Origin of the sequence: Paraburkholderia sp. (assembly GCF_024281035.1) — a bacterium.
In the GTDB taxonomy this organism is placed as follows: Bacteria; Pseudomonadota; Gammaproteobacteria; order Burkholderiales; family Burkholderiaceae; genus Paraburkholderia.
Genome location: NZ_JAMXLH010000004.1, coordinates 1 through 109,921 on the forward strand (window position 1 = coordinate 1; position 109,921 = coordinate 109,921).

108 protein-coding genes, 1 tRNA gene and 1 pseudogene are annotated in these 109,921 nt (G+C 64.7%); 58 read left to right on the top strand and 52 right to left on the bottom strand.

Annotated elements, in window-relative coordinates:
• From Q0L30_RS00380 to Q0L30_RS00410, 7 genes are all read right to left on the bottom strand, one after another.
• Positions 1–1,192 (bottom strand): dicarboxylate/amino acid:cation symporter (locus Q0L30_RS00380; protein ID WP_296649730.1); only part of this gene is annotated, 1,192 nt, incomplete at its 3' end.
• A 330-nt stretch (positions 1,193–1,522) separates the two neighbouring features.
• Positions 1,523–2,332, bottom strand: coding sequence for an ABC transporter permease subunit (locus Q0L30_RS00385; RefSeq protein ID WP_296649964.1), 810 nt, complete (start codon positions 2,330–2,332; stop codon positions 1,523–1,525).
• Between the two features lie 89 nt (positions 2,333–2,421).
• On the bottom strand, positions 2,422–3,237 hold the full coding sequence (locus tag Q0L30_RS00390; RefSeq protein WP_296649732.1) for a taurine ABC transporter ATP-binding protein: 816 nt from the start codon (positions 3,235–3,237) through the stop codon (positions 2,422–2,424).
• Positions 3,238–3,269: 32 nt separating this feature from the next.
• Positions 3,270–4,352 carry a taurine ABC transporter substrate-binding protein gene (tauA, locus tag Q0L30_RS00395; protein ID WP_296649734.1) on the bottom strand — a complete coding sequence of 361 codons (1,083 nt, stop codon included), beginning with the start codon at positions 4,350–4,352 and terminating at the stop codon, positions 3,270–3,272.
• Positions 4,353–4,533: 181 nt separating this feature from the next.
• A complete protein-coding gene (gene lipA / locus Q0L30_RS00400) occupies positions 4,534–5,538 on the bottom strand; it encodes a lipoyl synthase (RefSeq protein WP_296649736.1) in 1,005 nt (334 codons plus the stop codon).
• Positions 5,539–5,551: 13 nt separating this feature from the next.
• Positions 5,552–6,403 (bottom strand): lipoyl(octanoyl) transferase LipB, encoded by an 852-nt coding sequence (gene lipB / locus Q0L30_RS00405; RefSeq protein WP_296649738.1) that lies wholly within the window; start codon positions 6,401–6,403, stop codon positions 5,552–5,554.
• A 233-nt stretch (positions 6,404–6,636) separates the two neighbouring features.
• Positions 6,637–6,963 (bottom strand): DUF2917 domain-containing protein, encoded by a 327-nt coding sequence (locus Q0L30_RS00410; protein ID WP_296649740.1) that lies wholly within the window; start codon positions 6,961–6,963, stop codon positions 6,637–6,639.
• A 99-nt stretch (positions 6,964–7,062) separates the two neighbouring features.
• Between Q0L30_RS00410 and Q0L30_RS00415 the strand changes: the two genes are divergently transcribed.
• Positions 7,063–8,040, top strand: coding sequence for a transcriptional regulator GcvA (locus Q0L30_RS00415; protein ID WP_296649742.1), 978 nt, complete (start codon positions 7,063–7,065; stop codon positions 8,038–8,040).
• A gap of 85 nt (positions 8,041–8,125) precedes the next feature.
• On the opposite strand, the gene Q0L30_RS00420 is transcribed toward Q0L30_RS00415, so the two are convergent.
• The 9 genes from Q0L30_RS00420 to Q0L30_RS00460 form a co-directional block, all read right to left on the bottom strand.
• Positions 8,126–8,410 carry a DUF493 family protein gene (locus Q0L30_RS00420; protein ID WP_296649744.1) on the bottom strand — a complete coding sequence of 95 codons (285 nt, stop codon included), beginning with the start codon at positions 8,408–8,410 and terminating at the stop codon, positions 8,126–8,128.
• Complete coding sequence (locus Q0L30_RS00425; protein WP_296649745.1) at positions 8,407–8,595, bottom strand: hypothetical protein; 189 nt, start codon at positions 8,593–8,595, stop codon at positions 8,407–8,409. Before Q0L30_RS00425 ends, Q0L30_RS00420 begins: the two co-directional genes overlap by 4 nt.
• A 10-nt stretch (positions 8,596–8,605) precedes the next feature.
• A complete protein-coding gene (locus Q0L30_RS00430) occupies positions 8,606–9,823 on the bottom strand; it encodes a D-alanyl-D-alanine carboxypeptidase family protein (RefSeq protein ID WP_296649747.1) in 1,218 nt (405 codons plus the stop codon).
• Positions 9,824–10,273: 450 nt separating this feature from the next.
• Entirely contained in the window at positions 10,274–10,906 is a 633-nt protein-coding gene (locus tag Q0L30_RS00435; protein ID WP_296649748.1) for an alpha/beta fold hydrolase, read from the bottom strand.
• A gap of 13 nt (positions 10,907–10,919) precedes the next feature.
• Positions 10,920–11,246: a (2Fe-2S) ferredoxin domain-containing protein gene (locus Q0L30_RS00440; protein ID WP_296649750.1), complete on the bottom strand. Its 327-nt coding sequence runs from the start codon at positions 11,244–11,246 to the stop codon at positions 10,920–10,922.
• Between the two features lie 243 nt (positions 11,247–11,489).
• Positions 11,490–12,110 carry an ABC-type transport auxiliary lipoprotein family protein gene (locus Q0L30_RS00445; RefSeq protein WP_296649752.1) on the bottom strand — a complete coding sequence of 207 codons (621 nt, stop codon included), beginning with the start codon at positions 12,108–12,110 and terminating at the stop codon, positions 11,490–11,492.
• A gap of 108 nt (positions 12,111–12,218) precedes the next feature.
• Positions 12,219–13,184, bottom strand: a complete 966-nt coding sequence (locus tag Q0L30_RS00450) for an MlaD family protein (protein WP_296649754.1) — start codon at positions 13,182–13,184, stop codon at positions 12,219–12,221.
• Positions 13,185–13,293: 109 nt separating this feature from the next.
• Positions 13,294–14,181 carry an ABC transporter ATP-binding protein gene (locus tag Q0L30_RS00455; protein WP_296649756.1) on the bottom strand — a complete coding sequence of 296 codons (888 nt, stop codon included), beginning with the start codon at positions 14,179–14,181 and terminating at the stop codon, positions 13,294–13,296.
• A complete protein-coding gene (locus tag Q0L30_RS00460) occupies positions 14,178–15,311 on the bottom strand; it encodes an ABC transporter permease (protein WP_296649758.1) in 1,134 nt (377 codons plus the stop codon). Before Q0L30_RS00460 ends, Q0L30_RS00455 begins: the two co-directional genes overlap by 4 nt.
• Positions 15,312–15,492: 181 nt before the next feature.
• Between Q0L30_RS00460 and Q0L30_RS00465 the strand changes: the two genes are divergently transcribed.
• The 3 genes from Q0L30_RS00465 (at position 15,493) to Q0L30_RS00475 (ending at position 17,648) form a co-directional block, all read left to right on the top strand.
• Complete coding sequence (locus Q0L30_RS00465) at positions 15,493–16,410, top strand: biotin--[acetyl-CoA-carboxylase] ligase (RefSeq protein WP_296649760.1); 918 nt, start codon at positions 15,493–15,495, stop codon at positions 16,408–16,410.
• Positions 16,407–17,303, top strand: coding sequence for a type III pantothenate kinase (locus Q0L30_RS00470; RefSeq protein WP_296649762.1), 897 nt, complete (start codon positions 16,407–16,409; stop codon positions 17,301–17,303). The genes Q0L30_RS00465 and Q0L30_RS00470 overlap by 4 nt, the downstream gene beginning before the upstream one ends.
• 105 nt (positions 17,304–17,408) lie before the next feature.
• Positions 17,409–17,648, top strand: coding sequence for a hypothetical protein (locus tag Q0L30_RS00475; RefSeq protein WP_296649764.1), 240 nt, complete (start codon positions 17,409–17,411; stop codon positions 17,646–17,648).
• A 56-nt stretch (positions 17,649–17,704) separates the two neighbouring features.
• Here the strand turns inward: Q0L30_RS00475 and rfaE2 are convergent, their stop codons facing one another.
• The 6 genes from rfaE2 to Q0L30_RS00505 form a co-directional block, all read right to left on the bottom strand.
• Positions 17,705–18,190: a D-glycero-beta-D-manno-heptose 1-phosphate adenylyltransferase gene (gene rfaE2 / locus Q0L30_RS00480; protein ID WP_296649767.1), complete on the bottom strand. Its 486-nt coding sequence runs from the start codon at positions 18,188–18,190 to the stop codon at positions 17,705–17,707.
• 142 nt (positions 18,191–18,332) lie between these two features.
• Complete coding sequence (locus tag Q0L30_RS00485) at positions 18,333–19,205, bottom strand: ferritin-like domain-containing protein (protein WP_296649769.1); 873 nt, start codon at positions 19,203–19,205, stop codon at positions 18,333–18,335.
• A 474-nt stretch (positions 19,206–19,679) separates the two neighbouring features.
• A complete protein-coding gene (locus Q0L30_RS00490; protein ID WP_296649770.1) occupies positions 19,680–20,888 on the bottom strand; it encodes a patatin-like phospholipase family protein in 1,209 nt (402 codons plus the stop codon).
• Between the two features lie 56 nt (positions 20,889–20,944).
• Positions 20,945–21,691 (bottom strand): PhaM family polyhydroxyalkanoate granule multifunctional regulatory protein, encoded by a 747-nt coding sequence (locus Q0L30_RS00495; protein ID WP_296649773.1) that lies wholly within the window; start codon positions 21,689–21,691, stop codon positions 20,945–20,947.
• A 147-nt stretch (positions 21,692–21,838) separates the two neighbouring features.
• Positions 21,839–22,693, bottom strand: a complete 855-nt coding sequence (locus Q0L30_RS00500; protein WP_296649775.1) for an enoyl-CoA hydratase/isomerase family protein — start codon at positions 22,691–22,693, stop codon at positions 21,839–21,841.
• 47 nt (positions 22,694–22,740) lie between these two features.
• Positions 22,741–23,733, bottom strand: a complete 993-nt coding sequence (locus Q0L30_RS00505) for a fumarylacetoacetate hydrolase family protein (RefSeq protein ID WP_296649776.1) — start codon at positions 23,731–23,733, stop codon at positions 22,741–22,743.
• A gap of 137 nt (positions 23,734–23,870) precedes the next feature.
• Between Q0L30_RS00505 and Q0L30_RS00510 the strand changes: the two genes are divergently transcribed.
• The 6 genes from Q0L30_RS00510 (at position 23,871) to Q0L30_RS00535 (ending at position 31,432) form a co-directional block, all read left to right on the top strand.
• The gene (locus tag Q0L30_RS00510) at positions 23,871–25,301 is read left to right on the top strand and encodes a DUF3108 domain-containing protein (RefSeq protein WP_296649779.1); all 1,431 of its coding nucleotides are present in this window, start codon (positions 23,871–23,873) and stop codon (positions 25,299–25,301) included.
• Positions 25,302–25,713: 412 nt separating this feature from the next.
• Positions 25,714–26,502 carry an alpha/beta fold hydrolase gene (locus Q0L30_RS00515; protein WP_296649780.1) on the top strand — a complete coding sequence of 263 codons (789 nt, stop codon included), beginning with the start codon at positions 25,714–25,716 and terminating at the stop codon, positions 26,500–26,502.
• A gap of 167 nt (positions 26,503–26,669) precedes the next feature.
• On the top strand, positions 26,670–26,927 hold the full coding sequence (locus Q0L30_RS00520) for a DUF3567 domain-containing protein (RefSeq protein WP_296649782.1): 258 nt from the start codon (positions 26,670–26,672) through the stop codon (positions 26,925–26,927).
• A 205-nt stretch (positions 26,928–27,132) separates the two neighbouring features.
• A complete protein-coding gene (locus Q0L30_RS00525) occupies positions 27,133–28,227 on the top strand; it encodes a homocysteine S-methyltransferase family protein (RefSeq protein WP_296649784.1) in 1,095 nt (364 codons plus the stop codon).
• A gap of 30 nt (positions 28,228–28,257) precedes the next feature.
• A complete protein-coding gene (metH, locus tag Q0L30_RS00530; protein WP_296649966.1) occupies positions 28,258–31,008 on the top strand; it encodes a methionine synthase in 2,751 nt (916 codons plus the stop codon).
• A 223-nt stretch (positions 31,009–31,231) separates the two neighbouring features.
• Positions 31,232–31,432 (top strand): acid-shock protein, encoded by a 201-nt coding sequence (locus Q0L30_RS00535; protein ID WP_296649785.1) that lies wholly within the window; start codon positions 31,232–31,234, stop codon positions 31,430–31,432.
• Positions 31,433–31,560: 128 nt separating this feature from the next.
• On the opposite strand, the gene Q0L30_RS00540 is transcribed toward Q0L30_RS00535, so the two are convergent.
• Complete coding sequence (locus Q0L30_RS00540) at positions 31,561–31,887, bottom strand: DUF1840 domain-containing protein (RefSeq protein WP_296649787.1); 327 nt, start codon at positions 31,885–31,887, stop codon at positions 31,561–31,563.
• 306 nt (positions 31,888–32,193) lie between these two features.
• Here Q0L30_RS00540 and argS point away from each other — a divergent pair, with 306 nt between their 5' ends.
• The 6 genes from argS (at position 32,194) to Q0L30_RS00570 (ending at position 38,987) form a co-directional block, all read left to right on the top strand.
• Positions 32,194–33,978: an arginine--tRNA ligase gene (gene argS / locus Q0L30_RS00545; RefSeq protein ID WP_296649788.1), complete on the top strand. Its 1,785-nt coding sequence runs from the start codon at positions 32,194–32,196 to the stop codon at positions 33,976–33,978.
• Between the two features lie 161 nt (positions 33,979–34,139).
• On the top strand, positions 34,140–34,931 hold the full coding sequence (locus Q0L30_RS00550; RefSeq protein ID WP_296649790.1) for an SPOR domain-containing protein: 792 nt from the start codon (positions 34,140–34,142) through the stop codon (positions 34,929–34,931).
• A gap of 129 nt (positions 34,932–35,060) precedes the next feature.
• The gene (locus Q0L30_RS00555) at positions 35,061–35,699 is read left to right on the top strand and encodes a thiol:disulfide interchange protein DsbA/DsbL (RefSeq protein ID WP_296649792.1); all 639 of its coding nucleotides are present in this window, start codon (positions 35,061–35,063) and stop codon (positions 35,697–35,699) included.
• A 16-nt stretch (positions 35,700–35,715) separates the two neighbouring features.
• A complete protein-coding gene (locus Q0L30_RS00560) occupies positions 35,716–36,492 on the top strand; it encodes an SDR family oxidoreductase (RefSeq protein WP_296649793.1) in 777 nt (258 codons plus the stop codon).
• A 206-nt stretch (positions 36,493–36,698) separates the two neighbouring features.
• Positions 36,699–38,339, top strand: a complete 1,641-nt coding sequence (locus Q0L30_RS00565) for an ABC transporter substrate-binding protein (RefSeq protein WP_296649795.1) — start codon at positions 36,699–36,701, stop codon at positions 38,337–38,339.
• 366 nt (positions 38,340–38,705) lie between these two features.
• A complete protein-coding gene (locus Q0L30_RS00570) occupies positions 38,706–38,987 on the top strand; it encodes a hypothetical protein (protein ID WP_296649797.1) in 282 nt (93 codons plus the stop codon).
• Between the two features lie 120 nt (positions 38,988–39,107).
• Here the strand turns inward: Q0L30_RS00570 and fabI are convergent, their stop codons facing one another.
• The gene (fabI, locus tag Q0L30_RS00575) at positions 39,108–39,887 is read right to left on the bottom strand and encodes an enoyl-ACP reductase FabI (protein WP_296649799.1); all 780 of its coding nucleotides are present in this window, start codon (positions 39,885–39,887) and stop codon (positions 39,108–39,110) included.
• Positions 39,888–40,102: 215 nt separating this feature from the next.
• On the bottom strand, positions 40,103–42,793 hold the full coding sequence (locus Q0L30_RS00580; protein ID WP_296649801.1) for a DUF3141 domain-containing protein: 2,691 nt from the start codon (positions 42,791–42,793) through the stop codon (positions 40,103–40,105).
• 576 nt (positions 42,794–43,369) lie between these two features.
• Between Q0L30_RS00580 and Q0L30_RS00585 the strand changes: the two genes are divergently transcribed.
• From Q0L30_RS00585 to Q0L30_RS00625, 9 genes are all read left to right on the top strand, one after another.
• Positions 43,370–44,305 (top strand): phosphate acetyltransferase, encoded by a 936-nt coding sequence (locus Q0L30_RS00585; protein ID WP_296649802.1) that lies wholly within the window; start codon positions 43,370–43,372, stop codon positions 44,303–44,305.
• On the top strand, positions 44,302–45,558 hold the full coding sequence (locus tag Q0L30_RS00590; protein ID WP_296649803.1) for an acetate/propionate family kinase: 1,257 nt from the start codon (positions 44,302–44,304) through the stop codon (positions 45,556–45,558). Before Q0L30_RS00585 ends, Q0L30_RS00590 begins: the two co-directional genes overlap by 4 nt.
• Positions 45,559–45,771: 213 nt before the next feature.
• Positions 45,772–46,218 (top strand): VOC family protein, encoded by a 447-nt coding sequence (locus Q0L30_RS00595; protein WP_296649805.1) that lies wholly within the window; start codon positions 45,772–45,774, stop codon positions 46,216–46,218.
• Positions 46,219–46,240: 22 nt separating this feature from the next.
• Positions 46,241–47,191, top strand: coding sequence for a glyoxylate/hydroxypyruvate reductase A (locus Q0L30_RS00600; RefSeq protein ID WP_296649970.1), 951 nt, complete (start codon positions 46,241–46,243; stop codon positions 47,189–47,191).
• A gap of 52 nt (positions 47,192–47,243) precedes the next feature.
• Positions 47,244–48,167: a hydroxymethylglutaryl-CoA lyase gene (locus Q0L30_RS00605; RefSeq protein ID WP_296649808.1), complete on the top strand. Its 924-nt coding sequence runs from the start codon at positions 47,244–47,246 to the stop codon at positions 48,165–48,167.
• A 73-nt stretch (positions 48,168–48,240) separates the two neighbouring features.
• Complete coding sequence (locus tag Q0L30_RS00610) at positions 48,241–48,759, top strand: YbaK/EbsC family protein (RefSeq protein WP_296649810.1); 519 nt, start codon at positions 48,241–48,243, stop codon at positions 48,757–48,759.
• 2 nt (positions 48,760–48,761) lie between these two features.
• The gene (locus Q0L30_RS00615; protein ID WP_296649812.1) at positions 48,762–48,998 is read left to right on the top strand and encodes a DUF1289 domain-containing protein; all 237 of its coding nucleotides are present in this window, start codon (positions 48,762–48,764) and stop codon (positions 48,996–48,998) included.
• Positions 48,995–49,429: a MaoC family dehydratase gene (locus Q0L30_RS00620; protein WP_296649814.1), complete on the top strand. Its 435-nt coding sequence runs from the start codon at positions 48,995–48,997 to the stop codon at positions 49,427–49,429. The genes Q0L30_RS00615 and Q0L30_RS00620 overlap by 4 nt, the downstream gene beginning before the upstream one ends.
• Positions 49,426–50,358: an MBL fold metallo-hydrolase gene (locus tag Q0L30_RS00625; protein ID WP_296649816.1), complete on the top strand. Its 933-nt coding sequence runs from the start codon at positions 49,426–49,428 to the stop codon at positions 50,356–50,358. Before Q0L30_RS00620 ends, Q0L30_RS00625 begins: the two co-directional genes overlap by 4 nt.
• Before the next feature lie 305 nt (positions 50,359–50,663).
• Here the strand turns inward: Q0L30_RS00625 and Q0L30_RS00630 are convergent, their stop codons facing one another.
• Positions 50,664–51,578, bottom strand: a complete 915-nt coding sequence (locus Q0L30_RS00630; RefSeq protein ID WP_296649817.1) for a DMT family transporter — start codon at positions 51,576–51,578, stop codon at positions 50,664–50,666.
• A 225-nt stretch (positions 51,579–51,803) separates the two neighbouring features.
• Here Q0L30_RS00630 and Q0L30_RS00635 point away from each other — a divergent pair, with 225 nt between their 5' ends.
• A complete protein-coding gene (locus Q0L30_RS00635) occupies positions 51,804–52,277 on the top strand; it encodes an Lrp/AsnC family transcriptional regulator (RefSeq protein WP_296649819.1) in 474 nt (157 codons plus the stop codon).
• A 19-nt stretch (positions 52,278–52,296) separates the two neighbouring features.
• Here the strand turns inward: Q0L30_RS00635 and Q0L30_RS00640 are convergent, their stop codons facing one another.
• Positions 52,297–53,199, bottom strand: a complete 903-nt coding sequence (locus tag Q0L30_RS00640; protein ID WP_296649821.1) for an alpha/beta hydrolase — start codon at positions 53,197–53,199, stop codon at positions 52,297–52,299.
• A 219-nt stretch (positions 53,200–53,418) separates the two neighbouring features.
• Between Q0L30_RS00640 and Q0L30_RS00645 the strand changes: the two genes are divergently transcribed.
• Positions 53,419–54,378 (top strand): nitronate monooxygenase family protein, encoded by a 960-nt coding sequence (locus Q0L30_RS00645; protein ID WP_296649823.1) that lies wholly within the window; start codon positions 53,419–53,421, stop codon positions 54,376–54,378.
• 94 nt (positions 54,379–54,472) lie between these two features.
• On the opposite strand, the gene Q0L30_RS00650 is transcribed toward Q0L30_RS00645, so the two are convergent.
• The 3 genes from Q0L30_RS00650 to Q0L30_RS00660 all read right to left on the bottom strand — a co-directional run bounded on the left by Q0L30_RS00650 (position 54,473) and on the right by Q0L30_RS00660 (position 57,786).
• Positions 54,473–55,408 (bottom strand): LysR family transcriptional regulator, encoded by a 936-nt coding sequence (locus Q0L30_RS00650; protein WP_296649826.1) that lies wholly within the window; start codon positions 55,406–55,408, stop codon positions 54,473–54,475.
• A 181-nt stretch (positions 55,409–55,589) separates the two neighbouring features.
• Positions 55,590–56,693 (bottom strand): porin, encoded by a 1,104-nt coding sequence (locus Q0L30_RS00655; RefSeq protein ID WP_296649829.1) that lies wholly within the window; start codon positions 56,691–56,693, stop codon positions 55,590–55,592.
• A gap of 577 nt (positions 56,694–57,270) precedes the next feature.
• Positions 57,271–57,786 carry a hypothetical protein gene (locus Q0L30_RS00660; protein WP_296649833.1) on the bottom strand — a complete coding sequence of 172 codons (516 nt, stop codon included), beginning with the start codon at positions 57,784–57,786 and terminating at the stop codon, positions 57,271–57,273.
• Positions 57,787–58,274: 488 nt separating this feature from the next.
• On the opposite strand from Q0L30_RS00660, the gene Q0L30_RS00665 reads away from it, so the two are divergent.
• The 9 genes and pseudogenes from Q0L30_RS00665 to Q0L30_RS00705 all read left to right on the top strand — a co-directional run bounded on the left by Q0L30_RS00665 (position 58,275) and on the right by Q0L30_RS00705 (position 71,307).
• The gene (locus tag Q0L30_RS00665) at positions 58,275–59,321 is read left to right on the top strand and encodes a bile acid:sodium symporter family protein (RefSeq protein ID WP_296649835.1); all 1,047 of its coding nucleotides are present in this window, start codon (positions 58,275–58,277) and stop codon (positions 59,319–59,321) included.
• 267 nt (positions 59,322–59,588) lie between these two features.
• Entirely contained in the window at positions 59,589–61,427 is a 1,839-nt protein-coding gene (locus Q0L30_RS00670) for a phosphodiesterase (RefSeq protein WP_296649838.1), read from the top strand.
• A gap of 256 nt (positions 61,428–61,683) precedes the next feature.
• Positions 61,684–62,655: pseudogene (locus Q0L30_RS00675) on the top strand (LacI family DNA-binding transcriptional regulator); the annotation flags it as partial.
• A 335-nt stretch (positions 62,656–62,990) separates the two neighbouring features.
• On the top strand, positions 62,991–64,358 hold the full coding sequence (locus Q0L30_RS00680) for an AGE family epimerase/isomerase (protein ID WP_296649840.1): 1,368 nt from the start codon (positions 62,991–62,993) through the stop codon (positions 64,356–64,358).
• Complete coding sequence (locus tag Q0L30_RS00685) at positions 64,355–65,317, top strand: carbohydrate kinase (protein ID WP_296649843.1); 963 nt, start codon at positions 64,355–64,357, stop codon at positions 65,315–65,317. The genes Q0L30_RS00680 and Q0L30_RS00685 overlap by 4 nt, the downstream gene beginning before the upstream one ends.
• Before the next feature lie 179 nt (positions 65,318–65,496).
• Complete coding sequence (locus Q0L30_RS00690; protein ID WP_296649845.1) at positions 65,497–65,718, top strand: hypothetical protein; 222 nt, start codon at positions 65,497–65,499, stop codon at positions 65,716–65,718.
• A 115-nt stretch (positions 65,719–65,833) separates the two neighbouring features.
• Positions 65,834–66,079, top strand: coding sequence for a hypothetical protein (locus tag Q0L30_RS00695; RefSeq protein ID WP_293039345.1), 246 nt, complete (start codon positions 65,834–65,836; stop codon positions 66,077–66,079).
• 269 nt (positions 66,080–66,348) lie between these two features.
• A complete protein-coding gene (locus tag Q0L30_RS00700) occupies positions 66,349–67,311 on the top strand; it encodes an ion channel (protein ID WP_296649853.1) in 963 nt (320 codons plus the stop codon).
• Positions 67,312–67,683: 372 nt separating this feature from the next.
• Positions 67,684–71,307, top strand: a complete 3,624-nt coding sequence (locus Q0L30_RS00705; RefSeq protein WP_296649856.1) for an indolepyruvate ferredoxin oxidoreductase family protein — start codon at positions 67,684–67,686, stop codon at positions 71,305–71,307.
• A gap of 92 nt (positions 71,308–71,399) precedes the next feature.
• On the opposite strand, the gene Q0L30_RS00710 is transcribed toward Q0L30_RS00705, so the two are convergent.
• From Q0L30_RS00710 to Q0L30_RS00730, 5 genes are all read right to left on the bottom strand, one after another.
• Complete coding sequence (locus tag Q0L30_RS00710; RefSeq protein WP_296649860.1) at positions 71,400–72,677, bottom strand: EAL domain-containing protein; 1,278 nt, start codon at positions 72,675–72,677, stop codon at positions 71,400–71,402.
• A gap of 609 nt (positions 72,678–73,286) precedes the next feature.
• Positions 73,287–74,591 carry a solute carrier family 23 protein gene (locus Q0L30_RS00715; RefSeq protein WP_296649862.1) on the bottom strand — a complete coding sequence of 435 codons (1,305 nt, stop codon included), beginning with the start codon at positions 74,589–74,591 and terminating at the stop codon, positions 73,287–73,289.
• 379 nt (positions 74,592–74,970) lie between these two features.
• The gene (locus Q0L30_RS00720) at positions 74,971–75,558 is read right to left on the bottom strand and encodes a DUF2239 family protein (protein WP_296649864.1); all 588 of its coding nucleotides are present in this window, start codon (positions 75,556–75,558) and stop codon (positions 74,971–74,973) included.
• Between the two features lie 116 nt (positions 75,559–75,674).
• Positions 75,675–77,159 carry a diguanylate cyclase gene (locus Q0L30_RS00725; protein ID WP_296649867.1) on the bottom strand — a complete coding sequence of 495 codons (1,485 nt, stop codon included), beginning with the start codon at positions 77,157–77,159 and terminating at the stop codon, positions 75,675–75,677.
• Between the two features lie 350 nt (positions 77,160–77,509).
• The gene (locus Q0L30_RS00730; protein ID WP_296649869.1) at positions 77,510–77,803 is read right to left on the bottom strand and encodes a hypothetical protein; all 294 of its coding nucleotides are present in this window, start codon (positions 77,801–77,803) and stop codon (positions 77,510–77,512) included.
• Positions 77,804–78,015: 212 nt separating this feature from the next.
• On the opposite strand from Q0L30_RS00730, the gene Q0L30_RS00735 reads away from it, so the two are divergent.
• A complete protein-coding gene (locus Q0L30_RS00735) occupies positions 78,016–78,462 on the top strand; it encodes an SRPBCC family protein (protein WP_296649872.1) in 447 nt (148 codons plus the stop codon).
• A gap of 416 nt (positions 78,463–78,878) precedes the next feature.
• A complete protein-coding gene (locus Q0L30_RS00740) occupies positions 78,879–80,030 on the top strand; it encodes a site-specific integrase (RefSeq protein WP_296649874.1) in 1,152 nt (383 codons plus the stop codon).
• A 181-nt stretch (positions 80,031–80,211) separates the two neighbouring features.
• Here Q0L30_RS00740 and Q0L30_RS00745 read toward each other — a convergent pair whose 3' ends face one another.
• The 3 genes from Q0L30_RS00745 to Q0L30_RS00755 are packed head-to-tail and all read right to left on the bottom strand — an operon-like array spanning position 80,212 to position 81,955.
• Positions 80,212–81,171 (bottom strand): tyrosine-type recombinase/integrase, encoded by a 960-nt coding sequence (locus tag Q0L30_RS00745; RefSeq protein ID WP_296649877.1) that lies wholly within the window; start codon positions 81,169–81,171, stop codon positions 80,212–80,214.
• The gene (locus Q0L30_RS00750; RefSeq protein WP_296649879.1) at positions 81,168–81,506 is read right to left on the bottom strand and encodes a hypothetical protein; all 339 of its coding nucleotides are present in this window, start codon (positions 81,504–81,506) and stop codon (positions 81,168–81,170) included. The genes Q0L30_RS00745 and Q0L30_RS00750 overlap by 4 nt, the downstream gene beginning before the upstream one ends.
• A gap of 2 nt (positions 81,507–81,508) precedes the next feature.
• The gene (locus tag Q0L30_RS00755; protein WP_296649882.1) at positions 81,509–81,955 is read right to left on the bottom strand and encodes a hypothetical protein; all 447 of its coding nucleotides are present in this window, start codon (positions 81,953–81,955) and stop codon (positions 81,509–81,511) included.
• Positions 81,956–82,388: 433 nt separating this feature from the next.
• Between Q0L30_RS00755 and Q0L30_RS00760 the strand changes: the two genes are divergently transcribed.
• The 7 genes from Q0L30_RS00760 to Q0L30_RS00790 all read left to right on the top strand — a co-directional run bounded on the left by Q0L30_RS00760 (position 82,389) and on the right by Q0L30_RS00790 (position 88,464).
• The gene (locus Q0L30_RS00760) at positions 82,389–82,625 is read left to right on the top strand and encodes a hypothetical protein (RefSeq protein ID WP_296649884.1); all 237 of its coding nucleotides are present in this window, start codon (positions 82,389–82,391) and stop codon (positions 82,623–82,625) included.
• Positions 82,626–82,680: 55 nt separating this feature from the next.
• Positions 82,681–82,908: a ribbon-helix-helix protein, CopG family gene (locus Q0L30_RS00765; RefSeq protein ID WP_296649887.1), complete on the top strand. Its 228-nt coding sequence runs from the start codon at positions 82,681–82,683 to the stop codon at positions 82,906–82,908.
• 253 nt (positions 82,909–83,161) lie between these two features.
• Positions 83,162–84,073, top strand: coding sequence for a DUF3800 domain-containing protein (locus tag Q0L30_RS00770; RefSeq protein WP_296649888.1), 912 nt, complete (start codon positions 83,162–83,164; stop codon positions 84,071–84,073).
• Positions 84,074–84,206: 133 nt separating this feature from the next.
• On the top strand, positions 84,207–84,470 hold the full coding sequence (locus tag Q0L30_RS00775; protein WP_296649891.1) for a hypothetical protein: 264 nt from the start codon (positions 84,207–84,209) through the stop codon (positions 84,468–84,470).
• A 1,471-nt stretch (positions 84,471–85,941) separates the two neighbouring features.
• A complete protein-coding gene (locus Q0L30_RS00780; RefSeq protein WP_296649893.1) occupies positions 85,942–86,583 on the top strand; it encodes a division plane positioning ATPase MipZ in 642 nt (213 codons plus the stop codon).
• 385 nt (positions 86,584–86,968) lie between these two features.
• Entirely contained in the window at positions 86,969–87,748 is a 780-nt protein-coding gene (locus Q0L30_RS00785; protein ID WP_296649896.1) for a hypothetical protein, read from the top strand.
• Positions 87,745–88,464, top strand: a complete 720-nt coding sequence (locus Q0L30_RS00790) for a hypothetical protein (protein WP_367277749.1) — start codon at positions 87,745–87,747, stop codon at positions 88,462–88,464. The genes Q0L30_RS00785 and Q0L30_RS00790 overlap by 4 nt, the downstream gene beginning before the upstream one ends.
• Before the next feature lie 124 nt (positions 88,465–88,588).
• Here the strand turns inward: Q0L30_RS00790 and Q0L30_RS00795 are convergent, their stop codons facing one another.
• Entirely contained in the window at positions 88,589–88,924 is a 336-nt protein-coding gene (locus Q0L30_RS00795) for a hypothetical protein (protein ID WP_296649898.1), read from the bottom strand.
• A gap of 745 nt (positions 88,925–89,669) precedes the next feature.
• Between Q0L30_RS00795 and Q0L30_RS00800 the strand changes: the two genes are divergently transcribed.
• The 7 genes from Q0L30_RS00800 to Q0L30_RS00830 all read left to right on the top strand — a co-directional run bounded on the left by Q0L30_RS00800 (position 89,670) and on the right by Q0L30_RS00830 (position 93,675).
• Positions 89,670–89,936, top strand: coding sequence for a hypothetical protein (locus Q0L30_RS00800; RefSeq protein WP_296649899.1), 267 nt, complete (start codon positions 89,670–89,672; stop codon positions 89,934–89,936).
• A gap of 73 nt (positions 89,937–90,009) precedes the next feature.
• Positions 90,010–90,213 (top strand): hypothetical protein, encoded by a 204-nt coding sequence (locus Q0L30_RS00805; protein WP_296649902.1) that lies wholly within the window; start codon positions 90,010–90,012, stop codon positions 90,211–90,213.
• A gap of 41 nt (positions 90,214–90,254) precedes the next feature.
• The gene (locus Q0L30_RS00810; protein ID WP_296649905.1) at positions 90,255–90,857 is read left to right on the top strand and encodes a hypothetical protein; all 603 of its coding nucleotides are present in this window, start codon (positions 90,255–90,257) and stop codon (positions 90,855–90,857) included.
• Positions 90,858–90,876: 19 nt separating this feature from the next.
• Positions 90,877–91,110 (top strand): hypothetical protein, encoded by a 234-nt coding sequence (locus Q0L30_RS00815; RefSeq protein ID WP_296649908.1) that lies wholly within the window; start codon positions 90,877–90,879, stop codon positions 91,108–91,110.
• 8 nt (positions 91,111–91,118) lie between these two features.
• Positions 91,119–91,886 carry a conjugal transfer protein TrbJ gene (locus tag Q0L30_RS00820; protein WP_296649911.1) on the top strand — a complete coding sequence of 256 codons (768 nt, stop codon included), beginning with the start codon at positions 91,119–91,121 and terminating at the stop codon, positions 91,884–91,886.
• Between the two features lie 17 nt (positions 91,887–91,903).
• On the top strand, positions 91,904–92,209 hold the full coding sequence (locus Q0L30_RS00825) for a hypothetical protein (RefSeq protein WP_296649913.1): 306 nt from the start codon (positions 91,904–91,906) through the stop codon (positions 92,207–92,209).
• On the top strand, positions 92,206–93,675 hold the full coding sequence (locus Q0L30_RS00830; RefSeq protein WP_296649915.1) for a hypothetical protein: 1,470 nt from the start codon (positions 92,206–92,208) through the stop codon (positions 93,673–93,675). The genes Q0L30_RS00825 and Q0L30_RS00830 overlap by 4 nt, the downstream gene beginning before the upstream one ends.
• A gap of 577 nt (positions 93,676–94,252) precedes the next feature.
• Here the strand turns inward: Q0L30_RS00830 and Q0L30_RS00835 are convergent.
• The 7 genes from Q0L30_RS00835 to Q0L30_RS00865 form a co-directional block, all read right to left on the bottom strand.
• Complete coding sequence (locus tag Q0L30_RS00835; RefSeq protein ID WP_296649918.1) at positions 94,253–94,912, bottom strand: helix-turn-helix domain-containing protein; 660 nt, start codon at positions 94,910–94,912, stop codon at positions 94,253–94,255.
• Positions 94,909–95,262 carry a helix-turn-helix domain-containing protein gene (locus Q0L30_RS00840; protein WP_296649922.1) on the bottom strand — a complete coding sequence of 118 codons (354 nt, stop codon included), beginning with the start codon at positions 95,260–95,262 and terminating at the stop codon, positions 94,909–94,911. Before Q0L30_RS00840 ends, Q0L30_RS00835 begins: the two co-directional genes overlap by 4 nt.
• 767 nt (positions 95,263–96,029) lie before the next feature.
• Positions 96,030–96,105 (bottom strand) — tRNA-Ala (locus Q0L30_RS00845).
• 76 nt (positions 96,106–96,181) lie between these two features.
• On the bottom strand, positions 96,182–96,481 hold the full coding sequence (locus Q0L30_RS00850) for a c-type cytochrome (RefSeq protein WP_296649974.1): 300 nt from the start codon (positions 96,479–96,481) through the stop codon (positions 96,182–96,184).
• A 44-nt stretch (positions 96,482–96,525) separates the two neighbouring features.
• Positions 96,526–97,308 (bottom strand): BON domain-containing protein, encoded by a 783-nt coding sequence (locus Q0L30_RS00855; RefSeq protein WP_296649924.1) that lies wholly within the window; start codon positions 97,306–97,308, stop codon positions 96,526–96,528.
• A 25-nt stretch (positions 97,309–97,333) separates the two neighbouring features.
• Complete coding sequence (locus Q0L30_RS00860; RefSeq protein WP_293040579.1) at positions 97,334–97,921, bottom strand: phosphoheptose isomerase; 588 nt, start codon at positions 97,919–97,921, stop codon at positions 97,334–97,336.
• 97 nt (positions 97,922–98,018) lie between these two features.
• Positions 98,019–98,450 (bottom strand): YraN family protein, encoded by a 432-nt coding sequence (locus Q0L30_RS00865; protein ID WP_296649977.1) that lies wholly within the window; start codon positions 98,448–98,450, stop codon positions 98,019–98,021.
• A gap of 178 nt (positions 98,451–98,628) precedes the next feature.
• Between Q0L30_RS00865 and rsmI the strand changes: the two genes are divergently transcribed.
• On the top strand, positions 98,629–99,552 hold the full coding sequence (gene rsmI / locus Q0L30_RS00870) for a 16S rRNA (cytidine(1402)-2'-O)-methyltransferase (RefSeq protein ID WP_296649934.1): 924 nt from the start codon (positions 98,629–98,631) through the stop codon (positions 99,550–99,552).
• A gap of 60 nt (positions 99,553–99,612) precedes the next feature.
• Here the strand turns inward: rsmI and Q0L30_RS00875 are convergent, their stop codons facing one another.
• Positions 99,613–100,206: a septal ring lytic transglycosylase RlpA family protein gene (locus Q0L30_RS00875; protein ID WP_296649937.1), complete on the bottom strand. Its 594-nt coding sequence runs from the start codon at positions 100,204–100,206 to the stop codon at positions 99,613–99,615.
• A 768-nt stretch (positions 100,207–100,974) separates the two neighbouring features.
• On the opposite strand from Q0L30_RS00875, the gene Q0L30_RS00880 reads away from it, so the two are divergent.
• From Q0L30_RS00880 to Q0L30_RS00890, 3 genes are all read left to right on the top strand, one after another.
• Complete coding sequence (locus Q0L30_RS00880; protein ID WP_296649940.1) at positions 100,975–101,619, top strand: MBL fold metallo-hydrolase; 645 nt, start codon at positions 100,975–100,977, stop codon at positions 101,617–101,619.
• Positions 101,616–102,260 (top strand): exonuclease, encoded by a 645-nt coding sequence (locus Q0L30_RS00885; protein ID WP_367277750.1) that lies wholly within the window; start codon positions 101,616–101,618, stop codon positions 102,258–102,260. The genes Q0L30_RS00880 and Q0L30_RS00885 overlap by 4 nt, the downstream gene beginning before the upstream one ends.
• Before the next feature lie 90 nt (positions 102,261–102,350).
• Positions 102,351–102,809, top strand: coding sequence for an Lrp/AsnC family transcriptional regulator (locus Q0L30_RS00890; RefSeq protein WP_293040590.1), 459 nt, complete (start codon positions 102,351–102,353; stop codon positions 102,807–102,809).
• A 60-nt stretch (positions 102,810–102,869) separates the two neighbouring features.
• On the opposite strand, the gene Q0L30_RS00895 is transcribed toward Q0L30_RS00890, so the two are convergent.
• The 3 genes from Q0L30_RS00895 to Q0L30_RS00905 all read right to left on the bottom strand — a co-directional run bounded on the left by Q0L30_RS00895 (position 102,870) and on the right by Q0L30_RS00905 (position 105,777).
• Positions 102,870–104,066, bottom strand: a complete 1,197-nt coding sequence (locus Q0L30_RS00895) for a cation diffusion facilitator family transporter (RefSeq protein WP_296649948.1) — start codon at positions 104,064–104,066, stop codon at positions 102,870–102,872.
• Between the two features lie 301 nt (positions 104,067–104,367).
• Positions 104,368–104,673 carry an H-NS histone family protein gene (locus Q0L30_RS00900; RefSeq protein ID WP_296649950.1) on the bottom strand — a complete coding sequence of 102 codons (306 nt, stop codon included), beginning with the start codon at positions 104,671–104,673 and terminating at the stop codon, positions 104,368–104,370.
• Between the two features lie 435 nt (positions 104,674–105,108).
• A complete protein-coding gene (locus tag Q0L30_RS00905; protein WP_296649953.1) occupies positions 105,109–105,777 on the bottom strand; it encodes a HugZ family protein in 669 nt (222 codons plus the stop codon).
• Between the two features lie 182 nt (positions 105,778–105,959).
• Here Q0L30_RS00905 and Q0L30_RS00910 point away from each other — a divergent pair, with 182 nt between their 5' ends.
• Positions 105,960–107,180, top strand: a complete 1,221-nt coding sequence (locus Q0L30_RS00910; protein WP_296649954.1) for an MFS transporter — start codon at positions 105,960–105,962, stop codon at positions 107,178–107,180.
• A gap of 99 nt (positions 107,181–107,279) precedes the next feature.
• On the opposite strand, the gene Q0L30_RS00915 is transcribed toward Q0L30_RS00910, so the two are convergent.
• Entirely contained in the window at positions 107,280–108,425 is a 1,146-nt protein-coding gene (locus tag Q0L30_RS00915) for a branched-chain amino acid ABC transporter substrate-binding protein (protein ID WP_296649957.1), read from the bottom strand.
• A 654-nt stretch (positions 108,426–109,079) separates the two neighbouring features.
• On the opposite strand from Q0L30_RS00915, the gene Q0L30_RS00920 reads away from it, so the two are divergent.
• Positions 109,080–109,793: a dienelactone hydrolase family protein gene (locus tag Q0L30_RS00920; RefSeq protein ID WP_296649959.1), complete on the top strand. Its 714-nt coding sequence runs from the start codon at positions 109,080–109,082 to the stop codon at positions 109,791–109,793.
• On the opposite strand, the gene Q0L30_RS00925 is transcribed toward Q0L30_RS00920, so the two are convergent.
• Positions 109,728–109,921, bottom strand: a 194-nt coding sequence (locus Q0L30_RS00925; protein ID WP_296649961.1) for a hypothetical protein, incomplete at its 5' end; no start/stop codon positions are given. The two genes, Q0L30_RS00920 and Q0L30_RS00925, sit on opposite strands and share 66 nt — an antisense overlap.

Here is a 109,921-nt window from a genome sequence, read left to right on the forward strand (position 1 = left end):
CCACGACCGTCGCCACGCCGTTGCCGACGATGTTGGTCAGCGCACGGCACTCGCTCATGAAGCGGTCGATGCCGAGGATCAGCACCATGCCCGAGAGCGGAATGGTCGGCACCACGGCGAGCGTGGCCGCCAGCGTGATGAAGCCCGCGCCGGTCACGCCGCTCGCGCCCTTCGAGGTCAGCATCGTCACGGCGAGCAGCGTGAGCTGCTGCGTGAGCGTGAGGTCGGTGTTGGTGGCCTGGGCGATGAACAGCACGGCCATCGTCATGTAGATGTTGGTGCCGTCGAGGTTGAACGAATAGCCGGTCGGCACGACGAGGCCCACCACCGAGCGCGAGCAGCCCAGACGCTCGAGCTTCTGCATGAGCTGCGGCAGCGCCGATTCCGAGGAGCTCGTGCCGAGCACGATCAGCATCTCTTCCTTGATGTACGCCACGAAGCGCACGATCGAGAAGCCGACGAAGCGCGCAATCGTGCCGAGCACCACGAGCACGAACACGATGGACGTGAGGTAGAACGTGCCGATCAGCTTGAGCATCGGGATCAGCGAGCCCACGCCGTACTTGCCGATGGTGAACGCCATCGCGCCGAACGCGCCGATGGGTGCGAGCTTCGTGATGATCTTGACGACGCCGAACAGCACGTTCGAGATGCCTTCGATGAACTCGGTCACGACGCGGCCGCGCTCGCCGATCTGCGTGAGCACCGCGCCGAACAGCATCGCGATCAGCAGGATCTGCAGGATCTCGCCTTGCGCGAACGCCGAGGAGATCGTGTCGGGAATGATGTGCATCAGGAAGTCGACCGAACTCGTGCCGTGCGCCTTTTCGGCGAACGAAGCGACCGACTTGGCATCGAGCGTCTTCACGTCGACGTTGAAGCCCGCGCCCGGCTTGAGCACGTGCGTGGCGATCAGACCGAGCAGGAGCGCGAAGGTCGAGACGATCTCGAAGTAGAGCAGCGCCTTGCCGCCCACGCGGCCGACCTTCTTCATGTCTTCCATGCCGGCGATGCCGGTCACGACGGTACAGAAGATGATCGGGCCGATCACCATCTTGATCAGCTTGATGAAGGCTTCGCCGAGCGGCTTCATGTCGACGGCGAGCGCCGGCGAGTAGTGGCCGAGGATGATGCCCACGACGATCGCGAGGATCACCTGGACGTAGAGCACTTTGTGGAGGGGTTTCTTCACGGTTTTTCCTGCATGCAAAAGTAAGCCAATGGCCGAACGCGAGCGGGCGGCGCGAATGGGAGATCCGGGCGGCGTTCGTGCGACGCGTGCCGCAACAGAACGGGGGGAATCAGCGGAATTCGGCGGGGGTATCGGGCATCGACTGTCTCCTTGCTGTAGTTGTGAGGCCTGGGTGGCCATGCACGAAGCATTGCAAGGTTGGTGCCAGACGGCTGGCGTCGCCAAGCCATTGATTTACTTTGATTTTTACGTCGGCCGAGCGGCGGGGAATCCGGATTTCCAGAATTCGGCGCGGGTGGCGTATGGATTTCCGCACGCCTTCCGTAAGCTTCAGCCGCGCCCCTTCCACGGCACGAGACGCCGCTCCAGCGCGCGCATGCCGAGATCGAAGCCCCAGGCAAGGAGGCCGATCAGCACGATGCCCATGACGACGACGTCGGTGCGCAGGAAGCTCGACGCATTGAGCACCATCTGGCCGAGGCCTGCGGTCGCGGCGACCATCTCGGCGGCGACGAGCGTCGTCCAGCCGAAGCCGATCGCGATGCGCAGACCGGTGAGGATCTCCGGCAGCGCGGCGGGCAACACGACGAAGCGCACGATCTGCCAGAAGCTGCCGCCAAGCGAGCTGGCCGCGCGGATCTGCTCGACCGTGGCGCTTCTCGCGCCAGCGCGCGCGGCCATGGCGATCGGCGCGAAGCAGGCGAGAAAGATGACGACGATCTTCGCGGTCTCGTCGATGCCGAACCAGATCACGACGAGCGGCAGATACGCGAGCGGCGGCAGCGGGCGGTAGAACTCCAGCGGCGGATCGAGCAGCCCGCGCGCGACGCGCGAAACGCCCATCAGGATGCCGACGGGAATCGCCGTCGCCGCCGCGAGCGCGAACGCGCCGAACACGCGCAGCACGCTCCAGGCGAGATGCTCGGAGAGCGGCAAGCCGCCTTCGATACGGCCCTGCCAGGCGTCCACGAACGCACGCCAGACGGCTTCGGGCGTCGGCAGAAAGAGCGGCGGCACCCAGTGCAGATGCGTCGCGAGCCACCAGAGGAGCGCAAAGCCCGCGACGGATGCGGCGGAAAGCGCCGCCGTCGAGCCTTCGCCGGGCATGCGCCAGACTTTCGTGCGCTTGGTGGCGCGCATTTCGCTACGTTTGTCGGCGCGCGGTGCGGCGAGCGGCTGTTGTGCAGGCGCTTCCAGCACGGCGTCATGCATCGATTCCTGAGGCACGCTCATCCGTTCCCCCTCATGACCGCGCCAGTCGCGCCCGAGCGTGCGTGCAGCAGACGGATCAGCCGCTCGCGCCACTCGATGAACGCCGCCGACGACTTCACCGCGCGCGCATCGCGCGTCTCCAGATAGCGCCGGGAGAACGGCAGCGCGTATTCATGTTCGATGCGGCCCGGCCCCGGCGTCATCACGATCACGCGCGTCGCGAGAAAGAGCGCTTCCTCGACGTCGTGCGTGATGAAGAACACCGTCTTCTTCGTGCGGCCCCAGAGGTCGAGCACGAGTTCCTGGATCGACTCGCGCGTCATCGCGTCGAGTGCGCCCATCGGCTCGTCCATCAGCAGCATCTGCGGATCGCTCGCGAGCGCGCGCGCGAGTCCCACGCGCTGCTGCATGCCGCCCGAGAGCGCGTAGACGCGCGAGCGCGCATGCGCATCGAGCCCCACGCGCGCAAGCTGCTCGCGGGCGATGCGTTCGCGCTCGGCCTTCGGCACGCGCTGAAAGCGCGGCCCGAGTGCGACGTTGTCGAGCACGTCGAGCCACGGCATCAGCGCATGCTTCTGGAACACGACGCCGCGATCGGCACCCGCTCCCGTCACGCGCGCGCCGTTCACGCACACTTCGCCGTGCGTCGGTTCGATGAAGCCTGCGATGCAGTTGAGCAGCGTGGTCTTGCCGCATCCCGACGCGCCGAGCACCACGACGAACTCACCGGCCTCGACCGCGAGATCGACATGCGCGAGCGCGATGGTGCGCTGCGCGCCGCGCGTCGCGCCTTCGTAGACGACACTCAGGTTGCGGATTTCGAGCGAACTCATGGTGCGGTGCGTTGGTGGCCGTGACGTCGCATTCAATGCGCCGGAACGCGCTGCACGAACTGCGGATCGACGCCCGCCGAATAATCGGGCAGCACGTTCTGGATCGCACCCTGCGCCTTGAGGAACGTTGCGGTGGCAAGGAGCGACTGCGCCGCACCCGACTGCGCGCCGCCGCCGAGCCACGCTGTCGAGGCCTGCTCCGCTGGCGTCGGGAAGGCGTAGAGCGCGAGGCTCGCGGGCACATCCTGCGGGTTCGCGCCGGACGCTTTCGCAATGGCTGCGACCTGCGGCGACGCGGCGGTCCATGCGGCGCCATGGGCACGATGGGCGCGGTAATCGGCATCGGCGGCGGCGAGCACGCTCACGAACTTCGCCATGAAATCGGCGTTGTCCTTCGCGAAGCGGCGATCGGCGACGAAGCCGTCGAAGGTCGCCTTGCCCGTCGCCTTCGCTACCTGCCCCGACGTGATCAGCACGCGGCCGTTCTTTTTCACCTGCGCGAGCACCGGATCCCAGATCCAGGTCGCGTCGATGTCGCCGCGCTGCCAGGCCGCCGCGACTTCGGGCGGGCGCAGGTTGACGATCTTCACGTCGGCGGGATTGACGCCTGCGTGTTCGAGCGCGACGAGCGTATGGAAATGCGACGTCGACACGAACGGCACGCCGACCGTCTTGCCCTTGAGCGCGGCCACGCTCGTGATGCCGGAGCCGTTGCGTGCGACGAGCGCTTCGGCGTCGTTGATGTTGTCGAGGATCCAGAAGAGCGAAATATCGACGCCCTGCGACAGCCCCGCCGCAATCGGGCTCGATCCCGCTTCGCCGAGTTGCGCGGAACCCGATGCGAGCGCACGGATCACCTCCGCGCCGCTTGCGAACTTGCGATAAGTGACCTTGTAGCCGGTTGCCTTTTCGACGAGGCCCGTCGCCTGCGCATAGCGCCACGGCAACACCAGATCCTGGCAGGCGATCACGACTTCGTGCCGGGCGTCGGCGGCATGTGCAACGCCCGCACCGAACGTCGCAACCGTCGCGACCAGCGCGACAGCCACGGCCAGTGAGGCCAGCGAGTCCACTACACGCCGCGCGAAGCGTGACGAGGCGAGGGCAGGTGTCATCGATACAGATTCCGTACGCAAAGGCATATCGTGCACCGCTAGCGCGCCGCGCATAGGCGCAAAAAAGCCCGCGTTTAGCGGGCTATTCGGAGCATGAGCGGAGAATGAGCGAAGGATGAGCCGCGCTGCCTGCACGCGGCTGACCCGATGCTTTCGGCACGGCTTTCACGGTGCCTTTCGATCAGACGACGCCTGCGCCCTTCGCCTGCAGATCGGCGTGATAGCTCGAACGCACCATCGCGCCAACGGCGGCGTGCGTGAAGCCCATCTTGTACGCCTCTTCCTCGAACATCTTGAACGTGTCGGGATGCACATACGCGCGCACCGGCAGGTGGTGCTCCGAAGGCTGCAGATACTGGCCGATCGTCAGCATTTCGACGTCGTGCGCGCGCAGGTCGCGCATCACCTGAAGCAGTTCTTCGGTGGTTTCGCCGAGACCCACCATCAGGCCCGACTTCGTCGCGACATTGGGATGCTGCGCCTTGAAGTCCTTCAGGAGCTTGAGCGAGTGGGCGTAATCCGCACCCGGGCGCGCTTCCTTGTAGAGGCGCGGCACCGTTTCGAGGTTGTGGTTCATCACGTCGGGCGGCGCGGTGTTCAGGACTTCGAGCGCGCGCTCCAGACGGCCGCGGAAATCAGGCGTGAGGATTTCGATGCGCGTGAGCGGCGAATGCTCGCGCACCTGGCGGATGCATTCGACGAAATGGCCGGCGCCGCCGTCACGCAGGTCGTCGCGGTCGACGCTCGTGATCACGACGTACTTGAGCTTGAGCGCGGCGATCGCGCGCGCGAGCTTGCCCGGTTCTTCCTGGTCGAGCGGATCGGGACGGCCGTGGCCGACGTCGCAGAACGGGCAGCGGCGCGTGCACTTGTCGCCCATGATCATGAACGTCGCGGTGCCGTGGCCGAAGCATTCGCCGATGTTCGGGCAGCTCGCCTCTTCGCACACCGTGTTCAGGTTGTGCTCGCGCAGAATGTTCTTGATCTCGTAGAAGCGCGAATTGCCGGTGGCCGCCTTCACGCGGATCCACTCGGGCTTCTTGAGCTTCTCGACGGGGATGATCTTGATCGGAATGCGCGCGGTCTTGGCCTGCGCCTTCTGTTTCACGGTGGCGTCGTACGGAGCGGCGTCGGTAGCAGGTTTGTCTGCGGCGTTCGCGCCGGAGGTGGGCGTTGCGTCAGTCATTCTGTCGATCCATTCAGGCAGCGGGTGCGTCGCCGGCCTGCGATTGCGGCGGTTGTCCGCCTGAGGCCGCCTGCGCGGCCGGGTCCACAGCGGCCGCTTCGGCTGCCGGGTCTGTGGCAGCCGCTTCGGCCACCGAAAGAGTGGGAGCGAGATGCGTGAGCGCATGCCCGCCGAAATTCGCTTCGAGCCGCGCAGCGAGCGTTGCAGCCACGTCGCGCCAGCTCGCGGCGACGCCAAGCGTTGCCATATCGACGGTTTCGAGGCCCGCATAACCACACGGATTGATCGCAAGGAACGGGCTCAGGTCCATCGACACGTTCAGGCTCACGCCGTGATAGCTGCAGCCGTTGCGGATCTTGAGGCCAAGCGCGGCGACCTTCGCGCCGACGTGCGCGGCGCTCGCGCCCGGCGCTCCTTCCGGTACGTATATTCCGGGCGCGCCGGCCTTGCGAATACCCGCGAGATTATACGCCGCCAGGGTTTGGATGACGGACTCCTCGATGAGCGTGACCAGCTCGCGCACCATCAGCCTGCGGCGGCGAAGATCGAGCAGCAGATAGGCGACCACCTGGCCCGGGCCGTGATACGTGATCTGGCCGCCCCGGTCGATCTGCACGAGCGGGATACCACTGTCGGCGATAAGGAGATGCTCGGGCTTGCCCGCCTGGCCCAGCGTGAAAACCGGCGGATGCTCGACGAGCCAGATTTCGTCGGGCGTCTCGTCGCTGCGGGCGGCGGTGAACTCGCGCATGGCGTCGAAGCTCGTCTGATACGGCTCGACGCCGCGCCAGCGCAGCACGATGGGCGCGATGGACACGCTAGATGTGACGGGCGCGGGATTCGCTGGTGAGACCGGCTCCGGCATATCGGAGTCGGATTGGAGGGGCAGAGATGAAACCGGGGTGGCGCACATGGTTTCGGGAGTTTACCGAAATCGGCGCGCCCGCGCCCGACATCAAAATGGGGCCGGTGAGGTAGCGTTGCAGGAACACCGAAGCAACGATGAAGCAACGCAGAAGCAACGCAGAAGCAACGATCAGGCGGCGAACCCGGCGGGCGCGCGGCGTTGCCCACCGCGCGCCGCCCTGCCGCAAGACCTCAGATCGTGCGCCAGCCGTCGCCCGCGTGCACGCCGAAGCGGGCTGCGGCGCGCGTCACCGCGTCGACCACCTGCTCGCGCACGTTCGCGGGCGAAGCGAACGCCACCCACGCGGGCTGGCCGCCTTCCGCGCCGATCCACAGGCGCTCGCCGCGCCGCAGCCGCACCGTGTGGCCCGGTTCGAGCCAGTAGTCGGCCGTGTCGTCGCTGCGCGTGAGCCAGACCGCGCCGCAGCGCACCGTGATCCGCGTGCTGCGCGCCACACGCACCGACGCGACCTGCCCGTTGGGTACTTCAAACGTGATATCCGAGGAAATCTCTCTCATTTCTGCCTCCGACGGTGCTGCATCAATGGCTACAATCGTAGACACATCAAGGGTTTGGGCAAAACGATCAATTTTCACGGCTATGTGAGAAAAACTACGATGGATCTCCGCCAGCTTCCGGCGCTGAACGCCCTGAAGGCGTTCGAGGCCGCCGCCCGTCACGAAAGCTTTTCGCGCGCCGCCGACGAACTCTTCGTCACGCACGGCGCGGTCAGCCATCAAATCCGCGCGCTCGAAACCGAACTCGGCGTCGCCCTCTTCGCGCGCGACGGCAAGCGCGTGCGCCTCACCGAAACCGGCCGCCGCTACGCCGCCCAGGTGCACGACGCACTCTCGCAGCTCGCCCGCGCCACCCAGGAGATCCGCGCGGGCGACCGCGAGCGGCGCCTCGTGGTGTCGATGCTCTCGTCGTTCGCCGCGCGTTGGGTCACGCCGCGCATCGGCCGCTTTATCGAGGCGCATCCGCAGTGGGACGTCGAACTGCAATCGACGAACCAGCTCACCGATTTCGCGCGCGACGATGTCGACGTGGCGATCCGTTTCGGCTACGGCCACTATCCAGGCCTGCATGCGGAGCTGCTGCTCGACGAGATCTACTTTCCGGCCTGCTCGCCCCATTTCCGCGGCGGCAAGCTGCCCTCCGATCCGCACGAGCTGGCCGACCTGCCGCTGCTGCGCTCGGACGACGAACTCTGGCGGCCGTGGTTCGACGCGGCGGGCCTCGCCGATGTACCGGAGCCCAAACGCGGCGTGCTCTATCAGGATTCGTCGAACCTGCTGCAAGCCGCGATGGACGGCCAGGGCGTCGCGCTCGTGCGGCGCTCGCTCGCGATGCACGAGATCACGCTCGGGCGCCTCGTGCGGCTTTTCAAGGACATCGACGGCCCGAGCCCGTGGCGCTACTACTTCATCTGCACGCCGCAGCGCATGCAAACCGAGCGCGTGCAGGCGTTCCGCGACTGGGTCTTCGATGAAGTCGCGCGCTTTCGGCGGCTCTATGAGGATGCGTGCGAAGCCGGTCCGTTGATGACGGCCGCCGCCGCTGCGTGGCGCGAGCGGTCCGGCGAGATGCCGTGAGCGGAGCCTGAACACGTACGGAAAGCGGTAAACGCAACAAGGGCCGCCCAGGGCGGCCCTTGTTTCAACAACACGATGCGCGCGGTTACAGCACGATCTTCACCATCGGATGACCCGTGAGCGCGCGGTAGATATCGTCCAGATGCGTCTGGCTCGTCACGCGCACCGTCACCGTGAGGCCGGTGTAATTGCCGCCGCTCGACGGACGCACTTCAATTGCGGTTGCGTCGAACCCGTTATCGAACGTGCGGATCACCATCGCGATGGTCTGCTCGAATTCCGGGTGCGTCTTGCCCATCACCTTGATCGGGAAGTCGCACGGAAACTTGATCAGCGATTCTTTCGGACTGGCGTTCTGCGCCTCGTTCATTTTTCCACTCCTTGCAGCGATGCAGCCGCGATAGTCTGATTGCGCGGCGCGAGCGCCTCGATGGCCGCCCGCGCCTTCGCGCGCTGGTACGCCACGTAGTTCGCCACGCAGAGCGCCGCACAAACCGGCACCGGCTTGCCGCCGCCGACGGCGCGGCCGTCGAGCGTCAGCGAGTGAGCGCTCATTCCCCGCCGCTTACTTCTTGCTGACCATGAGCATCAGCGAATCCCACACGCGGCCCACGACGCCGGCCTGCGGCACCGTATGGAGCGCGACCACCGGAACCTGCGCGAGCACCTTGCCGTCGGCGCCGACGAACTTCGCCGTGCCGACCTGCTGACCGTCCGCGATCGGCGCGATCAGCGGGCTCGTGAGTTCGAGCTGCGGCTTCGCGTTGCTGACGGCGCCCTTCGGCAGCGTCACGTACTCGTCCTTCTTCACGCCGACCGATACCGAATCCGCCTGGCCCTTGAACACGCGCGGCGTCGCGATCGCCTGGTTCGCCTTATAGATACGCGTGCTGTCGTAAGCGGAATAGCCGTAGTTCAGCATCTTCATGCTGTCCTCGACGCGGTCGTGCTCCTTGTTCTCGCCCATCATCACCGAGACGAGACGGCGCGCGCCGCCGTCGGCCAGCGGACGCTTCGCCGACGCGATCAGGCAGTAGCCCGCAGCCTGGGTGTGGCCGGTCTTCAGACCGTCGACGGTCGGATCGATCCACAGCAGGCGGTTGCGGTTCGGCTGCTTGATGTTGTTGTACTTGAATTCCTTGACCGAGAAGATGCCGTAGTACTCGGGATAGTCGCGGATCAGGTGGGTCGAGAGCGTCGCGAGGTCGCCGGCCGTCGTGTAGTGCTGCGGATCGGGCATGCCGTTCACGTCGGCGAAGTGCGTGTGCGCCATGCCGAGCTTCTGCGCCTCGGCGTTCATCATGTTCACGAAGTTCGGCTCGGAGCCGCCGACCAGTTCGGCGAGCGCGATGGCCGCGTCGTTGCCCGACTGCACGATCATGCCGTACACGAGGTCGTGCACGGAGACCGGCTTGTTCGGCTCGATGAACATGCGCGATTCGTCGGTTTTCACACGGCGCACGCCTTCGCTCGGCATGACGACCTGGTCCATCGAGATCTTCTTCGACTGCAGCGCCTCGAACACGAGGTAGGCCGTCATCAGCTTGGTGAGCGACGCCGGTTCGGCGCGCTCGTCGGGGTTGCCCGAAGCGAGGACCTGGTTCGCCGTGGCGTCGACGAGCACCCACGAGCGCGCGTTCACCGCGGGCGGCGGCACCTGCGCGAAGGCGCTGGCCGACGCAAGCAGCGACGCCGGCAACAGGGCGCCGAGCGTGACGTTACGAACGAGCGAAGGGGAAACGAAAGCGAAGGAAGACGATTGGCCGGAGGAGAGAAAACGCATAGGTTCGTGTCGGGCTGGATGAACGTTGCGCGCCATGCGGCGCACAGGTTGGGAGTGCCGGTGAGCGGATGCGCGACACCGCGAAGCCGGCGCAAAAGGCGAGCGTTGGACCGGCTGCGCAGCAAGAAGGTTCGCGCGCGGCGCAGAGTGCGCACAAGCGGGTCACACGGCGCCCGAGCGCGGCGAACCGCGGGCCGAGACATCCACAAAAAGAACGGCCATTATACGCGCGGCGTTGCGGCATTTTTGTGCGAAAACCGCTTCTGCGCAGACCTGTCGTGAGTTTTTTTCGCGCGGCGGGCGCGACGTTTTTGCGGACGCGTATCAACACGAACCGGGCGAAACCGGTCCGCGGCAAACCCGCGCGAGCGCGCGGGTCGCCAGGAAAAAACGGGGACGATTGCGGACGGCGGGCAGCGAGCGGGGAACAAGCGGGCAGAAGGCGAACGCCTAGCGCCAGGCCTCGACGATGATGCGCTTGAGGATGTGAAGCTTGCGGTGCAGGAAATGTTCCGCCCCCGGAATCACGACCACGGGCAGTTCCTGCGGGCGCGCCCATTCGAAGACGGAGAGGATCGGCACGGTGTCGTCGAGTTCGCCGTGCACGACGAGCGTGGTGTCGGGCACCGGCGCGACCTCCCAGCGGCTCGCCGCCGTGCCGACGAACACCATGCGCTCGATCGCGCCGCCCGCTTCGACGTAGCGCTTCGCGACATGCGACAGCACGAAGGTGCCGAACGAGAAGCCTGCGAGCACGAGCGGCACGTCGGCCTGGCCCGGTTGCGCGCGCATGTACGCGATGAGTTCGAGCAGGTCGTCCTGCTCGCCGATGCCGTTGTCGTGCGTGCCCGCGCTCGCGCCTACGCCGCGAAAATTCGAGCGGTATGTCGTGTAGCCGAGCTGCACGAGCGTGCGAGCGAGCGTCTGCGCGACCTTGTTGTCCATCGTGCCGCCGAAGAGCGGATGCGGGTGCGCGACGAGCGCGATGCCGCGCACCGGCTTGCCCGCATCGGGGCGGTCGAGCGCGCATTCGATTGGTCCGGCCGGTCCGCCGATGGTGAACTTCTGAGTCTGTGCATTCATCGTGCGGCAGTCCTCAGCGGTCGATCTTCAGGCGCTCGACCACCTGGCCGTTCTGCAGATGCGAGACGACGATTTCCTCGATGTCGGTCTCGTCGACGTAGGTGTACCACGTGCCCTCCGGGTACACGACGATCGTCGGACCCTCTTCGCAGCGGTCGAGACAGCCCGCCTTGTTGATGCGCACCTTCCCCGGGCCGGCCAGGCCCAGTTCCTTCACGCGTTTTTTCGCGTATTCCTGCATCGACTGGGCGCCGCAGTTCGCGCAGCACGGGCGCTCGGCGCCGGGCTCGCGCTGGTTCAGGCAGAAAAAGACGTGGTACTTGTAGAACGAATCGGTCATGGCGTGGGGTCGCGTGGCGAAGTGTGGAATAGCGAGGAGAACGCGGCGCGGGCCGCGCGGGGCGTGACGCACGTCCGCGTGGCCGGGTTTGGCCTGGTCTGACATGCGGTGACCGGGTGTGGCGCGCGAAGGCGTGCGGCGTAGCGGATGCCGAAGATTATAGCGAGCGCGGCGGGATCGCTCCTGCGCGCGCCCGGGCCGCTCGCGCGCGGCCGCCGGCGCGCCGCGACGTCACGGCATTCGTCATGGTGAATCGGCCAGTTGCTGGGTGCCCAGCCACGCGCCGACCTGGCCCACGAAATCGTCGCTCGCCGCCGCGAGCGCACGCACGCCGCCAGCGGCATCGGGCGAACTGGCCGGTACGCGCGCGACGAACGCGCGCTGCGCGACCACCTTGCCGCCCTGAATCAGCGTCGCGCGCGCGGTGAGCACGCCGAAGCTTTCGGTCGCGCTGCTGAACACCTGCTCGAACTCGTCGAGTTCGACCTTGAGCATCGGCGCCTGCACGGCGTCGGCGCCCGAGAGCACCGTCGCGTGCGCGCCGAGCGAGGTGCGCAGGCGCATCGTGAGCAGACGCGCGGGCGACATCGTCCAGCGGCTGTGCGCGTAGCGCCCCGTGCGCTGCGCATCGGTGCTCAGGCGATAGAGGATGCCGTCGTTGTCGAGCGGCGGCGGCGCGCTCACTTCGAGCACCTTGAGCGGCGGCAGTGCGCCCGCCGCCGGCGTCATGGATACCGGGCCGAGATCGTAGCGGCTCTCGTTGAGCGCGGACGCACGGCCCGCACAGGCCGCGACGAGCGCGGCGGCGGCGAGCGCCACGAGTGCCGTCAGGGCGGCGCGGCGAGAGAAGATCGAGCGTGACATTGCAATTCCTTCTGGGTCGTGCGGGGACGCGCTTCATGCATCCGAGGTCATACGGCTGCGCCTCGTTTTGCGCCTCGTGTTGCGCCGCGTGTTACGTCACTTTCCACATCACTTTCCGCCCGCGGCCGCGGGCCACGCGAAGCCCGGCTCGCCCGGCCCCGGCGTGGGCAGCGGTGCGCCGCCGAACAGCAGGCTGGTCGGACTCGTGCTGAACGTGCCCGCCGCGCGGTCCACCGAGCGCATCGCCGAGCGCACGTCGTCGGTCAGCGAATTCACGCGCGGCAGCGTGTCGTAGCCGAGGCGCGCGGACAAATCGTCAATCGACGCGTTCATCGACTGCAGCGCCGTGCCCGCCCGCTCCGCCGCCGTGCCGGCCTTGTTCAGGTTCGTCTGGAACGGGCCGTCCGGGCGGTTCACGTTCTGGATCAGCTGGTTCGTCGACTGCAGCGTGCGCTGCAGGTCGGCGACCGTCGCGGGCAGGCGGCGCGTCGTCGGCTCGAGCTGCTTCGCGAGCGTGTTCGCGCTGTCGGCGGCCTGCTGCAGGCTCGTGACGGTCGCCATCATCTGCTGGCGATTCGGCTCGGACAGCAGTGCGTCGAGGTCGTCGGCGACGCTATCGAGCTTGCGAACGAGCGCCTCGCCGCGCCGTTGCAACTGGTCGAGCAGGCCCGGGTGCAACGGCAGTTGCGCAACGTGCGCCGCCGAAGAATGCAGCGGCGACAGGTCTTGCCCCGTATCGTCGAGCTGCACGAACGCAATGCCCGTCACGCCCTGCAGCGCGAGCGTGCCGAACGTCGAGTGCGTGATCGGCGCCTTCTGGTCGACGAGGATGCGGATCACGATCTGCCCCGGCTTGTGCGGATCGAAGCTGATCGAGCGCACCTTGCCGACGTCGAGACCGCGATAGCGCACGGCCGCGTCCGGGGAGAGGCCCGTCACGTTCGAGTGCGAAATCAGGTCGTACGGCACACGCACGACGTGGTCGGCGCTGAAGAAGAACACCACCAGCGCGATCACGACCAGCAGGCCGATCGTGAACAACCCGGCCCAGAACGCATGCGGTTTGTTTTCCATCGTCAGATTCCTTCGTTGGCGGCGGCTGCCAGCCAGGCCGCGCTACGTATTGCGTACTCAGCCGCGTATTCAGCCGCGCATTCAGCCGCATACCCGGCTGCACACCGCGTCAGCATGGACCGCCTCCCATCGAGCCGAACGCCGGCGCGAGCGCGGCGCGCGGCAGCTTCGCGCGGCGCTCGGGCGGCAGCGCCTGCAACGCGCGCCGTCCGCGCATGCCCAGAAAATATTCGCGAATGAACGGGTCATCCACGCCCGCCACTTCTTCCACCGGCGCCGCAATCAGCACGCGCCGCTCGGCGAGCACCGCCACGCGCGTGGAGAGCGCGACCATCGCATCGAGGTCGTGCGTGACCAGCACGACCGTGAGCCCGAGCGCGCGGTGCAGCGTGCTGATCAGATCCACCACTTCGTCCGACGAGCGCGGGTCGAGCCCCGCCGTCGGTTCGTCGAGAAACAGCAGTTCGGGTTCGAGCACGATCGCGCGCGCGAGGCCCACGCGCTTGACCATCCCGCCCGAAAGCGCCGCCGGCATCTTCGACGCGTGCTTGCACGGCAGCCCCACCATTTCCAGCTTGAGCATCACGATGTCACGCAGCAGGTCGGCGGGCACCTTGCCCAGCTCGCGCACCGGCTGCGCGATGTTGTCGAATACTGTCAGCGACGAAAAAAGCGCGCCGTGCTGGAACAGCATGCCCGTGCGCGTGCGCATGAGGCGCATGTCTTCGGCGCCGACCTTCGCGAGGTCCTCGCCGAACATATGGATCGTGCCCGAGTTCGGCTTTTCGAGCCCGAGGATCTGCCGCACGAGCGTCGTCTTGCCCGAGCCCGAGCCGCCGACGATCGTCACGATCTCGCCGCGCCGGATATCGAGATTCAGATGCTGGTGCACGATGTTGCGGCCGTAGCGCTTGGTGAGGTTGTGCACCTCGATCACCGGCTCGCCGATGGCGGGCAGCGGCAGATCGCGCACGGCCTCCTTGAGCGGCGTGCTCATGAGAGCCCCACGTTCTGGAACAGGATCGCGAAGACGGCATCGGCGAGGATGACGATCGTGATCGACGTGACGACCGACGTCGTCGTGCCCTCGCCGAGGCTTTGCGAATTCGCCTTGATGCGAAAGCCGAAGTGACAGCCGACGAGCGCAATGAGCATGCCGAACGCCACGCCCTTGCCGAGGCCGATCCACAGGTTCGCCATCGGCACGACGCTCGGCAGCGACCGCGCGAAGTACGACATGTCGATGCCGAGCACGAGGCTCGCCGAGAGCGCGCCGCCGAGGAGCGCGATGATGTCGGTCCAGATGACGAGCAGCGGCATCGCGACGCCGAGCGCCACGACGCGCGGCAAAATCAGGCGCAGTCCGTGCGAGATGCCCATGACGCGCATGGCGTCGAGTTCCTCGGTCACGCGCATCACGCCGATCTGCGCGGTGATGGCCGAGCCCGAGCGCCCCGCCACGAGAATCGCGGCCAGCACCGGCCCGAGTTCGCGGATCACGGCGAGGCCGAGGATGTTGACGATGTACTGGTTCGCGCCGAAGAGCCGCAATTGCTGCGCGGACAGATACGACAGCACGATGCCGATCAGGAACGCGACGAGTGCCGTGATCGGCAGCGCGCGCGCACCGGCGTTGTAGATGTTCGAGGAGATCTCGATCCACGGCATGATCTTTGGCCGGCGCAATACGCGCAGCAGGTCGAGGACCACGCGCCCGAGCATGCCGATGCCGCCGTAGAGGTGATCGAGGAACGAGAAGATCCCGAGGCCGAACTGCGTGACCGGATCGACGCGGATCACCTTCTCCACCGGTTCGCGCACCGAGTCGAGCAGCGCGATCCGGTTGAAGATGTCGCGCTGGGTGTCGGTGAGCGCGACGAGGTCGGGCGGCAGCTTGTGCCCCCAGACACGCCAGAGCGCCTGGCCGCCGACGTGATCCATGTGATCGACGCGCGAGAGATCCCATTGGCCGACGTGCTCTTTGGCGAGCGCGCGCAGGCGCACCGCGGCGCCGCCCAGTTCGCGATCGCGCGCAAGGGCGAGCGCGGTCCACTGGCCGGAGAGGCGAACGATCTTTCCGTGGGTACCGGCCGCGATGTCGAGGCCGGGCGGCGTCTCTTGAGTCAAGGTCGTCGAAATGACGGGAGAAGGTGAACAATCATTGTAGCGAACGCGCCCCCTTTCGGCGGTCGCAGCGCACAGGGCCGAGGGGCTTTCCCGGGGTGCTCTCCCGGGGTGCTCTCTATCTACACGCTCGCCGCCCGGCTGGAACGGTTCCGCGGCGGCGCCACCTACTACAATACCGCTCATGAACGCGAAGCCCCCTTCCCCCGCTACCCCCGCGACCCCGCCCGCCGACGACTGGCGCATCGACCGCGAGCGCGCGGTCAGGCTGTTCGGCCCGGCTGCCCACGACTGGCCCATCGAGATCGTCGAGGAAACCGGCTCGACCAACGCCGATCTGATGACGCGCCTGAAGGCACTGCCGCAGCGGCGCAACGCGCTCGCACGGCCGATCGTGCGCGTCGCCTACCTGCAGACCGCAGGGCGTGGCCGGCGCGGACGCAGTTGGGTCGCGCAGCCCGGCGACGCGCTGCTGTTCTCGCTCGCGTGCGTGCTGCCGCGTCCGATCGAGGGCCTCGCGGGCCTGAGTCTCGCAATCGGTTCGGCGCTCGTCGACGGTCTGCGCACGCTGCCCGTCGCCGCGCCCGGCCAGATCGCGCTCAAGTGGCCGAACGACGTGCTGCTCGAAGGCGACAAGCTGGTCGGCATCCTTGTCGAGACCGCGTGGAGCACGCCGAGCGCGACGGCGGTCGTGATCGGCATCGGCACGAATGTGCGCGGCGCCGACAATCTCGCCGCGAAAGTCCGCGCGCTGAACGCGAGCGCCGACGCGCCGCCCGTGCCGGGCACGACGCCCACGGCGCTCTCGCGCGTGTGGCCGAACGCGAACCTGACCGACACGCTCGCCGCCGAACTCAACGCCCTCGAATCCGCGCTGCAACGCTTCGGCCAGTCGGGCTTCGCGCCGTTTCAGGCGCGCTGGAACGCGTGCCACGCATATGCGGGCCGCGAGGTGGTGCTGTTCGAGCAGGGCAAGGAACTGATGCGCGGCGTGGCGGTTGGCGTGGACGAGCGCGGTCAGTTGCTTGTCGATACCGCGCAGGGCCGCGAAGCCGTCACGACCGGCGATATCTCGCTGCGGATCGCGGACGGCGGCGCATGAAGCGCGCGCCGAGTCGTTCGCCGGATCGTTCGCCGAGTCGTTCATCGAATCAGCCGCCGTATTTGCTCATCGATGCGGGCAATAGCCGGATCAAGTGGGCTGTCGCCGATGCTGCGGGCGTGCTCGCGCATGCAGGCGCGGCGAGCCACGACAGCCTGCAGGACAACGTGCAGGGCGACGTGCAGTCGCTTCCGGGCTGGTCGAATCTGCCTGCGCCCGCCAGCGCGTGGATCTCGAATGTTGCGGGCGATGCCGTTGCGCAGCGGATCGACGCGCTCATCGAGGCGCAATGGCCGGGTCTGCCGCGCACGGTGATTCGCGCACGCGCGCAGCAATGCGGCGTGACCAATGGCTACACGACGCCCGATGCGCTCGGCAGCGACCGCTGGGCCGGCATGATCGGCGCACGTGCAGCGTTTCCGGACGAGCCGCTCCTGATCGCGACGCTCGGGACGGCCACGACGCTGGAGGCATTGCGTGCGGACGGCACCTTCGTCGGCGGACTGATCGCGCCGGGCTGGTCGCTGATGATGCGCTCGCTCGGCGAGCACACCGCGCAGTTGCCGGTGCTCAATGCGCTCGATGCGCGCGCTGCGGGCGGGCCGACGGTTGGTGACAGCAGTGGTAACAGCAGCAGCGGCGCAAATGACGCGCAGCACGGCCTGCCGTTCGCCACCGATACGAAGCGCTCGATCGCGGCGGGCTGTGCGCTCGCGCAGGCGGCGCTGATCGAGCGCGCGTGGGCGGACCTGGAGCACGCGTGGCATGCTCCGGTGCGGCTGGTGGTGAGCGGCGGCGCGGCAGCCGAAGTGACAGCGGCGCTCAAGGTGCCGCATACTCGGCACGATGCGCTTGTGCTCGCGGGCCTTGCGCTGATCGCGGCGCAAGCCTGAGCGCCGGGCGTCGAAAGAAACAAGCGAAGGGAAAAAGCGAAGAAACGAGCGCCGCGCGCGACCCGCGCGGCGCGCTGATTAACGATATCGACGGAGCCTCACACGATGCTGCGCTGGCTGATCGCCATCCTGATTCTTGCCAACCTCGCCGCGTTCGCGGCAATTTCCGGCGTATTCGGCCCGACGCCCGCGTCGGGCATGCGCGTGAGCCACCCGCTGAACCGGCAGATCCATCCCGAACGGCTCACCGTGCGGCCGATCCTGGCGTCCGAATCGCTCGATGTGCCGCTGGTGGGCGGCCCCATTGCGGAACCGCCCGTGGAAGCCTCTTCACTTTCGCAATAAGCGGCGCAATGCGCGCAGTCAGCGCACGCGGTGCACATACCCTTTGCGTGCGGCGCTCAGTCTTGCTGCGCGCGCACCTTCTTGAGCAGCTTCGTCGTCGAGCGATCGTGCTCGAACGGAATCGCGAGCGCCGTTCCGCCCCAGCCGCGCACGAGCGCCGATTCGGGTAGCGCGTCCATATCGTAGTCGCCGCCCTTCACGAGCACGTCGGGGCGCAGCGCCCCAATCAGTTCGACCGGCGTGCGCTCGCCGAAACACACGACCCAGTCCACGCTCTCCAGCGCCGCGAGCAGCGCCATGCGATCGTTTTCCGTGTTGATCGGCCGGTCGTCGCCCTTGCCGAGCATGCGCACCGATGCATCGCTATTCACGCCGACAATCAGCGTCGCGCCCAGCGCCTTCGCGTCGGCGAGATAGGTCACGTGGCCGCGATGAAGGATGTCGAAGACGCCGTTGGTGAAAACCACCGGCGCGACGAGCGTCGGGCGCAGTTGCGCGAGCGCCTCGCGCGTCGTGATCTTGCGTTCGAAGGATGCGGGCATCGAAGAGAACTCGATAAAGAAAGGCCAACGAGAAAGGCCGACCGGAAAGGCCAACGGAAACGGCCCGGCGCGCTAACGTGCCGGGCCGTCGTGAATTCGCGCCGCACGCCGGCCGGGCCGGGCGGCGGCGCATGGTCGGGCGTCAGGCGGGTTGTTGCCCCGTGCCTTGTTCGGCCTGCAGGCGCAACGTCACTTCCTTGCGATAGCGGTTCAGTTCCTGCGCCGTGGTGAACGTGCGCTCGAACAGGATCGACAGGTTGTGGAGGATACGCTCGATGACCTTCTTTTCCCAGCCGTCGTCGAAGCGGATCTGCTCGTCGAGCCAGCGCTCGAGCCATTCCGGATCGGGCAGACGCGACTGCACCGTATCGCGCGGGAAGAGCGACTGGTTCACGTGCAGGTTGGTCGGGTGCAGCGGCTTGTCGGTGCGGCGCGCCGAGGCCATCAGCACGCCGATCTTCGCGAACGCCGCGCGTGCGGCATCGCCGAAGTTCGTGAGCGCCTTCTTCATGTAGCGCAGGTAGGCGCCGCCGTGGCGCGCTTCGTCGCGCGAGATGGTTTCGTAGATGGCCTTGATGACCGGCTCCGTGTGCCATTCGGCAGCGCGGCGATACCAGTGGTTCAGGCGGATTTCACCGCAGAAGTGCAGCATCAGCGTTTCGAGCGGCGGCGCCGGATCGAACTCGAAGCGCACCGCGTGCAGTTCGTCTTCGGTCGGCACGAGTTCCGGCCTGAAGCGGCGCAGGTACTCCATCAGCACGAGCGCATGCTTTTGCTCCTCGAAGAACCACACGCTCATGAACGCGGAAAAGTCGCTGTCGTCATGGTTGTCGCGCAGGAACATCTCGGTGGCCGGCAGCGCCGACCATTCCGTGATGGCGTTCATCTTGATTGTTTGGGCCTGCTCGTCGGTGAGGAGCGACGCGTCGAATTTGTCCCAGGGAATGTCCTTCTCCATGTCCCATCGGACCGATTCGAGCGATTTGTAAAGTTCCGGATAAAGCATCGTGTTCATAGTCCCGCCCCTGATCTGCGCATGACGTGCGCATGACGATTTCGTAGCGTGCCGCGCGCTGCGTTGAATCACGCGGCGCGCAGGCGAAAGCTTTCGATTTTACGCGGTAATCGGCCGCCCAGACGCGCGCCGCAGCAGTCTCGCGCCTGCCGCAAGGCGATCCGCGATGTCCGGATGAAAGGTTCGCTGTCGAGCCTGCGCGTCGACCCTGGACGCAGACACCATTCCTGAAACCCCGCTGCCGGTGCATCCGCCGGGCATCGTTCACGTCGCCGGGCTTGCCTGACACCCTTGTTTGACACCCGGCCAGCCGCTGCTGCAAACACCATGCGACATATTGCCGCACCACTGCCGTCTGTCGTGTCCAGAACACACCCGGCTTCCAGTATGAAGTGGGCGCGAAGTGGACAAAATCACGCCAAACAACGTCCAAAACAGCCGAAAAACCTTACATCAGCATAGCATGCAGACCTTTCAGCCCCGGCGCGCAGCCTCTGGGCGGACCGGTTCGCCACCTGCAGGAGGTTTGAGCCAGGTCAATAGCACCTCGCGCTGCGCGAGCGTGTCCTGATAGCCGAGTTCAATCAGTTCGCAGGTAAACGCCCGCTCGAACAGGAGGTAGCTCGCGAATGCGGCCCCCGAAGCGCGATTGCCGCCCACGGCGCCCAGCAGCATGCGCACCGACGCGGGCAATTCCAGCAGATGCCGCGCGGCGATCAATTCGATGCGCCTGCGCGGCGCGATCGTCAGGACGTCGACGTGATGCCAGGCGCTCTCGGGTTCGACCGTGTGCGGCAGCTGCAGCACCACCCGGTTGATGTGCTCGAGGCGCTCGATATCGGCGCCGAGCGAATCGAGGAACACGCTCGCGAGCACCTGCTGGCCGATCTGCGCGAGCGACGGATAGACGTCGATGTCGGGGCGCGCGGCGGGCACCTCGGGCGACGGCGCGCCGGCACCGATCACGACGATGCGCCGTGCGCCGAAGTGAATGGCGGGACTGAGCGGCGCGATCTGGCGAATCGAACCGTCGCCGAAATATTCGTGGCGGCCGTCGAGTTCGAGTCGCACGGCGGGAAACACATACGGAATCGACGCCGACGCGAGCAGATGCGCGGGCGTGAGCGCCACCATGCGCGCCGTGCGCTGGGCGCGGCGCCAGGCGCTGATCGGCTCGCTGGCCTGATAAAAGGTCAGATGCCGCCCCGACGAATAACTGATCGCCGTGACGGCGAGCGCGTGCAGACGCCGCTCGTCGAGCATCTGCTCGATGCGGTGAAAGTTCATCGTGCGCGCGAGCAGGTGTTCGAGCGGCCCGTTGTCGAGCAGCGTGCGCGGCATGCGGCGCGCCGCGAAGCCGAACGTGGCCCAGCCGAACGCGAGCGCCGCGAGCCAGCGCGCGCCCGCTGCGGCGACGCCTGGCCAGTCCGTGCGATAGACCTGATCGGCGGTGATGTTCGACCAGACGTCGACGAGGCGCGCCGCGCCCTGCGCGAAATGGTCCGCGTGACTGGCGATCGACGTCGCGTTGATCGCCCCGGCCGAGGTGCCGCAGATGACCGTGAACGGCATCTCGCGGCGCTCGGGCGCGGCTTCCTGCGCAAGCTCGGCAAGGGCGCGCAGCGCGCCGGCCTGGTAGGCCGCGCGTGCGCCTCCGCCCATCATCACGAGCGCAAGCCGCATGATGCCGACGCTCCCCGTGTGCGCTCTCGCGCAGGTTCAACCGTGCGCCGCGCGCCTCACTCGGGCTGCACCGGCGCCTTCTTCGTGCCGCGCGGCGCGGACGTCTTGCCCGCGCTGCGCTTCGCCGCGGGCTTGGCGGCGGCGTCCGCGCTCGCCTGCGCCGCCGCCGTGGCGGCTGCCGTCGCGGCTGCCGTAGCGGCTTCCTGAGCAGCCTCGGCCGCAGCCGCGGGCTGCGTCATGGCGAACTGCGCAAGCTGATTGAATTGCGACTGGAGCATGTTCCACCACGCGGAGGCGTCGAAGCCCGGCGGCTGTGCGCCGTCCTCTCCGGCCGCCTCGGCCGCGGGCGGCGGCTCGGGCGCGGCCTTCGCACCGGCGTGCGCCGAAGTGTTCGCCGACGCGTGCGACGAGGCGCTCTCCGACGAGGAGGACGACGAGGACGGCGACATCTGCGACTGCGCGAACGCGCCGAACGCGCGCAGCGTCGAGAGCGTGGCGCGCTGCACTTCGAGCGCCTGGATCGACGACTGCAGCATGCTCAGGTTCAGCTTGAGCCATTGCTCGACGGCGCGCAGATCGGTGATGCGCTTGTCCAGTTCTTCGATATTGGTGAGCGGGGCCATCATGTCGGACATCATCGACAGCGACGGCCCGAAGCCCTGCGCCATGCCCGGCTCGCTGCCCGGAAACGCGCTGCCGAAGGGCGTGAGGCGCATCATCCCCCACATGCGATCGAGCATTTCGGCGGGCGGGAAACCGGGGAAGCCCGGGAACGGCGGCACTGAGCCTGCTGGGTCGGTCATGCGGATCTCCTCGCACGGTTGGAGGTCAAGTGAGAACACTGGTGTCCGATCATACCCCGCAGACCGTGCCGTGCGCGATGCCCCGCGCCCGCGTCCGCCAGCCTGCCCTTTATTGACGTTGTGGACGTTGTCGACGTTGAGCGGACATCAAGGGCCGAACAGGTCGGCAGAAGGATCGCCGAACGGATCGCCCCCGGGAAAATCCGGCGCGCGCCGCTCGCGCAGCGACTTCACGCCCTCGTGCACATCCGGCCCCGCGAAGCCCATGAATTCGAGCGCGAGCGACGTGTCGAAAGTCGGTCCGGCCATGCGCAGCCAGTTGTTGAGCGCGTATTTGGTCCAGCGCACGGCGGTCTGCGAGCCGTTCGCGAGCCGCGCAGCCACCTCGAACGCCTTCGGCAGCAGGTCGCTTTCGTCGACCGCCAGCGAGACGAGGCCGATGCGCTCCGCCTCCTCGCCGCTCACCGGCTCGCACAGCAGCAGGTAGTACTTCGCCTTCGCCATGCCGCACAGCAACGGCCACACGATCGCCGCATGATCGCCCGCGGCGACGCCCAGGCGCGTATGACCGTCGATGATGCGCGCGGTCTTCGCCGCAATCGAGATGTCGGCGAGCAGGCCCGCGACAAGCCCCGCGCCCACGGCCGGGCCGTGCATCGCCGAAACGACCGGTTTGCTGCAATTGATCACGTTGTAGACGAGGTCGCGCGCCTCGCGCCACACGCGCGCGCGCACGTCGAAATGCGTGGCCATGTCCTCGACGAGCTGCAGATCGCCGCCCGCCGAAAAACCCTTGCCCTCGCCGCGGATCAGCGCAACGCGCGCATCGGGATCGCGGTCCACGTCGCGCCAGATTTGCGCGAGTTCGCGGTGCATGTCGGCGTTCGCGGTCGCGAGCGCGCTCTTGTTCGCGCCTTCGCCGCTCATCACGATTTCGACGATGCCGTGCTCGTGCCGCTGCACACGCAGGGCGCGATAGCGGGCGTAGAAGGGATCGTTCATGCGCGGGTTCTCCTTGCTTCGGATGGCTGACGACTTTTAAGCCACGCTCATGCCGCTTCATGCAGCGGCGCGACCGCCTGGTCGATCGCACCGAAAATCGACTTGCCTGCCGCGTCGAGCATCTCGATCTTCACCGTATCGCCGAACTTCATGAATTCCGTGCTCGCTTCGCCGTGCTCGATCGTTTCGAGGCAGCGCTTTTCGGCGATGCAGCAGTAGCCGCGCTTCGCGTCCTTGTTCGAGACCGTGCCCGAACCGACGATCGCGCCCGCACGCAGATTGCGCGTCTTCGCCGCGTGTGCGATCAGCTGGCCGAAGTGGAACACCATGTCCGTGCCCGCGTCGGGCTGGCCGACCTTCTTCCCGTTCCAGTGAACCAGCATCGGCAGATGCACGCGGCCCTCGCGCCAGTGCTCGCCGAGTTCGTCGGGCGTCACCGCGACGGGCGCGAACGACGTGGCCGGCTTGCTCTGGAAAAAGCCGAAACCCTTCGCGAGTTCCGCGGGAATCAGGTGGCGCAACGACACGTCGTTGGCGAGCGTGACGAGGCGCACCGCCTTGAGCGCGCCCTCGGGCGTGGTGCCCATCGGCACGTCGCCGGTGATCACCGCCACCTCGGCCTCGAAGTCGATGCCGAACGCTTCGGACGCGCACACGATGTCGTCGGCGGGGCCGATGAAGTCGTCGCTGCCGCCCTGGTACATGAGCGGATCGGTCCAGAACTCGGGCGGCATTTCGGCGCCGCGCGCGCGGCGCACGAGTTCGACGTGGTTCACATACGCCGAGCCGTCCGCCCATTGATAGGCGCGCGGCAGCGGCGCCATGCAGTTGCGCGCATCGAAACTGAAGCTGTTGCGCTCGCGGCCATGGTTGAGCGCATCGTAGAGATCGAGCAGTTGCGGCGCGTAAAAGCGCCAGTCGTCGAGCACGCGTTGCAGCGTAGGCGCGATCGTGTCGGCGATGGCGGCGGTGCGCAGGTCGCGGGAGACGACGATCAATTGGCCGTCGCGCGTGCCGTCCTTCAGCGTGGCGAGTTTCATAAAAGCGGGCGTTGTTCGTATGACGATGGAGGAAATGTATTCTACGATGGTGAATCGGCCCGGCCCAAGAGGACTCAAGCGGGCCCGAGCGCGCCATGTCACAGTAACGTTCATCCTATACCGCCCCATTCCAGCCGATGCCGACCGCCACCGCCCCGATCCGCCCCGAGCGAACCGGCTCCGACCAGCCGCGCAGCGCGCGCGCGTGGCGCTGGGTGGCGGTATTCATCGCGGTAGCGATCCTGCACGGGCTCGCCGTGGGGTGGTTCGAGCGGCACCGCGATGTGGCGCCGCCTGCGTCCGCCGCGCACGTGCCGGTTCAGGTTGCGCTGCTCAAGCCCGCGCGCATCGAACGCGAAGCACCGCCCGCAACAGCCGCCGCCGCGCCGAAACCGGCCACGCACCGCGTGCGCCACACGCCGCACGACGCGCATGCGCTCCATGCCATTACGCCGCCTGGGCCGCACCGACCGCCCCGGCCGCATCCCAAGGTCCCGGCCGAACCGCCCGCATCGAGCGCAGCCGCCACCACCGCGCCGTCCGACGACGCTGCCGCCAGCAGCGCAGCAGCAAGCGCCAGCCCGGGCGGCAGTACGAATGCCGCGTCGGACAACGGCAATACGCCGTCGGCGCCCGCGGCGAGCGCATCGCATGGCGTGAAGTTCTCGGTCCCGCCCTCGGGCGACCTGCAGTACGACACGTTCTACAACGGCGTGCGCAACCAGCCGGGCACGATCCACTGGAAGAGCGACGCGCAGCACTACGAGATGGTGGTGTCGGTGCCGCTGCCGTTCGTGGGTACGTTGAGCTGGACGAGCCGCGGTCGTGTGGACGCGTTCGGCCTCGCGCCGGACCAGTACATCGAAAAGCGCGGCCATCGCCCCTCGGACGTGACGGTCTTCAACCGCAACGACAAGCAGATCGTGTTCACGCGCACGCCGAACTCGCTCGCGTTGCCCGACGGCGCACAGGATCGCTTCAGCATGGTCATGCAACTCGCGAGTCTCGTTCGCGGCGACCCAGGCACGTACCAGCCCGGCGTCACGCGCGCGTTCTACGTCGCCGACAACGATAGCGGCGAAGACTGGCCCGTGACGACGATCGGCGACGAAACCGTGCAGACGAACCACGGCTTCGTGACGGCCCGCCACTTCATGCGGCTGCCGCGCCACGAAGGCGACAAGCGGCGCATCGACGTGTGGCTCGCGCCGTCGCTCGACTGGCTGCCGGTGCGGCTCGTGCAGACCGAACCCAACGGCACCGAATTCGAGTTGCTGTGGCGCGGCGCGCTGGCGTCGCCTGCATCGAACGAAGCGAGCAAACCCGGCAGCGGCGACGTAGCCGGCGACGTAGCCGGCGACACGGCCAGCGCCGCCGCGCCCGCGATGGACACGGCGCCAGCCGACGCATCGGCCACGGCGCCCGGCGACACGGCGTCCGAACCATCGGCACCGCCCGCCGCATCCGAACCGGTTGCACCCGCGCCCGCCGCATCAGAACCGGTTGCGCCCTCGTCCGCCGCGACGACGCCGCAGCCGCCAGACAGCGAAGCGCCCACGCAGCCTTGAGTTTGTGAATCCCGCAAGCGCGCCGGGCAAAACAAGCCGGTAACACACGCTCACAAACGCGCGTCGCCAGTCGGCCCACGTTCCGGCAAGCATGCGGGAAATAGCGCATACTCGGTTCACTGAAAGCGAGCTTTATCGACCGCAACGTTCGTGCACCGTTCGTCATGAAGCCGCGCATCCTGAAGCGCCCTGAAGCGCTCCGCGGCACTTCGCGCGCTGTCCTTCGTGAAGCTAAGAGCAGACAAAAGATCGAGGCACGCCGTTCAACCCTGGTTCGAGGACCGCATTCAGCACCGCAGCGCAATTCGTCCCGCGTATGTTCGATGCGCGCGGGTTGCTCCACCAGCGTGACGTTCACGCAGCACCTCGCAAACCGCCTGACTTCCTGCCCCGCAACGTGAAGGAGGAAACCATGCAAGTGAGCGTCAACGGCATCGACACGCACTACGTCCTCGACGCGCGCAGCGGCGGTCCTTCGCTCACGTTCGTGCATCAGCTCGGCGGCGATCTCACTGTGTGGGACGCGCTGGCCGGTCACTTCCGGCATCGCTACAACGTGCTGCGCTACGACGTGCGCGGTCACGGCGCGAGCGCCGTTTCGCGCGAAGCGTTCGGCTTCGCACAGCTAGCCGCCGATCTCGGCGCGATCCTCGATGCAAACAGCGTAACGACGACGCACCTCGTCGGCGTGTCGATGGGCGGCATGATCGCGCAACAGTTCGCAATCGAGTATCCGTCACGCGTGCTCTCGCTCACGCTGTGCGACACGTCGAGCCGCACGCCGCACGAAGCGCACACGATGTGGACCGAGCGCGCCGCGCTCGTGCGCCGCGAAGGCACGGCGGTGCTCGCGAGCGCGACGATGGAGCGCTGGTTCACGCCCGATTTCCGCCGCATGCACGGCGACACGGTCGAGCAAATTTGTGACGTTTTATTACGCACAGCTTCGGAAGGCTATGCAATGGCGTGCGAGGCGCTACGCGAATTCGACGTGCACGAGCGGCTCGCGCAACTGCGCATGCCCGTGCTCGCAGTCGCCGGACGATACGACAGCGGCACGCCGGTTGCGCTTACGCAGGCGCTCGCCCTGGCCATCGCGGGCGCGCGTTTCGAGGTCCTCGATGCGGCACATCTGGCCCCTGTAGAGGAATCGCATCGATTCACGGCGTTGCTTGAAACGTTTTTGCGGCAGTCGGTCTAACAGCTACGACTGAAGGAGGGAGCAGCAGGAGAAGGCGGAAAGAAAAGGCCGAGTAGTACTGAAGAGCGGCTGAAGTGTGGTGATGCAGGCCCACTTGAATTCCAGAACGAACGCTCCATTTATGCCGGTAAGGATGCGAGGGAGCACAGGAAAAAAGGAGTGTCGCCATGCAAATGATCTACAACAGTCAGAACTATTGCGTTGTCGAGTTCCCGCCGCAAGACGGGCACGTCGTCATGAGTTCGGGCGGCTATGAAATCGTCGACAAAAACGCGCGCCGCGAGATCTTCATCGAAGGCGCGCTGGCGGCGAGTTTTCGCGAGCACGTGCAAAAGCTCATTGAGGAAGAGCCGTCGCTCGACGAGGTCGACGAGTTCCTCGGACAGTTCGACAGTCTCATGCAGCAACCGGTGGTGCTTCACTAACCTCGCGCACAGGCGGCACTCGAGCACACGCTCAGGGAACCCCGTCCGCTTCGGCGGACGGGGTTTTGCTTTTTGGGCCCGCCGTGCAGCGTGCTTCTCAGCATGACTTGCAGCGTGCTCCGCAGCGACCGACGGATCTGCCCGTCAGCCGCTACAATAACGGGTTCTCCCCCCGTTCAACCGGCATCCAGCCCGCGCGCACCCCATGAACCAGCCTGCCGATAACGTCTCCAGCACCGCCGCCGCCCGCACGGACGAGCGCGCCGTGCCCGCCCAGTACACGCGCGGCGCCGCCTTGCCCGCGCTCCTCGCGTCGCGCATCCTGATCCTCGACGGCGCGATGGGCACGATGATCCAGCGCTACAAGCTCGACGAAGCCGCGTATCGCGGCGAGCGCTTCAAGGATTTCCCGCGCGACATCAAGGGCAACAACGAACTGCTCTCGATCACGCAGCCGCAGATCATCCGCGAGATTCACGAGCAGTATCTCGCCGCCGGCGCCTACATCATCGAGACCAACACGTTCGGCGCGACGACCGTCGCCCAGGCCGACTACGGCATGGAAGACCTCGTCGACGAGATGAACCTCGCATCCGCGAAGCTTGCGCGTGCCGCATGCGACCAGTACTCGAGCCCGGACAAGCCGCGCTTCGTCGCGGGCGCGATCGGACCGACGCCGAAGACCGCGAGCATCTCGCCGGACGTGAACGATCCGGGCGCGCGCAACATTACCTTCGAGGGACTGCGCACCGCGTACTACCAGCAGGCGAAGGCGCTGATGGACGGCGGCTGCGACCTGTTCCTCGTCGAGACGATCTTCGACACGCTCAACGCGAAGGCCGCGCTCTTCGCACTCGACGAGCTGTTCGAAGACACCGGCATGGTCCTGCCGATCATGATCTCGGGCACCGTCACCGACGCATCGGGCCGCATTCTCTCGGGCCAGACCGTCGAGGCGTTCTGGAACTCGCTGCGTCACGCGAAGCCGCTCACGTTCGGCCTGAACTGCGCGCTCGGTGCGGCGCTGATGCGCCCGTACATCGCCGAGCTTGCCAAGCTGTGCGACACGTATGTGTCGTGCTATCCGAACGCGGGCCTGCCCAATCCGATGAGCGACACCGGCTTCGACGAAACGCCCGCGGACACGTCGGGCCTGCTCAGGGAATTCGCCTCGGCCGGTCTCGTGAACGTCGCGGGCGGCTGCTGCGGCACGACGCCCGATCACATCGCCGCGATCGCGAAGGCGCTCGCCGACGTCAAGCCGCGCCGCTGGCCCGGCCAGTATCGCGACGCCGCCTGAACCCACGTACAGCTGCAAAGCGCCTCGCCCATTCAAGACAACCTGACGATCCGGTCCCACGCCATGACTGACCACACCTTGCGACTCTCCGGCCTCGAACCCTTCAACGTCAACGAAGGCTCGCTCTTCATCAACGTGGGCGAGCGCACGAACGTAACAGGCTCGAAGGCATTCGCGCGGATGATCCTGAACGGCCAGTTCGACGAGGCGCTCGCGGTGGCGCGCCAGCAGGTCGAAAACGGCGCGCAGGTCATCGACGTCAACATGGACGAAGCCATGCTCGACTCGAAGGCGGCGATGGTGCGCTTCATGAACCTCATCGCGTCCGAGCCCGACATCGCCCGCGTGCCGATCATGATCGACTCCTCGAAGTGGGAAGTGATCGAAGCGGGCCTGCAATGCGTGCAGGGCAAGGCGATCGTCAATTCGATCTCGCTGAAGGAGGGCAAGGAGCAGTTCGTTCATCACGCGAAGCGCATTCGCCGCTACGGCGCGGCGGCGGTCGTGATGGCCTTCGACGAACAAGGCCAGGCCGACACGTTCGAGCGCAAGACCATGATCTGCAAGCGCTCCTACGAGATCCTCGTGAACGAAGCGGGCTTCGCGCCCGAGGACATCATCTTCGACCCGAACATTTTCGCCGTGGCGACGGGCATCGAAGAGCACAACAATTACGCCGTCGACTTCATCGAAGCGACGCGCTGGATCAAGCAGAACCTGCCGTACGCGAAGGTGAGCGGCGGCGTCTCGAACGTGTCGTTCTCGTTCCGCGGCAACGACCCGGTGCGCGAGGCGATTCACACCGTGTTCCTCTACTACGCCATCCAGGCGGGCATGGACATGGGCATCGTCAACGCGGGCCAGCTCGGCGTGTATGCCGATCTCGATCCCGAGCTGCGCGAGCGCGTGGAAGACGTGGTGCTCAACCGCCGCGCCGACGCGACCGACCGCCTGCTCGAAATCGCCGACAAGTTCAAGGCCGGCGCCGCGAAGAAGGAAGAGAACCTCGAGTGGCGCAACCAGGCCGTCGAGAAGCGCCTTGCGCACGCGCTCGTGCACGGCATCACGAATTTCATCGTCGAGGACACCGAAGAAGCGCGCCAGAAGATCATGGGCGGCGGCGGGCGGCCGATCAGCGTGATCGAAGGGCCGCTCATGGACGGCATGAACATCGTCGGCGACCTGTTCGGCCAGGGCAAGATGTTCCTGCCGCAGGTCGTCAAATCGGCGCGCGTGATGAAGCAGGCCGTGGCGCACCTGATTCCGTTCATCGAAGAAGAAAAGCGCCTGCTCGCCGAAGCGGGCGGCGACGTGCGCGCGAAGGGCAAGATCGTCGTCGCGACCGTGAAGGGCGACGTGCACGACATCGGCAAGAACATCGTGTCGGTCGTGCTCCAGTGCAACAACTTCGAAGTGGTCAACATGGGCGTGATGGTCCCGTGCAACGAGATCCTCGCGAAAGCGAAGGTCGAAGGCGCGGACATCATCGGGCTTTCCGGCCTCATCACGCCGTCGCTCGAAGAGATGGCCTATGTCGCGTCCGAAATGCAGCGCGACGACTACTTCCGCGTGAAGAAGATTCCGCTCCTGATTGGCGGCGCAACGACCTCGCGCGTGCATACCGCCGTGAAGATCGCGCCGCAGTACGAAGGGCCGGTGGTGTATGTGCCGGACGCGTCGCGCTCGGTGTCGGTCGCGTCGAGCCTGCTTTCGGATGAAGGCGCAACGAAGTACCTCGACGAACTCAAGAGCGACTACGACCGCATCCGCGTGCAGCACGCGAACAAGAAGACGCAGCCGCTCGTGACGCTCGAAGAAGCGCGCGCGAACAAGACGAAGATCGACTGGGCGAACTTCCAGCCCGTGAAGCCGAAGTTCATCGGCCGACGCGTGTTCAAGAACTTCGATCTGAACGAACTCGCGCAGTACATCGACTGGGGTCCGTTCTTCCAGACCTGGGATCTCGCGGGCAAGTACCCGCAGATTCTCAACGACGAGATCGTGGGCGAGTCGGCGCGCCGGGTGTTTTCGGACGGCAAGTCGATGCTCGCGCGCCTCATGCAGGGCCGCTGGCTCCAGGCGAACGGCGTGCTCGCGCTTCTGCCCGCGAACACGGTCAACGACGACGACATCGAGATCTACACCGACGAGTCGCGCAGCGAAGTGGCGCTCACGTGGCGCAGTCTGCGCCAGCAAACGGTGCGTCCGGTGGTGGACGGCGTGATGCGCCCGAACCGCTCCCTTGCCGACTTCATCGCACCGAAGGAATCGGGCGTGGCCGACTACATCGGCATGTTCGCGGTGACGGCGGGCATCGGCGTGAACGTGAAGGAAGCACAGTTCCAGAAGGACAACGACGACTACAGCGCGATCATGCTCAAGTCGCTCGCGGACCGCTTCGCGGAAGCGTTCGCCGAAGCGCTGCACGCGCGCGTGCGCCGCGACCTGTGGGGCTACGCGGCGAGCGAGACGCTCGACAACGACGCGCTCATCGCCGAAAAATACGCGGGCATCCGCCCGGCGCCAGGCTATCCGGCCTGCCCGGACCACCTCGTGAAGCGCGACATGTTCGACGTGCTCCAGGCGAACGAGGTCGGCATGAGCGTGACCGAATCGCTCGCGATGCTGCCCGCTGCGAGCGTCTCGGGCTTCTATCTCGCGCATCCGGACAGCAAGTACTTCTCGGTGGGCAAGATCGGCGCCGATCAGCTCGCCGACTACGCGCGCAGAATGTCCCTCTCCGATCAGGACGCGCGCCGCGCACTCGCGCCGCTGCTTTGACGCAGGCATTCGCGCGGCGGCCGGTTCGAATTTCGGTCGCCGCGTCGGTCGCCGCGCGGAATATTTCTCGCGTGCGACTTTCCCGCCCGGCAAGACGCGTCGGCAATACCATAGCCACAGGCCCGCAGGGCCGATCCGGCCCGACCCGGGCCCACCCAGCCCCATCCAGCCCAATAGTCAGCCAGTCCCTGACAACAACTATCACTATCGACGGAGAAATCGTATGAAGAAGCTGACGTTGATGTTGACCGCCTTCGGCGTCGCGGCCCTCGCGCAGCCGTCTCTCGCACAGCCGGCCGCGCCACAGGAAGCGAGCGCCGTGTCGTCGTACTCGGCGCCCACCGTCAAGCACGTGAAAAAACCGAAGAAGATGAAGGCGAAGCACGGCGCGGCCGCGGCTGCACCCGAGGCCGCCAGCCAGTAAGCGAGTTTCTCGCCCTCACGTGCAGCATCATGTGGCACGCACAAAAAAAGAGCCCGCGCGATGCGGGCTCTTCGTTTTCGTGCTGGTTCAGGAACGGCAGGCGCGGCCGGAAACGGCCTTACGCGCGATCAAATCCCCCAGACGATGTCGTTCTGTTCCGTACGCGCCGCGCGCAGCATGTCGAGGAACGGAAACGCGCGCTGGGCGAGACCGACCGGCACTTCGTGGTGCGCGTGGTCGTCTTCGGTTTCGTGGAAATGGCCCTCGTGCTCCGCGCGTTCCTTCTTGTCGGAGACGATGGCCTCTTCGAGCTTCGTGATCGCCGCATCGAGTTCGTCGTGCGTGATCACGCCGCGTGGCGCGAGCCGCTTGCCGATGATGCCGAGCAGATACTGGGCGAGGTTCTCCAGCATCGTGACATCGGGTGCCGCATGGCATTTGAAGGTAACCAGCATGACAATTCCCCCTTTGATTTTTTGGGGTCCACGCGTTTCGGCCCGCAGACCGCAAAAGCCCGCAAACGAGCGGCCAGCGAGCCCATCCCGGCAAGGACCCCGCGCGGCAGCCGCCTGAAGGCAGCGCCCGCCCTTGCAGGGCATCTCATTGCACATATTAGCACCTGCTAAAATCCGTCTGAACGGAATTACCCGCAAGGCGCGCCCGGCAAGGCGCAGGCCGGTTTCACGCCCACCGCGCGACGGTCCGCGACGGCCCACGCCATCGGAAAGCACCCAACTACCCGCACAGGACCTGCAACAAGCATGCTGCCCGCACAGAAACACACGCTGGAGACCCTGCTCGCCGACGCCGTCGGCCAGGTGACGAAGGCGCTCGAAGGCGCCGCCGAATCGGCATTCGTCGTACCCGCCATCACGCTCGAGCGCCCGAAAGTGGCCGCACACGGCGATGTCGCGTGCAACGTCGCGATGCAGCTCGCCAAGCCGCTGCGCGCCAACCCGCGCCAGCTCGCGCAACAGATCGTCACCGCCGCGCTCGCGCTGCCCGCCGCGGCAGGTCTCATCGAAGCCGCCGAAATCGCCGGCCCGGGCTTCATCAATCTGCGCCTCACCGCCGACGCCAAGCGCGCGGCAATCGGCGCCGTGTTCGCCGAAGGTGAAACATTCGGCCGCTCGCAGCGCGAAGCGGGCAAGCGCGTGCTCGTCGAATTCGTGTCCGCGAACCCCACGGGACCGCTGCACGTCGGCCACGGCCGCCAGGCCGCGCTCGGCGACGCGATCTCGAACGTGCTCGCCTCGCAGGGCTACGCCGTGCACCGCGAGTTCTACTACAACGACGCGGGCGTGCAGATCCAGAATCTCGCCGTCTCGACCCAGGCGCGCGCGCGCGGCCTGAAGCCGGGCGACGCCGAGTGGCCCGAAGCGGCGTACAACGGCGAGTACATCGCCGACATCGCCCGCGACTATCTGGAAGGTGCAACGGTCGCCGCGAAAGACGGCGAGCCGGTGAAGGGCGCGCAGGATCCGGCGGATCTCGAAGCGATCCGCCGTTTCGCCGTGGCATACCTGCGCCACGAGCAGGATCTGGATCTGCAGGCGTTCGGCGTGAAATTCGACCGCTACTACCTCGAATCGTCGCTCTACACGGAAGGCCGCGTGGAGAAGACCGTCGAAGCGCTGGTCGCCTCGGGCGAGACCTACGAGCAGGACGGCGCGCTGTGGCTCAAGACCACGGACTACGACGACGACAAGGACCGCGTGATGCGCAAGTCCGACGGCACCTATACGTACTTCCTGCCGGACGTCGCCTACCACGTCACCAAGTGGGAACGCGGCTTCACGAAGGTCATCAACGTGCAGGGCTCGGACCACCACGGCACGATCGCACGCGTGCGCGCGGGCCTGCAGGCACTCGGCGTCGGCATTCCGAAGGGCTACCCCGACTACGTGCTGCACAAAATGGTCACGGTGATGCGCGACGGCCAGGAAGTGAAGATCTCGAAGCGCGCGGGCAGCTACGTGACGGTGCGCGATCTGATCGAATGGTCGGGCGGCGCCAATCCGGGCAGCGAAGTCTCGCCCGATCTGCTCGACGAGGCCACGGTCCGGCGCGGGCGCGACGCCGTGCGCTTCTTCCTGATCTCGCGTAAGGCCGACACCGAATTCGTGTTCGACATCGACCTCGCGCTCAAGCAAAACGACGAAAATCCGGTGTATTACGTGCAGTACGCGCACGCGCGGATCTCGTCCATCCTGAACGACTGGCAGGCGAAACACGGCGGCAACCTCGCCGCGCTGCCGCAGGTCGATCTCGCGCCGCTGTCGAGCGAGCGCGCGCTTGCGCTGATCGCGAAGCTCGCCGAGTTCCCCGACATGCTCACGCACGCCGCCGCCGAACTCGCGCCGCACGCCGTCGCGTTCTACCTGCGCGAACTCGCCGCAGAGTTTCACTCGTTCTACAATGCCGAACGTGTACTCGTCGACGATGCCGCCGAGCGCGACGCCCGCGTCACCCTGCTCGCGGCCACGCGCCAGGTGCTCGCGAACGGGCTGGCCGTGATCGGCGTGTCCGCGCCCGAGCGCATGTAACTGGCATCGAAGCGGACTTTGAAGCAGGACTTTGAAGCAGGCCTCGAAGCCCGCTTTGAAGCGGACCTCGAGCGAGCGACACGCGACGCGATATGCATGGGGCCGTCCGCACCACGCGGGCGGCCATTCCAGGACTCCCTTGTTTGCAGGTGATTCAGACGATGGCACAACCGCGCCGCACTTCAAAACAGCAGTCGAAGCAGTCTGGGGGTACGTTTCTCGGTGTCGTGCTAGGCCTGATTGTCGGCCTTGCGATTGCAGTGGTCGTAGCGCTCTACATCACGCGCACGCCCACGCCGTTCGTCTCGAAGGTCGCGCCTCCGGCCGCCTCCGACGCGAGCCAGGCCGACGCCCAATACGACCCGAACCGCGCGCTGCAGGGCAAGTCGCCTGGCCAGCCGGTCCCGCAGGCCGCGCAGGTCACGCCGCCCAACACCGCGCCGGGCCAGAGCGCCAATCCGTCGCAGGCCGCGGGCATGCTCCAGGAGCCGCAGATCGTCGAAGTGCCGCCGTCAGGCATGCCGACCGATAACGCATCGGCTGCCGCGAACGGCGTCGCCGTGCCGCCGCGGCCCGCCATCGCCGAGAAAAAGCCGCAGCCGGCAAGCAACCCCGCGCAGATCCTCGCGAACAACGAGCCGCAAAAGCCCGCAACGGGCATTCCCACGCCGGCCGCGAAATTCGCGCCGGGCGCGCCGTCCGCCGCCGAGGCGAATACGGGCTATTTCCTCCAGGTGGGCGCGTACAAGACCTCCGCCGACGCCGAGCAGCAGCGCGCGCGTCTGGCGTTCCAGGGCTTCGAGTCGAAGGTCACCCAGCGCGATGCGGGCGGTATCACGTACTATCGTGTCCGCATCGGGCCATTCACGAAGTTCGACGACATGAACTCCACGCGTCAACGGCTGTCTGACGCGGGCATCGATACAGCCGTTATCCGCTTCACGAAGCAGTAACCCAGGCGCCCGCCGCAGCATGCGGGCAACTTGCAACGCATGACCCGCACACCGGAGCCTGCAGTGTGCGAGCGTGCGGTACAGCACAGCGCCGGCGTCGCCGGCCACGTCAACGTAGATCAACAAGACATGAAACGACTTCTTGGTTCGCTTTTGCTTTCGCTTTCGATGATCGCCGGGGTCGCCCACGCCTCGCCCGCCGCGCCGGTCGCCAACAAGGACTACATCGTCCTCGCCGGACAGCAGCCGCTCAGCGTGCCCGCGGGCAAGATCGAAGTCATCGAATTCATGTGGTACGGCTGCCCGCACTGCAACGCATTCGACCCGTACCTCGAAGCGTGGGCGAAGAAGCAAGGTCCGGACGTCGTGTTCCGGCGCATCCCGGTCGCATTCCGCGACGACTTCATTCCGCACTCGAAGATGTTCTACGCGCTCGACGCGCTCGGCCTCGTGCAGAAACTCACGCCGGCCATCTTCCATGAAATCCACGTGAACAAGAACTACCTGCTCACGCCGGAAGACCAGGCCAGGTTCCTCGCGACCCAGGGCGTCGATACGAAGAAGTTCATGGACGCGTACAACTCGTTCTCGACGCAATCCGCCCTTCAGCGCGACAAGGAAGTGATCAGCGCGTACAAGATCGAAGGCGTGCCGACGCTCGCCGTGCAGGGCAAGTACGAAACAGGCCCGGAACAGGCCGGCACGCTGACGGGCGCGATCCAGGTGCTCGATTTCCTCGTCACGCAGGTCCGCGCGAAGAAGATGTAAGCCGCGGCGCGCCGGTATGAGTCAACCGTTGAAGGTCTTCATCACCGGCGCGTCGAGCGGCATCGGCGCCGCGCTCGCCGCCGAATACGCGCGGCGCGGCGCCATCCTCGGGCTCGTTGCGCGCCGCGCCGACGCCCTCGCCAGCTTCCAGCAGTCCCACCCGCACTCCTCCGTCTCCCTCTATTGCGCCGACGTACGCGACGCCGATGCGCTCGCCGACGCCGCGCGCGCGTTCATCGAAGCGCACGGCCTGCCGGACGTCGTGATCGCCAACGCGGGCGTGAGCCAGGGCGCGATCACCGGCCACGGCGACCTCGCGACTTTTCGCGACGTGATGGACACCAACTACTTCGGTATGGTCGCCACCTTCGAACCGTTCGCCGCCGCGATGACTGCGGCGCGGCACGGCACGCTCGTCGGCATTGCGAGCGTGGCCGGCGTGCGCGGGCTGCCGGGTTCGGGCGCATACAGCGCGTCGAAGGCCGCGGCGCTCGCCTACCTCGAAGCGCTGCGCGTCGAGATGCGGCCGTTCGGCGTGAGCGTCGTCACGATCGCGCCCGGCTATATCCGCACGCCGATGACGGACAAAAATCCGTATCCCATGCCGTTCCTGATGGACGTCGACCGTTTCACCGCCAAGTCCACCGAAGCGATTGCGCGCGGCACGCCGTTCGCGATCTTTCCGTGGCCGATGCGCGTGGCCGCCGCGTTGCTGCGCATGCTGCCGCGCTGGCTCTACGACCGCGTGTTCGAGCGCGCTCCCCGCAAGCCGCGCGCCGCCGCCGACCACTGAACGGCACGCACGCGCACGCGTACTGCGTGCCGCCCGGGCGCGGTGCGTTTTGCGTACTGCCGCCGCACGATCGCACCTTCGTACGCGCCATGCGGAGTCATTGGTTGTCTCGGCAATTTCCCTTCGATAAGCTTTCCCCCATCGGGCCGTCCCGCGCACCCCATGCACCGCGCCCCCGAACGCTACCGCAGACAACCGGAGATCCCATGCGCCTCACCTCACTTGTCCCTGCGCCCGGCGCGCTGCGCGCCATTGCCTCGCTCGCCGGCTGGCTGACCGTCTGCGGCGCACTCGCCTGCGCGGCCGCGCCCGCAGGCGCAAAAGCGCTGACCGTCTGCACCGAGTCGAGCCCTGACGGCTTCGACGTCGTGCAGTTCAACTCGCTCGTGACGACCAACGCGTCCGCCGACGTGATCTTCAATTCGCTCGTCTCGTACGACGAGGCCGCGAAGAAGGTCGTGCCCGCGCTCGCCGACAAGTGGACCGTGAGCGCCGACGGCCTCACCTATACGTTCCATCTGCGCCCCAACGTGCAGTTCCAGACGACTGCATGGTTCAAGCCCGCGCGAGCGCTGAACGCCGACGACGTCGTCTTCACCTTCGAGCGCATGCTCGACCCGAACCATCCGTGGCACAAGGTGGCGGGCGCGAGCGGCTTTCCGCATGCACAGTCGATGGGACTGACTAAGCTCGTCAAGTCGGTTTCGAAGGTCGACGACAGCACGGTCCGGTTCGAACTGACCGAGCCGAACGCAACGTTCCTCTCGATCCTGACGATGGGCTTCGCGTCGATCTATTCCGCCGGGTACGCGGACCAGCTCCAGAAGGCGGGCAAGGAAACCGACCTCAACGCGAAGCCCGTGGGCACGGGCCCGTTCATGCTGAAGAGCTACACGAAGGACGCGCTGATCCGCTATGACATGAACCCCGCGTACTGGGGACCGAAGCCGAAGGTGGACCATCTGATCTACGCGATCACGCCCGACGCCGCCGTGCGCGCGCAGAAGGTGAAGGCAGGCGAATGCCAGATTGCGCTGTCGCCGAAGCCCCAGGACGTCGCGGCGGCAAAGGCCGACAAGGCGCTGCGCGTGGTCGAGACGCCTGCCTTCATGACCGCATTCGTCGCGTTGAACACGCAGAAAAAGCCGCTCGACAACCAGAAGGTGCGTCAGGCGCTGAACATGGCATTCGACCGCACGAGCTACCTGAAGACCGTATTCGACAATACGGCGACGCCCGCAACGAATCCGTGGCCGCCGATCACCTGGGGCTACGCGCACGATGTTCAGCCGTATCCGTATGACCCGGCGAAAGCGAAGCAGCTGCTCGCCGACGCGGGCTACCCGAGCGGCTTCTCGACGACGATCTGGGTGCGCCCGAACGGCAGCGTGCTCAATCCGAATCCGCGCGTGGGCGCCGAGCTGCTGCAGGCCGACTTTGCGAAGATCGGCGTAAAGGCTCAGATCAAGGTGATCGAGTGGGGCGAGCTGATCAAGGAAGCGAAGCAGGGCCAGCACGACACGCTGTTCATGGGCTGGGCGGGCGACAACGGCGATCCGGACAACTACCTCTCGCCGCTCTTTAGCTGCAACGCGGTGAAGTCGGGCATCAACTTCGCGCGCTTTTGCGATCCGCAACTCGACAAGCTGATCGCCGACGGCAAGACCACCGCGAATCAGGCCGAGCGCACGAAGCTTTACGAAGCGGCGCAGAAGATCATCCGCGATCAGGCGCTGTGGATTCCGCTCGGCTATCCGACCGCCGCGGCGATCACGCGCACCTACGTGAGCGGCTATCGCGTGAGCCCGTTCGGACGCCAGAACTTCGCGGACGTCGCAGTGCAGTAATCGCTCACCGGCCCGCTCGCCTTCTGTAAATGGCGGGCGGATCGGCATTTCAGGGCCGTTACAACGATTACACGAGGGGCCCGTGTTATTACGGGCTCTTACTGTCAACGGCGTGCAAACGGCGCATGCGGCGCGTTTTCCGCGCGCCGTGCGCCGCCCGGAAAACCCGTTGCACGGTCCACCATCGGCGTGGCGGCGTCATGCGGCGCGACGCGCGTCGAAGCGTGCACGTCGCAGCGCGGCGCGCCTCGCGAGCGCGCACGCTGGAACAATTAGCCCAACAATGTTGCACTTTGGTAACTCAAGGCGAAGCGCGCTCCATTAGATTGAAGCCATGCAATCTTTCCTTCACCGAAGGGGGCTTCAATGAAAACGAAACTGCTTGCTGCTGTCGGCGCCGGTGCCTTGATCCTTGTCGCATCCCAATCCGCGATGGCGGGTGTGTCGGTCGGCCTGAACTTCGGCATACCCGCGCCCGTGTACGTCGCGCCTGCTCCGGTGTATGCGCCGCCTCCGGCCGTCGTCGCGTATCAGCCGGTTGGCGTCGTGGCGCCCGCCCTCTACGTCGGCTGGCACGGCGACCGCTACTGGGACGGCCGCCGCTGGGCAGGCCACCGCGGTCGCTATGAGCGTCGCGGCTGGTACTGAGCGCGGCCAACCGGTCAGCGACCGGTCAGCGGCGAACCAACGCAACAAAAAGCCTCGCGCGTTCAACGTGCGAGGCTTTTTTCGTTTTGCCGACTTCTGACGAGCACTGCGGCGCGCTGCTCACGCCATGATGTGTGCGCCACCATCGATGTAGATGGTATTGCCGCTCATGCGGCGCGCGTAGCGCGTGGCGAGCCAGGCGGTGGCGTAGCCCACATCCATGATGTCGACGAGTTCGCCGAGCGGCGCGCGATCGACTGCGTCGGCGAGCATGCGGTCGAAGTCGGGCAAGCCTGACGCCGCGCGCGTCTTGAGCGGTCCCGGCGAGATCGCGTGCACGCGGATACCGGCCGGCCCGAGTTCGTAGGCAAGGTAGCGGCACGACGCTTCGAGCGCGGCTTTCACCGGACCCATGAGGCTGTAGTTGGGCACGACCCGGTTCGCGCCGTCGTAGCTCATCGCGAACAGCGTGCCGCCGCGCGGCATCAGCGGCGCGGCGCGCTTCGCCATGCGGATGAACGAGTGGCACGAGATGTCCATCGCATGCGCGAAGCCCTGCGCCGACGATTCGAGCAGGCCGCCCTGCAGATCGGCCTTCGGCGCGTCGGCGATCGAGTGCAGCACGATGTCGAGCGTGCCCCACGTTGCGCGGATCGCGTCGAAGACGGCGTCCATCTGCGCATCGTCTTCGACATTGAGCGGCAGCAGCAACTGCGCATCGAGTCCGTGCGCGAGCGGCTCGACATGGGGCTTCGCCTTGTCGTTCAGATACGTCAGCGCGAGTTGCGCACCGAGGTCGGCGAAGGCGCGCGCGCAACCGTAGGCGATCGATTCGGCGTTCGCGACGCCCGTCACGAGCGCACGCATGCCGGCGAGCGGGCGGTCGGAAAGTGTCTGCATGGCTTGCCTCCGTGGTGTTTATCCGCTTATCGCTTGCCGCGTCCACGTTTGCCGCGCGCGCTGAATGCGCCGTCGCGGCGCATTCCGGGCAGGCGCACGCCGCGCAGCAAAGGGCGCCGCGTGCGCCGGGTTGCCCGTCCTGTGCGCTGGCCTTATGCACTTTTTTTTCGCTGGCGTCTTGCGCTGGCGTTTTTCGCTGGCGTTTTTCGCTGGCGTTATTCGCCCGTGGCACGCGTAGCGCGGCGGCGTGCAGTTGGCGCACCCGCCACGCGCGACGACGACGGCGCAGCGCTGCGCGCGCGACGTGCGGGCGTGGCTTCACGATGCGACTTCGCAGTTGCGGACACAACCTTGCCCGGCGTCGTTTTCGCTTTCGCGGCGGTTTCCGTGGCGGTTTTCGCGGCGGTTTTCGCGGCGGTTTTCATGGCGGTTTTCGCGCCGGTTTTCGCGCCGGTTTTCGCGCCGGTTTTCGCGGCTGTTTTCACGGCTGTTTTCACGGCTGTTTTCACGGCTGTTTTCGCCGCGGTTTTCACGGCGGTTTTAGCCTTCACCGGCGCGCGCTTCGGCGTCGCGTTCGCTTCCACGTTCGCACTCGAAGCAACTGGCGCTTCGGCGCTGACCGCGTCGCCAGCCTTGTCCGCCTCGCCCGCCGCCTGCGCGCTTCCCCCACCAGACACCGTGCCCGAAGCGGCCGAGCCCGCCCCAGGCACAGCACCGCCCGCTGCCGGACCGCCGTCCTGCGGCGGCACCCCGCCCTTCTCGCTGCCGGGCTCGATGCCGAGCGCCCGCTGCACCACGCGAAAGCGCTCGCGCCGCTCGCCTTCGAGCGGCCCCGATACCGTCGCAATCCGATAGACCGCGGCCAGCAACGCGCGGCGCGTGGTCATGTCGGGCACGATTTCGCGCAGCGCCTCGATCGCGGCTTGCGGATCGAGCTGGACGATCGCGCCCTGGCGGCGCGCAGCCTCCTTCAGTTCGGCGATGGTCGGCTGGCGCGCGCCGAGGTACTCGCGCGCCAGTTCGCGCATGCGCTGGAACGGGCGGTACTGCACCGTATGCATTTCGTCGACGAGGTACGCGGCGATGCGCATGAATGCATCGACGAGCGTGCCCGTGTGCAAATGCGCGCGCGCCGAGCGCAGGCGAAATTGTGCGAGTTCCTTGCGCAGCTCCATGAGCGGCGGCGCAATCGGGTCGAGCGGCTGGTTCGGCGCGACGCCCACGTATGCCTGCGCCCACGGCGCCGTATAGACGCTGTAAAAGGTGTTCTCGATCCACGTATCGCGCGCATCGCGGTACATGTCCCACGCGGATTCGATGCTGGCCGACATCTGCCGTTCGAGCAGCGTGAACGGATTGTCGGGCGCGGCGGGCTTGCGATGCTGGCGCACCGCCTTGGCGATGGCGGGCAGTCCGAGAAGGGCGGGATTCGCATCGCTCAACACGCTGCGCTCCACGCGCGTGGGGTGCGTCTCGCGCAGCATGTGCGCGGACAACGCGTTGCTCGACGCGCGCACGAGCGGCGAAACGAGCAGATCGTAGAGCCGCTGGTTGTTCTCGGCGAAGCGGCGCACCACTTCGAACGGCTGCTCGTCTTCGCGCCCATCGTCCAGCGCGAGAATGTCTTCGATCGTGCGCCGCTCGAAGCGGATTTCATAACGGCCTTCGAGCGCTTCGAGGCGGCCCGCTTCCGGCGTCGTGTCGGTGATCTTCGCCTCGTAAAGACCGGGCGGCAGCACGTCGATCAGATCGAGTGCCGAAAAGAGTTCGGTGTGCTCTCTGTTGGCCACGCTCGCCGAAACGAAAATACCGAGGTGACCGACCTTGTCGTGCAGGCAATACACGATCACCTGTTCGTTGGCGATGACTTCGTCGACGCTCGCATACAGATCCGGGATCCAGTTCAGCGCCTGTTGCGGCGGCGTGATGTTGTCGCCCCACGAAGCGAGCACGATGATCGGCGTGCGGATATTGCGCAGATCCACGGGCGCGCGCGCGTGCTTCGCGTACACCTCGTTGCGCGTGAGATGGTTGCCGACGAACAGGTTCTGCACGATCCAGTCTATTTCGGCGCGGTTCAGCTGGAAGTGGCCGCCCCACCAGCGCTCGAATTCGAGGAAGCGCTCGCGCTCCGTATCGACGTTCGCATACAGGTTGTAGAGCTTGCCCCAGAAGGTGTTCGCGGGATTGAGGTTCTCGAAGTTCTGCACGAGATGCGCGCCGTCGAAGTGGCCGTCGCCCAGATCCGCGGCGAGCGACGATGCCCACGTGCCGCCCAGCATGCCGCCCGCGTAGCGCATCGGATTCTTGCCCTTGACGCCCGCCCAGTACGAAAGCGGCGAACCCGCGAGCATCACCGGCCCGACCAGCTCCGGCGCCGAAGCCGCGAGCAGCGCCGCAGCCCATCCGCCCTGGCAATTACCGATCACGAACGGTAGGCCATCCGATTCGGGATGCAGTTCACGCACCTTGCGGATAAACACGGCTTCGGCCTGCGCGACCGACTGAATGGTCTGCGTTTCGCACGGCACCGGGAAGAACGTCACGAAGTAGCACGGATGGCCCTTGCGCAGCGCGATGCCCACTTCGCTGTCCATCTTGAAGCCCGCGATGCCGGGGCCGTGGCCCGCGCGCGGATCGATGACGACGAAGGGACGCATGTGCGGATCGGACGGCACGTCGTCTTCGGGCAGGATGCGCAGGAGCGCGTAGTTGCACGGATCGTTCAGTTCGCGGCCATCGGCGATCACTTCGTATTCGAAACGCAGCACGGGCGGCATCCCGGCCTGCTCGTGCAGGTAGGTCTGATTGCCGCGCTCGCGCAGCACGTCGAAGAACAACACGCTGCGCTGCCAGGCGTCGAACAGGTACTCGTAGAGCGGCTGGGCGGCGGCCAGCCCGGTCACAGCGGAGGAATCGGCGTGCGAAGGGGCGTGCGAAGGGGCCGAAGAAGGAATAGACGAAGGGATGGACGAAGCGGCGGAAGTAGGGGCGGAAACTGCCACGACACGAATCTCCTTTAGCGGGGAGCCCCCGGCGGCGTTGTGCACGATGCGGCGCGATGTCGGCGCTTACCGACGCGTAGCGGCGTGCACAAGCGCGGTGCACTGCGCGCGCGGGGCCCGAATGGCGCCGGACGGCGTTGTGGCACGAGGCGTATGTTGCACTGCAGTATTTCAATCTAGGCAGGCCTGTCTCGAAAGTCAAGGCAAGCAAACGGGGCAAAAGCGGGGGCAACAGCGTGAGCAATGGCGGGAGCAGCACCGCAGGCAGCACGACAGAGCACGCCCGACATGATCTCCGCGCGGCGTGAACGATGCGTGACACGGCGCCGCACGCCCTGCGGTGTTGATACCGCGCTGGTACGGCACAGTTTTCCAACGGCGATCCAGGCGCTGCACTACACTTGTCAGCGCGTTGCGCGCCGCAGCATGCGGCCCGCGCGCGGCGGCGCACAACCGTGGTTCAGCATGGAGACACGCATGACTTCATCGGCCGACAAATATTCGGTCCTGCTCGAACGCTGCAGCAGCCTCGCCCCGGTGCCGACCGCCGTGGCGCATCCGTGCGATGTGTCCTCGCTCACAGGCGCGCTCGACGCAGCGAGCCTCGGCCTGATCGTGCCGCTGCTCGTCGGCCCCGAAGCGAGGATTCGCGCGCTGGCCGACGAAGCAAAGCGGTCGCTCGCGGGCGTCACGATCATCGACGCGCCGCATAGCCACGCGGCAGCCGCGCGCGCCGTGCTCGCCGTGCGCTCGGGCGAAGCCGAACTGCTGATGAAGGGCAGCCTGCACTCCGACGAACTGCTGCACGAAGTCGCCCAGGCCGCCACGGGCCTGCGCACCGAGCGGCGTCTGTCACACGTCTTCGCGATGGACGTGCCCTCGTATCACAAGCCGCTCTTCATCACCGATGCGGCCGTCAACATCTTCCCGAAGCTCGCCGACAAAGCCGATATCGTGCGCAACGCGATCGAGCTCGTGCAGGCGCTCGGCATTGCCGTGCCGAAGGTCGCGATCCTCGCCGCCGTCGAAACGGTGTCCGACAAGATGCCCTCGACCATCGATGCCGCCGCGCTGTGCAAGATGGCCGAGCGCGGCCAGATCACGGGCGGCGTGCTCGACGGCCCGCTCGCCTTCGACAACGCCATCAGCAAGGAGGCGGCGCGCATCAAGGGCATCGTCTCCGAAGTCGCGGGCGACCCCGATATCCTGCTCGTGCCCGACCTCGAAGCGGGCAACATGCTCGCGAAGCAGCTCAGCTTTCTCGCCGGCGCGGGAGCGGCCGGCATCGTCCTCGGCGCGCGCGTGCCCATCATCCTGACGAGCCGCGCCGACACCGTGCGATCGCGCATCGGCAGTTGCGCGATCGCGGTGCTCGTCGCCCACGCGCGGCGCCAAAGCATGGAGCAACTGTGAGTACACAACCCGTGCATTCGTCCGCGCATTCATCTGATGAAGGCCACGTCGTGCTCGTCGTGAACGCGGGCTCGTCGAGCATCAAGTGTTCGGTGTATCGCGTCGTCGACGATCCGACCGTCGAAGGCGGCACGCGCGCGATCCTCGGCGCGGGCGGCCAGATCGAAGGGATCGGCGTGGCGCCGCGCGTGGTCGCGCACATGGCCGACGGGCGGCTCATCGTCGACGAAACATTTCCGGTCGCGCAGGTCGCCGACCACGACGGCGCATTTCGCCTCCTGCGCCTCGTGCTCGCGGTGGGCCTGCGCGATACGCCGCCCGCCGCGATCGGCCATCGGGTCGTGCACGGCGGCGCGCGCCACAGCGACGCGGTGATCATCAACGACGAAGTGATCGAAGAACTCACGGCGCTCACGCCGCTTGCGCCGCTGCACCAGCCGCATAATTTGTCGGCGATTCGCGCGGTGCGCCAGGCCGCGCCCGAACTCGTGCAGGTCGCGTGCTTCGACACGGCCTTTCACGCGACCAACGGCGTCATGCAGCAGCTTTTCGCCCTGCCCTACAGCTATTTCACCGACGGCATCCGCCGCTACGGCTTTCACGGTCTCTCCTACGAATACATCGCGCGGCATCTGCATTCGGTGGCGCCCGACATCGCGCGCGGGCGCGTGATCGTCGCGCATCTCGGCAACGGCGCGAGCCTGTGCGCGATGAAGGAAGGCAAGAGCGTCGAGACGACCATGGGCCTGACCGCGCTCGACGGCCTGCCGATGGGCACGCGCAGCGGCGCGCTCGACCCGGGCGCCGTGCTCTGGATGATGGCGAGCGGCATGGATCACGACGCCATCGAGAAGCTGCTGTATCACGAGTCGGGCCTCAAGGGCCTCTCCGGCCTGAGCAGCGACATGCGCGAACTGCTTGCGAGCGGCAGCGAGCGGGCGAAGCTCGCCGTCGATTTCTACACGTACCGCATCGCGCAGGAGGTGGGCAAGCTCGCGGTGGGGCTCGGCGGACTCGACGCACTCGTGTTCACGGCGGGCATCGGCGAGAATGCGCCACCGATCCGCGCCCAGGTGGTCGAACGGCTCAAGCCGCTCTTCGGCATGGAAATCCATGCGGAGGCGAACGCCGCGAACAAGGACCACATCAGCACGCGCGAAAGCCGTGTGCCCGTATTCGCGGTTCGCACCGACGAGGAAGGCATGATCGCGCTGCACACGGCGCGTCTGCTGCGCGAGGCGACACGCAAGTGAAGTGATCGGCGCACGAAAGCACGATTTTTTCCTCAGAAGGAAAAGGCGTGAAGCGATTGCGGCCCGTTCGCGCCACGGGCCGAACCAATTTTTTTCTGTGCCATGCCGTGCGCACGCGCGCGATGCCTGGCGCGTGCGCCGCGCAGTGAAAGGGCGGCAGGCGCAAGCCTGAAAACGTAGAATGTCGGCAAGACACCAGCCACGGGTACTGTCATGTCACAGGCTACGAGCATCAATCAGCGGCCCTTGCAGCCGTTTCATCTCGCGTTTCCGGTGACGAGCCTCGAGCACGCGCGCGCCTTTTACGGCGGCCTCCTCGGCTGCGCCGAAGGCCGCAGCTCGCCGGAATGGGTCGACTTCGACTTCTTCGGCCATCAGCTCGTCGCGCACCTCGCGCCGGAAGAAGCGGGCCATCGCGGCGTCAATGCCGTCGACGGCCACGACGTCCCCGTGCGCCACTTCGGCGTCGTGCTTTCGATGGACGACTGGCACGCGCTCGCCGCGCGCCTGAAGGATGCAGGCACGCAATTCGTCATCGAGCCGCATATCCGCTTCAAGGGTCAGGTCGGCGAGCAGGCGACCATGTTCTTCCTCGATCCGTGCGGCAACGCGCTCGAATTCAAGGCGTTCGCCGATATCGGCCGTCTCTTCGCCAGGTAAGGCGCACCGTACGATGGCAAAAATGAAAATCCTGTTCTGGCTGCCGCAAGCCGATGCATCGGCATGGCTTCATGGTCTCTCGCACGCGCTGCCCGAGGCCGAACTGCGTGCATGGCAACCGGGCGATAACGCCGCCGCCGACTACGCGATCGTCTGGCATCCGCCACGCGAACTGCTGGCCGCGCGTCCCGGCTTGCGCGCGATCTTCAATCTCGGTGCGGGCGTCGATGCGATCCTCGCACTCGAACGCGAGCAGCCCGGCACGCTGCCGCAGGATGCGCTGCTCGTCCGCCTCGAAGATTCGGGCATGGCGCAGCAGATGAGCGAATACGTGCAGCACGCGGTGCTGCGCTATCTGCGCCGCTTCGACGAATACGCGCTCGCGCAGACGCGGCGCGAATGGCACGTCCTCGCGCCGCATCCGCGCGAAGCGTTCACGGTGGGCGTGCTCGGGCTCGGCGTGCTGGGCGCGCAGGTCGCGCGCGCCATCGCCGCGCTCGGCGTGCCCGTGCGCGGCTTCTCGCGCAGTGCAAAAACGCTCGACGGCATCGCGACTTATTCGGGCGAGCTGCACAGTGCGCAGTTCGACGCGTTTCTCGACGGCGTGAAGCTGCTCGTGAATCTGCTGCCCGCCACACCGGATACAGAGGACATCCTCGACGCACGCGTATTCGCGAAGCTCGAACGCGGCGCGTATCTCGTGAATGTGGCGCGCGGCTCGCATCTGGTCGAGCAGGATCTCGTCGACGCGCTCGCGAACGGCACGCTCTCGGCAGCGACGCTCGATGTGTTCCGCGAGGAACCGCTCGTGCCCGATCATCCGTTCTGGCGCGAGCCGCGCATCACGATCACGCCGCACAGTTCGGCGCTCACGCTGCGCGACGAGGCGATCTCGCAGATCGCGGACAAAATCGAAGCGCTTTCGCGCGGCGAAACCGTGAGCGGCATCGTGCATGTCGGGCGCGGTTACTGAAGGCCACGGCACACCACACAAGCAACACATGAAATACGAGCAGGAGACAGGCATGACCTTACCCGCAGCAGTAAAGATCGTCGAAGTCGGGCCGCGCGACGGTCTGCAAAACGAAAAGGACTTCGTTGCCACTGCAACGAAGATCGATTTGATCAACCGCCTCTCGGCAGCCGGTTTCCCGAACATCGAAGCGGCCTCGTTCGTCTCGCCGAAATGGGTTCCGCAAATGGCCGACGGCGCCGAGGTCATGGCCGCGATCGAGCGGCGCGCGGGCGCGATCTATTCGGTGCTCACGCCGAACCTGCGCGGCTTCGAGGGCGCGCTCGCCGCACGCGCCAACGAGATCGTGATTTTCGGCGCCGCGAGCGAAGCGTTCTCGCAGAAGAACATCAACTGCTCGATTGCCGAAAGCATCGAGCGCTTCGTGCCTGTCGCGCAAGCCGCGAAGCAGCACAGCATGCGCATTCGCGGCAGCGTCTCGTGCGCGCTCGGCTGCCCGTATCAGGGCGAGGTGCCGGTTGCGTCCGTCGTGGATGTGGTCGAGCGTTTCGCCGCGCTCGGCTGCGACGAGATCGACATTGCCGATACGATTGGCGTCGGCACGCCGAAGCGCACGCGCGAAGTGTTCGAAGCCGTGACGAAGGTGTTCCCGCGCGAGCGACTCTCGGGCCACTTCCACGACACCTACGGTCAGGCGCTCGCGAACATCTATGCGGCGCTGCAGGAAGGCATCGCGATCTTCCACGCATCGGTGGCGGGGCTCGGCGGCTGTCCCTACGCGAAGGGCGCAACGGGCAACGTCGCGACCGAAGACGTGCTCTACCTGATGAACGGCCTCGGCATTCACACCGGCGTCGATCTGAACCAGGTCGTCGCGGCGGGCGATTTCATTTCGAACGCCATTGGCCGCGCCAACGTCTCGCGTGCGGGCAAGGCGCTGCTCGCGAAGCAGCGCAGCGAAGCCGCGTGCGCATAACGGCACGTAAAGACACGTAGATACGCGAAACGCAGCATTGCCTGTCGAATTGCAGTACGAAGGAATGAATCCAATGACGCAAACGCTTTCCCCCTCGCACGACGATCTGGACGCACTGCCGGATTCGGCACGGCGCGTCGCGCGCCTGCTGCGCGAACGCGGCCATGAGAAGCCTGTCGTGATGCTGCCCGAAACCGGCAAGACCTCCGCCGAAGCCGCCGCGGGGCTCGGCTGCGAAGTCGCGCAGATCGCCAAGTCGATCCTCTTTCGCCGCCGCGATGACGACGCGCCCGTGCTCGTGATCGCAAGCGGCGCGAACCGGGTCGACGAAAAGAAAGTCGCGGCGCACGTGGGCGATATCGGCCGTGCCGATGCGAAGTTCGTGCGCGAGAAGACCGGCTACGCGATTGGCGGCGTCTGCCCGATTGGCCACGCCACGCCGCCCGTCACGCTCATCGACGCCGACCTGTTCGAACTCGACAGCCTGTGGGCCGCGGCGGGTCATCCGCATGCGGTGTTCAATCTCTCGCCGCAGGAACTGGCCACGCTGACCGGCGCACCCGTGGTCGACGTCGCCCTGCGCGACGCGTGAGCATGACGGCGTATTCCGCTGCCGGTGCGCCCGCCTCGCCGTGCATCAACATCTGCCGCATGAGTGAGGCGAGCGGCCTGTGCGAAGGCTGCCTGCGCACCATCGACGAAATTGCGGCATGGTCCACGCTCGACGACGATGCGAAGCGCGCGGTCTGGAACGCCATCGAAGCGCGTCACGCGCAGTGGCTGGCGCAGCGCTTCGACGCCGTGCCCGCAAGCGAAGAAGGCGCGCAATGAACGCGCCGCCCAGGGTCGTGAAGCATGGCGAAACCTGCCGCTCGACGCTCGCGCTCTCGCCCGATTCGGTGAAGTCGTTTGCCACGCTCGTCGGCGATCTGAACCCGCTGCATCACGACGACGCTTATGCGCGTGAGAGCCGCTTCGGCGGACTGATCGCATCGGGCACGCAGCCCACCGCGCATTTCATGGCGTTGCTTGCGACGCATTTCTCGACGTACGCGCAACCGCTCGGCCTCGAATTCGACATCAAGCTCAAGCGCGCAACCAGTGCGCACGACGTGCTCACGTTCGAATGGCGCGTCGAAGAAGCGTGGTGGAAGCCGGGCCTGAATGGCGACCTCGTCAAACTCACGGGCACCGCCGTCAATCAGGATGGCGAGCCCGTTATCGTCGCCAACGCAACGATTCTCGTCATGCCGAAACCATGAGCGCCAGCACACAACTTCCGCCGTCGATCCGCGTGTTCGAGCGCGGCTGGCTTTCGTCGAACAACGTGCTGCTCGTCGACGATGCGCGCGCCGCGATCGTCGATACCGGTTATGCCACGCACGCGGCACAGACCGTCGCGCTCGTGGAGCGCGCGTTGGGCGCGCGCGCGCTCGATCTCGTCGTCAATACGCATCTGCATTCCGATCACTGCGGCGGCAACGCGCAACTGCAAGCCGCGTGGCCGTGCGAAACGCTGATCCCGGCGCGCAGCGCGCGCGCCGTGCGTGACTGGGACGAGGCAAGCCTCTCGTTTCTCGCGACTGGACAGACCTGCCATCGCTTTGGTTTCACCGGCACGCTCGCGCCGGGTGAGCGTCTTGTGCTCGGCGGTTTCGAGTGGGAGGTGATTGGCGCACCGGGTCACGATCCCGATTCGGTGATGCTTTACGCCGCGCAACCGCGCCTTTTGATCAGCGCCGACGCGCTCTGGGAAAACGGCTTCGGCGTGATCTTTCCCGAGCTCGATGGCGAAAGCGGTTTCGCCGAGCAGCAAGCGGTGCTCGAAGCAATTGCAAAGCTCGACGTGAATATCGTGATTCCTGGCCACGGTGCACCGTTCTCGAATGTCGACGCCGCGCTCGAACGTGCGTTTTCGCGCCTCGCGTGGCTGCGTGCCGATCCTGTGCGCAATGCGCGCAACGCATTGAAAGTGCTCGTCGTGTTCAAGCTGCTAGAAGTGCGCTCGATGACATTCACCACGCTGGAGGCGTTGCTCGCGAATGCTTCGGCCATGCGCGCGGCGGCACGGCAGCTTGCGCCACGAGCCGCGTGGCCTGCGCTTCTGCGTGAGCTGGCTGGCGAACTCGCGAAGAGCGGCGCGCTCGTGCTGGACGGCGAGCGGATCGACGCACGCGGGACGGTGGATTAGGCGAGAAGCTTCAACGCAGATGGCGGGGGAATATGCCGCGATAGTTGCTCGCACAACGGGTGAACGGATTGCGGCGGATCGATAATCGACCGCGCTTTTACGAAGCACAATAAAAAAAACGCTCGTCCATTGCTGGGCGAGCGCGAGCATCGTTTACCGACGTGATCAAACTATCAAGTTATCATACCCGCGCAAAGAAACATGCCGGGTAGGTGATTTCCCTGGAGGCGCCTGACGCAAATCAAGAAACGCCTCGCATTGCCTGGACAACTTGACGCACCCTGGTCATCGATTCGCGATCCCAATCAATTTTTCGTGAAACCGGGACGGACCCTCGCACGTTGCGGGACGATCCGCCAGCCCAGATTCACGCCCGCCGCCGCGAGCAGAATAAGCGCGGCACCCGCCACCTGGATCCACGCAAGCCGCTGGCCGAATGCGAGCCAATCGACGACGATCGCCACCACGGGATAGATGAACGAAAGCGCGCCGGTCATCGCCGTCGGCAGCTTCTGGATTGCACCATAAAGCAGCACGTACATGATCCCCGTGTGTACGACACCGAGTGTGACGATCTGCGCCCAGTGCAGCGGCGTGGCGGGCAGCGTGTCGTAGCGGATGAACGGCGCAAGCGCGAGCGCGCCGAAGGCGACCTGCACGAGCGCGAGGAGATGCGGCGGCGTGCCCTTGAGGTGCCGCGTGATGATCGATGCGACCGCGTAAAGAAACGCCGCACCCGCCGCGCAGGCCACGCCCTGCAGATACTCCCCCGGCACGGCGAGCACGGCGGGCTGCACCTTGACCACACAGACGAGCCCGACGAACGCGATCGCAAGCCACGCGACGATGGAGGCCGTCACGCGCTCGCGCAGCACGAGCGCGCCGAGCCCGACCAGCATGAACGGCTGCGTGTTGTAGACGGCGGTCGCCATCGAAATCGAGGCGCGCGAATAGGCGGCGAAGAGCAGCACCCAGTTGACGACGATGGCTGCACCGCCCAGCACGGCAAGCAGCAGCATGCGCGGCGAGAACAGCGAGCGGCGCAACAGGCCGCGCACGGCGCACACGAGTGCGAGTGTCGCGCCGCCCAGCACGCAACGCATGAACGCGACATTGAGCGCGGCCTGCTGCGAAGCGACGACGAGCCAGCCGATGGTGCCGGACATGAGCATCGCAACGACCATTTCGGCGGCGCCGCGACGGATTTCGGTAGTAGCCATTGAAACGATTCCCGGTATGAGACCGGCGGCATCCGCAACGCACACCGAATGCCGCGATGACGACCAGTTTACTTGCGGCACCCGGCGAAATACATGGCTACACTGAGGCGTAACAGGCCTTTTACCTGCGAATCGAAGGGTGAAACGGCGAATTGCCAAACGAGACACAGCACGCCCACAACGCGCGTACAGCGCAAACGCCGCGCAAACACCGCGCACACGATCATGACGAAACGCCCGAACGCGCCGGTCCAGCCGGCCAATCTCGATGACATCGACCGCGCACTGCTCGCCGCGCTCGCGCAGGACGCCCGCGCGCCGATCAGCGAACTCGCGCGCCAGGTCGGTCTTTCCGCGCCCAGCACGTCGGAGCGGCTGCGGCGGCTGGAGGCGCAAGGCGTGATCAGCGGCTTTACGGTGCAGATCGATCCGCGCGCACTCGGCTATACGCTCCAGGCCATCGTGCGTGTGAAGCCGCTGCCGGGCCAGTTGCATCTGGTCGAAGAGGTGATCCGGCGCATTCCGGAATTCGTCGAGTGCGACAAGGTCACCGGCGACGACTGCTTCATCGCGCGCCTCTATCTGCATTCGATCGAGCAGCTCGACGAGATCCTCTCGAAAGTCACGGAGCGCGCGGAGACGAGCACCGCCATCGTCAAAACGACGCCGGTAGCGCGCCGCCTGCCGCCGCTCGCGTGAACGTTCGGGCGGCGCGCCCTCAGCGCTCGGTCGCCTCGAAAAACGCGAGCATCTCGCTCACGAGTTCCGCACCCGCTTCCTCGGGGACGTAGTGGCCGCACGCGAGTGCGCGCCCGCTCACGTCGCGCGCGACCTTGCGCCATTCGTCGAGCGGGTCGAAGCAGCGCCCGATTGCCCCCTCCTCGCCCCACAGTACGCGCAGCGGGCACGATACCTTGTGGCCGCGTTCGAGGTCGGCGCGGTCGTGTTCGAGGTCGATCGTTGCGGACGCACGATAGTCCTCGCAGATCGCATGCACCGCGCCGGGCTCGCGCAGCGCCGCGCGATAGGCATCGAGCGCCGCGGGCGAAAACGGCGCGAGCCCCGCGTGACGATTGCCCATCGTGCGCTCGATGTAGACGTCGGTGTTCTGGCCGATCAGCGTTTCGGGCAGCGGCGCGGGCTGGATCAGGAAGAACCAGTGGAAATACAGTGTCGCGAAGGTGCGGTCGGTTTGTTCGTACATCGCGAGCGTGGGCGCGATGTCGAGCAGCATCAGACGCTCGACGGCATCCGCATGATCGAGCGCCATGCGATGCGCGACGCGTGCACCGCGGTCGTGCGCGCAGACGAGAAACCGCTCGTAACCGAAGTGGCGCATCACCTCCACCTGATCGGCGGCCATCGCGCGCTTCGAATACGTCACGTGCTCCGGGTCGCCCTGCGGCTTCGACGATGCGCCGTAGCCGCGCAGATCCGTCGCAATCACGGTGAAGTGCCGCGCAAGTTCGTCGGCGCAACGATGCCAGATCATGTGGGTCTGCGGATGGCCGTGCAGCAGCAGCAGCGGCGGCCCCTCACCGCCCTCACCGCTCTTGACGCCGTGGATGTCGATACCGCTCGCCGTACGGACGGTAAAAGGCGTGAATGCTTCGAACGGCATGTCCCCTCTCTTGTTTGAATTGGACGTGTCACATTGTAGGAGGCGTGCGTTGCGGCCCAGTGTAATTTCCATACTGTGCGAGTAGAAACCGAACACTTGCTCAAAAGTCGCGTACGGTCACCCCGTACAGACGCACTCCTATAATCGAACGATCGTTTCGTGATTGCCCGTTTTTGGGCCGCCCGGGCCGTCCGCGCGCCGCACAAGGAGACTCACGTCATGGCATTGCCCGCCGTCCTGCAAAACCTGTCGCTGCCCGTCGTCGGCTCGCCGATGTTCATCGTCAGCTATCCCGAACTCGTGCTCGCGCAGTGCAAAGCCGGCATCGTCGGTTCGTTTCCGGCGCTCAACGCGCGCCCCGCCGAACAGCTCGACGCCTGGCTCACGCAGATCCAGGCCGAACTCGCCGCCTGGCAGGCCGCGAACCCCGGCGCGACCATCGGGCCGATTGCCGTGAACCAGATCGTCCATCAGTCGAACGCGCGCCTCGAACACGACGTGCGCGTGTGCGTCGAGTACAAGGTGCCGATCTTCATCACGAGCCTGCGCGCACCGGCGCGCGAGATCATCGACGCCGTGCACCGCTACGGCGGCATCGTGCTGCACGACGTCATCAATCTGCGCCACGCGGCGAAGGCGCTCGAAGCGGGCGTCGACGGGCTGATTCTCGTCGCGGCGGGCGCGGGCGGCCACGCGGGCACGACCTCGCCGTTCGCGCTCGTGGGCGAGACGCGACGCCTGTTCGACGGGCCGATCGTGCTGTCGGGCGCCATCGCCAACGGCGGCTCGATTCTCGCCGCACAGGCGATGGGCGCGGACCTCGCCTACATGGGCACGCGCTTCATCGCCACCCGCGAAGCGCACGCGGTGGAGGCATACAAGCACGCGATCCTCGAAGCGAAAGCCGCCGACATCATCTACACGAACCTCTTCACCGGCGTGCACGGCAACTACATCCGCGAGAGCATCGTCAACGCGGGGCTCGACCCGGACGCGCTGCCCGAATCGGACAAAACGAAGATGAACTTCGCGGGCGACAAGTCGAAAGCATGGAAGGACATCTGGGGCGCAGGCCAGGGCGTCGGACTGATGGACGATATCCCGTCGGTCGCCGAACTTGTCGCGCGGCTCAGGCGCGAATACGACGACACGCGCGCCCGGCTTGGCATGGGGTACTGACGGTTCGCGCGGCGCCGCCGGACAGCGACAGCGACAGCGACAACGACAACGACAACGACGGCAGCAGCATCAACCACGGCGGCGAGCGCCCCGGCTACGAAGCCGCCGCCGCGCGTATCGCTTCGACGCCGGGCCACAATCCGCGACCGGCGAAACGCTCTGCGAGGAAATCGACAAACGAGCGCACCTTCGCCGAAAGATGGCGACGACTCGCGTACAGCGCGTAAATGGGCAGCTCGCGCGGCGGCAGTTCATCGACGAGCAGCGGCACGAGACGGCCGTCGGCGATGTCGTCGCCGATCACCTCCGTGCCCAGCATCGAGAGCCCGCCGCCCTGCAGCAGGACCACGCGCAGCGCTTCGAGGTGATTGACGATCAGGTTGCCGCGCGGTTTCGCGCGCGCGCCGCCTTCGGCGAACGGCGCAAGCTCCAGCGCCGACGCGCCCGCGTAATGCACGAAGTCGTGCCGGGCCAGATCGGCAACGCTCTTCGGCACGCCGTGCCGCCGAAGATACTCGGGCGACGCGCACAGCACGATGTGCGCGGTCGCGAGCGGCCGCGCAATCAGCGACGACGACTTGAGCCCGGAGGGCGATGCGCGGATCGCCACGTCGAAACCTTCGTCGATCAGTTCGACGACGCGATCCGAGAGCGTGATGTCGACGGTGACCTGCGGAAAACCTGCGGCGTAATCCGCGACCGCGCCCATCACGTGCCGCAGCCCGAACGCGGTCAGCGACGACACGCGCAGCCGCCCCTGCGGCACGACGCTCGCGGCGCCCACGGCCTGGCCGGCTTCGTCGAGTTCGGTGAGCGCGAGCGCGAGACGCTCGTAGTATTCGCGGCCCGCCTCGGTGGGCGCGACGCGCCGCGTCGTGCGGTTGAGCAGCCGCGCGCCCAGTTGCTGTTCGAGGTGCGCGACGTGCTTGCTCGCCATCGCCGCGGACATATTCATGCGCTCGGCCGCGCCGACGAAGCTCCCCGCTTCGACGACCTGGCGGAACACGTTCATGCTGACGAGGGTATCCATCGCGCGCGTCCGTATCGGTGAGTTATCGGAAAACAGCAGGAATCAATCGCCGCCATTGTGCGCGATTTATCAATTAGCGGTGCGCAATGCACAACTCGTACAGGTGCCCGGAAAAGCAAAAACCCCGCGCTGCGAGCAGCACGGGGTTTTTTCGTTGCGGCACGCCCGAAGGCGGTGCGGCCTAGAACTTCGCGCGGATGCCCGCGCCGTACGTCATGCCCGACGACATGTTGTCGAAGTGGTCGTACATGTACGCGGCGTAGACGTCGGTGCGCTTCGAGAGCGGGTAGTCGTAGCCGAGCGCCGCGGTCTGGTGCGTCTGGTTCAGGCCGCCGGTGTCGCGCGAGTACGCGTACGAGGCCATCACCGTGCCCGTGCCCGCCGGGACCGACACGCCGCCCTGCGCCGTGTTCACGTGCCAGCTGCCGATCTGCTGCGTGTTCGCCGTATACATGTACTGGCCGAAGAGCTTCAGGTACTTCAGGTCGTACGACACGCCGACCTGGGCCACGCCCTGGCTCTTCAGGTCGAGCGGCGGCTGGCCGCTCGGCATGGCCGAAATGCCGCCGATGTCGCCCGGCTTGTTGTTGTAGTTCACGTACTGATACACCGCCGTCGCGGCGAACGGGCCGTGGAAATACAAGCCCTGCGCGCTCCACTTCTTCGAGCGGTTGTCGCCCGCCGTATTGCCGAGCGCGTACATCACCGAGCCCGAGAGGCCGTTGAAGTCCGGCGTCGAATACTGGACGGCGTTGTCCCAGCCCGAATCGCCCACCACGCCCTGGTCGGTCTTGTAGGTGGGGAACGTCGAGAGGCCGAGGAACACCTGGTACACCATCGGCGAGAACGTGTACGAGTCGACGAGCGGGTTGAACAGAATCGTCGAGACGAACAGGTGCGTGGTCAGGCGGCCAGCCGTGACCGTGCCGTACGGCGACTCGATGCCGACGTAGGAGTTGCGGGCGAAGAACGTGTCGCCCTGGAAGCGGCCGTCCTGGCCGTTTTGCGCGCGAAAGAAGCTTTCGAGCGTGAAGATCGCCTTGTAGCCGCCACCGAGATCTTCCGCACCCTTCAGGCCCCAGTACGACGTCGACATGCCGCCGCCGCCGACGTTCGCCGCCGCATTGCCGCCCGGGAACTTCGTGACCCCGACCCATTCGTCAACCTGACCGTAGAGCTGGACGCTCGATTGCGCAATCGCCGGCGACGAAGCGGCGGCAAGCACGGCAGCGAACGCGCCCGCTCGGAGCGTGGCGCGCAGCACGCGGCTAACGGTGGTAGTCATGTGATCTCCTGTCTTTGCAAAAATGGGTAACTCGTGGCTCGTGGCGCGCGCAAACCATGGCGTTTTGCCGGTTGCAGACATGGCTATCCCCGGCCCGGTGCATCCTCACGGACCCGGTGTGCCGTCCCAGAAATGAGCTGTTAGCGCCTGTCGGGCGAAACGGTTGGTTTGTACGTCTGCGAATGCCGCCTGGCCCGCCCGGGAGTCTCTTTTTGCTGCATTGCAGCTTCTGCGTCGCCGGGCTTTCGAGCCGGGTCGACGGGGACTTTTTCGGGGTGCCGGGGATTGCGATTGACGCGCCGCCGTAGCGAAGCCGAGATTTGATGACAAATCGGTTATACGGGCGAGCGCTTTCTGATGGAGTGTGGTATCCGCACGTCAGAGTGGACCATTTGCCGCACGAGAACGAATGAATCGTCGAGGCCGGAGGCAACCGGTGTGGACGCAACGATATGCGCCGCCCGCCAGCCGGAAAAGCGGGTCAGACGACGAACGTGAAATGAGATTGACGCGGGGGGAAAACGTTGCCGGGTACAACTAATCGCAGCCGCCTGCACCCTCTTGCAGCTGCTCGTGGCTAGTTGCGATACGGCGAAGGCATCGGCGGACGCGGCACCTCGCCGCCACTGCGCTGCTGCACGGGGCGGAACGCGCCGCGCTCCTCGTTATAGCGCGCCACGTCTTCGCGGATCGAACCCGCGCGCACCGGCGAGTCGGCCGGCGGATGCGGCACGGAACGCGTCTGTGCACTGACCGGCGTAATCGGACCGTTGCGGTAGCCGCCAAAGCCGCCGCCAACCGAACGAACCGGCAGAGGATTGCCGCCGCGTCCGCGCCAGCCGCCCTGATCGGCCACGCGCATCGGCGCGATGCCGGGCCGGCCGGAGCCGAAGCCGCCGCGGTTGACGCGATATCCCGCCCATGGCGAGCCGCCGCGCATCGCGCCGCCAGCCATCGCGCCACCGGCCATCGGCCGCATTGCCTGACCCATGATCGGACGCCCGGCGGGTGCGCGCTGAAAGCCGCCGCCGCCGTGCGCCGCATACGCAGGCTGCACGGGGGCGAATGCGGCGAATGCGGCGAGCGCCGTCAATCCCGCTCCAAAGGTCAGCCGTCCCAGTCGTAACCACCCTGCGTGCATTATGTCGATCGCCTGCCCGACGTTACGCTTGAAATTCCGCCACTCGGGCTGTGGCGGGCCAAACCTGGTGCCCGCCCGCATGATGCGCGACGCTTGCCACCATCGCGGGCACAAATACCCTTTGAGCTAATTTATGGGTGCCCTGAAAAGGTGTCGAGCCTAAAAGTGTTATGCCACCGGAAGGGTTGTAACACCGTGTTACTTCACAATTTTTTGACTTTTAAAGACCGCCTGGCGCGGGTTTGAGGATATCCATCTGAATATCGCGACGCATCTTTAATACGACAAAAGAACGAATTGATTCTTTAAATGAATTTGCTTTTTCAATCGGCCTACGGAGACAATAGGGCTCCCGTTGACCTGCGGCGCTTGTCCTGCATCGTCCTGGACCCTGGATGCCCTTGCTCCGCGCCGCGCCGATGCGCCCCCGAGATTGTCAGATGGCCCGTCCGAAATACCTACCCGATAACTTCACGCTGAGCCTGATCGCCACCGTGATCGTCGCGAGCTTTTTGCCGGTGCGTGGCGCGGCCGCCACACCGTTTAACTGGCTCACCAATTTCGCCGTCGGCCTGCTGTTCTTCCTGCACGGCGCGAAGCTCTCGCGCGAAGCGATCATCGCGGGCGCGACGCACTGGCGTCTCCATCTCGTCGTGCTGGCGAGCACCTTCATCGTGTTTCCGGTGTTCGGCGTCGTCCTCAAGCCGGTCCTCTCGCCGCTCGTCACGCCTGCGCTCTACGCGGGCGTGCTGTTCCTCTGCACGCTGCCCTCCACGGTCCAGTCGTCGATCGCTTTCACGTCGATTGCGCGCGGCAACGTCCCCGCCGCCGTGTGCAGCGCCTCGGCATCGAGCCTGATCGGCATCTTCGTCACACCCGCGCTCGTGAGCCTCATCGTCACGAACCAGAGCGCACGCGGCGGTTCCGCCTGGCACACGGTCTGGAACATCGTGCTGCAACTGCTCGTGCCCTTCATCGCGGGGCAATTGCTGCGCCCCGTGATCGGCCGCTGGATCGGGCGCAATCTCGGCATGCTGAAGTTCGTCGACCAGGGCTCGATCCTGCTCGTCGTCTACGGCGCGTTCAGCGAAGCCGTCAACGAAGGGCTCTGGCATCACATTCCGCTTTCGGCGCTGGGCGGCCTCTTCGTCGTGAATGCGGTGCTGCTCGCGCTCGCGCTCGGCACGACGATGTTCACGAGCAGGAAGCTCGGCTTTTCGCGCGCCGACCAGATCACGATCATCTTCTGCGGCTCCAAGAAGAGTCTCGCGGCGGGCGTGCCGATGGCGAAGGTGATTTTCGCGTCGAATGCAATCGGCGCAATCGTTTTGCCGCTGATGCTGTTTCACCAGATCCAGCTGATGGTGTGCGCGGCGCTCGCGCAGCGCTGGGGTGCACGCGATCTGAGCCGCGAGCGCGAGGTTCAGGCAGGCGACGAATCGCGTGTGGGCGGCAGCGAGCGCTCGCAGGCCGTGGCGCGGCGTTAAACCGCGCGCGCTCGTCATGCGCGCCTCACCGGCAGGCGGCGCGCAGCCTTTTTCACCCTTTTTTTTCTCCTCCTTTTCCTCCCCTCTTTCGAGCCCTCCTTCGCTCCCGCCCTTCTTCGCCGGGACGCTTGCGCGCGCGCATTTTTCCGCCTGCCGTCGCGCGTTTAGGCACGCTAACGATTGCGCACCCCCTGTCACCAAAAATTCACTTAATTCGAGCACCTTCCTGCCGTTAAGCGTGTCGTCATTGCCTGCAAGGGTTTTCACATGTCTGTTCGCGCGGCCCCGCCTCCCATTCCGACCGGCATCGCCGATTTAATCGCCGGACGCCATCTGCGCGCTGTTTTTCAGCCGATCGTATGTTTCGAGGACGGCATGATCCTCGGCTACGAGGGGCTGATCCGCGGCCCGGCCGGATCGCCGCTCGAATCGCCCGCGGCGCTGTTCGCGCGCGCGCACGAACAGCGCTGCACGACCACGCTCGAACACGCGGCGGCGCGCATCTGCATCGACGCATTCGCGCAGCTCGGCGGCCAGGGCAAGCTGTTTCTGAACTTCAGCGCCGATGCGCTGCGCCGCCTCACCGACGGCGGACGCGACGCCGCCGCGCTCTTCGACGGCACGCTCGACGCCCGCCGCGTCGTGATCGAACTGACCGAGCAGAGCGCCATCGACAACTTCAGCGAGTTCACGGGCGTCGTCGATGCCCTGCGCGCGGCTGGCGCGCAATTCGCGCTCGACGACTACGGCACCGCGAACGCGAGCATGAATCTGTGGGTGCGCCTGCAGCCGGATGTCGTCAAGATCGACCGCTTTTTCATCGACGGCATCGCGAGCAACGCCATGAAGTTTCAGGCCGTGCGCGTGATGCACCACTTCGCGCAGGCGAGCGGCGCGCGGCTCGTGGCCGAGGGCATCGAAAGCGAAGCCGATCTGATCGTGCTGCGCGACATGGGCATTAGCAGCGGACAGGGCTATTTCTTCGGCCGCCCCGAAAACCCGCCTGCACGCGCGATTACGCAAGCGGCGCGCGAGGCGATCCGCGCGGACCACATCGCCGTGTTTCCCGAAGCCGCGCGCCACGCGGCGACGGCGCACGCGAGCGGCGCGCCCGCGGCGAAGATGCTCGTACACGCGCCCGCGCTCCAGCGCCGCGCCACCAACAACGACGTGCTCGAACTCTTCAACCGCCAGCCCGAACTGCACGCGCTCGCCGTGGTCGAGGGCGAAATGCCGATCGCGCTCGTCAACCGGCGCGCGTTCATGGACCGCTACGCGCTGCCCTATCACCGCGAGCTGTTCGGCAAGAAAGCCTGTCTGCAATTTGCGAACGCGTCGCCGGTGCTGATCGAGCAGTCGATGACCGTCGAGCAGATGGCGACGCTGCTCGCGAGCGACGACCAGCGCTATCTCGCCGACGGATTCATCATCACCGACAACGGCCGCTACGCGGGGCTCGGCACGGGCGAAAGCCTCGTGCGCGCCGTGACCGAGGTGCGCATTCAGGCCGCGCGCTACGCGAATCCGCTCACGTTCCTGCCGGGCAATATTCCGCTGACTTCGCACATCGATCGGCTGATCTCGAACGATGCGGGGTTCCACGCGTGCTACGTCGACCTGAACCAGTTCAAGCCGTTCAACGATCAATACGGCTACTGGCGCGGCGACGAAGTGCTGAAGTTCGCGGCGAAGGTGCTCGCCGAAACCTGCGACCCGACCCGCGACTTTCTCGGCCACGTGGGCGGCGACGACTTCCTGATCCTGTTCCAGAGCGAGACGTGGTTCGAACGCGCACAGCGCGCGATCGAGGCATTCAACACGGGCGCGCGGCGCTACTACGCGCCCGAAGACCGGCTCGCGGGCGGCATTCGCGGCGAAGACCGCCAGGGCAATCCCACCTTCTTCAGCTTCGTGACGATGGCGATTGGCTGCGTGTACATTGCACCCGGCAGCGGCGCGCAGCACAGCTGCGAGGCGATTGCATCGCTCGCGGCCATCGCCAAGCGCCGGGCGAAGCAGGAAGCCACGGGCCTCGTGGTGATCGACGGCTGTAACTGCACGGCGCTGCAGCCCGTGCTGGGCGAAGCTGTGGCGACGGCGGACTGAAGCGCGTTTCGCGTTTCGCGTTTCGCTTTGCGCGTTTCGCTTTGCGCGTTGCATCACACCGCGGTAAACAGCGCCAATCGCACGTGTTTAGTTCTTTTTAGTAAACATGTAAATTTACATTTATAGCCTTATACCCGGGTATTTCCCGGGTTTTACTGCGCGTATACAAAGCTGTTTATCCAAATTTTTACTATACAATCGCCCCCACACCTGATCTTCACCGCGCGGCGCCGTGGCGCGCCGCCCGCCAGGAGCCATGGGGACAACCATTCGCGACATCGCGCAGGCAGCCAACGTATCGATCGGCACAGTCTCGCGCGCACTTAAAAACCAGTCGGGTCTCTCCGAATCCACGCGCGCGCGCGTCGTCGAAGTCGCGCGCTCGCTGGGCTACGACTGCGCTCAGTTGCGCCCGCGCATTCGCCGGCTCACGTTCCTCCTGCACCGCCAGCACAACAACTTCGCGGCGAGCCCGTTTTTCTCGCACGTGCTGCACGGCGTCGAGAACGCCTGCCGCGAGCACGGCATCGTGCCCGCGCTGCTGACCGCCGGCCCCGCCGACGACACCATCCAGCAACTGCGCATGCACGCGCCCGACGCCATCGCCGTGGCGGGCTTCGTCGAGCCCGAGATGCTCGCCGCGCTCGTCGGCCTGCAGCGCCCGCTCGTGCTGATCGACCTGTGGGCGCAGGGCCTGCGCTCGGTGAACATCGACAACCTCGCGGGCGCCGCGCTCGCGATGAAACACCTGTTCGAGATGGGACGGCGGCGCGTGGCGTTCATCGGCGGATCGCTCGCGCACTTCAGCATCGCGCAGCGCGCACTCGGCTACCGGCGCGCGTTCTTCGAAGCGGGGCTGCTGTTCGACCCGTCGCTTGAAGTGACGATCGACACCGGGCTCGATCCCGATACCGGCGCGGCGCGCGCGATGGAGCGTCTGCTCGACGCGACGCGCGGCGCGCCGCCCGACGCCGTGTTCGCCTACAACGACGCCGCCGCGCTCGCCGCCATGCGCGTGTGCCTGGCGCGCGGCCTGCGCGTGCCCGAGGACGTGGCCATTGTCGGTTTCGACGACATCGCGGGCGCGGCCCACGCGGTGCCGTCGCTCTCGACGGTCGCCGTCGACAAGGAAGGGCTCGGGCAGCGCGGCGTCGAATTGCTGCTCGAAGAAGCGCCCGCCGTCACCGAAATCAACCTGCCGGTGCAACTGATCGCACGCGGCAGCACGACCGGCGAGGCGGACCCGGACGCTGCCCGCGCGAGCGGCGGTTCGCGCGGCACAAAACCCGCAAGCGCAAAACCAGGCGAACGATCAAGCGAACGTTCAAGCGAACCACCAGGCGAACGACCGGGCGAAAAGCACGCCATGCAGACGGCGCAGCGCACCGCCGCACCGGACGCGACGCTCGCCTGCACCGCCGCAAGCAACGCAAACGCACGAGCCGAAGCTGACGCCGCCATCGCGCCGCCCTCGCATTGCGCGACGACACATGCGACGGCACATGCGGCCGCAGCCGCGCCGAAATCACGCTGAAGCCAAGCCCAAGCCTCGATGGAAAAGCCATGACGAAGCTCACCGATACCGTCTCCGCCACCCGGCCCGGCACCGAACCCGCGCACGCGCCGCTTGCCGCCGCACCGGCAACCGGGAATTTCCGCGACCGCGCGTTCCTGCTCTCGCACGTCGAGGACACCCTGCGCTTTTACGCGCCGAACGTGTTCGACCCGACGGGCGGTTTCCACCACTACTTCCGCGACGACGGCTCCGTCTACAACGCGCACTCGCGCCATCTCGTGAGCAGTTGCCGTTTCGTCTTCAACTATGCGATGGCGTATCGCGAGTTCGGCGATCCGCTGTATCTGCAGTACGCGCGCCACGGCCTGCAGTTCCTGCGCGAAGCGCACTGGGATCCGCAGCACGAAGGCTATGACTGGGAGATCGACTGGCGCGACGGCAAGAAGCGCACGCTCGACGCCGCGCGCCACTGCTACGGCCTCGCGTTCGTGCTGCTCGCGTATTCGCACGCGGCGATGGCGGGCATCGAGGAAGCGCGTCCGATGATCGGCGCGACGTTCGAGTTGATGGATCACCGCTTCTGGGACGCGGCCGCGGGCCTCTACGCCGACGAAGCGAGCGCCGGCTGGGTCGTGTCGCGCTATCGCGGCCAGAACGCGAACATGCACACGACCGAGGCGCTGCTCGCGGCCTACGAGGCAACGGGCCACCTCGTCTATCTCGACCGCGCGGAGCGCGTTGCATCGAACCTCACGCTGCGCCAGGCGAAGCTCTCGCAAGGGCTCGTGTGGGAGCACTTTCACGCGGACTGGTCGGTCGACTGGCACTACAACGAAGAGGACAGCTCGAACATCTTCCGGCCGTGGGGCTTCCAGCCCGGACACCAGACGGAGTGGGCGAAGCTGCTGCTGATTCTCGAGCGGCATCGTCCGCTGCCGTGGCTGCTGCCGCGCGCGATCGAACTCTTCGACGCGGCGATGACGCAGGCATGGGACGACGACCACGGCGGGCTCTACTACGGCTTCGGCCCGGACGGCACGGTCTGCGATCACGACAAGTACTTCTGGGTGCAGGCGGAGACCATCGCGACAGCCGCGCTGCTTGCGAAGCGCACGGGCACCGAGCGCTTCTGGGACTGGTACGACGAACTGTGGCGCTATAGCTGGACGCACTTCGTCGATCACCGCTACGGTGCGTGGTATCGCATCCTCACGTGCGACAACCGCAAGTACGGCGACGAAAAGAGCCCGGCGGGCAAGACCGACTATCACACGATGGGCGCCTGCTACGAGACGCTCAACGCGCTGCCGGGACGCGGCGTGGCGCCTGCCGCCGGCCGCAACGGCGCGAATGCGTACGCGCCGCTGCAACCGACGGACGGCGGCGATACACAGCATGAAGGAGTCACACGATGAGCACCTGCAGCACGGGCCCCGACTTCTCTTCAGGTTTTCCGGCCTTCATCTCGGCCGGCGACATCCTCACCGATCTCGTGCGCGTCGACGCACCGGACGGCACGCATTCGCACGCCGGTTCGCAATGGCGCGCGCATCCGGGCGGCGCGGGCTGGAACGTCGCGCGCGCGGTCGCGCGGCTCGGCCTGCCGACAGCCTGCGCGGGCGCGCTCGGCACCGACAATTTCTCCGACGAACTCTGGAACGCGAGCGTCGCCGCGGGCCTCGACATGCGCTTCATGCAGCGCGTCGAGCGTGCGCCGCTGCTCGCGATCGTGCATCGGACGCATCCGCCCGCTTACTACTTCATCGGCGAGCAGAGCGCCGACCTCGCCTTCGATCCCGCACAGTTGCCCGCAGGATGGCGCGCGCAGGCGAAGTGGGCGCACTTCGGCGGCATCAGCCTCGTGCGTCAGCCGCTTGGCGAAACGCTCGCCACGCTCGCGGCCGAACTGCGCGCCGCGGGCGTGAAGATCAGCTTCGATCCGAACTGCCGCAGCCTGATGGCGCACGGCTACGAGCCGATCCTGCGCCGCATGGCCGCGCTCGCCGACCTCATCAAGGTCTCCGACGAGGACCTGCGGATGCTGTTCCCGGGTCTTGGCGAAGCGGAAGCGATCGCGGCGATGCGCGCGCTCAATCCGGCCGCCACGCTGCTGGTGACGCGCGGTGCGCAAGCGGCCACGCTCTTTGCGGGCGACGAAGTCATCGAAGCCGCGCCGCCGCGCGTCGAGGTGGCGGACACGGTGGGCGCGGGCGATGCCTCGATCGGCGGGCTGCTCTTCAGCCTCATGAGCGCGCCGCAACGCACGTGGCGCCAGCATCTGGGCTTCGCGCTCGCAGCCGGTGCGGCGGCCTGCCGTCGCCCGGGCGCGCATTCGCCGACGCTCGATGAAGTGGTGGCGCTGCTCGCCGACTGAGGACCGAACATGCACAACGCGCACTGCATGCGCCGCACGCCACGCGCGCTCACGACTGACACGAAACTGAAGCGCCGCTGACACACCCGCGCCCCGCAACCGCGCGGGCAAAGTGCTAGCATGGAATCTACCTCCCGGCTCCATGCCGGGACGGTCTTTCCTTCCACCGGGAGCGCGCTATGGAAGATGTGACCTACACCAAGGGGATCTACACGGCAGTCGCCACGACACGGCCCATGGACGGCGGGTTGTACCAGGGCCTGGTCTCGCTGGCCCGCGACGACGGGGAGGCACTCGAAAACGCCGTCTACGAAGTGGAAAGCGCATCGGGCACGCCCGAAGAAGCGCTTGAAGAGGCCAAGGCGCTCGCACATCGCATCCTTGGCGAACTCGAACTGTAAGGCCGCGAACGCTCAGAGAACACGCAGCAAACCAACATCAAACCAACAGCAAACCAATAGCAAACTGCTGCCTCACGTTCGGGCTGAATCACCGGTAATCCGGCTGGAGGCGATCATGGCCGAACAGCTCTTTCTCTATGGCGTCTACGCCATCCACGTTCATCCGCTGCAACTGCAGGGCGCGCGCTGGGACGCCGAATACCAGATCACGCACCGCGACAAGCCCGTGCAGCAGTGGGTCACCATCGGCGGCAACGCGGGGTTCGACGCGCCCACCCAGGCCGTCGATGCCGCGCGCCGCCAGGCTATCGCCGATATCGAACAAGGCGCGGGCATTCCGAAGCCGCACAACTTTCCCTGAGCACGCACGTTTGCCGCGCTTGCGCCGCGCGTGTGCCGCTCGCGCAAGCGCGTGAGGCGCGGCGCTGCGGCCTGCTCGTCGCCCGCGTTGACCACGTCGCAGGCGCTTCAGGCGCAGCCCGCGTACGCTCGCGCGCTGCGCCGTATCGCGCCGCTGCCCACAGCCCGCTGCCCGCAATTCACGTCTGCAGCACGCGCGCGGCGCGCGCGCTTGTCCTGTCCGTTCGGCGTTGCTACGCTTTCTCACATTTCGAGTTCGAAGGGAACGCCATGACGCCCGAGCCGCAGCAGCGCACCGCCAATCAAGCCGCCCGGCAGACAGGCCGGCCCTCGCGGTTCGCACGCGTCACGCCGCGCACGCTGTTCATCGGCAGCCGCGAGATCCGGGTCTACGGCATGCCGTCGCTCGGCTGGCGCGATTTCTATCACAGCGCGCTCACCATGCGCTGGCCCACCTTCTTCGCGTCGCTCGCGGGTCTGTTCCTCATCCTCAACGCGCTCTTCGCGTGCCTCTACCTGCTCGGCACCGCGCCCATCGCCAACCAGTACCCGAGCGGCTTCGGCGGCGCGTTTTTCTTCAGCGTCGAAACGCTTGCGACGGTCGGTTACGGCGACATGCATCCGCAAACGCTCTATGCGCACGCTGTGGCGACGCTGGAGATCTTCGTCGGCATGTCGGGCATCGCGCTGTCGACGGGGCTCGTATTCGCGCGCTTCTCGCGTCCGCGCGCGAAGATCATGTTCGCGCGCGAGGTGGTCGTGCATCCCATCGAGGGCCGTACGACGCTCATGGCGCGCGCCGCCAACGCGCGCCAGAACGTGATCGCCGAAGCGGGCGCAAAGCTGCGGCTCATGCGCTTCGAAACCACATCGGATGGCTATTCCGCGCGCCGCATCCACGACCTCAAGCTCGTGCGCGACCAGCATCCCATCTTCTCGCTCGGCTGGAACCTCATGCACGTGATCGACGAATCGAGCCCGCTCTTCGGCGAAACGCCCGAGTCGCTCGCGCGCCAACATGCTTCGATCCTCGCGATGATCGAAGGCTCCGACGAATCGACCGCGCAAATCATGCAGGCGCGCTATAGCTGGTCGGACAGTGAGATCCGCTGGCAGCACCGCTACGTCGACCTGCTTTACGACGTCGACGGCGTGAGCCACATCGACTACCGGCACTTTCACGACATCGAGCCGTACGAAGGCCCGGCCGCGCAGAGTTCGCAACCGGTCTGACCGGTGTGAGCGCGCCGCCCGGCGGCTTCGCAAGATCTGACTCAAAAGCGGCGCTGCACGCGAAGCATCTCGCGCATGCACCGCGCGCGCGAGGGCAGTTAGCAAAAAATTTCCGTTATCGGCGCTAAAAAATAGAGTCTCTTGCGACGCGCACCGCACACCGGGCGCATCGCCGCGATAACAAGCCGTGCGCAGGATCGGGCTGGGTGTTGCAGCACGACCGCACACGGAGATCGCATCGGATGCCGTGGGAGCCGGGCGAGTGCTTAAGCGCCAACCCGGCGTCGACTGCTCTGCACGGGACCCGAGCAAGCGCTGAAGCGCCAACTCGGCGTCGACGGCACCTGGTGCGATCGAAAAGGAGACTCCACCATGAACGCCCGCCCCGCGTTCGGCGATGCTTCGCCCCCGCCTCTCGCCGACTACCGTCTGAGCGACAACCTCACCGCCACGCGCGGCCGCATCTTTCTCACCGGCACCCAGGCGCTGATCCGTCTCGCACTGATGCAGCACGCCGTCGACCAGGCGCACGGACTTAACACCGCGGGCTTCATCAGCGGCTATCGCGGCTCGCCGCTCGGCATGGTCGATCAGCAGGCGTGGCGCGCGCAAAAACTCCTCGACGCCGCCAGCGTGCGCTTCCTCCCGGCCATCAACGAAGAACTCGGCGGCACCGCCGTGCTCGGCACGCAGCGCGTCGAAGCCGACCCCGAGCGCACCGTCGAGGGCGTCTTCGCGATGTGGTACGGCAAAGGCCCCGGCGTGGACCGCGCAGGCGACGCGCTCAAGCACGGCAACGCCTACGGCTCGTCGCCGCACGGCGGCGTGCTCGTGGTCGCGGGCGACGACCACGGCTGCGTTTCCTCGTCGATGCCGCATCAGAGCGACTTCGCCTTGATGGCGTGGCACATGCCCATCGTGAATCCGTCGAACATCGCCGACATGCTCGAATTCGGCCTCTACGGCTGGGCGCTGTCGCGCTACTCGGGCGCCTGGGTGGGCCTCAAGGCGATTTCGGAAACCGTCGAGTCGGGCTCGACCGTCGATCTCGATGCGATCCGCACCGACTGGCCCGCGCCCGCCGGCTTCGCGCCGCCGCCCGGCGGCCTGCACAACCGCTGGCCCGATCTGCCGAGTCTCGCCATCGAAGCACGGCTCGCCGCCAAACTCGACGCCGTGCGCCACTTCGCGCGCGCGAACAGCATCGACAAGTGGATCGCACCGAGCCCGCACGCGAACATCGGCATCGTCACCTGCGGCAAGGCCCATCTGGATCTGATGGAGGCGCTGCGCCGCCTCGACCTCTCGGTGGCCGATCTCGACGCCGCGGGCGTGCGCATCTACAAAGTGGGGCTCTCGTTTCCGCTGGAGATGTCGCGCATCGACGCCTTCGTCGCGGGCCTCACCGACGTGCTCGTGATCGAAGAGAAAGGCCCCGTTGTCGAGCAGCAGATCAAGGACTACCTCTACAATCGCAAGGCCGGCGCGCGTCCGGCCATCATCGGCAAAGCAGGCGAAGACGGCGCCGCGCAGCTCTCCGAACTAGGCGAACTGCGCCCGTCGCGCATCCTGCCCGTGTTCGCCGCGTGGCTCGCACAGCACAAGCCCGCACTCGACCGGCGCGACCGCGTGGTCGATCTCGTCGCGCCGCAGATCCTCTCCAACGAAGCAGACGCCGTACGCCGCACGCCGTACTTCTGCTCGGGCTGTCCGCACAACACCTCGACGAAAGTGCCCGAGGGCTCGATTGCGCAGGCAGGAATCGGCTGTCACTTCATGGCGTCATGGATGGAGCGCGACACGACCGGCCTCATCCAGATGGGCGGCGAAGGCGTGGACTGGGCGGCGCACTCGATGTTCACGAACACGCGCCACGTCTTCCAGAATCTCGGCGACGGCACCTATTTTCATTCAGGCATCCTCGCGATTCGCCAGGCTGTCGCGGTGAACGCCAACATCACCTACAAGATCCTCTACAACGACGCCGTGGCGATGACGGGCGGGCAGCCGGTGGACGGCAGCATCTCGGTGCCGCAGATCGCGCGCCAGGTCGAGGCCGAAGGCGTCTCGCGCTTCGTCGTCGTGAGCGACGAGCCCGAGAAATACATCGGTCATCACGGCCTGTTCCCGAAAGGCACGACGTTCCATCACCGCCGTGAACTCGATGCGGTGCAGCGCGAACTGCGCGACATCCCGGGCGTCACCGTGCTGATCTACGACCAGACCTGCGCCGCCGAAAAGCGCCGCCGCCGCAAGAAAGGCGAGTTCCCCGATCCGGACAAGCGGCTCTTCATCAACGAGGCCGTGTGCGAAGGCTGCGGCGATTGCGGCGTGCAGTCGAATTGCCTCTCGGTCGAGCCTGTCGAGACCGAACTCGGCCGCAAGCGCCGCATCGACCAGTCGTCGTGCAACAAGGACTACTCGTGCGTGAACGGCTTCTGTCCGAGCTTCGTGACGGTGGAACACGGCAAGCTCAGGAAGGCTGCGGGCGCAACGTTCGATCCGCAGGCGCTTGCCGCGCGCGTGAATGCGCTGCCCGCGCCGCAGACGCCGATCGAGGACGCGCCGTACGACATTCTCGTCACCGGCGTGGGCGGCACCGGCGTCGTGACCGTGGGCGCGCTCATCAGCATGGCCGCGCATCTGGAAGGCAAGAGCGCGTCGGTGCTCGATTTCATGGGCTTCGCGCAAAAAGGCGGTGCGGTGCTCTCGTTCGTGCGCTTCGCCGCAACCGACGCCTTGCTCAACCAGGTCCGCATCGACACGCAGCAGGCCGACCTGCTGCTCGCCTGCGACATGGTAGTGGCCGCGAGCGCCGACGCGCTCCAGACCGTGCGCCACGACCGCACGCGCATCGTCGTGAACACGCACGCGATTCCGAACGCGTCGTTCGTGCAGAACCCCGACGCGAACCTGCACGCCGACGCGCTGCTCGCGAAGATGCGTCACGCAGCGACCGGCGGCTTGCCCCGCACGAACAGCGGCGCGCAAGACCCGCTTTCGACGTGCGACGCGCAGGGACTCGCGCAACGCTTTCTCGGTGACACCATCGGCGCGAACATCCTGATGCTCGGCTTTGCATGGCAACTCGGCCTCGTGCCGGTTTCGCTTGCGGCGCTCACGCGCGCGATCGAACTGAACAACGTGGCCGTGCCCGCGAACCTGCTTGCGCTCTCGATTGGCCGTCTCGCCGCGGCGGACCCAGCCGCGCTCGAAACACTCGAAACACTCGACGCGCAACACAAGCGCGCCATGGAGCCGAAGCGCACGCACACGCTCGACGAACTGATCGCCGATCGCGAAGCGCGTCTCGTCGCATATGGCGGTGCGCGTTACGCGAAGCGCTTTCGCGCGCTCGCCGATGCCGCGCGTGCCGCCGACAAGAGCGCGGACCAGGTGCTCGCGCGCACCGTCGCGACGACGTTCTATCGCCTGCTTGCGGTGAAGGACGAATACGAAGTCGCGCGGCTCTATACCGATCCCGCTTTCCGCGCCGCGCTCGAAGCGCAGTTCGAAGGCACGGCGGGCCGCGACTTCACCGTGAAGTTCAACATGGCGCCGCCGCTGATCGCGCGCGCAAAACACGGTGAAGTGCCGCGCAAGATGCAGATCGGCCCGTGGCTGTGGCGCGTGCTCGCGCTGCTTTCGAAGGGGCGCGGCTTGCGCGGAACGTGGCTCGACGTGTTTGGCCGCACGCTTGAGCGCCGCATGGAACGGGCGCTCGCCGACGACTACGAGGCAACGCTGCGCGACGCGCTCGCGCGTCTCGATGCCGACAACGCCGCCGATATCGCGACGCTCGCGAGCCTTTATGAGCGCGTGCGCGGCTATGGCCACGTGAAGCTTGCGAACCTCGCGGCGGTCAAGAGCCGCGAGCGCGAACTCGCGGCGCGTCTGCAACTCGACGCGAAGACGAGCGCGGTCGTGCAGGAAGCGCTCGATTCGTTCAAGGGCGCGGGCGCGCTGCGCGGCATTCCGGTGGTCGTCGCGAAGTAACGCGCGCGTCGTAAGTACAGCAAGTGCAAAACGGGCGGCTTCACTGGCCGCCCGTTTGCTTTGTTGTGCCCGATTCGTTCAATACGATTTGTTCACTCAGGTTCGTCGGAAATCCAGTCGACGTCGCCGCACAGCACGCACAGCCGCGCGCCGACGTGCACCGCCATCGAAAGCGTCACGCACGGCAGCGCCTCGGTAATCGACAGATACGGCGCCGTGACATGCACGCGGCCCGGCGCGGCAAGCGCGGCGCGAAAATACGGACGCCGCAGCCAGTTCGCGCCCTGCGCTTCGTCGAGCGGCAGAAAGCGCGCGTCGTGCTGCGCACGGTCGACGCGCAGCACGACGTTGCGTTCGGCCTGCCGTCCGTTTGCATCGAGCAGGAAACAGCGCGCCGCATGCGTAAGCCCGAGGAAATTCCAGCACACCTCCTCGATCGGCTCGCCAGCGCCCAGCCGCTCCGCCGCGCGCTCGAACGCGCGCACATAGGGCGCCAGACGGCTGGCCGTGCCGCGCTCGCGCGCTTCGGTCTGCGAGCGAAAGCGCTCCGTCGCCTCGGCGATCACCGATCGCGTCTGCGCCGCATCCGCGAGACCCGGCGCCGGGCGCGCGAAGAAAAAGCCCTGCACGAAGTCCGCATTGCACGAGAGCGCGAGCTGCGCCTCCTGCTCGGTTTCGACGCCCTCGATCAGCACGAGCTTGCCCGCCTCGTGCAGGAGCGCGACGAGCGCGGGCAGCGTCGCCGCCATGTCCGCGCGATGCGCCGCGTGCAGCAGCATGATGCGGTCGAGCTTCACGATGTCGGGATTGAGCTGCCACACGCGGCCGATATCGACGTGGCCCGCGCCGAAGTCGTCGAGCGCGATGAGAAAGCCGCGCTCGCGCAACAACGCGATGGCGCGCGCGAGCGCGTCGAGATCGGTGGCCTGCTCTTCGAGCACTTCGAGCACGATGCGACGCGGCGGCAGATCGAGCCGCTGCAGGTTCGCGAGCAGCGCTGCGGTGTGATACGGCTCGGTGAGCGTGCCGGGATGCACGTTGAGGAAGAGCCATTCGCGCTCGGCGCCCAGCAGCCTGAAATTTTCCAGATGCAGGAGCTGCGCGAGACGATCGAGATGCAGGACTTCGCCGATGCGCGTCGCCTCGCCGAACACATCGAGCGGAGGAACCGGCCGGTCGAGCGCGTCATGCGCGCGCAACAGCCCTTCGTAGCCGATCGCGCGCATGTGCGAAAGGCTGAAGACCGGCTGGAACACGCTCGTCAGCACGAGATCGCCGTAGGGCGCGCTGTAGCGCTGCAGCCCCGACGTGACGCTCATATTGAAGCCGTGCGGCGCGACGGCCGTTTTGTCCTGTTGCTCTGCACTCATGCGTTCCTCTCGCGCGAGATCGTCGCCGGCGTGCGCGCGAGGTTCGCGCGCGCCATGACCGCCGGCCCGATTCATTGCGTCACAAGCTGCGAAAAGCAAGGTTCGTGCGCGTTGGCGCGCGAACGTCGCATGCATTCAAGTGCGAGCGACGCATGTCACGCACGACGCCCGTGGCGCGCGTGCGCCGCGAACGGGCGGACAGCGCACCACAACCATGCACGGCCGATGTGCGTGCGTCGCGCCGTGGCGGCCTCGCTGCCGCGCGCCGGATTCTTCCTACTAATTCCTCACTAATCCGCGCGACAGTCGCCGGGTACCGCCATGTGCCGCCGCGACCGGGCGCATCGGCGTCCTCGTCTTCGCGCGATCCTTCGCCTGATCGCAGAAAACCGTATGCACTGTTCTTATTCTGCGCCTCTTCGTGGCGCTATCGTGCGCCATTGTGCGCCATTGTCCGTGATGGTGCGGCACGCTGGGTGCGCAGGGCAACGCTCGCCGAGGTCGGCTGGCAGTGTCCATTGAAAACGTGGGCGCAAAAAAAGCGGCACGCGTGCCGCTTTCATTGCCGCCGCAGCCGCGCGCCACAGGTGCGGGCGCGGCATGCAGGCGTCAGACCGATGCTTGCTGGGCAGGCTTGCGGCGCAGCAGCGCGTAGAGAATGATCGAGCCGAACGTCGCGGTACCGATGCCGCCAAGCCCGAATGCGCCGAGCTTCAGCGAGAAATCGCCTGCGCCGAGCACGAGCGTGACGGCGGCGACGATGAGGTTGCGGTTATCGGAGAAGTCGACCTTGTTGACGACCCAGATGCGCGCGCCGGTCACGGCGATGAGACCGAACACGACAATCGACACGCCGCCGAGCACCGGACCCGGAATCGTCTGGATCACGGCGCCGAACTTCGGCGAGAAGCCGAGCACGATTGCGATCAGCGCGGCGACCACGAACACGAGCGTCGAGTAGATCTTGGTGACGGCCATCACGCCGATATTCTCGGCGTAGGTGGTGACGCCCGTGCCGCCCGCGAAACCCGACACCATCGTGGCCAGACCGTCGCCGATGAACGCGCGGCCGATATAGCGGTCGAGGTTCACGCCCGTCATCGCGGAAACGGCCTTGATGTGACCGAGGTTCTCGGCGACGAGAATCACGGCGACCGGCATGAGCAGGGTCATTGCGTGCACATCGAACACGGGCGCGCCGAACTTCGGCATGCCGAACCAGGCGGCGTTGCCGACGATCGCAAAATCGACCGGCTTGCCGAGGCCCATTCCGTTCGTGACGATTGCGTAGATCACGTAGGCGACCATCAGGCCGACGAGAATCAGAAGACGCTGCAGCATGCCGCGCGTAAACACCGCGACGCCGCCCACGCAGACTACCGTCATGAGCGCCATCCACGAATCGAACTGCGAGCCGCTCACGCCCTTCACGGCGATAGGCGCGAGATTCAGGCCGATCACGCAGACGATCGCGCCGGTGACGACGGGCGGCATCAGCGTTTCGATCCACTTCGTGCCGACCGCCGACACGATCAGGCCGATCACGGCGTAGACCGCGCCGCACGCGATGATGCCGCCGAGCGCGACCGGAATGTTCGGATTCGGCCCGTGCCCGCTATAGCCCGTAATGGCGATCACGAGCCCGATGAACGCGAAGCTCGACCCGAGATAGCTCGGCACGCGGCCGCCCACCACGACGAAGAACAGCAGCGTGCCGATGCCGGACATGAAAATGCACAGATTCGGGTCAAATCCCATCAGCAGCGGCGCGAGAACGGTCGAGCCGAACATCGCGACCACGTGCTGCACGCCCATCGCGAACATCTGCGGCCAGGACAGGCGCTCGTGGGGAGCGACGACGCCCCTCGCGCCGCTCGACGCTTCACGCCAGCGGGGGAAATAAGAATCGGACATCTGCGGCTCCTCTTGTGGGCGTGGTCTGCTGTTGTTGCTTTTGGGTTATGGACGATGCGGGACGATGCGCCCGCGTGGTCCGGCGGGTCATCTCGTTAAAAATCAGGCGCGAGTGTACGGAGCCGGAGTGCGCGTGGCAAGCCGTGGCAAACACGCTGCCGCCTCACTTCGGCGCCGACTTTCAGACTCATCCGATAGGTTTGGTGCGATGCGGCGACTACACTGATTTCGCTGCGTGACCGAGTAACACCCTCATCATGTAGCGGTCGTTAGCAATAAACTCTCCGACTTCCCGCTCACGCTTCCCGGCTTGAGCGGTTTTTTTTTGCCCGCCCGCCGGTCTGTCCGTCTCTCTGTCCGTTTCTCTGTCTGTCGCGCATCAGGCGAAGGCATCCCGCGCAAGCGCCCCCGCATACTCCCGAACATCAACCGGCCAGGCGTCGCTGGCCGCCTCGAAACGCGCCTTGTCGCCCGCGTAGAGCGCGCGCAGCGCGTCCTCATAGCCCGGCAGATTGCCCGCCAGCGCCGTCATGAAACGGTGCGCCGCCTCTTGCGCCGCGCGCGCGCGCTCCTTCGTCTCGCTCGCGTGGCGCGCCGCGTCGACGAGCCGGCGCAGCACGACCGACGCACCGCCCGGCTGCGCGCCGAGCCATTCCCAATGACGCGGCAGGAGCGTCACCTCGCGAGCGACCACGCCGAGCTTCGGGCGGCCCCGGCCACGCGGGGCCTCGTCCGCGAGGGGTTCGAGCGCGTCGGGCGCCTGCGCGGACAGACGCGCCGCCACATCCTGTGCGGTGCCGCGCAAATCGAATTCGACCGCACGCGCGTCGTTGTCGTCGAAAATCAGGATCGGCGCGTCTTCGCCTCGTTCGAGCGCCGCCTTCACCGCGAGCGCCACTGCCGCCGCCGTCCCGTGCGCCAGCCGGCGCGTACCCGCAAATGCCGTACAACCGAATGTCGCGACCATCTGTCGCTCCGTTTGTGGGATCAAGACGGCGCATTTTATCCGGGTAAAAATTACGACGCAATATTACCCGGATAAAATTTCCATCATCCCAACGGGAAACAGCGGCCCTCTGCCCTCTACGTTGCGCCGGCAAAACCGGGCTGCCACGCCACGACGCGGTTGCGCCCCGCACGCTTTGCGGCGTAGAGGGCCGCATCGGCGGCTTCGTTGAGATCACCCCACGAAACAAACGTCCCCGCCGACGTGCTCGCAACCCCCACGCTCACCGTCAGTACCCCGTTCGCCGCATCCTCGTGCCGTATCGCGAGCGCTTCGACCGCGGCGCGCACCTGCTCGCCGACTGCGCGCGCGCCGGCCTCGTCGGTGTTGGGCAGCATCAGCACGAACTCCTCGCCGCCAAAGCGCGCCGCACAGTCGCCCGCGCGGCGCGCGTAATCGTTCACGACATGCGCCACCGCAGCCAGCGCGCCGTCGCCCGCGTGATGGCCGTAGCGGTCGTTGTAGAGCTTGAAGCGGTCGATGTCGAACATCAGCATCGCGAGCGGACTGCCCGTGCGCCGCACGCGCAGCCATTCGTTGCTGGCGCGCGCCTCGAAAGCACGCCGGTTGGCGAGAGACGTGAGCGCATCCGTGCCGGCCTGCGCGCGCAGTTCCGCTTCGAGCGCGGCGCGCTGACGCAACTGCCGCGCGAGCAGCACGCCCGCCCCGATCAGCGATATGTCGAGCACGGCAGTCAGCGCGCCGATGAACCACGCGCGCAAGCGCCACTCACGGTAGATCTCGCGTGTACTCAGCCCGACGCTGAACACGAGCGGGAAGCCCTGCACGCGCCTGAACGCATACCAGCGCCGTATGCCATCGACCTGTCCGTTGGCGAAGAAACCGCCGGAATCTTCATGGTCGATACGCTGAAAAACCGGGGCCCCCTGGACGCTCGTGCCGACAAGCTTCGGATCGTACGGGCGGCGCATGAGCAACGTGCCGTCTGCGAGCGTGATCACGAGGACACCGTCCGTGCCGATATCGACGCCGCTGAACAACTGCCGGAAATATTCGAGGCGCATGGTCACGACCACGGCCCCCGCGAACGAGCCGTCGGGATTCGACAGGCGACGACTCATCGCGATGCTCATCTCCGTTGGACCGTTACCCGGAATGAACGGATGGCTCACGAAGAGGCCCGTGTGCGGCGACGTGTGCTGCGCCGCGAAGTAATCGCAATCGGCGATGTTGAGGTGGCGCTGCGTATGCCTGCGCGAATCGTAATAGACGTCGCCGGCGGCATCGGCGACGAGAAGCACGCCGAGATTCTTCGTCATCGCCGCGCGGTCGAACAGCACACTCTGGCGAATCTCCATGGGCAGGGCCGCAACGCGCGGATCATCGAGTCCGTCGATCACGGCCTGCAGAGAAAGATCGTAGAGCTCGAGGTTGCGCTCCGTGTCGCGCTCGAAGAGCAACGCGATGTTGTAGGCCGCGGCGCGCGCCTGCGCGAGCGCATCGCGGCGCATCTGCTGCATGACCAACGCGGTGATCAGCGTCACGAAGGCGGCAAGCGCGATGGCAACGATCAAGACGAGGATCGGGCGGCGGGTCAACATGGCGTGGCGAGCCTTGCCTCCTTGAGCCTGGGGGAAGGAATGGCCGCAGCGGCTTGGACGGCGGCCTGCCCGGCGCAGCGCGCGCCGGACGCGCATCGAGTGTAACCCGGCATGTTGGGCGCACGTTTCGCGGATGTGCCGTGCATGCGTGGCGCGCTTTAGTGCCGCCGATGGTATGGGATGTCGCTGCCGGAATCGACGCCGCGCAAATCATGGGCCATGGCGCATCGATTGGCGGGCTTGTTCGCTGTGCTTTCGGTGGGCGCTCGATATCCGTGACTACCCGACGCCTCGTCCCGTCTGCGGGATGCGGTGTCCCTCGACGAAAGCGAATACTTTCGGCTGCGCGCCTAGAAACCGTGGGTCACAAGCGACAGCACGGAAAGATCCGGATGCGTGCCGTCGACGATGCTGTGCCCCACGGAAAGCGCCTCTTCAGTTGCCTCTTCCTCGGTGCGGAACGTTTCGTCGCCGCCCGGATGATAGGGCACCGTGTGGCCAGGCAAGGCCGGATCGGCGCCCGGGTGGCAAACATAGGCGGTGTAGGTGTAGCGGTTGCTGCCATCGTCCGCCGGAGCCGGCGAAACGTGGATCTCGAACCCCTCGTAATCGAACTTCCGGAAAAGCGCTTGCGGACCGGACATGACGGCCTCCGTTTGCCGCGCTGCCATGCGGCGTCGACTCGGACCCGCTCGCGGATGGTGCGTCGGGCCGATGCGGGAAGTTTAGGCCATCGCTGGGAGGATGGCGGGGGTGGGTCGTCAGCCGGAGGTCGGAGTTCGGAGTTCGGGATGCTTGTCGACTGGCGGTTGTCGTCTAGGATTGGGAGATGTCCTCGTCCTTCCGGAGTCCCACCATGGCTACTCACACGATCCGGTTGCATCGCGTGCTCCGCTGCCCACCCGAGCGCCTCTATCGCGCCTTTTTAGACCCCGATGCGCTCGTTAAATGGCTGGCGCCGAATGGCTTCGTCGCGATTGTGCATCACCTCGATGCGAAGGTCGGCGGGAGGTATCGGATGTCGTTCAGGAACTTCACTACAAGTGAGGAGCACTCGTTTAATGGCGAATATCTCGAACTGGTGCCCAATGAGCGGATCCGGTACAGCGGAGTATTCGACAATCCAAATCTGCCCGGCACGATGGAGACGAGTGTGGTGCTGCAAGGCGTGTTTTGCGGAACCACGTTGAGCGTCGTGCAGGATGGGGTTCCAGAGGTGATTCCCGCCGAGGCTTGTTATCTCGGGTGGCAGGAGTCGCTTGTGTTGCTGGGGTTGTTGGTGGAGGCGGAGATTAAGGGGTAATTCTCATATGCGGAAATGCGGGGGAGACGAATCGCGGGGAAAACGTCGCGATATCGGCGTGTATCGAACGATTGATCGCACAACGGCCCACTGTCGTCGTCGGCATCGCCACTGGTAGTTGCCTGTCAGCCTTTTGTCGCTGGAGGACCGCTAACCCAGACTGCGACGGAACTGGCGCACAAATGAAAAAACCGGCCTAAGCGACCGGTTTTAAAGGGAATTCGTTGGTGGAGCGGAGGAGGATCGAACTCCCGACCTTCGCATTGCGAATGCCCGAACTAGCCATTTCACGAGAATGCTGTAGCCTAGTCACATCAATACATTACGAGCACTCCCAGCTTACCAGTGGAGCAGTGATTGGCTTTTTTGTCCCAATCCTGTCCCACTGACAGCAGAGACGAGAAAGAACACCAACAATGGCCAACTTTCGAAAGCGCGGTGAACTGCAGTGGCAGGCGCGGGTTCGCCGCAAGGGCTACCCCGATCAAGTTAAGACGTTCAACTCTCGAGTCGAGGCCGAGGAATGGGCCAGAGCCATAGAACACCAGATCGACCGAGGCGCGTTTGTCAGCCGAGCGGAGGCCGAAGCCACGTCACTGTATGAGGCACTGGAACGGTACGAACGTGAGGTGACAGCACACAAAAACGGCGTGGAAGCCGAGAAGTCTGTCCTACGCATCTGGAAAGGAACCGATCTGGCCTTGCGAAGCATGCCGGTAATTCGCAGCGTAGACATCGCCAAGTTGCGCGATGAGTGGCTGAAGACCCTAAAACCAGCCACCGTCCTGCGACGCCTCCAAGTGCTCTCGCATGTCTTCAACATTGCCCGCAAGGAATGGGGCATGGAGAGCCTGTCGAACCCGCTTGAGCTTGTCCGCAAGCCGCAACCCAACAATGCGCGCATCAGACGCATCGCAACTGTTGAACGCGCCGGCGTCGTCGCGAACGGCGAAGCACTGCCAGAGCCCGGCAATGATGCGGCCGAACGGGATTCCACCCGTGAAACTCCGGACGATGAACTGGAGCGGGTCATTACAGCTACGGGTTCCAGCATCCTGCCTGCAATAGTCCGGCTGGCTGTGGAAACGGCCATGAGGCGGGGCGAAATTGTCAGCTTGCGCTGGGAGCACATCGACCTAAACGATCGCGTGGCACATCTGCCGAAAACCAAGAACGGCGAATCACGCGACGTGCCACTGTCTTCGAAGGCTGTGGCTGTGCTTAAGGTCCTGATGTCGAAAGACGAAAATCAGGATAAACACAACATCGAAGAGGATGACAGCCGCGTGTTTAAAATACGGAGCGATGCGGTAACGCGTGCCTTTGAGCGTGCCGTAGAGCGCGCAAGACGGCTCTACGAAGATGAATGCAAGGAAACAGGAGCACGGCCGTCCCCGAAGTACCTGACTGATCTGCGCTTCCACGATCTCCGGCATGAAGCGACTTCGCGCCTGGCGGCGATCTTCCCGATGCACGAGTTGACGAAGATCACCGGCCATAAAGACCCGCGCATGCTGATGCGGTACTACCACCCACGTGCGAAGGATCTAGCAAAGAGGCTAGGCTAACCCGCGTGTTGGAATTTGAAATTTGCCCCTATCGCAGGGTACCTAGAGAAATCAAGCACATACGAGCGTATGTCTACAGCAGCAGAAAGTATTTACGCATCAGTAACTTAGCGTAGTTTTGCGCAGCCCATCCAAGCTGACGTCTGTACCGCAGTTGTACCGATGCCAGTCACCGTTACGGCTACACATGAATACGTTCCACCTCGTCCAGGCTGATGTCGCCATGGCGCCGGTCATAGAGCTGCGTGGTGCGCGTCGACGCGTGATTGGCCATGGTAGCCGCATTCTCGAGCGTGCCGCCGTTCTTCAGGTAGGCGGTGATCCCGGTGGCGCGGAACGTGTGGTTGCCGATCTTCGTCGCAATGCCCGCGGCCGCCGCGCGCCGGCGCACCATGGCGTAGGCGTTCGCCTGCGGCAGCGGCGTCGTGCTCAGCCGACCGGTGCCGCGCGTGATCGTGCGAAAGAGCAGCCCCTTCGGGTCGACGGCAATGTCGGTCTCCTCGAGGTAGGCGTGCAGGTAGGCTTCCAGCGTGTGGTGGCACGGCATCGCGTGCGCCTTGCCACCCTTCTCGCGCAGGCGCACCCACAGGCGACGGTTCTGTATGTAGACATCTTCCACGCGCATCGCGAGCGCCGCACCGACCCGTGCGAACGAAAACACCATCAGGGCGATCAGCGCGCGGTCGCGCAGCCCGATCGGTGTGCTCACGTCGATGCTGTCGAGCAGCTGCCGCGCCTCGGCCGCCTGGAGCACGGGCGTGGCGCCAGTGCGCGCCGAGTGCGCGGGCCCGCGCACCGAGGCGGCCGGGTTCAGCGGCACGACCTGGCCCGTGACGAGCCAGTCGAACAGGTGGCGGATCGCCGCGAGCTGCTGCTTGACGGTCGGCGCCGCATGCGTGGCCGTCTGCAGCTCGATCCAGGCCGCGACGTGCAGCGGCTGCACGGCCGTGATCGACGTCACGCCGGCGCCTTCGCACCAGGCGAGGAAGTCTCCGGCCGCGCGGGCATAGGCGCGGCGCGTGTGCGGGTTGCGGATTGCCGACGCGAAGAATTCGAGAAAGCGCATGCCGGCGCGTTCACCCGCTGCCTCGACCAGCGCAGGTACAGACGCCGCGCATGCGAACGGAACGAGGGGGGTCATGCGTCGTCGCTGCCCGCTGGTCCGCGAGGCGGGCGCGGCCGGTCCGCTTCGCGGCCATCCCATTCGGATCGTAGCCGCTCCTGATACGCCAGACCATCGGGCTCCGGTGGCGTGATGCGCAGCCACGCGCCGAGCGTGTCCCTGAGGCACTGCGGACACAAGTCGAGACTGACCTTATTGCCGTCCCCGAAGATCGAGCCGAAGCCGCCCCAGAGCGACAGCGACACACGCTCATGCCAGCCGGAATCATGATCGTCCGGCGTCATCCGCTTCTGGCACCGATCGCAGGTACAAGCAACCACTTCCTGCACCGTTTTGTTCTCGTATTCGAGCATCGCTACTCCCATGACTCTTTGCGAATTTGATCGAGAGCGGGGCTGTCACCTTTGATGTGCTCACCGCACGCTGTGCGTGCATAGGCCTTTCCGAGGCTTTTCGATCGCTTGATCACCGGCTCGATAGCGAAATACACAGATACCGCTTCGCGCGATTCAAGCCGGCGCGGCCAAGGCTTGCCGTCAAAAACTTGGGGCTGCGTGATCGTGAACCGCTTTCCACGACCATTTCGCAACATGAATCCGACCTCTGAGATCGTTACGGCAAAACTGCTGAGATTAAGGACCTCGATGGAAAACCCCGGATGTCCGTGCGGCACTGAAATCGCAAATGCCGGACGAACGCGAAGGCGTGCGCGCCGCTGGCTGATCGTATTCCAGGTGTTCATGACACCCAACGCTGCGCCGAGAAGGGCCACACCGGTCGTAACCGAGTTCTGCAGGTCCAAAAGATGCCCCCTTTTATGTGATAAAGGACATTATCACATATAGAAGAAACTGGCACGGCAGCTCTCGACGAGGAGTTGCACCACCCACTTTTTATGTGTATATTATGGACATGCCTGCCGACCGGGCATGAAGTAATGCTGAATAGGTCGTGCCTTAAGAGTCATTGAAACGTTCGCCTGTGGGCGCGAGGTCATGCGTCCTCTTACTACCCACTGGCGAGCGAGGTAGCACTGGATTTTGTTGTCGCAGTCTGTAGTACTGCCCCGTTGATTCTCCACCCGACCGGAAACCAAGCTATCAACGCAGTTTCCGAGGACGCACCAGGAGACGCGGAGCGCAAACCCACATGAGCCCGGCGATGGATCGCCGGGAGCTGCTCATGTGTGCCTGCGCTCCGTTTCTCCGAGGCAGCACATGCCTTGGAGAACAACGGTGGATCCACAGAAAGACCTTGAACACTTTCTCGACAAGTATGCAGATCTCGATGTTCACGAGTCTGCCGGCTGGCTAGCTGCCGTGGTCAGCCATCTCTCGCGCTTCAAGCGGCCCAATCTGGCAATCGTTGCGCTCGTCGCCGTTGCCTACAAAAGCCTGCCGACACCGATCGCGCTTGCGTTCCTCGGCGCCATCACGTTGCTTGGCCTTGTCGGCGGATTTCGCGACGGCTAGCAACGGCAGCACACGTGCCACGACGGTCGTGTGCTGTCCTGCAATTGGAAATGAAATGCGCCCAGCTCGAAAGCAACCGAAAGTCCGCCTCAATCTCGATATGTCGGTCGAGGTCAAAGATCAGATTGAGGCACTGCGGGACCGCATGCATGCAGACAGCATGTCGGAAGTCATCCGGCGGGCTCTCGCTGTCTGCGATTTCGTCCTGACACAGCAGGAACAGGGTGCGACTGTGGTACTCCGCTCCGGCGATGGTACCGACACACGGCTGCCGCTTTTCTAGCTCCACGACGCTCGTCCGTTCCCGCGATGATGCAAACCCGGGTCATCAGAAATGTAGCTCGTTTTCTGGTGTCAGAAATGTGGTCTCATTTTTGTGATTCAAAAATGTTGACGTGTTTACTTGTACTTGTTACTATTCAAATCGAGTCGGGAGTGCTGACCTATACAGCGCGTTGGGCGATTGTTCCACCTGGCTTACCGAATTCGACGGGCCGCTATGTGCGGCCCGTTTTCATTTCTGCTACGGGGATAGCATGTATCTGTCATATCTAGACGAATCCGGGACGCCTGGAGACAAAAACACCAATTTTTTTGTACTCGGCGGCGTAACAGTGTTCGAACGGCAGACACATTGGTTAGAGCGGGAAATGGATGCGATTGCTAACCGCTACCAGCAGAAAGCAGGGGGGCACTACCTAGAACTGCACGCGGCTCCAATGCGCAATCGCAAGGAAGGTTGGGATAACGCGAACATCAGCCCAGCTGATCGTGCACAAGCCTCCGCAGATGTCCTTCGCCTTCTCCAAGCGCCGCAGATCAAGGTCAACGTATTCGCGGCGGTCATCGAGAAAAGTCAGATGCTCCGCACAGCTGACATCCTTCCGTACTGCTTCGAGATGCTGGCGACCAAGGTCGACGACTTTCTTGCGTACAAGTACCAAAAATACAAGGAGCCGGCCCGCGGCATCTTCGTTCTCGATCGCAAGCAGGCTCTCGAAGAAGCGAACATGCAGGCCCTGCATCACACGTTCAAGCACCTCGGCCACGGGAACGGGAAGCTCCGAAATTTTGCGGAGGTTCCCATGTTCATTGATTCCAAGGCCACTCGGCTAATCCAGCTTGCTGACAGCATCTGTTACTGGATTTACCGTCGCTACCAATCATTGGATGACCGCGGCTGGCAACTTATCCAACCGTACTTTGCTAATCTGGGGAACGGGCGGACAGGGTTGCACGAAGTGCTCGCTCCCGCGACGCCAGCGTTGTTGGCCAATATCGCGCCTGATCCGCACCCATTTCCCCCCCCCCTTGGCGGTACAGCCAGTCCAGGCAGCCACTGCCCCGGCAGTGCCTGTGCCGGCACGAATCGCTCAGACAGCTATCGTCACCCCATAATTACGGCACGACTGACGGATGTGGGCGCAGAGAGGGGGCACCCCCACTAGGCTACGCGTGGACCGGCAGCAGCATCGTTGACATAACATCTGATAGGGTCGGCCGTTCAGAGGTATTTCGCTGAACAATTTGCCCCTGTGTGGCCGCTATGGCACTCTCGCTATCATTCATCAGGAGAATGCAATGCGCCCGGACGCCCTATCCGCAGTCATGTCCTCAGCCATCCTCATCGGGATGGTGCTGTTTTGCCTGTTCACCGCGCGGCGCTCATGGAAGCGTCAGCGGACATTGTCATGGTGCTCGCTAGGCGCTTCGGCACTCATCGCCGTATTTGCGTCCGGCAAGCCGGATCCCGCCGTCACCAACAAAATCTTTCTGCTGACAGCCATCGCCGTAGGTCTCCAGATCGTCTATGACACCTATCAGCAGCAAAATGTCAGCAAGTGATGTCGGAATCCACTTCACGGCACCTTTGATGGATCACGGAAAACAGGAAAGGAAGCCATAGATGGTCAAGACTGTCGAAATACACCCCGGGGCGTCAATAATCATCCTCGATAGCGTGACTTTCTGCGTGCGATTCGCAGACGCTTCGGTTGAAGGAGGGGATGATGCGGGACCGGTATTCGTCTGCGGCGCCGCTCGCGCGATTCTCGCTTCGGCTGATGCAGACCGGCTTGTGGCGGCTGGCGTTACCGACAAGCGCTGACCGGATACGAGCGATCAGGCGTTCGACTGTAGAGTCGTCAACTATCGTCTACTTTGGCTAGGCTCCAGGAACCACATCGTTGGTCTCGCCGCATCACGAAAGTTACCGCCGAAGCGAAGTTGAACGTGCCGGCGAACCTCGACAGTGATGAGAGAAAACAAAATCAAAAGGTGGGTGAATATGTCAGTGAGAATTACTAACGTCCAGCCTTGCGTGGACTGGTTTTTCGTCGCGCCCCCGAGTCAGCCGGGTGGCAAGAAAATCGTGTGGCGACTTGCAGCTTGGGGGACTCCCGTCGACGACGAGCACGGACAGGCGATCGTCGGTCTAGTGCCGGTCATGTCACATGGCAACGAGGCCATTCTTCCGGGCGTCCCGCGGCTTGTGCCAGTGCCGGCAACCGGCGGGAGCTATAGGCATCTGAAAGACCTTGATCCCGCGGAAGTCGCCCAGCCGTAATTGAGTGAAGTCCTTGGCCGGCTCCTGTAATGGCTCACCACGCCGAGCTGAAACCGAAAAGCCAAATCCGCCTCTGGGAGCCGTGAACCCCATCGCCGGGACTTACCCCTTAGTCATACGACAATGGCCTGCCTGAGAGGCTAATTTCGAGCCACATCGGGCAATTCGACCCGCCAGGCCCCTCTCCTGCAAAACTTCTATGGCTGTAATTGACCGAGAACGTAATTCTCCGGGGCGGCAGGCCGCCGAGTTTAGCGGTCGGGATGGCCCGAAGGGACGGCCCGAGCGCCGCTCACTCGTCCATTAGGACCACGACCATATCCGTTCTATCCCCAAACGGCGTAGGCGTCACATGCTCTTCCACGCTGTAGCGTAGCCCAGGTTTAATAGCTCGATGCTTGCGGTAGTGCGCAGCCTGCGCGATGACGAACTCGGCTGGCCCAGTGGCCAGTACCGCGCCGTCAACCGATAGCGTGTAGATGGGCACGTCGCCGCTATAACTAACGCACGTAACACAACCCAAGACACCCTCGCCCAAATCGACAGCTTTGGATTCGTTCACTTCGCGTGGAAGGTCCTCTATCGCCAACGCCATGCGCACCTCGTCTGTAGTTAGTAACTCTGGCCACGGATGCGCTCATTGTCGCCGACAGCCACGAAGATCTCGACAACAGCATCTTGACACTCAATTACTCAACTCACAAAATCAACTCAACAACTCAACAACTCAACTCATTTGAGGTGATGCACATGATCATTCTGGTTGCTGCGGAAAAGGGCGGGGTCGGGAAATCGACCATCGCGAGCAATCTTGCGGTCCACCTCGGGCATCAAGGTATTGACGTTGTATTGGTGGACACGGACGGACAGGCGACCTGTGCGCGATTTATAGAGCGCCGCGACGAAGCGGGGACTCAGCCCGCGATCCCGTGCGTCCAGCGCACGGGGGACGTTGCCGCAACCCTGCGTGACTTAGCCAAGCGGTATCAGGTGATCGTCGTCGATGCCGGCGGCCGTGACTCGCGTGAAATGCGATCGGCAATGGCCGTCGCCAACCTCCTGTTGGTACCAACCAGAGCCAGCCAAGCCGACCTAGAGACGCTACCAAAGGTTAACGAATTAGTATCCCTCGCACGTGGCCTGAATCCGGAACTCAAAGCGGTGGCGGTTCTCTCGATGGCACCGTCTAACCCGGTCATTACCGAAGTGGCGGACGCCCGCGAGCTACTCGAGCAATTCGACCAGCTCGATCTCGCCGATACGGTTATCCGCGATCGGAAGGTCTACCGCGATGCCCTGCTGGGAGGGCGGGGCGTGGTCGAACTCGACAACTCTCAGGCGCGAGCAGAAATCCAACTGCTGACCCAAGAGTTCTTCGAGCTTGAAGCGTAACCATGAGTTATTAAGTAACTCATTGGAGTTGAGTAAATGAGTAAATTTAAGATCGGCCCGAGCGCGGCCAGCAAGCCAGCGTCGGGGAGCGCGCCAGCAACGGCCGAAGAGTTCGCCGCAGGCGCAGCAATGGTCCAGTCGCAAGCCGGGTCAAGGCCTGTGAAACCGGTACGGCTCAACCTAGATCTCGACCCGGATACACATCGTCGCCTAAAGATTAGGGCCGTTGAGAGCGGCACGTCGATCGCGCAGCTGGTCAGGGAATTGATCGCGCGCGAGTTGGGGTAGTTTTCATGCAGCAGTAGCAGTAGCGAGGCGCCCCAGCGTTACGGCACCGGGGGGCCGTGCAGCATCGACACCGAGTTCACCGATTTCACAGACAGCCATGTCCCCAGAGCTTGAAAATGACCTCGTAGACCGCTTCCCGGCCCTGTTCGCGCTCAACGCGGACTGGATGAAAAATGGAGTGACGGAGCACAATCAGATCGCCTGCGGCAACGGCTGGTTTTCGCTCATCGAGAACACCTGCCTAGCGCTGAGTGACCTAGCTCGACATACCGCAAAGCTTGAGCAACATATGGGCTTTTTCAGCCTGGCGCCGTGGATGCCACGCGCGGCGGTCTATACCGACAACTCGACCGGGCAGGAAGGGCAACTGCGCTTCGATCTGCTCAACCTTATGCCACCGACAAGCCTCACACCGCTAACCCCCAGAACCCGCCTTACCCTTCAGGCTCAAGGCATGGCCTGGATGGCTTGTCAGATGAGCGAAAGTATCTGCGAGGTCTGCGGCAACCCCGGCAAATACGAGCGCAAGCGCGTCCGATGCCTCGCACACCAGCACATCGCGGATGTCTCTGACTACGCCCCACGCGGCGCGCCAGATCTGGTTGCTCGGTCGGCGGATTCGGATGCCAAAAAATGCACCGTGATCAAGTGGCCGACAAGAAAGCGGAAACCGCAATTGGTCCAGCCGACTCTGCGCACTGAGCAAAAGATTCAGGACTTGACGCTGTACAACCCGTGGACGCGGATGCACCACGCCTACCGGTTGGGCCAGGACGGCCTGGTGCCGTTTTACACCCTCGGACCGCTCAACCCGCACGACGCCAAGCGCATCGAGAAGGCGTACAAGCAGGAGAACGGAGAAGGAGACGGGGAATGACCCGCGATGAGCTGATTCAGGCGGTGCCGATCCGGGAGTCCCAGGAGGGGGGTTTGTACGTGCGCATGGACGACGTGCCTGAGCCATGGCGAAAGCAGTTTGCCAAGGCGATGATAGGCAGCGCGTTCATCCAGATCAAAGGCGAGACGTGCATCACCCCGTTTGCCCACGACTGGGATGCGTGGGTGAATGACCGGTGGTACGGCCGCCCCGGACCAAAAGGGCTCTCCCCAAGGAGAAAGGAAGGCCCGCGCAGCCCGTGGAAGACGCGCTATTTTGTCGATACCGAGTTCACAGACTTTATCGATTGCCAGCTCATCAGCGTGGCCATCGTGGGTGAAGACGGCCGCGAGTTCTACGGCGAGCGTGTGGACTTCGATCTGTCCACGTGTAGCGAGTTCGTGCGGACGGCTGTGCTGCCGCAGCTCGGCCAGTTTCCCGACCGCTCGATGCCGGCCGCGCAGTTGCGCGACGAGTTAAGGGCGTGGCTGCTCGCCGTGCCGGCAAAGCCCAAGCGGGGGGTATTGTGCTTCGACTACCAAGGGGACTTCGAGCTGGTGCTCGATCTGCTCGATGCCGAAATCCCCCCTGGCTGGAAGTGCGAGCACGTAGGCCGCCGGCTTGATATGGAACGGCTGGAAACGTACTTCCGTGAGCACGGTGGCCGGCATCACGCGCTGCACGATGCGCGCGCTAACGCCTTCGCTTTCATGTGAAGCCGTAGCGGGCCCACATCGTCGACACCCATTAGCGGACCCGGTGTTTGACCGTCAAACACCCTTGCGCCTGGCACAGGTCTGGAGGCCTCCCGCGCCCAGGCTGTCGGCTCGTCACACCCACCTACTTGGCCCCGGAGATCTTTAGGATCGCCTGCCGAGCTTCCAAGATCACTGGCAACAGGGCCTCCTCGGGCGGCGTAATGCCGAGCTTGACCAGTGCCGCGTGCAGTGCCCGCACTTCACGGGTGATCGCACCTAGCGCTAACACGGCTTCCGTTTCGTGGTCCACATCAGCTTTGCGGCCGAGGGCCGCGCGCCGGATGAATTCCGCCACGTCCATCTGCCGGATTCCAGCGCTGTGGCGTACCTTCTGCGCCTCGTCCGGGGTCCATCGGACAAGCATCTGGACGCTTCGCTTCTCAGCGTCGGGCTTCTTTTGAAAGTAGGTGCGTGACATGCGATCCATTATGTTGCGCAAACACACGCCCAGCAACCAGTCCGTCGGCCAACCCTTCAACCCGGGGTCTCGGGGCGTAGCCCTGAGTGTCTGCGACGGGCGCGCAGCGACCTAGCGGACAAGTATCAGGTAGCTATCGTGAGATAGCTACCTGGCATCCTGCCCAGTAGCGTTAAACCAAAGACGCTGCAAAACGCTGCAGAGCTGCGGTAAATCTGCGGTAGATCTGCAGTGAATCTGCGGCGAATATTCAGCCTATTTTCTATCAATCTGCACCGCATTGGCTGTGCATTATTTATTAAACATGTTCGCATTTTCCAATGAACATCAAAACTTTTGCAGCAAAAGAATCAAATATCACGGCAACGATTCGGATGACTAACTACTAAATCTATTGACAAGCAAGCGTATCTAGAAACAAACTGTTTTCTCGCGCATATTTGAAACATTGGCCGTTAAAATTTTATGGAGAAAAGTGTGGCCAACAAAAAAGGATCGCTCACAAGACTCAGCGGGCCGGATGTGGCGATAGCAGAGGAAATACTAAAAGCCGCTATTGTCTTGACGACACCCGAACGAACTCAGGCTGCGCTATTGAAGTCGCAAATGGAGGCGATAAGCGCGCTTAGACAGAAAGGTTGCTCGTGGGAGCAAATCAACCAGGTGCTACGGATAGTTGGAGTTAACCTTGGAATATCGACGGTTCGGTCTTACTACTGCCGAATGAACAAGAAGGCAAAGTGCAATGGCGAAAAAAAGAACCGTCAGCATTGACGCCATCGAGCAAGCAAAGAAGGGGCTGTCAGAACTGCCGCCTAAACCAGCGCAGGAAAAAGGTGTTGATGCTGCACTTGAGGATCTGAAACCTCAGATTCAGGCTTTGCTTAAGAAAGGCTACTCACGTGTCGATGTGTGTGAGCATCTGTCGGAGCTTGGAATTCAGGCGAAGGAATATCAGTTGAAAGCGCTGCTTTCAAAAAAGCGGGCCAACACAAAAGAACGGCAAGCCTAAAAAAGCGCAGCGCCGGGTCGCGGACACGAACCGGCGCTGCTAACCAAACCGATCTATCTACCAGGGGATCAGCATGGCTAACCACATTGTACTTGCAGAACCTAGAGAAACAGCTTACCGACTGCCAGAATCGCACCGGCAGGCCATCCTGTCACAGGCGCAAACGAACCTCGCCGGAACGGCTGACCTCACTCGATCTATGCGGGAAATCGAGAAGCAACGTCAACAATTCATTGAAATGTATGGCGACCCATTTGGGTCTGATTCTGACAATTGAACCGTCATCTTTTGCAGCAAAAGAAAAGCCAAGGATCTCACATGGAAAACGTCGAGCAAATGAAAGCGCGTTTCGTGCAGCAAGAAGCGGACTCGGAGCCTGTGCACATTGTGGCCATGAAGCAATACCTGGCCGGCGAACCGGCATCGTTGCTGGCCGGTGTATACATCCGCGACAAGGAAGGCGCCTACCGCCCAGCCACCGGAGGCTCGGTGCTCATTCAGGATCTGGGCGATGCCGTGGAAGTCGAGGCCGAGTCGGCTGATGCATACCAGGCAGTCCTCGAACTGCTCAAGGCCAAAGGCTGGGAGCCAACAGAACAGGATCTCGCTTGGCTGGCCAAAGCGGTGGCAGAGGCGCGCCTACGCGAGCAGGCGGAACACGCCGAAACCATGCAAGCCGTGCGTGAAAGCTGGGATGAAATCATGCCGGCGACGGACGGCCATCATGTCGGCCCCATCGTGGCAGTGGATGGTCAATTCATTTGTCAAAAAACCGGCCGTGACCCCAAGCAGATCATTTGGCACGACACGAAAAAGATGGACGGTCACGTCCCAGCCATCGGCCAGACGGCTGAAATCCGCTACCAAGACGGGCGCGGCCTCGCCATCAACAAGGCCCTGGAACAGGGCGTCTCTCGCTGAGCTGAAGAGGAACTAGGTAATGGAAAACACAAACAAGAAACCTTTGAGCGACGCGCAAATGGCCAAAGTCATCGCGATTGCTTTGGTTGTTGGAGCCATCCTGGTCTACTTGGCCCTCAAGGGCAATCCTTGGCCCAGCATCGCTCTCTTGGTAGCGAGCTGGGCTTACCTGTGGATCCGTCACTCCGGGCGGCGTCGGGCCGGCGCGAGTGCCGCAGCCCGAAACTCGGCAGAGCGCAAACTCGACAAGTGAGAGGCGAGATGCAACGCAAGACGCCACGAATCACAGGCTGGATCGCTGCTGCTGCGATCTGTATCTGTGCCACGCCGGCCTTTGCCGGTTCCGTCGCCGGCACTGGCGGCTCGACCGAAGTCACGCAAATCGCCAACAACCTGCAGCTCATCCAAAGCTACGAGCAGCAGGTTTCTTCTTACGTGCGACAGGGGATACAGGTCGAAGCCGAGCTGAAGAACCTGATCGCCAATCCGACCTCGGTCCTTGGCCCCGACGTTGGCAACATGATCAACACCATCGGGCAGATCTGGAACGGCGGACAGTCCATTGGCAACAACCTCGCGCAGATCGATCAGAACTTTTCGCGCGTATTCAAGAGTCCCACGTCGGACAACCTCGCCAAGATGTTCACCTCCTGGCATCAAACCAATACGGACACGCTCCAGTCTGCGCTTCGTTCCATCGGCGCGCAGCGTGACCAGTACGCATCGAGCCAAGCGGCACTGACGGACCTCTACAACCGGAGCCAGGCCACGAATGGCAACCTCGACGCCTTGCAGACGCTCTCCCAAATCAACGTTCGCCAGATTCAGGAATTGCAGTCTTTGAAAGAATTGATGGCCAGCCAAGCCGAGGCAGAGATGACATACATGGCGGCACGGTCAGCGAAAGATCAAGCTCAAGACACCGTCAACGCTGATCTTCAAAACCTCTTGTCCAGCCCGGTTCCCAAGTGGCAGGACGGCCCACCGCAGCAATTCAACAAGTTCAATCTCTACAAGAGCTACAACTGATCTAAGAGTGTAAAAAAATGAAGAAAATCGCCGGAATTTTTGCTGCACTCACCGCTGCCCTCATTCTTGCTGCATGCGGCAACGGCCAATCTGTTGGCAAATCTGTTGAGGGGACGTATATCAGCAATCTCAACGGGGACAAATTCACATTTGGCGGTGACGGTACGTTTGTGCATGCGAACGCCAGCCACACTTTCCCGAGCCAGAAGTACACCATCGAAGGCGACGACATCCTGATCGACGGATCGCACATCGGCAATCTCAAGATTCTGTCCAGCGGAAATATCTCGTCGGCCGCAGGGCTTCTGGAGAAACAGCGATGAAACTCAATCGCTGGCTCTTTGCCAGCGCACTGCTCCTGGTTTCAGGCGCTGCCCTGGCTCAGGCTCAATCGACAACAGACGGCGTTACGGGCGTTGTCAAGCAAGCCATGGCGTCTTCGGCCCTCAACCTGATTGAGCCAAAAGTCATGGGGTGGCTTGGGGCGTTTTTGATACTCCAGTTTTTGTTTACCAACATCCGGGGCTTGATCCAGGGCAGAGATCTACAGGAGGTTTTGGCAAAACTTGTCGCCGCCGTTGGTTATGCGGGCCTATGCATCACGGCGGTAACGTATGGTCCTGAGTTCGTCGACGGCGTTGGCAGCGATTTATTGAATCGCTTTTTGTCTTCAGTTCCAACCGCGAATACCGTGCTCGCCTCAACTGCTGCACTGGCCACGAGCATACTTGCCGCCGCAGGCATGGTTAGCGCAGTCAACAATGCGCTTGCCAGCATACTAAACGGGGTATTCTGGATCGTGGCGGGTGGTGGTGTTTATCTGGCCTGCAAAGTCTTCATGTTCTACCTGGAACTAGGGATGATTGTTTTGCTCTCCCCGATCAGTTTCGCGTTGCTCGGGCTTGATAGCTTCAAGGAGCAAGGGCTTGCACCGTTCAAATCGCTCCTGGCGCTTGTGTATCGAGCAATACTGTTCGGCATCCTATTCGGCGGATTCAAGTATGTCTCAGATATCGCAACGGATGCGCTTAATGGCATTAATTGGTTAGAAGTTACAAGCATTGCTACTCACGTCAAGACAGTAGTATCTTGTCTGCTCTCATATCCAGTCATCCTGTTCTTGGCGTTCAAATCCGACTCGATTGCTGCGAGTATGGCTAGTGGATCTTCGTCGCTTGGCACTGGAGACGTTGGACAGGCAATCGCGGCCGGCGCGGCTGCGGGTGCTGCAGCCGGCGCGGCCGGATCGGCTACCACCAGTACCGTGGGTAAGGTTCCTCAGTCCATGGCTGCCTTCATGGCCAACATGGCGGGCGGCGGAGGTTCAATCTCTAACGCCTCTCCGATGGGTAGTGGTGGTGACCCGCCTGTGTTTCAGGGGGCCGCTCCATCCTTGTCGGTCGGCGGCGCTGCATCGAATGGCCCAGTCTCGGGGGCGGCTCCGACAGGGATGCCCGCGCCCCGGTCGTCGGCATCCACGATGCCGATTGCGTCTGGCCGGTACGGGTCTAGCCTGGACGGTGAAGCCAACAGCACGCCCTCTGACAGCAATGCTACGGCCAGCAGTGACGCGGCGGGCGATGCAACCGCTGCAACGATTGGCGGCGCTCAGGATGCCGGCAGCACTGGCGGTGCATCGAAGAAGCTGGAAGATACATTAGACGCGCTGGCGAGCCACCTAGCACCGAAGAAGCCGACGCTGGGTGACCGCCTGGGTGAAGCCAATCGCCATCTCTCGCAAGAGCAGGGCGAGACGCGCATCGCCATGAGTGCGCATCCCAACGATTGATATGCCGACCTAGCGGTCATAGTGGCCCGTGGTTCGCGAGAGAGTCCAGATACGCGGCGCGGATTGTATCGAATGTGCTCGCCTCTGAGCCCGTTCCGGCCTTCTCTCCATGTCCGACCCATTAGCCAGATGACACCAGCCCGCCTAGGCAGCTCCTGTCGCGTGCAAAAACGGCGATTCCTTCTGACAGACCGCCCCTCTGCAAACTGCTTTTCAAAACGCGTGAAGTTTCGGGGGCTTATCTGCGCCCACGCCAACGGCGGCTGGAATGACCCGCTTTTGAGGAAAAAGCGCTTGCGTCCCGTGGGCCGTGGTGTTGATGAAATAGGTGGGTGGACCACTGCCGCGCCATCTGGCGCGGCTTTGTTAGTCTGGATAGAGGGGAGGGGGAGCCGACTTGATCGGGGGAACCCCGGAGGGGTGCCCCGACATAGGCTGTCGATCTTTTTAAATATAAAGATCTCTCTTTTTAGCGGCTCGGACAGAGCCCTTCTTTTCGGCGAAACAGCTCTCGGTGAGCTGTTTTCGGCTTATACACAGCTCGTTGGGATATGGCTCAGTGAGAGCTGTGTATAAGTCACGGCGAATCGTCTCCACCGCGCTTCGCGCTGGCCTGATAGGCGGATTTGATCTTGTCGCGGATATCGGGAGGCAGATTCTCCAGATCGGCGATGAACTGCTGAATGTTGAAATTCGTGGCGTTGTCATGCAGATGGTTCACGTTCAGTTGCAAGCGCTCGATGTGTACGACCTTCGCCCCAGCAAGGTCACCGGTTACAAGAACGTTGTGCAGGTCCGCTACCGCATGCTTTACAGTGCTGGGTAGGTAGTCCCAAGTTGCAACAGCCGCTGGCCGACCATCTTCACCAACAATTTCGACTTTTTCGCGCAAGCGATACTCATTGTGACGACCGACTTTGCTTTTCGTGATGTAGCCGTGCTCCCCTAGCGTTTTGAGTTCCCGCTTGACTTGTGCAAGCGATATCCCCGCTTTTGCGGCAATTGTCTCCAGCGCGGGAAAAGCTCGTCCCGTCGTGTAGTTGGTATGCGCCTTGATAACAAGGTAGGTGGTCGCCGCGTGCGGCCCCATCTTGGCCACGTCACCGCTGTCGATCATTGCCTTAAAGACGTGAAACCATTGTGTTTGCGCCTCGAAGAGTTCTTGCTGTGGCGCTTGGCCATGGCGGCAGGACTCCGCGGGTCGCAGACGCCGCAGTACTGCGGTCGCTGAACTCATAGCGCGCCCCCCTCGAACTGCGAACCAGTATTGACCGGAAATTGTGCAATCTGGGCGCGCGTCCTCGCTAACTGCTCGACCTTTGTCGGGCGGCCTCGGCGGGGCTTGCGTTTGCTTGGGTGGCTGGGATCGGCACAGAACTGCCGGTCGAGGAATTCGGCAACGTCAACCAGGCGGAAAACTCGTTTGCGGCCGATCTTGAACGAAGGGACGCGATAGTGCCCCTGGCTGATCAGGTTGCGAATGGTTTGGGGTTGTTCGCTGGTGATCTCGCTGACCTGCTCAACTGTAAGCGTCGGCGGATAGGTCTTGCTAAGGAATTCGAGCGAGCTGACGTGAAAGACGGACATTGCCGCACCTCATGCGTAATAGGCCCTCGCCCCGAAGGACGATGCCAATACGCGAGTTGCGGTGAGGCTCTTTAAGACGCCGCAGGGGACTTCACGCGACGCCCGCAAGCCAGGGCCTTTTTCCATAGCCTGACGCTGACTGCCATGTCACCGGCACCATTTCTTCTAGAGTCACTCGCATGCCCCTAGTGCGTCAAACCTTACCGGGCGCTACCCCGGAGCTGTCTTGCACCACTCTTGCCGCTCCCTATCTCACCTTTGTGGGATGGCTCAACTGCCTGCATTACGTACCAGTAGCTCTTGAGCGGTTGCAGGCAGCTTCGCCTTCTATTCCGTCGGGAACGGTACCGTGCCCGTCGCCGGGCCGGGAAGGCTTTGGGACTTAACCACTCGCCCCAAACTTCCGCTCGTTTCAAGCTACATTCGAGGTTGAACGGCCTCGAAGCAATCGAACTTACGCTCAATGTCCCGAATCATAATTCGAGCTACCGAATCTTGGCAACCGGGTTCGATTTATTCGTGCGATGGAGGGGCGGTGTTACTCCCGCTGCAGACGGGCCAACCCTTGTCCCAAATCCGTCCCACTGGCGGGTGACTTTTTCCGGTATCTGGGAGGATAACTAGACGTCCCGCCAACTACCGAAATACCCAAGATGTCCCTCGGTTGCTTCGCGCTTAACGCAACGAAACTCCCGTGCAATCAAGGCCGTAAAAAGAAAAAAGCCTTGGAGAACTTTATGTTTCCAAGGCTTTTCACAGTCAACTTTTGGTGGAGCGGAGGAGGATCGAACTCCCGACCTTCGCATTGCGAACGCGACGCTCTCCCAGCTGAGCTACCGCCCCAACGAAGCGACGAGTATAACACAGTGAAAACCGGAAAACCGAAATCGCCACTCCGCGGGAATCGCCCACTCACAAATCACTTAGAAGGCGCGCCAGCGAGCACCCAACCGACAACGGTATGAATATCGGCGGCGTTCATAGCCGGATGCGACGGCATCGGAATCGCCCCCCAAACACCCGCCCCGCCATCCCGCACCTTCTTCTCGAGCCTTACCTGCGCCCCAGCATCACCCTTGTACCGCGCCGCGATCTGCTGAAACGAAGGCCCGACGAGCTTACGATCCACCGCATGACAACCCATGCAAGCGTTCGTGCGGGCGACAGCCTGCCCATCTGCGGCGGCAAAAGCCGTCTGCGAAACCATCAGAACGCCCATCGCCGCCAAAACCAGGCAAAAAACCATGCGCAACGAACCCCGCATCACATCGCCTTCCCGCTACCCGGCTGCCCAGGCGACGATTCCATCACCGGCGCAGGCGGCTGCTGATCGATCGGACGCGAACTCACCGATGCGTCCGGCACCGCGCCCACCGTCGGCTCCTCGGCGGCATTGGCCGGCGCCGGGGCGCTCGGCGCCGCAGCAACCGGAGCCGCCTGGCCAGGCTGAATGTACTGATAGACCTTCACGACTTTCGCAACGCCCATCACCTTGCTCGTCGCGTCGGCGGCAGTGGCGCCTTCCTGCTGCGTCACGAGGCCCATCAGGTAGACGGTCCCGCGCTCGCTCACCACCTTGAAGTTGTTCGCGGAGATGTCCTTGTACGCGATCAGCTCGGCCTTCACGCGTCCTTCGAGGTACGAGTCGTTCGCCCGCGACGAGAACGAGCTCGCCGGCTCCACCGCCAGTTCGTTGACGACCGACTCGACGTTCGCGATCGCCCGCGCCGTCGTCTCGGCCTTCTGCCGCGATGCTTCGTCCGGTACTTCGCCGGTCAGCAGCACGCGCTGGTTGAACACCGCCACGTTGATGTGCGCCGTGTCCGGCAAATTCTTGGTGATATCGGACAACGCCTTCACCTGGATCTCGCGGTCCTCGGTCTGCGAGCCCACCGTGCGCCGGTCGGTCGCCACGAGCGCCGTGCCGCCCGCCGCGCCCGCGAGCGCAAGGAAGCAGCCCTGCAGGCTCGCCGAGAGTGCGGCCGCAAATCCAATCGTCAGCGTCGTGCGCACCAGTGCGCTATGGATGCCGTATCTGCTCTTCAACGTCACTCTCCTTCGTCCATCGGTGTCAGTCATCGCCCAGCAGCATCGCGTCGATGCCGTCGCACAGGCAGTGGATGGTCAGCACATGCACTTCCTGAATGCGCGCGGTCCGCTCGGACGGCACACACAGGTGTATGTCGGTGTCCGCGAGCGCTTCGTTGACCTGGCCGCCGCCCTTGCCCGTCAGCGCGATCACGATCATTTCGCGCTCGTGCGCTTCTTCGATCGCCGCAAGCACGTTCGCCGAATTGCCGGACGTCGTGATCGCCAGCAGCACGTCGCCCGGCTGGCCGAGCGCGCGCACCTGCTTCGCGAAGACCTGGTCGTAGGCGTAGTCGTTGGCGAGTGCCGTGAGCACCGAGGCGTCGGTGGTGAGGGCCAGCGCCGGAAGTCCCGGGCGGTCGCGCTCGAAGCGGCCGATCAGTTCGGCCGCGAAATGCTGCGCGTCGGCGGCCGATCCGCCGTTGCCGCAAGCCAGAATCTTGTTGCTGTTCGCAAGCGCCGCGAACATCGTATCGACGGCTGCCGCGATCGGCACCGCGAGGGTTTCCATGGCCGCGAGCTTGACGGCTGCGCTGTCGCGGAAGTGTTGTTGAATGCGTTCGACGGACATCGACTCTCTAATCTGTACTGCGTATATCGCGAAAAATCCGCGTGCCTGTATGCGGGTTGACGCAAGTTTAGCGCACTCGCGCGCGTTCTCCGCGCATTCAACTGCCATCGGCGCGGAAAGCGTCTCGCAGCCACACGAGGCACCCGCACTCGAAGGCAATCACGTCGAAGCGGCACACGGGAACGACATGCCGACCTTCGCACGCGCCCTCTGCGGCACGGCCGCGCGAGAGAAAGTACTTCGCGGCGCGCAGAACGCGCTGCTGCTTGTGCCAGCCTACGCTCGCCGCCGCACCGCCGTAACCGCGCCGCGAGCGCGCGCGAACTTCGACGAAAACCAGCGTGCCGTCCCGTTCGCGCATCACGAGGTCGAGTTCGCCGCCGCGGCAATGCACGTTGCGCGCGACTAGCACGAGCCGCTGGCGCCGCAGGAACGCGAGCGCATGCGCTTCGAAACGCGCGCCCGCCGCGCGCGATTCGGCGTTGGACTCGCGGCGCGCGTAAAAGTTGTCGGCGCGTGAAGACTGCACTGCAAGCGACACGCTTGCGCCCTCCGTCGCCGATACACGATGCGCGGATTTGCGTGCGCCATCCGAAAGTTTCTGCGTGGTGCTCGAAACAACTTCGCGCACGTCCGCACCTGCCGCTGTGCGTTCCTTCGCGTGGCACAATGTCGGCCTCCTTTCTTGCGCTCGCGCGTTTCGTGCCATGACGTCCCTCCTCGAACTCGCACAGGCCCAGCAATACCCGGCCGCCACGCTGTACGTCGTGGCGACGCCCATCGGCAATCTCGCCGACATCACCTTGCGCGCGCTGCACGTGCTCGGTCTCGTCGACCGCATCGCCGCCGAGGACACGCGCAACACCGGCCAGTTGCTCGCCCGCTATGGCATGACGAAGCCGCTCATCGCCGTGCACGAGCACAACGAGCGCGAGGCCGCGCAGCGCGTGATCGACTATCTGCGCGCGGGCGAGCGCGTAGCCTGTGTGTCCGACGCGGGCACGCCCGGCATTTCCGATCCGGGCGCGAAGCTCGTCGAGGCCGTGCGCGACGCCGGTTTCCAGGTCGTGCCGCTGCCCGGCGCGAGCGCGCTCGCCACCGCATTGAGCGCAGCCGGCGACTGGGTGACGACGTTCACGTTCGTCGGTTTTCTTCCGCCGAAGCTGAAGCAGCGCGCGAGCGCACTGCAGCCGCTCGCGGCGCACGAGCACGCGATGGTGTTCTACGAGGCGCCTCATCGCATCGTGGAAACCGTTCAGGCGCTTGCGGACGCGTTCGGGCCGGAGCGGCGCCTGTTGATCGGCCGGGAACTGACGAAATTACATGAGTCGCTCCATCGCTGCACCCTGGCCGAAGGGCCAGCGTGGCTCGCCGGCGATGCCAATCGTCAACGCGGGGAGTTCGTGCTGGTCGTGGAGGGCGCGAGCGGCGCCGCTTCGTCCGACGGCGATCAAGATGCGCTATTGCGCGTGCTGCTACAGGAGGTCCCCGTGAAGACCGCCGCGAAGCTCGCTGCGGCACTGACTGGGGCATCGCGCAACGCGCTCTACGCGCGCGCGCTCGAACTGAAAGGCGAGAAAGAAGCGGACGGAATAGCGGACGCAGAACCGGACGCAGAACCGGGCGACTGAAATGCAAAAGGGCCGCCGTTCAAACGGCGGCCCTTCCGAATCCGGCGCGGCGATCGGCGATCAGTTATCGCTGTTTGAGGCGACTTGCTGCGCCAGCGCGAGCTTCGCCTCGTCGCGCGAAAGACCTTCGATCTTCACGTTCGCGACGCCCGCATGCTGCAGGCCGAGCTTCTTCGCTGCCGCATACGAGAGGTCGATCACGCGCCCGCGCTTGAAGGGTCCGCGGTCGTTGATCTTCACGACGACCGATTTCGCGGTTGAGGGCACGATCACGCGCACGTAAGCGCCGAGCGGCAGCGTGCGGTGCGCGGCGGTCAGGTTGCCCATATTGAAGCGCTCGCCACTCGCGGTGCGGCGTCCGTGGAAGGCGCGGCCGTACCACGACGCGCGGCCCGTCTGGTGAAACGACGAGACGTCCGGGCTATCGCCGATCGGCTGGGCGCCGGCCAGCGACTTGTCGCCGCCGGTGCCCGATGCGGGTAGCGCCGAGAGCGCCGAACCATAGCCTGGCGGCGCGCCGAACGCGGTGTGCGCGCCCGTGGTGTGGAGGGCCGCCTGATCGGACGGACTCTGCGGACCGGGCGGCATGGCGCAACCGGCCAGCACGGACACGGCTGCGAGACTCCCGAGTCTTCGAGAAAGTCTGAGTTTCATAAGCTTGCCATCACAAGTCGAAACCCTTCGGCGTTGTCGTAGCACGCGGCTGAAAGGCTTCGGCGGCGCCAGGCGCGGCAACGCTCCTCTCGCGAATGACGAGTTCGAGCAGGCACCCGGATGCGACCCCTATTGGGTCGCCAACCGCTGGTTTTATTCCACGTCTGGCGCAACCTGTCCCCGGCAGCCTGACCAGACCCCACATGCCGCCATCGAACGTGATTTCACGACGTGACTTCTCGTTCAGGGGCGCCAGTGACACATGGCGCGCAGGAACGGCGGCGTAGGCCCCACCCAGCGTCACGGCAGCAAGGCCGTTGCAGGCGCGTGGCGCCTGGCTGGGCAAGACGTGCGGTGCCGGAAGGACCGGCACCTGATTTGCCATCGCTTCAGTCCGCAAAAAGGCGGTCGTCCGGCGACGGCACTGCTTGACGGCGATGCATCGGAACCCTTTTTCAAGCGGGTCGCATCGCCCAGTGAATGCACGAAAAACGTGTGCGTAGGGGCGCATTATACCCAAAATCAATTCCTGTCATCCAAGTTCGCCCCGAATCTCGATGATTTATATCTATCGGCGTAACAACGCCGGTTGCCAAGCCCCGTCCAGCGGGGCTTCCCGGTGAATGCCCCTGCCCGTACAGCCAGCTGCGCGACCACGTGACACGGCCGCTCGCGTGCGCCGGTACAATCGGGGCTTTGGCCTCGGCCCGTCATTCGGGCCACCCTGGGCCACCCCCGCCCCCCCTTTTCCGCGCGCAATCCAAACGCATGAAAGTCACGCTGATTCCCGTCACGCCGTTCCAGCAAAACTGCTCGCTGCTCGTCTGCGAAGCGACGCGCCGCGCGGCTGTCGTCGATCCGGGCGGCGATCTCGAGCGAATCGAGGCCGAGCTCGCGCGTCAGGAGGTGCAGCTCGAAAAGGTGCTGCTCACGCACGGCCACGTCGATCACTGCGCCGGCGCGAAAACGCTCGCCACGAAATTCGGCGTGCCGATCGAGGGGCCGCACGAGGACGAGCGCTTCTGGATCGACAAGCTCGCGGAGCAGAGCGCGCGCTTCGGCTTCCAGGCCGCCGAGGCTTTCGAGCCCGACCGCTGGCTCAACGACGGCGACACCGTACGCTTCGGCGACGAAGAACTGGAGGTCTATCACTGCCCGGGCCATACGCCCGGTCATGTAATTTTCTCCAGTCGTGCGCACCGTCTTGCAATCGTCGGCGACGTGCTGTTCGCGGGTTCGATCGGCCGCACCGATTTTCCGCGCGGCAACCATGCCGATCTGATCCGCTCGATCCGCGAAAAACTCTGGCCGCTCGGCGACGACGTCACGTTCGTGCCCGGTCACGGCCCGGTTTCGACCTTCGGTGAAGAGCGCCGCTCCAACCCTTACGTAGCAGACGGCGTACCCGGATGATGAATAACGTCGCCATCGAAGAGATTTACGTCAGCACCGACGTCGAGGCCGACGGCCCGATCCCCGGCCCGCATTCGATGTTGAGTTTCGCGTCGGCGGCCTTTACCGCCGACAAGCGTCTGATCGCCACCTTCTCCGCGAATCTCGCCACGCTCGAAGGCGCGGCGGCGCATCCGGTGCAGGCCGCCTGGTGGGAAACGCAGCCCGAGGCGTGGGCCGCCTGCCGCAAGGATCTGCAGGATCCGGCGGCGGCGTTGGTCGCTTACGTGGAGTGGGTTGAGGCGTTGCCCGGCAAGCCCGTGTTCGTCGCAATGCCCGCGGGTTTCGATTTCACGTTCATGTTCTGGTACATGATGCGTTTCGCGGGGCGCTGCCCGTTTTCGTGGTCGGCGCTCGACATCAAGACGCTTGCATTCGCCATGACCGGGCTGCCCTACCGCAAGTGCATCAAGCCGCGCTTGCCGAAGCACTGGTTCGACGAGCATCCGCACACGCACGTCGCGCTCGACGATGCCATCGAGCAAGGCGCGCTTTTTTGCAACATGCTCGCCGAGCTGCGTGCACGGGAGGCCGCGCGCGAGGCCGCCGACCGTGAAAGGGACGCCTCAGGGCAAAACGCCGCGCGGAACCCGGCAAATTAGGCAATCTGCCTCCTCAATGCCTGCGCGCATTGCGTTTCGTTTTCCTGGCCTCTAACATTCAGGAATACACCGACACCAACGGAGGCGCAGTTGACTCTCGATTCGTTCTCTCAAAAGATCCTGCGCCTGCTGCAACTCGATGCGCGCCGGTCGGTGCAGGAAATCTCCGATCAGGTGGGGTTGTCCAGCACGCCGTGCTGGCGCCGCATCAAGGACATGGAACAATCGGGCGTGATCCAGCGTTACACGGCGCTGCTCGATCGGGAAAAGCTCGGGCTGCACGTCTGCGCGCTCGCGCATATCCATCTGACGCGTCACACCGAAGGCGGCGTCGAGCAGTTCGAGCGTGAGATCGCCACCTGCCCCGAAGTCACCGAGTGCTACAGCACGACCGGGGAATCCGACTACATCCTCAAGATCGTCGCGCCGGACATCAAGTCATACGACACGTTCCTGCACGAGCGCATCTTCCGCATCCCCGCTGTCGCGCAGGTGCGCACGAGCGTCGTGCTGCGCGAAATCAAGTTCGATACGCAATTGCCGCTCTGAAGCGGCACGCCCCGCCCCGCCCGACGGCGCCGCTGCACCGCTATGTTCAACCCGCTGCGTTCAACCCGCCGCGGGCGGCGCGCTGGCGTGGTCGCGCGGCACCGGCTCCGCGCCGGCCGCATGCTCGACGACATGCACGACGTCGAGCCGGTTCGCGCCGATGCGCTTCTTGATCGCGTCGAGATCGACGCCGGCAACGCGCGCGATGTCGTCCCCGGCAGCCAGCGCCACCTGCACGGCAAGCCCGCCGCTCAGATAGTGCAGCGTCACCGATTCGACGTGTACGCCACTCTCGGCGAACACGTCGCGCAAGGTTTCGATCAGCACCTCGCGCGGCGGCAGGTTCGCCACCGAACGCACGTGCATGTCGTCCTCTGGGTCGACGTGAATAAGCGCATCGAGCACACGCGAATCGGTGAGCACGCGCTTGCGCGCAGTCTCCGCGATGTAGTGGCCTTCGGAGACCGAAATGTACGGATCGACGAGGATGTGCGCGTCCACCAGCGCGAGGTCGCCGGTCTTGCGCGTGCGCATTTCGTGGACGTCGAGCACGCCCGGCGTCGACAGCAGCAGCGCGCGCAGGTTGGCCGTGTCCGTTTCGTCGAGTGCGCGGTCGGAGAGATCCTGCAGCGCGTCCCAGCCGAACACCCAGCCCATGCGCGCCACCATGAAGCCGACAATCGCCGCCGCAATCGGGTCGAGCAGCCGCACGCCCGCGAGGCTGCCGACAATGCCGATCGCCACCACAAGTGAGGACGCCGCGTCCGAGCGCGCATGCCAGGCATTGGCGATCAGCATTTGCGAGCGCACGCGCTGCGCCTCGCGCAGCATGTAGCGAAACAGCCCTTCCTTCGAGGCGAGCACGAGAACGGCGACCACGAGCGCGCTGATATGCACGGGCGGAATGTCGCCGAGATTTGCGATACGCGTGCCCGCGCGCCACAGCATGCCCATGCCGACAGCGATCAGCAACGCGCCGAGAAAGAGCGATGCGACGGTTTCGTAGCGGCTATGGCCGTAGTTATGATCGGCATCCGGTTTCGCGCCGCTGTGCCGGTTCGCCAGCAGCACGACGAAATCGGAAACAAGATCGGCAAGCGAGTGAATACCGTCGGCGACGAGTGCCTGCGAATGCGCAATCACACCCACCGTGATTTGCAGCACGACGAGCACCGAATTGACGGCGACGCTCACGAGCGTGGTTATGCGCGCGACCCGGTGTTTATCTGATAACGACGCGACGGCTGGAGTGGGCATACGAGGAGAAAAGGGCGAATGCGGGAATATCCACGATTGTAATCGCGGCATCCTCGTTAATTCGAGACCACCACGAAAATTCCTTTTAAATCATATATCTACAGGAACGCGAAGCATTCGCATCAAGGCCGCCCGACGGCCGGATCGCAGACAGCAAAAAAGCCGCGCGTCATGACGACTTGCGCGGCTTTCGACCAGGCGGGCCCTTGGGATTGGTCTTCTTCAAGACTGGCCCCTGGTACTGCCCCTGAAGACTGAACCTCGGAACTGGCCAGGACCCGCCCGATGACTTACGCCGGTATTACTTCTCGATCAGAAACTTTTCACGGTCTTGACCAGCAATCCAGCGGGGCGGCTTGCCGCGGCCGGACCACGTAGCACCGCTTTCGGGATCGCGATATTTGGGGGCTACGCTGGCGCGCGAGCGGCTCGCCTTGGCGTTCTTGCCGCTGGCACGGCCACCGCCGAGTTCGGCAAGCGTAATGCCGTAATCGGCCATTTTTTGCTTGATTTCGTCAAGAACTTCGGCATATTCACGTGCCTTCGCCTCTTCAATCTGCTTCTCCAGCTTTTCACGCTGGGCGAGTAGTTCCTTGTAGGAAGACATAGTTACCTTTGTGGTTTTGGCATTTACGGCCACCGGTCTTGTGCCGGTATGCCGAATGACGGTTCTGTGCCCCGGAAAGTGGAGGCGAGATTAGCACAAAATTGAATATCCGTAAAAGTGTAAGGAATAAAAATTATTATAAGCCCGTAGTCAGAATAGCCCGGCCGCAACGTGGCATCCGGTACTTCTCGTCCACCGCTTACCTGCTTTTCATCCTTTTCTTATCCGATACAAATCAACACTTGCGCTTAATGGGGTGTTTGACGGATTATTCCCACCCTACTTAATTATCAATTTATGGAAATGTTTTGGTTCGGAAACGTCGAACATTTCATTTCATGCGAACTTTTGCGAATACGGTCGCTGCATCATCCGATGCAGGATGATGAAATTCAATTTTCGCGGGCCGGCACTTGCATCACGTCAAAAAATAATTCAGCTCCGATGGCGCTCGATGCAATCCGCTAACCCCGCGTACAGGGACGGGAGGTCCGGTTGCGGAGCGTCAAAGATAAAGCGCGTGCGCACGCCGTCGATCCGCAGATCGGCGCCGTAGCGGTCGACGCCCGCCAGTTCGAGCCCCGGCCGCCGCGCGGCATGCGCTTCGAAAAACGCGATCAGCGTGGTCTCGTCCTGTGCTGACAGCGGATCGAGCGTGTCGAGATCCGCGCCGTCCAGCCAGCCCATCGCCCCAAATCCGGCGATATAGCGCAAGCGCTCGACGTGCAGCACCCAGAACGCGAAATCGCCGAGATCGAGATAGCGCTGCGCGTCGGGGTGATAGCGCAGGTAGCGGCGCGCGACGTCTGCCTCGTCATCGGCATCGACCGACGCGAAGACACCGAGCAACGTCTCGCGCGGCGCGTTGAGCACGTCGCCGTCCGGCACGTGCGCGACGAGAAAGCCCGCGCGCGGATCGCCCTGCAGATTGCGGGTGTGCTCGGCAAGCCGGCTCACGAGGATCACCGGCCGGTGCAATGCATCCGGCGCGAACGGCAAGATGCTCGGATACGGAAAGCCATGCGGCTCGCGCGCGTGCGTCGCGAGCGTACCGACCGGAACCTGGTGCAGCAAATGGAGCGGAGCTTGAGCGGGTACCTTCATGGGTGGGTCCTCTGGCCAGGCGTTTCGGCCGTGCGGTGACGGCGGCGCTGCACCGGCGGCATACCGGGCGCGTAATCATATTAGTGCAGCACAGTTGTCGCAGTGCGGCAAGGCGTCGCGACCTTCGTTAGAATCAGCACTTACTTTCAGACACCTTCCTTCTTTCTTATCCGGAACTTCCTGTGTCCGATCGAACCGCAGAATCCGTCGTCGGCGGGCCCTCGCCCGCTGCCGCGCACCGCGCCCTGCCCGAGGCGACACGTCAGCGCGCGCGGCTTGCCACGATGGCGCTCTTCTTCATCGCCGGAATGATGTACGCGTCCTGGGGCGTGCACGTTCCGACCGTGCGCGACCGCTTTCATTTAAGCCCGGCACTGCTGTCGTGCGCGCTGTTCGCCGTCGCAGGCGGCTCGATCGCCGCGATGACGACGATCGGCGGCTGGATCGCGCGCGTCGGCACGCGCCGCGCGTGTCTCGCGGGCGGCCTCACGATGTCCGTGTGCGGCGCGCTGATCCTCGTCGTACCGGCGTTCTGGATGCTGCTCGTCGTGCTGGCGATGTTCGGCGTCGGCATGGCGACGCTCGATGTCGCGATGAACGCCGAAGCCAGCGCGGTCGAAGAGTCGCTCGGCCGTCCGATCATGTCGGCGCTGCACGGCATGTTCAGCCTCGGCGGCATGGCGGGCGCGGCGATCGGCGGTGCGCTGCTCGCACGCGGAATGGCGCCCGCGGTCCATCTCGCACTCGCGTCCGCGCTCGCGACGCTCGTGCTGCTCGCGTCGTGTCCGGTCGTGCTGCCGCACGTGCCGCACCCCACCCACGGCGAGCACGCGCGCACCGGCAACCGCTGGCGCACGCCCGCGCTCTGGGCGCTCGGCGGCATCGCGCTGATCGCCCTGATCGCCGAAGGCGCGATGTACGACTGGGCGACGGTCTATATGCGCGACGTGGTCGTCACGACGCCCGCGCTCGCGAGCGCCGCGTATGCCGCGTTTTCGGGCGGCATGGCCGCCGCGCGTTTCGCGGGCGACGCCGTGCGCAAGCGCTTCGGCGCGCCGCAGCTCGTCATGGCGAGCGCGTCGCTCGCATGCGCCGGGATGGTCGGCGTACTCGTGCTGCCGTTTGCGTTCACCGCGCTTATGGGTTTCACGCTGATGGGCCTCGGTCTCGCGAACATGATGCCGGTGCTGTTCGCCGCCGCCGCCCGCGTGAAGGGCATTCACGCGGCCGAAGGGCTCGCGCATGTCGCGGGCATTGCGTATTTCGGCCTGCTGTTCGGGCCGGTCGTGATCGGCGCCATCGCGCAGGTGACCAATCTCACGACCGGGCTCGCGGTCGTGGCGCTGTGCGCCGCGCTCATTGCGTGGGCCGCGCCGAAGGTGCTTGCGCGCCTCGGGATCTGAAACCCCGTAAAACCCCGCATCACAGGCGAAAAAAAACACGCGGACTTTCGTCCGCGTGTGTTTTCGTCTTGCTCTCATGCCGCTTGCGCGGCAGTCGAATTACATCTTGACGACGTCGAGCAGCGTCTTCTTGCCCGACTTGTAGTTGTACAGCGAGATCACGCCGTGCTTGAGGTCGCCCTTCGAGTCGAAGGTCGTCTCGCCGATCACGCCCTTGTAGTCGGTCGTCGGCATTTCAGCGAGGATCTTCGCCGGTTCGGTCGAGTTCGCACGCTTCATCGCGTCGACGATGATGTACACGGCGTCATACGTGAACGGTGCGTAGATCTGGATCGGCTGGCCGAAGCGCTTCTCGAACTTCGCTTCGAACTCCTTGCCTTGCGGCATCTTTTCGAGCGCCATGCCCGCTTCCGAACACACGATGTTGTCGGTCGCGTCGCCGGCCAGATCGGACAGCTTGTCGGTACAGACGCCGTCACCCGCGAGCACCTTCGCACGCACGCCCAGTTGCTTCGCCTGCTTGGCGAACGGGCCGCCGGTTGCGTCCATGCCGCCGTACATGATCGCGTCGGGGTTTTCGCCCTTGATCTTCGTGAGAATTGCGCGGAAGTCCACGGCCTTGTCGTTCGTCGCGTCATGCGACAGAACCTTCATGCCGAGCGACTTGGCGGTCTTCTCGAACTCGTTTGCGAGGCCCTGGCCGTAAGCGGTCGAGTCGTCGACGATCGCGACGCTCTTCAGGTTCAGGGTCTTGGCTGCGTAGTTGGCCAGTGCCGGGCCTTGCTGCGCATCGGTCGCAACGACGCGGTAGGTCGTCTTGAAGCCTTGCTGCGTGTAGGCCGGATTGGTTGCCGACGGCGAGATCTGCACGATGCCCGCATCGCTATAGATCTTCGAAGCCGGGATCGACGTGCCCGAGTTCAGGTGGCCCACCACGGCGACGACCTTGTCGTCGACGAGCTTCTGCGCAACTTGCGTGGCCGTGCGCGGGTCGGCCGCGTCGTCCTGCGCGTCGAGTTGCAGCGTAACTTTCTGGCCGCCGATCACGAGGCCCTTCGCGTTGATCTCTTCGACTGCGAGACGCGCGCCGTCTTCGTTGTCCTTGCCGAGGTGAGCGATGCCGCCCGTCAGCGGGGCGACGTGGCCAATCTTGACCACTACGTCTGCGCTAGCTGCCGTGGAAATCGCAGCGAACAGCATGGCTGCGGCGCTGATCGGCAACAGCTTTTGAAGCTTGATAGTCATATAAGTCTCCAGTTTCGAACCCAAAAGCAACGTAATCGTCCCGTGCTCCCCCGCACCGAACGTGTCGCTCCCCGTGCGGACGACCACGCAGGATGCATCGTCGATGCACCTGGCGAGCATGCCGGCAAGCCCGTTCATTGCGGACCGCCCGGTCATACTTGCGCGCAAGTGTAGGCGATCAAATTAAATGGGGGGATTTTTTTCAGATATTGGTATGAGTACCAATAGGCTTTCTACCCCCATCCTTCCGGCCCCTTAAAGATACGCTTTTACGCCTTAAATGCAGGGGCTTTCAATAGAGGCCGCAATCGATTAGAAAGCTTCCCGGAAGCTTCGGGCGCCTGAATTCGGGATATTGGAGTGATCGTGCAGCTGCCTGCCGCGAAGAACGGCATTTGCGTCGAGTGAAGTCGCCGGGTTTGTCATTCGTTCAATTAAACATTCGATTAATTATGTAAGCGCTCAGAGCCGCGTGGGCATTGGCCGTGCGGCGCGCCGCTGTGGCGAAAGCCCGTGCGAAATTGAATAATCGGATTCGTCAGGATCCTCACATAAGAACGTAGAACGCGCTTCAAGCGCGGCAGGCCATCGCCGGGGTGTGGCAAACTGTCCCGCATTTCGCGGACATGCAACCCGAACAGCAAGGAGAGCAACGTGAGCGTATCGACTCGATGGATCGACATTCCGGCCGGTAACGACAGCTTCGGCGGCTACCTCGCGCTGCCGAAAGGCGGCAAGGGCCCGGGCATCGTCATCGTGCAGGAGATCTTCGGCGTCAACGGCCATATTCGCGACGTCGTCGAGCAGTACGCGCTCGACGGCTACGTCGCCATCGCGCCGGACATCTTCTGGCGCACGCAGCCGCGCGTCGAACTGGAATATGTGGGCGCGGACCGCGACAAGGGCATCGAGCTGCTGCAAAAGACCAATGCGGCACTCGCCGCACAGGACATCGGCGCGACGGCCAAGGTGCTGCGCCAGATGCGCGAGTGCACCGGGAAGGTCGCAGCCATCGGCTATTGCTTCGGCGGCCGCCTCGCCTATCTCGCGGCGGCGAACGGGACGCTCGACGCGGCGGTCTCCTACTACGGCGGCGGCATCCAGAACGCACTCGACGTCGCCGACAAGGTGACCGTGCCGATCCAGTTCCACTACGCCGAACTCGACCACGCCATTCCGCCGGACGCGGTGGGCCAGGTGAAGGAGCGCTTCGCGGGCCGCGACAACGCCGAGTTCCACCTGTACCCGGCCGCCGAGCACGGTTTTAACTGCTCGGCGCGCGCGTCGTACAACCAGCACGCTTCAGCGCTCGCGCATGGCCGCACGCTGACGTTCCTCGCCGGGCATCTGCACGCCCACGGCGGCTGACCGGCATCGCTGGCGCTGGGTGACGGCTTCGGCTTCGGCTTCGGCTTCGGCTTCGGCTTCGGCTTCGGCTTCGGCTTCGGCTTCGGCTTCGGCTTCGGCTTCGGCTTCGGCTTCGGCTTCGGCTTCGG

Coding starts and splice junctions, on each gene's coding strand:
- Q0L30_RS00385 (WP_296649964.1), bottom strand. CDS start 2,332: ATGCGCGCCACCAAGCGCACGAAAGTCTGGCGCATGCCCGGCGAAGGC.
- Q0L30_RS00390 (WP_296649732.1), bottom strand. CDS start 3,237: ATGAGTTCGCTCGAAATCCGCAACCTGAGTGTCGTCTACGAAGGCGCG.
- tauA (WP_296649734.1), bottom strand. CDS start 4,352: ATGACACCTGCCCTCGCCTCGTCACGCTTCGCGCGGCGTGTAGTGGAC.
- lipA (WP_296649736.1), bottom strand. CDS start 5,538: ATGACTGACGCAACGCCCACCTCCGGCGCGAACGCCGCAGACAAACCT.
- lipB (WP_296649738.1), bottom strand. CDS start 6,403: ATGCCGGAGCCGGTCTCACCAGCGAATCCCGCGCCCGTCACATCTAGC.
- Q0L30_RS00410 (WP_296649740.1), bottom strand. CDS start 6,963: ATGAGAGAGATTTCCTCGGATATCACGTTTGAAGTACCCAACGGGCAG.
- Q0L30_RS00415 (WP_296649742.1), top strand. CDS start 7,063: ATGGATCTCCGCCAGCTTCCGGCGCTGAACGCCCTGAAGGCGTTCGAG.
- Q0L30_RS00420 (WP_296649744.1), bottom strand. CDS start 8,410: ATGAACGAGGCGCAGAACGCCAGTCCGAAAGAATCGCTGATCAAGTTT.
- Q0L30_RS00425 (WP_296649745.1), bottom strand. CDS start 8,595: ATGAGCGCTCACTCGCTGACGCTCGACGGCCGCGCCGTCGGCGGCGGC.
- Q0L30_RS00430 (WP_296649747.1), bottom strand. CDS start 9,823: ATGCGTTTTCTCTCCTCCGGCCAATCGTCTTCCTTCGCTTTCGTTTCC.
- Q0L30_RS00435 (WP_296649748.1), bottom strand. CDS start 10,906: ATGAATGCACAGACTCAGAAGTTCACCATCGGCGGACCGGCCGGACCA.
- Q0L30_RS00440 (WP_296649750.1), bottom strand. CDS start 11,246: ATGACCGATTCGTTCTACAAGTACCACGTCTTTTTCTGCCTGAACCAG.
- Q0L30_RS00445 (WP_296649752.1), bottom strand. CDS start 12,110: ATGTCACGCTCGATCTTCTCTCGCCGCGCCGCCCTGACGGCACTCGTG.
- Q0L30_RS00450 (WP_296649754.1), bottom strand. CDS start 13,184: ATGGAAAACAAACCGCATGCGTTCTGGGCCGGGTTGTTCACGATCGGC.
- Q0L30_RS00455 (WP_296649756.1), bottom strand. CDS start 14,181: ATGAGCACGCCGCTCAAGGAGGCCGTGCGCGATCTGCCGCTGCCCGCC.
- Q0L30_RS00465 (WP_296649760.1), top strand. CDS start 15,493: ATGAACGCGAAGCCCCCTTCCCCCGCTACCCCCGCGACCCCGCCCGCC.
- Q0L30_RS00470 (WP_296649762.1), top strand. CDS start 16,407: ATGAAGCGCGCGCCGAGTCGTTCGCCGGATCGTTCGCCGAGTCGTTCA.
- Q0L30_RS00475 (WP_296649764.1), top strand. CDS start 17,409: ATGCTGCGCTGGCTGATCGCCATCCTGATTCTTGCCAACCTCGCCGCG.
- rfaE2 (WP_296649767.1), bottom strand. CDS start 18,190: ATGCCCGCATCCTTCGAACGCAAGATCACGACGCGCGAGGCGCTCGCG.
- Q0L30_RS00485 (WP_296649769.1), bottom strand. CDS start 19,205: ATGAACACGATGCTTTATCCGGAACTTTACAAATCGCTCGAATCGGTC.
- Q0L30_RS00490 (WP_296649770.1), bottom strand. CDS start 20,888: ATGCGGCTTGCGCTCGTGATGATGGGCGGAGGCGCACGCGCGGCCTAC.
- Q0L30_RS00495 (WP_296649773.1), bottom strand. CDS start 21,691: ATGACCGACCCAGCAGGCTCAGTGCCGCCGTTCCCGGGCTTCCCCGGT.
- Q0L30_RS00500 (WP_296649775.1), bottom strand. CDS start 22,693: ATGAACGATCCCTTCTACGCCCGCTATCGCGCCCTGCGTGTGCAGCGG.
- Q0L30_RS00505 (WP_296649776.1), bottom strand. CDS start 23,733: ATGAAACTCGCCACGCTGAAGGACGGCACGCGCGACGGCCAATTGATC.
- Q0L30_RS00510 (WP_296649779.1), top strand. CDS start 23,871: ATGCCGACCGCCACCGCCCCGATCCGCCCCGAGCGAACCGGCTCCGAC.
- Q0L30_RS00515 (WP_296649780.1), top strand. CDS start 25,714: ATGCAAGTGAGCGTCAACGGCATCGACACGCACTACGTCCTCGACGCG.
- Q0L30_RS00520 (WP_296649782.1), top strand. CDS start 26,670: ATGCAAATGATCTACAACAGTCAGAACTATTGCGTTGTCGAGTTCCCG.
- Q0L30_RS00525 (WP_296649784.1), top strand. CDS start 27,133: ATGAACCAGCCTGCCGATAACGTCTCCAGCACCGCCGCCGCCCGCACG.
- Q0L30_RS00535 (WP_296649785.1), top strand. CDS start 31,232: ATGAAGAAGCTGACGTTGATGTTGACCGCCTTCGGCGTCGCGGCCCTC.
- Q0L30_RS00540 (WP_296649787.1), bottom strand. CDS start 31,887: ATGCTGGTTACCTTCAAATGCCATGCGGCACCCGATGTCACGATGCTG.
- argS (WP_296649788.1), top strand. CDS start 32,194: ATGCTGCCCGCACAGAAACACACGCTGGAGACCCTGCTCGCCGACGCC.
- Q0L30_RS00550 (WP_296649790.1), top strand. CDS start 34,140: ATGGCACAACCGCGCCGCACTTCAAAACAGCAGTCGAAGCAGTCTGGG.
- Q0L30_RS00555 (WP_296649792.1), top strand. CDS start 35,061: ATGAAACGACTTCTTGGTTCGCTTTTGCTTTCGCTTTCGATGATCGCC.
- Q0L30_RS00560 (WP_296649793.1), top strand. CDS start 35,716: ATGAGTCAACCGTTGAAGGTCTTCATCACCGGCGCGTCGAGCGGCATC.
- Q0L30_RS00565 (WP_296649795.1), top strand. CDS start 36,699: ATGCGCCTCACCTCACTTGTCCCTGCGCCCGGCGCGCTGCGCGCCATT.
- Q0L30_RS00570 (WP_296649797.1), top strand. CDS start 38,706: ATGAAAACGAAACTGCTTGCTGCTGTCGGCGCCGGTGCCTTGATCCTT.
- fabI (WP_296649799.1), bottom strand. CDS start 39,887: ATGCAGACACTTTCCGACCGCCCGCTCGCCGGCATGCGTGCGCTCGTG.
- Q0L30_RS00585 (WP_296649802.1), top strand. CDS start 43,370: ATGACTTCATCGGCCGACAAATATTCGGTCCTGCTCGAACGCTGCAGC.
- Q0L30_RS00595 (WP_296649805.1), top strand. CDS start 45,772: ATGTCACAGGCTACGAGCATCAATCAGCGGCCCTTGCAGCCGTTTCAT.
- Q0L30_RS00600 (WP_296649970.1), top strand. CDS start 46,241: ATGAAAATCCTGTTCTGGCTGCCGCAAGCCGATGCATCGGCATGGCTT.
- Q0L30_RS00605 (WP_296649808.1), top strand. CDS start 47,244: ATGACCTTACCCGCAGCAGTAAAGATCGTCGAAGTCGGGCCGCGCGAC.
- Q0L30_RS00610 (WP_296649810.1), top strand. CDS start 48,241: ATGACGCAAACGCTTTCCCCCTCGCACGACGATCTGGACGCACTGCCG.
- Q0L30_RS00615 (WP_296649812.1), top strand. CDS start 48,762: ATGACGGCGTATTCCGCTGCCGGTGCGCCCGCCTCGCCGTGCATCAAC.
- Q0L30_RS00620 (WP_296649814.1), top strand. CDS start 48,995: ATGAACGCGCCGCCCAGGGTCGTGAAGCATGGCGAAACCTGCCGCTCG.
- Q0L30_RS00625 (WP_296649816.1), top strand. CDS start 49,426: ATGAGCGCCAGCACACAACTTCCGCCGTCGATCCGCGTGTTCGAGCGC.
- Q0L30_RS00630 (WP_296649817.1), bottom strand. CDS start 51,578: ATGGCTACTACCGAAATCCGTCGCGGCGCCGCCGAAATGGTCGTTGCG.
- Q0L30_RS00635 (WP_296649819.1), top strand. CDS start 51,804: ATGACGAAACGCCCGAACGCGCCGGTCCAGCCGGCCAATCTCGATGAC.
- Q0L30_RS00640 (WP_296649821.1), bottom strand. CDS start 53,199: ATGCCGTTCGAAGCATTCACGCCTTTTACCGTCCGTACGGCGAGCGGT.
- Q0L30_RS00645 (WP_296649823.1), top strand. CDS start 53,419: ATGGCATTGCCCGCCGTCCTGCAAAACCTGTCGCTGCCCGTCGTCGGC.
- Q0L30_RS00650 (WP_296649826.1), bottom strand. CDS start 55,408: ATGGATACCCTCGTCAGCATGAACGTGTTCCGCCAGGTCGTCGAAGCG.
- Q0L30_RS00655 (WP_296649829.1), bottom strand. CDS start 56,693: ATGACTACCACCGTTAGCCGCGTGCTGCGCGCCACGCTCCGAGCGGGC.
- Q0L30_RS00665 (WP_296649835.1), top strand. CDS start 58,275: ATGGCCCGTCCGAAATACCTACCCGATAACTTCACGCTGAGCCTGATC.
- Q0L30_RS00670 (WP_296649838.1), top strand. CDS start 59,589: ATGTCTGTTCGCGCGGCCCCGCCTCCCATTCCGACCGGCATCGCCGAT.
- Q0L30_RS00680 (WP_296649840.1), top strand. CDS start 62,991: ATGACGAAGCTCACCGATACCGTCTCCGCCACCCGGCCCGGCACCGAA.
- Q0L30_RS00685 (WP_296649843.1), top strand. CDS start 64,355: ATGAGCACCTGCAGCACGGGCCCCGACTTCTCTTCAGGTTTTCCGGCC.
- Q0L30_RS00690 (WP_296649845.1), top strand. CDS start 65,497: ATGGAAGATGTGACCTACACCAAGGGGATCTACACGGCAGTCGCCACG.
- Q0L30_RS00695 (WP_293039345.1), top strand. CDS start 65,834: ATGGCCGAACAGCTCTTTCTCTATGGCGTCTACGCCATCCACGTTCAT.
- Q0L30_RS00700 (WP_296649853.1), top strand. CDS start 66,349: ATGACGCCCGAGCCGCAGCAGCGCACCGCCAATCAAGCCGCCCGGCAG.
- Q0L30_RS00705 (WP_296649856.1), top strand. CDS start 67,684: ATGAACGCCCGCCCCGCGTTCGGCGATGCTTCGCCCCCGCCTCTCGCC.
- Q0L30_RS00710 (WP_296649860.1), bottom strand. CDS start 72,677: ATGAGTGCAGAGCAACAGGACAAAACGGCCGTCGCGCCGCACGGCTTC.
- Q0L30_RS00715 (WP_296649862.1), bottom strand. CDS start 74,591: ATGTCCGATTCTTATTTCCCCCGCTGGCGTGAAGCGTCGAGCGGCGCG.
- Q0L30_RS00720 (WP_296649864.1), bottom strand. CDS start 75,558: ATGGTCGCGACATTCGGTTGTACGGCATTTGCGGGTACGCGCCGGCTG.
- Q0L30_RS00725 (WP_296649867.1), bottom strand. CDS start 77,159: ATGTTGACCCGCCGCCCGATCCTCGTCTTGATCGTTGCCATCGCGCTT.
- Q0L30_RS00730 (WP_296649869.1), bottom strand. CDS start 77,803: ATGTCCGGTCCGCAAGCGCTTTTCCGGAAGTTCGATTACGAGGGGTTC.
- Q0L30_RS00735 (WP_296649872.1), top strand. CDS start 78,016: ATGGCTACTCACACGATCCGGTTGCATCGCGTGCTCCGCTGCCCACCC.
- Q0L30_RS00740 (WP_296649874.1), top strand. CDS start 78,879: ATGGCCAACTTTCGAAAGCGCGGTGAACTGCAGTGGCAGGCGCGGGTT.
- Q0L30_RS00745 (WP_296649877.1), bottom strand. CDS start 81,171: ATGACCCCCCTCGTTCCGTTCGCATGCGCGGCGTCTGTACCTGCGCTG.
- Q0L30_RS00750 (WP_296649879.1), bottom strand. CDS start 81,506: ATGCTCGAATACGAGAACAAAACGGTGCAGGAAGTGGTTGCTTGTACC.
- Q0L30_RS00765 (WP_296649887.1), top strand. CDS start 82,681: ATGCGCCCAGCTCGAAAGCAACCGAAAGTCCGCCTCAATCTCGATATG.
- Q0L30_RS00770 (WP_296649888.1), top strand. CDS start 83,162: ATGTATCTGTCATATCTAGACGAATCCGGGACGCCTGGAGACAAAAAC.
- Q0L30_RS00775 (WP_296649891.1), top strand. CDS start 84,207: ATGCGCCCGGACGCCCTATCCGCAGTCATGTCCTCAGCCATCCTCATC.
- Q0L30_RS00780 (WP_296649893.1), top strand. CDS start 85,942: ATGATCATTCTGGTTGCTGCGGAAAAGGGCGGGGTCGGGAAATCGACC.
- Q0L30_RS00785 (WP_296649896.1), top strand. CDS start 86,969: ATGTCCCCAGAGCTTGAAAATGACCTCGTAGACCGCTTCCCGGCCCTG.
- Q0L30_RS00790 (WP_367277749.1), top strand. CDS start 87,745: ATGACCCGCGATGAGCTGATTCAGGCGGTGCCGATCCGGGAGTCCCAG.
- Q0L30_RS00795 (WP_296649898.1), bottom strand. CDS start 88,924: ATGTCACGCACCTACTTTCAAAAGAAGCCCGACGCTGAGAAGCGAAGC.
- Q0L30_RS00800 (WP_296649899.1), top strand. CDS start 89,670: ATGGCGAAAAAAAGAACCGTCAGCATTGACGCCATCGAGCAAGCAAAG.
- Q0L30_RS00805 (WP_296649902.1), top strand. CDS start 90,010: ATGGCTAACCACATTGTACTTGCAGAACCTAGAGAAACAGCTTACCGA.
- Q0L30_RS00810 (WP_296649905.1), top strand. CDS start 90,255: ATGGAAAACGTCGAGCAAATGAAAGCGCGTTTCGTGCAGCAAGAAGCG.
- Q0L30_RS00815 (WP_296649908.1), top strand. CDS start 90,877: ATGGAAAACACAAACAAGAAACCTTTGAGCGACGCGCAAATGGCCAAA.
- Q0L30_RS00820 (WP_296649911.1), top strand. CDS start 91,119: ATGCAACGCAAGACGCCACGAATCACAGGCTGGATCGCTGCTGCTGCG.
- Q0L30_RS00825 (WP_296649913.1), top strand. CDS start 91,904: ATGAAGAAAATCGCCGGAATTTTTGCTGCACTCACCGCTGCCCTCATT.
- Q0L30_RS00830 (WP_296649915.1), top strand. CDS start 92,206: ATGAAACTCAATCGCTGGCTCTTTGCCAGCGCACTGCTCCTGGTTTCA.
- Q0L30_RS00835 (WP_296649918.1), bottom strand. CDS start 94,912: ATGAGTTCAGCGACCGCAGTACTGCGGCGTCTGCGACCCGCGGAGTCC.
- Q0L30_RS00840 (WP_296649922.1), bottom strand. CDS start 95,262: ATGTCCGTCTTTCACGTCAGCTCGCTCGAATTCCTTAGCAAGACCTAT.
- Q0L30_RS00850 (WP_296649974.1), bottom strand. CDS start 96,481: ATGGGCGTTCTGATGGTTTCGCAGACGGCTTTTGCCGCCGCAGATGGG.
- Q0L30_RS00860 (WP_293040579.1), bottom strand. CDS start 97,921: ATGTCCGTCGAACGCATTCAACAACACTTCCGCGACAGCGCAGCCGTC.
- rsmI (WP_296649934.1), top strand. CDS start 98,629: ATGACGTCCCTCCTCGAACTCGCACAGGCCCAGCAATACCCGGCCGCC.
- Q0L30_RS00875 (WP_296649937.1), bottom strand. CDS start 100,206: ATGAAACTCAGACTTTCTCGAAGACTCGGGAGTCTCGCAGCCGTGTCC.
- Q0L30_RS00880 (WP_296649940.1), top strand. CDS start 100,975: ATGAAAGTCACGCTGATTCCCGTCACGCCGTTCCAGCAAAACTGCTCG.
- Q0L30_RS00885 (WP_367277750.1), top strand. CDS start 101,616: ATGATGAATAACGTCGCCATCGAAGAGATTTACGTCAGCACCGACGTC.
- Q0L30_RS00895 (WP_296649948.1), bottom strand. CDS start 104,066: ATGCCCACTCCAGCCGTCGCGTCGTTATCAGATAAACACCGGGTCGCG.
- Q0L30_RS00900 (WP_296649950.1), bottom strand. CDS start 104,673: ATGTCTTCCTACAAGGAACTACTCGCCCAGCGTGAAAAGCTGGAGAAG.
- Q0L30_RS00905 (WP_296649953.1), bottom strand. CDS start 105,777: ATGAAGGTACCCGCTCAAGCTCCGCTCCATTTGCTGCACCAGGTTCCG.
- Q0L30_RS00915 (WP_296649957.1), bottom strand. CDS start 108,425: ATGACTATCAAGCTTCAAAAGCTGTTGCCGATCAGCGCCGCAGCCATG.